The following is a 90365-nucleotide window of genomic DNA, read 5'->3' on the forward strand; positions in this document are numbered from 1 at the left end:
TCGTCAGCACCCGGCGGGTCAAGGAACTGGCCCGCTCGGCTAGGAGTGCCTTCATCCCGCAATGCGGCCTTGCGCCGGGCTTCATCTCGATCGTCGCCAATGATCTGGCCAGCCGCTTCGACACGCTGGAGAGCGTGCGCATGCGGGTCGGCGCGCTGCCGCAATATCCCTCCAACGCGTTGAACTACAATTTGACCTGGAGCACCGACGGCGTCATCAACGAATATTGCGAGCCTTGCGAGGCGATCGTCGAGGGCGAGCTGGTCGAGGTGCCACCGCTGGAGGAGCGCGAGGAATTCTCGCTCGACGGCGTCACCTACGAGGCGTTCAACACGTCCGGCGGGCTGGGCACCCTGGCGGAGACGCTGAAGGGCAAGGTGCGCACGCTCAACTACCGCACGATCCGCTATCCCGGCCACGCGGCGATCATGAAGGCGCTGCTCAACGATCTTGGGCTCCGCCACCGCCGCGAGGTGCTGAAGGACATCTTCGAGAGCGCCCTGCCGGCGACGCTGCAGGACGTGGTCATCGTCTTCGTCACTGTTTCGGGCCGCAAGAACGGCCGCCTGCTGCAGGAGACCTACGCCAACAAGATCTACTCCAGGCGCATCGGCCAGACGGTGCGCAGCGCCATCCAGATCACCACTGCGTCCGGCATCTGCGCCGTGCTCGACATGCTCGCCGATGGGACTTTGCCCGCGACCGGTTTCATCAGACAGGAAGACATCGCGCTCGACGCCTTCCTCGCCAACCGCTTCGGCCGCGCCTACGCGCAGCACGAGATGGAGAGCCGGCTCGCGAGCTGAGGAGCCGCTCTTTCCTCTCCCCCGTCGATCGGGGGAGAGGAAGGGAGCCTGGGGTTCGCGCCCCTAAATATGCAGCGCGTGCCCGAGCGCCTTCAGCGCCGCTTCCTGGAAGCCTTCGCCTTGCGTCGGATGCGCGTGGATCGTTCCGGCGATATCCTCCAGCCTTGCCCCCATCTCGAGCGCCAGACCGAACGCCGCCGACAGTTCCGACACGCCCTGTCCGACCGCCTGGATGCCGAGCACCAGATGGTTGTCCGCGCGGGCGACAACACGGACGAACCCCTCCTCGCCGAGCTTCGTCATCGCGCGGCCATTGGCGGCAAAGGGGAACATCCCGATCTTGATCTCCCCCTGGCCCTTGGCCTCTTCAGGCGTGAGACCAGCCGTCACCAGCTCGGGATCGGTGAAGCACACCGCGGGAATGCAGCGTTTGTCCCAGCTGCGCTTGTGGCCGGCCACGATCTCGGCGACCATCTCGCCTTGCGCCATTGCCCGGTGCGCCAGCATCGGCTCGCCGGTGACATCGCCGATGGCGAAAACGCCGCGCATCGAGGTGCGGCACTGGTCGTCGACGCGGATGAATTTGCCGGCCCTGTCGAGGTCGATCTGGTCGAGCCCCCAGCCCTCGGTTACCGGCTTGCGGCCGACCGTCACCAGGATCTTGTCGGCGGCCACCTCGGCGCTCTTGCCATCCGATGTCTCGACCAGCAGCGCGTCGCCCTTGCCCGCCTGTCCCTTGCCCGCCTGTCCCTGGCCCGCTTGTCCCTGGCCCGCCTGTCCCTGTGTCGACAGGCCCTTGGCCTTGGCACCTGGCATCACCTCGATGCCGAGTTCGGCCAGGCGCTTGACGACAGGCCGGGTAAGCTCGGCATCGTACTGCGCCAGCACCCGCGGCAAGGCCTCGACCACGGTCACCCTGGCGCCCATTTTCGCGAAGGCCATGCCGAGTTCGAGGCCGATATAGCCACCACCGACGACGGCGAGCCTTTTCGGCACTTCGCTCAGCGCCAGCGCCTCGGTGGATGAAATCACCGGCCCGCCAAACCGCAGGAACGGCAGCTCGACCGGCGCCGAGCCGGTGGCGATCACGATCGTCTCGGCGCGGATCACTTGCATGCCGGTCTCGGTCTCGACCTCGACGGTCTTGCCATCGCGGAATGTCGCCCAGCCCTGAACGGTCTTCACCCTGGCCTTCTTGAGCAGGCCTGCCACGCCGCTGTTGAGCCGGCTGACGATGCCATCCTTCCAGGCCACGGTTCTGGCAAGGTCGAGCACGGGTGCCGAGACCGAGATGCCGAGCGGACTGTTGCCGCCGGCCATGTGCGACACCTTCTCGAACTCTTCTGCCGCATGGATCAGGGCCTTGGACGGAATGCAGCCGACATTGAGGCAGGTGCCGCCAGGCTTGCCGGCCTCGACGATCACCGTGTCGATGCCGAGCTGGCCGGCGCGGATGGCGCAGACATAACCGCCGGGACCGGCGCCGATGACGAGCAGCTTGCAGGAGATTTCTTTCATGTCGACAGCTCCCCTTCGGCGAAGGTCGCGGCGCGCCTTCTCCTTCTCCCCCTGCGGGAGAAGGTGGATCGGCGCGATAGCGCCGAGACGGATGAGGGGTGTTCCAGCGAAGTGAGGCGTTGGCGTTCCCTGGAGCCCCCCTCATCCGTCGCCTTCGGCGACACCTTCTCCCACAAGGGGAGAAGGGGGAGCCCACACACCAGCGCCGGCAACTTCCGACGAACCGTCTTGATCAACTCCATCACCCTAATCCACGAAAATCAGCGCCGGCGTTTCCAGCAGCGCCTTTATCCGCTGGATGAAAACCGCCGCGTTCCAGCCGTCGATGACGCGATGGTCGAAGCTGGAGGACAGGTTCATCATCTTGCGCGGGATGAACTGCGTGCCGTCCCACACCGGCCGCACCATCATCTTGTTGACGCCGATGATCGCCACTTCCGGATGATTGATCACCGGCGTCGTCGCCACGCCGCCCATGGCGCCAAGCGAGGTGATGGTGATGGTCGAGCCGGACAGCTCGTCGCGTGTCGCCGTGCCGGACTTGGCCGCCTCGGCAAGCCTGATGATCTCGGCGCCGCAATCCCAGATGTCGCGCGCCTCGGCATGCTTGACCACCGGCACCACCAGCCCTGACGGCGTCTGCGCGGCGATGCCGATATGGATGCCGCCATGCTGGTGGATGATGCCGGCTTCGTCGTCGAACAGCGAATTGATATTGGGCTGGTCGGCGATTGCCTTGACCATCGCCCGCATCAGGAACGGCAGCAACGTCAGCTTCGGCCGCTCTGCGCCACCCTTGTCCGCGCGCTTTTCCTTGTTGAGCGCGGCGCGCAGGTCTTCCAGCGCGGTGACGTCGATCTCCTCGACATAGGTGATGTGCGGGATGCGCGATTTGGACAGCGTCATCTTCTCGGCGATCTTGCGCCGGAGCCCGACCACCTTGATGTCCTCTACCGTGTCGTTGCGGGCGAGGCCGGAGGCCTTGGCGACCTGCGGTCCGCGGGCCAGATAGGCCTCGATGTCCTCGTGGCTTATGCGGCCGGCCGGGCCGGTTCCCGCAACTTGCCTGAGATCGATGCCGGCCTCCCTCGCCCGCAGGCGCACAGCCGGCGACGCCAGCGGTTTCTCACCTTCCAGACGCGGCGCGCTGGAGATGGAAGGCTGCTGCGCGTTTTTCGAAACGGCCGCAGCCGGCTTCACATCCGTTGCGCTGACCTTTGGCGAAGTCCTCGCGGTTGGCGCAACGGCTTCGGGCTTCGGCGTCGGGAGCCTCGCCGGAGCTTCGGCGGCCACCGCGTCCACCTCGTCGCCGCCCTGTGGCTTCGCATTGCCCTCGCCCGCCACCTTCAGCCGCACGATGGGCGAGCCGATCGCCACTGTGTCGCCGATCTCGGCCCCTAGCCACAGGATCTCACCATCGACGGGCGACGGGATTTCGACCGTCGCCTTGTCGGTCATGACGGCGGCGAGCACGGTGTCCTCGCGCACGATATCGCCGACCTTGACATGCCACTCGACCAGCTCGGCTTCGGCGACGCCTTCGCCGACATCGGGCAGCTTGATGATGTGCTCGCCCATCTCAGGCCTCCATGGTTTCGATGAGAGCGCGGCCAACCCGGGCGGGACCGGGGAAATAGTCCCACTCCTGCGCATGCGGATAGGGCGTGTCCCAGCCGGCGACCCGCGCCACCGGCGCCTCCAGATGGTAGAAGCAGTTCTCCTGCACCAGCGCCGACAGCTCGGCGCCAAAGCCGGAGGTCAGCGTCGCCTCGTGCACGATGACGCAGCGCCCGGTCTTTTTGACCGACGCCACGATGGTGTCGAGATCGAGCGGCAGCAGCGTCCTGAGATCGATGATCTCGGCATCGATGCCGGTCTCCTCGACGGCGGCCTGCGCCACATAGACCATGGTGCCGTAGGCGAGCACGGTGACGGCGGAGCCCGTCCTGCGGATCGCGGCCTTGCCGAGCGGCACCGTGTAGTGGCCGTCGGCGACCTCGCCGAGCTCATGCTTCGACCATGGCGTCACCGGCCGGTCGTGATGGCCGTCGAAGGGGCCGTTGTAGAGCCGCTTCGGTTCGAGGAAGATCACCGGATCCGGGTCCTCGATCGCGGCGATGAGCAACCCCTTGGCATCATGCGGGTTGGACGGCACCACGGTCTTCAAGCCGGACACATGGGTGAACAGCGCTTCCGGACTCTGGCTGTGGGTCTGGCCGCCGAAGATGCCGCCGCCGGTCGGCATCCGCACCACGATCGGGCAGGTGAAATCGCCGTTCGAGCGGTAGCGCAGCCGGGCCGCTTCCTGGGTCAGCTGGTCGTAGGCTGGATACATGTAGTCGGCAAACTGAATTTCCACGCAGGGCTTCAGCCCATAGGCGGCCATGCCGATGGCCGAGCCGACAATGCCGGATTCGTTGATCGGCGCATCGAAGCAGCGGCTCTTGCCGTATTTGGCCTGCAGGCCCTGCGTGCAGCGGAATACGCCGCCGAAGAACCCGACATCCTCGCCGAACACGACGACGCGTTCGTCGCGTCCCATCGACACATCCATGGCGTCGCGGATCGCCTCGATCATGGTCCGTCTCGGCATGGCTCAGACTCCCGCCTGCTGGCGCTGGCGCCGCAGATGCGGCGGCATCTCGGCGTAGAGGCCCTCGAACATGTCGCGCGTCGACGGCTTGCCGCCGGCGTGCAGCGTGCCGTGGCTTTCGGCTTCCTTCTGCGCCGCGATCACCGTGTCGAGGATTTCCGCCTCGGCCTGCGCGTGCCGCTCGTCCGACCACACGCCGAGCCGGATGAGATGGTTCTTCAGCCGCACGATCGGATCGCCGAGCGGCCAGGCGTCGGATTCGGTCTTTGGCCGGTAGGCGGAGGGATCGTCCGAGCTCGAATGCGCGCCGGCGCGGTAGGTGACATATTCGACCAGCGTCGGCCCGAGATTGCTGCGCGCGCGCTCCGCCGCCCATTTGGCCACCGCGTGGACGGCGAGATAGTCGTTGCCGTCGACGCGCAGCGACGGGATGCCGAAGCCGAGGCCGCGGGCCGCGAAAGTGCCGGAGCCGCCGCGCGCGATGCCCTGGAAGGTCGAGATCGCCCACTGGTTGTTGACGACATTGAGCACGACGGGCGCCTTGTAGGTGGAGGCGAACACCAGCGCCGAATGGAAGTCGGACTCGGCGGTCGAGCCGTCGCCGATCCAGGCGGCGGCGATGCGCGAATCGTTCGAGATCGCCGAAGCCATCGCCCAGCCGACCGCCTGGATATACTGCGTCGCCAGATTGCCGGAGATCGAGAAGAAGCCGTGCTCCTTCGACGAGTACATGACCGGCAATTGCCTGCCTTTCAGCGGGTCGGCCTCGTTCGAGTAGATCTGGTTCATCATCGTGACCATCGGATAGCCGTCGGCGATGAGCAGGCCGGCCTGCCGGTAGGTCGGGAAGTTCATGTCGCCCGGGCTGAGCGCCTTGCGGAAGGCGCAGCTCACCGCCTCTTCACCCAGATGCTGCATGTAGAAGGAGGTCTTGCCCTGGCGCTGCGCCATCTGCATGCGGGCGTCAAAGGTTCTGAGCGTCATCATGTGGCGAAGGCCAGCCAGCAACTCGTCGTCGGAAAGCAACCCTGCCCAGGGGCCGACGGCTTCGCCGTTGCGGTTCAGCACCCGGATGATCGAGAAGGCGAGGTCGCGGATCGTGCGCGGATCGACATCGATCTCGGGGCGCGGCACCGAGCCGGCCTTTGGGACGGTCACGTTGGAAAAGTCAGGCGTTCCGCCCGGCCGCACTTCCGGTTCCGGAACGTGAAACCGCAACATCCCAGCATCGGCCATGACCTTTGTCCTCCAATGTTGCCTGGGGTGGATATTTGCATATCCGCGCGGCCAGACCAGTGCGAATTCGTCGGGCAAGCCTTCCAGGCTTCGGTCCCGGCCGCGCCGGCCAGTCCAGCCTCCCGGTGCACCAAGATGAAGATATGTCCGCGAAATTTCTTGTCGATGTTGGCGGGAGGCGCGCAATTAGGTGCAAGGTTGCGGCCGGTTTGTCGCCAGATAAGGTGATTGGTTGGAAGGCGTGGCGCGTTTGGCGGCCGGCTTCCCCCACTCCGTCGCTGCTTCGCAGCGCCACCGCTCCCCCTCCGGAGCAGGGCAATCGCATATAGGCGGCCGGGGCTTTCGCTCTGCGATTTACCCCCACCCCTGACCCCTCCCCACAAGGGGGAGGGAGACTTCCGTTGGCGCTGACATCGGCAGATTGCCGACGTTTCGAGGCCGAGTAAGGGCGCGCGGCAGCATTGCCTCCCCTTGTGGGGAGGGTTAGGGTGGGGGTCTATCTTCGCAAGAATCCATATGCGATCGCCCTGCCCTCCGGAGGGAGAGGAAGGGCGCCAAGGTTGGCGAGCTCGCACCTTTCCTCTCCCCCGTCGATCGGGGGAGAGGTGTCGAGCACAGCTCGACGGAGTGGGGGTCGACCTTTCATCAAACCATGCTTCCGCTGTTACCGATTGCCTGAGTTTTCTTGCTCTCGCGGGGTGTGCCTGTCCTGCGGCGCCGGCGCGATTGACGGGCGGCTTTCCTCCACTCCGTCGATCGGGGGAGAGGAACCCAAGCTGGAAGCCGTCCCGACATCATGCTAACCACCCCCCATGGCACAGAAGAAAGCTTTCGAGGTCGATTCCTGGTTGGCGCGGCCGGATCCGCGCATCTCGATCGTCCTGCTCTATGGCCCCGACCGCGGGCTGGTCGCCGAGCGCGCGAAGGCCTTTGCCGAAAAGACCGGCCTGCCGCTCGACGATCCGTTCTCGGTGGTCCGGCTGGAGGGCTCGGAGGTTGACCGTGACGAGGGCCGCCTGCTCGACGAGGCGCGCACCGTGCCGATGTTTTCGGAGCGGCGCCTGCTGTGGGTGCGCAACGCCAGCGGCCAGAAGGCGCTGGCCGACGACGTCAAGGCGCTCACCGCCGAACCGCCGCGCGACGCCATCATCGTGATCGAGGCCGGCGATCTCAAGAAGGGCGTCGGGCTGCGCGCTGTCGTCGAAGCGGCGGACAACGCCATGGCCCTGCCTTGCTATGCCGATGAAGCCAGGGATATCGACGCGATCATCGACGATGAACTGCGCAAGGCCGGCATGTCGATGACCATGGAGGCGCGACAGGCGCTGCGCCGCAATCTGGGCGGCGACCGGCTGGCTTCGCGCGGCGAAATCGAGAAGCTCATCCTCTATGCCCATGGCCAGAAGGAGATCGGGCTGGAAGAGGTCAAGGCCATGTCGGGTGACGTGTCCGGTGCGTCTTTCGACGACGCCGTCGACGCGCTTCTCGAAGGCAAGGTCGGCGACTTCGACACCGCCTTCACCCGCCATTGCCAGTCCGGCGGCCCGCCCTTCCTGGTCCTTTCATCGGCGATGCGGCAGCTGCAGCAAATCCAGGCGATGCGCGGCCAGATGGATTCGGGTGGTCGCAACGCGGCATCCGTCGTCGCCGCCGCCCGTCCGCCGGTGTTCTTTTCGCGGCGCAAACTGGTGGAGAAAGCGCTGGAGCGCTGGAGCAGCGAAGCGCTCGGCCGCGCCCTGACCCGTTTGCAGACCGCGGTGCTGCAGACGCGGCGACGGCCGGATCTTTCGGTTGCGCTGGCAAGGCAGGCGCTGCTCGGTATTGCGGTGGAAAGCAGCCGGCTGGCACAGCGGTAGGAGAGCGATCCTTTTTTCAGTGCCGAGCGCTGCCTCCATTGGTCAGTTCATGATCATGGCGCCCACCGGCTGGAAGGTTGGCAGCGCCTGTGGAAAGACCAGCACCGCCGCGCCATAAAGGAGCAGAGCGACACCCGAGACCTTTGCGATCCCCTCTCCTGACGGGAGGGTCTTTTCCGCAAAGATCAGCAAGGTGACCACGGCCATTGCGGCGACGTTCATGATCCCGAGAGGAAAGAGGGCGAGAAACAAAAGCCAGCAGCAGCCCAGGCAAAAAAGCCCATGCTCCAGGCCCATGCGAACCGCGCCCCAGTAACCATCGCGCCATGAGGTCAGGATGAAGCCAATCGGCGTGCGGCATTTGGCCAGACACAGATCTTTCAGTGGGGAGAGTTGATAGGCGCCCCCGAGCATCAGCAGCGCGCCGCCGATGCGCGCGGCCGTCGCCGTGGACAATCCCACATGCCCGGCAAGCATCTCCGCACCCGCCGCACCGGCAAAGGCGACAACGCCCATCACGCCCCAAACCAGCATGTACCCGGCCACGAACACCCAGCTCGAGACGAAGGTCTCGCCCCGGCCCTGTTTGCCGGCCTGGACCTGGTGAAACGTCAGGATCATGGGCGCAGCCGTCGGAAACATCATGGCAATCATCATGATCATCCAGACGGCAAGAAACATCGGCGCCTTCATGCCCATGGTGAGCGAGTACATTTCCATGCGCATGTCCGCGTCCATGCCCATTTGCTGCCAGATAAGCAGGGTCCACGCCGCCGCAGCGATAGCGATCAGCAGCGCGAGAATGATGTTTCCGTGCAACGTCGGCGCCATGGACGAGTCCATTCCGACTGTGTCGCCAACGGCTACTGCTGGCCGGACCAATTGATCGGGGCGTAATGTCCGTTTCGGCGGGAATTATCCCAGCTCATGCCATGGTCGCTGAATGTACTGCCTTCCGCTCCCATAGCCAGGGCGAGCCAGTCGGGATTGATGGGATGGCCGGTGGCCGCCCACATCTGCCCGTCCTCGCGCATTGTCGGCAGCGGCTCGACCGCCATCTGCATGACGCCCGCAATCTCCGCCGACCGCTTCTTGCCGTCTATCCGGTAGCTTATCGGTACCTTCTTGGCGCCGAGATTCGTGCCGATCATCGGTGCCAGCACCGCCATCGGGCCACCCGCGGCGCCAGTGAAGATGGCACCCAGCGCCTCTGTTTGCCTGTCATCGGCCCGTTCGTCGATATAGGCGGCGGCCGTCCAATTGCCGTTCGCCATCGGACCCGGCGTGTGAGCAACCATCGCGACACTGAGCCCATCCAATCGAACGTCGCCGTAATTGCCCTTATCGATATGAAAGACCAAACCGACGTCGCAAACGCCTCTCGTCGGCTTCGATGTCAGCTGCGCGTTGGTGGACAGCAGGCAAGGACATACGACATCGCAGCTACAATTTTCGAAGTAACTTCCGGACAACTGCCAACGGACTGCCATTTGCACCTCCCACTTGCGTCAGGCGCGTCGGCATATCGCTTTGGCGAGGCGGTGCCATTTCACGACTATTGTAGCAATGGCAAATAGCCCTCGCCGCGACTGGTCGGCACGCTGGGGCAGATAATGTAAGCCATATCTAATATAGGTTACGCCGTTGCCCGGCACTGTCAAGTCGCGAGCGCCAGGGCTGGCGATGGCCGAAAGGGGCGGTGAAGAGCAATCCCGCCCCTTTGGGTGCTTTGGGGAGATTGGCAGCCCGACCGTTTTCGCCCGTCGCCAGCGCCGGAAAAGCAAAAGGGCCGGCAGCAAGCCAGCCCTCTATCGTGTTCTCATGCGAATGCCGAACAGCTTCAATCGGTCAGACTTGATCTCAAGTCCAAAGATAATTTGCCGGCTAATTGCCGCCTCAGCACCTACTGCTCGTCCTTCAGCCGCCGGCAGAGCTCGTCGAGCTGGTCCAGCGTCCGGTAGCTCACCCGCAGCACGCCGCCGCGATCCTTGTGCTCGATCGTCACGATCATGCCCAGTGTGTCGGTCATCAGCTTTTCCAGCGCCAGTGTGTCGGCATCCTTGTCCGGCGCGCTCGGCGCGGACTTGGCCTTGGCGGGCGTCGGGCCGGCCGGCATCTGCGCCAGCGCTTCGGCCTGGCGCACCGAAAGTCCTTCTTCGACGATGCGCTTGGCAAGTCCGGCCGGATCCTCCGCCGTCACCAGCGTGCGGGCATGGCCCGCCGACAGCGCACCGTCGACCAGCATGTCGCGGATCACGTCCGGCAGCTTCAGGAGCCGCAGCGTGTTGGCGACATGGCTGCGGCTCTTGCCGATCACCTGGCCGAGATCGGCCTGGGTGTAGCCGTGCTCGTCGATCAGCTGCTGGTAGCCGAGCGCTTCCTCGACCGCGTTGAGGTCGGTGCGTTGAACGTTCTCGATGATCGCCAGCTCGAGCGCCGTGCGGTCGTTGACCTCGCGGATGATGACCGGGATCTCGCTCAGCCCGGCGCGCTGCGCCGCCCGCCAGCGCCGCTCGCCGGCAATGATCTCGTAGCGGCCGGCCTGGGTCGGCGATGGCCTCGCCACCACCGGCTGCACGATGCCATGTTCGCGGATCGACTGCGCCAGATCGGTCAGATCGGCGTCGCCAAAATGCCGGCGCGGATTTTTCGGGTTGGGGCTCAGAAACTCGATCGGCACCTTGCCGTCGGCGCTCATACCAGGCTTTTCCGGCGCCGCCGGGCGATCGATCTCGCCGATCAGCGCTGCCAGCCCGCGGCCCAGTCTCTTTCTCGAAAGGTCTTCGCTCATCTTTATTCCAGGGTCCCGGATCGTTTCGGTATCGAATCGGCTTTTTGGTCTATGCATCCGGCCTAATCAAGCGGCGCGCAATTTACGCTCGCGGCGGATCACTTCCGATGCCAGTTGCAGATAGGCCTGGCTGCCCGAGCATTTGAGGTCGTACAGGATCGCCGGCTTGCCGTAGGACGGCGCCTCGGACACCCGCACATTGCGCGGAATGATGGTCTCGTAGACCTTGTCGCCCATATGGGCGCGGACATCCTGCACCACCTGGTTGGCGAGATTGTTGCGGCCGTCATACATGGTCAGCACGATGCCTTGGATGGTGAGATCCGGATTGATCGAACGGCGAACCTGCTCGACGGTTTCCAGCAACTGGCTGAGACCTTCGAGCGCGAAGAACTCGCATTGCAGCGGCACCAGCACCGAATCGGCCGCCGCCATCGAATTGAGCGTCAGAAGGTTGAGCGACGGCGGGCAGTCGATCAGCACATAGCCGAAGCCAGCCGAACGCGCCGAAGCGGCACGCAAGGCGTTGCGCAACCGCAGGACCCGGTCCGGCGCCGACGCGATCTCCATTTCGATGCCAAGCAGGTCGAGCGTCGAAGGCACGATCGACAGGCCCGGCACGGCGGTCGGGATGGCTGCCGCTTCCAGCTCCAGCTCACCCGTCAGTACGTCATAGGACGACACCGTCCGGTCCTTGCGGTCGATGCCAAGGCCGGTGCTGGCATTGCCTTGCGGATCGAGATCGACGATCAGCACCTTTTCGCCGATTGCCGCCAGCGCCGTGGCCAGATTGATGGCGGTGGTCGTCTTGCCGACACCACCTTTCTGGTTGGCTACGGTGATGATTCGGGGGCCATTCTTCATCATGGGTCTATGCCAGAAATTCATATCGAGGTCGCCAAGCAAAAATCAGACAGGCCGCAAATTCGACAGCTCAAGGATGACGCCGCCAGCGTCGGTCACGCTTGGATGTTCTACCAGATCGAAGGACCATCGGTGAACGCTTTCTTGCACTTCGGCGCGGTAATCCCGGCCTTTGTGGAATAGCCCGCGCGCGCCTGATGTCAGCCATGGCGCCGACAGGTCCAGCAGGGTCGAAAGCGGCGCCAGCGCCCGCGCCGTGACGATTTGTGGTGTCGAAACAAGCGCATGGCTGTCATCGATGCGACGTGCCACGACCCGCGCCGGCAGATTGAACTGGCCGACGACGGCCTGCAGGAAGGATGCCTTCTTGCGGTTGCTTTCAACCAGGTCGATGCTGGCGCCATCGCGTTCGGCAAGCAGGAAGGCCATGACGAGGCCCGGAAATCCGCCACCCGAGCCCAAGTCGACCCAGCGCGTGGCGGAGGGCTCTATGCGCCCGAGCTGCGCACTGTCCAGGATGTGACGCTGCCAGACATCGCCGGATGTCGACTGCGCGACGAGATTGATGCTGCGGTTCCACTTCTGGAACATCTGCTCGAACGCCACCAGGCGATCGAATGTTTCACGTGAAACCGGGCCCGCCGCGTCCTGCAGGCTCTTGCAGGAGAAAGAGCTCACGCAACGTCCCTCTGCGCATTCTCCTGGTGGCGCACATGCGCGACAATGATCGCCAGCGCCGCCGGCGTCATGCCTTCCATGCGCTGGGCATCGGCAATGGAACGGGGGCGCCGCGCCTGCATCTTCTGCTTCAGCTCGTTGGACAGCCCCGGCACGCCGGCAAAGTCGACGGTCTCGGGAATCAACCGGCTCTCTTCATGCCGGATCTGCGCCACGTCGGACTTCTGTCGATCGAGATAGACCGAATATTTCGCTTCCGTTTCGAGGCGCTGCGCCGTTTTGGCGTCGATCGCCGCGAGTTTCGGCTCGACGCTGGCCAGCCAGGCAACGTCGACGTTGGGATAGGCAAGTAATTCGTAGCCCGAGCGGCGAACGCCGTCGCGGTTGATGTCCAATCCGTGTCGCGCCGCCTCATTGGGGGTCATGGCGAGCGCCAGTGCCAATTCCCGCGCCGCGTCGAGCCGCTGCATCATGCCGCCGTAGCGCTGCATCCGTTGCGTGGACGCAATTCCCAGCTTCGCGGCGAGAGGCGTCAGCCGCTCGTCCGCATTGTCGGCGCGCAGCGACAGCCGGAACTCGGCCCGCGAGGTGAACATCCGGTAGGGTTCGCTGATGCCGCGGCTGGTCAGGTCATCGACCATCACGCCGATATAGGCTTCGGTCCGGCTGAGCACGACCTGCGCGCCGCCCGACGCGCGCCGCGCCGCATTGAGGCCGGCAAGCAGACCCTGCCCGGCCGCTTCCTCGTAGCCAGTGGTGCCGTTGATCTGCCCGGCAAGAAAGAGGCCGCCAACGCGCTTCGTCTCAAGCGTCTGATGCAGTTCGCGCGGATCGACATGATCATACTCGATGGCATAGCCGGGCTGCAGCATGATGGCGCACTCAAGCCCAGGAATGGTTTTCAGGATATCGAGTTGCACATCCTCGGGCAGCGAGGTCGAGATGCCATTGGGATAGACGGTGTCGTCATCCAGCCCTTCCGGCTCCAGGAAGATCTGGTGCCCGTCCCTGTCGCCGAACTTGACGATCTTGTCCTCGATCGACGGGCAATAGCGCGGTCCCACGCCTTCGATCGAGCCGGAATACATGGCCGAACGGTTAAGATTGGCGCGGATCAACTCATGCGTGGCTGCCGTGGTGCGGGTGATGCCGCAATCGATCTGCGGCGTCTCGATACGATCGGTCATCAGCGAGAACGGCACCGGATCCTCATCCGCCGCATGGCTCTCCAGCGACGCCCAATCGATGGTTCGCCCGTCGAGTCGAGGCGGTGTGCCGGTCTTCAGCCGGCCGAGCTTGAAGCCGACCCGTGTCATCGTCGCCGACAGGCCGACGCTGGCTTGCTCATTCATACGTCCGGCGACGATCTTCTTCTCGCCAATATGAATGAGCCCGCGCAGGAAGGTTCCGGTGGTCAGGACCACCGCACCGCAGGCCAGTCGGCGGCCATCAGCTAGAAGCACAGCAGCGATCTGGCCCTCGTCGATTTCGAAGTCGAGAACCTCGCCTTCAACAACATCGAGATCGTTCTGCTGCCGAATCGCTGCTTGCATGGCAAGGCGATAGAGCTTCCTGTCGGCCTGCGTGCGGGGGCCGCGCACCGCCGGCCCCTTGCGGCGGTTCAGCAAGCGGAACTGGATACCGGCGGCATCCGCCACCCTGCCCATCAGCCCGTCCATGGCGTCGATCTCGCGCACCAGATGGCCCTTGCCGAGCCCGCCGATTGCCGGATTGCAGGACATCACGCCGATCGTGTCGAAGCGCAACGTCACCAGCGCGGTCCTGGCGCCAGCGCGCGCGGCAGCACTGGCCGCCTCGCAACCCGCATGGCCGCCGCCCACCACAACCACATCATAGTGATCGGTCATCCCAAACATCCCGGACTCAAAGATTCGACCGACACATGTCCTCGCCAGACCGTGCTGTCAAGAAAACTCGGCGTGTCGTTTCACGTGAAACAGCCTCGCGGCCGGTCTTCACCCTGTTTCACATGAGTCGCGATCCGCCCGATGTTTCACGTGAGTCATCCAAAGACAGTCTGGGCGAGCAGATGTTTCACGTGAGTCATTTTCCGATACAGAACTGCGAAAAGATGACGTCCAGGAGGTCCTCGACATCGACGGCGCCAACGATCCTGCCGAGACGGTCGGCGGCGAGCCGCAACTCCTCGGCGCGCAGTTCTTGTCCGACAGCCTGGTCGCTGGTCGCGCCCAGCAGATGGCGGTTCGTTTCGCCGAGCAATTCAACATGGCGCAGGCGCGACGGCAGAACATCGGCGACGTTGCCCGCGGCACGAGCCGCGCGTTGCCCGACTTCCGCCAGCAGGGCCTCGACACCGGTCCCCTCTACGACTGAAATGACAAGATCGTAGTGTCCGGTCGCATCCACAGCCGCCTGCTCATCCAACAGGTCGAGCTTGGTGCCAACCCGCAAGGCGGGTATCGCGGCCGGCAGCGGACCAACATCCTTGGGATCCACCAGGTCCTGGAGAAAGAGCAAAAGATCGGCACGATCCGCCTTGGCTCTAGCCTTCTCGATCCCGATCGCCTCGATCTTGCCCGGCGCATCGCGCAGCCCGGCTGTGTCCGTCAGCCGGACGCGCAGGCCCTGGAGATCAAGTGTCACTTCAAGCAGATCCCGCGTCGTGCCCGGCTCATCCGTTACAATAGCTGCATCCCGCCGCGCCAAAGTGTTGAACAGACTCGACTTGCCGGCATTGGGCGCACCCAGAATAACGACCTCGAACCCGTCGCGGATGATTTCGGCAGCGCGAAATCCGGCAATGTGGCGGTCAATCTCGCCGATCATCGCCCGGACATCAGACCAGACCGTATCCGAAACGGAACCCGGAACATCGTCCTCGTCGGCAAAGTCGATCTCGGCCTCGATCATCGCGCGTGCATGGATCAGCCGCCGCCGCCAGCCGAGATAGAGTTCGCTCTGGGCGCCCTCGGCATTCTGGATCGCAAAGCGCCGTTGCGCTTCGGTTTCGGCGTTGACGAGATCCGCCAGCGCCTCCGTCTCAACCAGGTCGACCTTGCCATTGAGAAAGGCGCGACGCGTGAATTCGCCGGGTTCCGCGTGCCTGACGCCGTCAAAACCAGCGATCGTCTCCAACATTTTGGCCACCACGGCCCGCCCACCGTGGACATGGAACTCCGCCACATCCTCGCCGGTGAAACTCGCGGGGCCAGGGAAGAAGACAACCAGGCCATGGTCGAGCACGGTTCCGTCCGGCGCCCGCAGCCTGCGCAGAACCGCCACACGGTCCTTAACCATGCCGCCGGAGATCGTTTCGACTACGAATCGAGTCTGCGGGCCGGAAATGCGAATGACGGCAACGCCGGCGGGTAGCCGGCCGCTCGACAGCGCAACGATCGAATCCCTTGAAATCATTTGCCCGCTCTACCGAACCGCCCTAGCTTCCGCCCCATCGCAAACCGAGTTGTCGATGTGACATTGCCCGCACAAAACCTGCTTGCCGACGAGGCCAGCCCCTATCTGCAGCAGCACAGCGGCAACCCCGTGCACTGGCGGGCCTGGTCGCCGGCTTCGCTCGAAGAGGCAAAGACCCTGGACAGGCCGATCCTGCTCTCCGTCGGCTATGCCGCCTGCCATTGGTGCCACGTCATGGCGCACGAGAGCTTCGAGAATGACGACGTCGCCGCCGTCATGAACCGCCTGTTCGTCAATATCAAGGTGGATCGCGAAGAGCGCCCCGACATCGACCAGATCTACATGGCGGCGCTGTCCTCGATGGGCGAACAAGGCGGCTGGCCGCTGACCATGTTCCTGACGCCGGATGGCAAGCCGTTCTGGGGTGGAACCTACTTTCCCCGCGAGCCGCGCTACGGTCGCCCGGGCTTCATCCAGGTGATGGAGGCGGTCGACAAGGCCTGGCGCGAGAAGAGAGCCAGCCTCAACCAGAGCGCCGACGGCCTGACCACGCATGTCGGGGCGCGGCTTGCCGGCTCGCATGCGGCGACGGCGCTCGATCGCGACACGCTGGCAAAGCTGGCCAGTGGGATCGACGGCATGGTCGACCGCGATCTCGGCGGCCTGCGCGGCGCGCCGAAATTCCCGAATGCACCGTTCATGCTCACACTTTGGCTGTCCTGGCTGCGTGACGGCAACGCCACGCATCGCGACGACGTCCTCCTCAGCCTCGAACAGATGCTGAGCGGCGGCATCTACGACCATATCGGCGGCGGGCTCAGCCGCTACTCGACCGACGCCGAGTGGCTTGTGCCGCATTTCGAGAAGATGCTCTACGACAACGCCCAGCTCATCCGCCTCTGCAACTGGGCCTATGCAGCAAGCGGCAATGATTTGTTCCGGATACGAATCGAAGAGACGGTCGACTGGCTGCTGCGTGAAGTGCGCGTCGACGGCGGCGCCTTTGCCGCCAGCCTCGACGCCGACAGCGACGGCGAGGAAGGACTTTTCTACACCTGGGGCAGCCAAGAGATCGAAGCTGTTCTTGGCGACGATTCTGTCTTGTTTTCCAAATACTTCACCCTATCCGGCCCGCATGGCTGGGAGGGCAAGCCGATTGTCCATCAAAGCCGGTCCCAGCAATCACAAAGTGTGGCCGATCGGGAACGGCTTATACCGCTCAAGGCGAAGCTCCTCGCCGCCCGGGAGGCCCGGGTCAGCCCAGGCCGCGACGGCAAGACCCTGACCGACTGGAACGGCCTGATGATCGCGGCCCTTGCCGAGGCCGGTCGGTCGCTGGCTCGGCGCGACTGGATCGACGCGGCAGCAAAGGCCTTCGCCCATATCAGCGCCGCCAACCGCGACGACCGCTTGCCGCATTCGATGCTCGGCGCCAGGAAATTGTTCCCCGCTTTGTCCAGTGACTACGCCGCCATGACCAATGCGGCGATCTCGCTTTTCGAAGCCACCGGCGATTGGAGCTACGTCGATCAGGCCAAGCAGTTCATCGAGCAGCTCGACCACTGGCACGCCGACACCGAGAAGACCGGTTATTATCTGACGGCGCAGGACAGCACCGACGTGCCGATCCGCATCAGGGGCGATGTCGACGAGGCTATCTCCTCGGCGACCAGCCAGATCATCGAGGCGATGGTCCGGCTGGCGTCAATCACCGGCGACCTCGACCTGCAGGAAAGAGCCTGGAAAGTCGCCGAGCACGCAGCCGGCCGCGCGGCGCAGCAGGCCTATGGTCAAGCCGGCATCGTCAACGCCTGCGCTTTGGCGATCGAGCCGCTGAAGCTTGTGCTGATTGATGATCCGACGCAGCCAACACTTGTTCCGGTTGCGAATCGAAGCCCGGACCCCCGGCGTATCGACATCGTTGTATCGATCGGTTCGGAAGCGAATCGACCCTTGCTGCCCGGCGGTATCCTGCCGCCGACCGACAAGGCCGGCGCCTGGCTGTGCACTGGTCAGGTCTGCCTGCCCGTCGTGACGGATCCAGGCGAGTTGGAAAAACTGTTGCGGCGATAGTGCCTCACCCTCCCCCTTGTGGGGAGGGTCGGCTCGCGATCGTAGCGAAGCGGAGATTGTGAGACGGGTGGGGGTGAATCGCCACCGTCGGTGCTGACCCCACCCCGCTCCGCTGCGCGGATCGACCCTCCCCACAAGGGGGAGGGTAAGCCGTTACGTGTTCATCGAATCGAAGAAGTCGGCGTTGGTCTTGGTCTGCTTGAGCTTGTCGATCAGGAACTCGATCGCATCGGTCGTTCCCATCGGCGCCAGGATGCGGCGCAGCACGAAGATCTTCTGCAGGTCCTGACGCGGCACCAGCAGGTCCTCCTTGCGGGTACCGGACTTCAATATGTCCATGGCCGGGTAGATGCGCTTGTCGGCCACCTTGCGGTCGAGCACGATTTCCGAATTGCCGGTGCCCTTGAACTCTTCGAAGATGACTTCGTCCATGCGGCTGCCGGTATCGATGAGCGCCGTGGCGATGATGGTCAGCGAGCCGCCTTCCTCGATGTTGCGGGCGGCGCCGAAGAAACGCTTCGGCCGCTGCAGCGCATTGGCGTCGACACCGCCGGTCAGCACCTTGCCGGATGACGGCACCACGGTGTTGTAGGCGCGGCCGAGGCGGGTGATCGAATCGAGCAGGATGACGACGTCGCGGCCATGTTCGACCAGGCGCTTGGCCTTCTCGATGACCATTTCGGCGACTTGCACGTGGCGCACCGCCGGTTCGTCGAAGGTCGAGGAGACGACCTCGCCCTTCACCGAGCGCTGCATGTCGGTCACTTCCTCCGGCCGCTCGTCGATCAAGAGCACGATCAGATAGCATTCGGGATGATTGGTGGTGATCGAGTGGGCGATGTTCTGCAGCAGCACTGTCTTGCCGGTGCGCGGCTGCGCGACGATCAAGGCGCGCTGGCCCTTGCCGAGCGGCGCCACCAGGTCGATGACGCGGGCCGAGATGTCCTTGGAGGTCGGAACCTCCATTTCCATCTTCAGCCGCGAGGTCGGATAAAGCGGCGTCAGATTGTCGAAATGGATCTTGTGGCGGATCTTTTCCGGATCGTCGAAATTGATCGTGTTGACCTTGAGCAGCGCGAAATAGCGCTCGCCCTCTTTCGGGCTGCGGATCGGCCCTTCGACCGTATCGCCGGTCTTCAGCGAAAAGCGCCTGATCTGCGACGGCGAAATATAGATGTCGTCGGGACCTGGCAAATAGTTGGCATTGGCCGAGCGCAGGAAGCCAAAACCGTCCTGAAGCACTTCGACCACGCCGTCGCCGATGATCTCGACATCCTGGGCGGCCAGCTTCTTCAGGATCGCGAACATCAGCTCCTGCTTGCGCATGACGCTGGCGTTCTCGACCTCGAGCGATTCGGCATAAGCGATCAGCTCTGGTGGTTTCTTGTTCTTGAACTCGGCGAGTTTCATTTCTTGCATAGACGGACTCTGAGTAAGCTTTGGGGAAATATCGGCGGGATGCGACAAATGCCGGGCGCGGCCGAAAGCAATGACGGGCGGCGCATGACGGGAAGGAAGACCCGTCTTTTATCGTCGGTCGGGTGAAAGAGCAAGCTGCGTTTTACGGGCCCGACAAAGGCTCAGAACGGCTTGACCACAACCAGGATCACGATGGCGATCATCAGCAATGTGGGGATCTCGTTGACGATCCGCCAGTGCCGCGCCGATTTTTCGTTACGGTCCTCGGCGAATTTGCGCACCGCGCCGGCCAGATAGCCGTGGACGCCCGACAAAAGAAGCACCGCGCCGATCTTGGCATGCAGCCAGCCTCCCTGGAAACCAAAGCCTTTCCAGGCGAGCCACAGCCCGAACACCCAGGTGACGATCATCGCCGGATTGATGATGCCGCGCAGCAGGCGCCGCTCCATCACCTTGAAGGTCTCCGACTGCACCGAACCCTTCTCGGCATCGGCGTGGTAGACCAGCAACCGCGGCAGATAGAGCATGCCCGCCATCCACGAGATGACGGCCAGGACATGGATCGCTTTCGCCCATGGATAGAAACTGTCGGGCGCGACGAAAAACAAAAGTGCCGTGAGGGCAACCAGGACGGCAAGACTGACCGTCATGCGCACCATCGCCTGGCCGGTGCTGTTGGTATTGTTCATCTCGCTCATCAGCGTGTCGCGCTCCGCACCAGTTTCACCATTGCCTCGACATGCGCGATCGGCGTCTCCGGCGTGATGCCGTGGCCGAGATTGAAGATCAACGGCCCATCTCCCAGCGTCTTCAGGATCGTCTCGACGCCATCCGACAGGGCCTTGCCGCCAGCCACGAGCCGCAAGGGATCGAGATTGCCCTGAACCGCACCCGAGCGCTGCAAATCCTTCGCCGCCGCCAGGGGCACCGTCCAGTCGATCCCCAGGGCCGTCACACCGGTCTTCTGGCGATAGGTCCGGTAGCGAGCGCCGGCACCCTTGGGAAAACCGATGATCGGAACATCGGGATGGACGGCGCGCACTTGCCTGACGATCTCGGCCACCGGCCAAACGCAGAACTGGTCGAACGACGCATCGTCGAGCACGCCGGACCATGAATCAAAAATCTGGACGACGTCGGCGCCAGCTTCGATCTGCCGGATCAAATAGGCAGCCGAATGATCGGCCAGCACCTTCAGCAGCTGTTGAAATGCTGCCGGCTCGCGATAGGCGAACAGCCGCGCCGGGGCTTGGTCGGGCGTGCCATGGCCGGCGATCATGTAGGTCGCCACCGTCCACGGCGCGCCACAGAAGCCGATCAGCGTTGTTTCGTCGGGAAGTTTTGCCCGCAACCGGCGAACCGTCTCGTAGACCGGTTCGAGATTCACGTGAAACACGTCGCTCTCCAGAGCCATAATCTCGGCCACCGTGATCGGCGTCAGCAACGGCCCTCGCCCCTCTTCGAAGCGCACATCGCGGCCAAGCGCATGCGGAACAACGAGGATATCCGAGAACAGGATCGATGCATCGAAGCCGAAGCGCTCGATCGGCTGCAACGTCACTTCAACGGCAAGGTCGGGATCATAGCAGAGGTCGAGGAACGAACCGGCCCGCCTGCGCGTCTCACGATATTCCGGCAGATAGCGCCCGGCCTGACGCATCATCCAGAGCGGAGGCGGAAACACCGTCTTGCCCTTCAGGACGTCCAACATGATCCGGTTCTGGGGCATCGAGCGCTCGCTTCTCCAAGCCTCTCTATAATCAAATATTCTTATATCTAAGATTCTTCTGATTCTAAGAGTCTGTTGGTTGTGATGGTTGTCACCTGTCCCGCGTTAACCCGAAAAACGCCAGCAAGCATATTGTCGCGCGCTTCGCTCGCCGGATTGTAGGGTTCTGGGGAAGGTCGGGAATCCGCTACTGGAGTCAAGGCCTTAGGACGCATAGGGAAAAGATCCCCCTGTGGACAGCCGAAAGGCAAGACAAGCCGTCCCCAGACTTGTCCCCAGCCGCCCGACGAAGCCCGCAGCGCATCGAATTGTGGACAAACTGCCATCTGATACAGTCGCCTGCGACCGACCTGTCTTTTCGTCCGACCTTATCCACACAAGCCCACAGCCTGGAGTGACCCCCTGTGAACAAACCCCAGAGCTTCTTCCACCTGCACCTGATTTCGGACGCGACCGGCGAAACGCTGCTCGCCGCCGGGCGGGCGGCTTCCGCGCAGTACAAGGATGCGCGCGCCATCGAGCATATCTACCCGCTCATCCGCACCGAAAAGCAGGTGGCGAAGGTGTTCGAGGACATAGAGGAGGAGCCGGGCATCATTCTCTATACGGTCGTCGACCAGAAGCTTGCGCGCGGCATCGACGAACGCTGCGCGACCATGGGCCTGCCCTGTGTGTCCGTGCTGGAGCCGGTGCTGACCGTGTTCCAGTCCTATCTCGGCACCCCGGCCGGCCGGCGCGTCGGCGCCCAGCATGTTCTGGACGCCGAATATTTCCGCCGCATCGATGCGCTCAACTTCACCATGGAGCACGATGACGGCCAGCTGCCGGCCAACATGGACGATGCCGATATCGTGCTGGTCGGCATCTCGCGCACGTCGAAGACGCCGACCAGCATCTATCTCGCCAATCGCGGCATCAAGACCGCCAACATTCCGATCGTGCTCGGCGTGCCGGTGCCGGAAAGCCTGGTCAACGCCAAGCGGCCGCTGATCGTCGGCCTGATCGCCACCGCCGAGCGCATTTCGCATGTCCGCCAGAACCGCGTCCTCGGCAACAGCAGTTCCTACGAGGCAACTGATTATGTAGACCGCGCCGCCATTACCGAAGAGCTCGCCTATGCCCGCCAGATCTGCACGCGGCATGGCTGGCCGATGATCGATGTCAGCCGCCGCTCGATCGAGGAAACAGCGGCGGCGATCGTTGCCCTGAGGGGGAAGAATAGGTAGATGAGCGGGGAGTGCGTTTTCCGAGTCTTCCTAGCGGAAATTCGGCGCCGCCCCTCACCTGCCTGCCGGCATCCTCTCCCCGTATAGTGACGGGGAGAGGGGCCCTGTCATCGATGGTTTCGCCAATCGCGACCGTGGCTGGGAGGAGCTCCTGCGCCGAAGCTGCCTTTTCTCCCCGTCTCTATACGGGGAGAAATGTCCGGCAGGACAATGAGGGGCGGCGCCCACGTTGCAAATTGAAGCTCATATCCCAACCGCGCCTATGTCCCGCGCCCGAGTGCAAAATGACAGAGAAAATCATCCTCGCTTCGGGCAGCCCGTTCCGCAAGGCGATGCTGGTCAATGCCGGCGTCGACGTCGAGGCGGTTCCGGCTGAAGTCGACGAGCGCGCGCTCGAGGCGCCCTTGCAGGGCAGCGGCGTCTCTCCCGAGGACGTCGCCCTGGTGCTGGCCGAGGCCAAGGCTACCGAAGTGAGCGCGCGCAAGCCTGGCGCGCTGGTGCTCGGCTGCGACCAGACGCTGTCGCTCGGCGACGAAGTGTTCCACAAGCCGGCCGACATGGAAGGGGCGCGCCGTCACCTGCTGGCGCTGTCGGGCAAGACCCATCAGTTGAACAGCGCCGCCGTGCTGGTCCGTGACGGCGCGGTGCTGTGGCGGAATGTCGGCATCGCCAGCCTGACCATGCGCAAGCTCGACCCGGCTTTCATCGGCCGCCATCTGGCCCGCGTCGGTTCCAAGGCGCTGTCCAGCGTCGGCGCCTACCAGGTCGAGGGCGAAGGCATCCAGCTGTTCGACAAGATCGAAGGCGACCATTTCACCATTGTCGGCCTGCCGCTGTTGCCGCTGCTGGCCGAACTGCGCACGCTGGGGGCGATCGATGGCTGACGCGACGAAAAAGGCCTTCGTCACCGGCCACCCGATCAAGCATTCGCGCTCGCCGAAGATCCACGGCCATTGGTTGGCGAAACACGGCATCGACGGCAGCTATGAGGCGATCGACGTGGCGCCGCAGGATTTTCCCGAATTCCTGGCGACGCTTTGGAAAAATGGCTATCGAGGCGGCAATGTCACCATTCCCCACAAGGAGGCCGCCTTCGCGCAGGTCGCCCGCCGTGATGACGCCGCCGAGCAGATAGGCGCCGTCAACACGCTTTGGTTCGAGGACAGTATCTTGTGGGGCGGCAACACCGACGCCCACGGCTTCGCCGCCAACCTGGATGACCACGCACCGGGTTGGGCGACCAACGGTCCAGCCGTGGTGCTTGGCGCCGGCGGCGCGTCGCGCGCGATCATCCATGCGCTGAAGCAGCGTGGCGTTGGCGATATCCGGATCGTCAACCGGACGCTCGCAAGGGCACGAGAATTGTGCGATCGCTTCGGCGCCGGTGTTACCGCCCATGGCCCGGAAGCGACGAACGAACTCCTGACGGGCGCCGGCCTGCTGATCAACGCCACGGCGCTCGGCATGTATGGCAATGAAGGCCTGTCCGCCGATCCGTCCAGACTGCCCGACCAGGCGATCGTCACCGACATTGTCTACGTGCCGCTGGAAACGCCGCTGCTTGCCGCGGCCCGAGCGCGGGGCCTCAGGACGGTCGACGGTCTCGGCATGCTGCTCCATCAGGCCGTGCCCGGCTTCGAGCGCTGGTTCGGCATCAGGCCCCAGGTTACGGCTGAGCTCCGCGCGATCATCGTCGCCGACCTGGTGCCGAAGGCATGATCGTGCTTGGTCTCACCGGCTCGATCGGCATGGGCAAGTCGACGACGGCGAAGATGTTCGCCGAGGCCGGCGTGCCGGTCCACGATTCCGACGAGGCGGTGCACCGCCTCTATGCCGGCAAGGCCGCGCCTCTGGTCGAGGCCGCCTTTCCCGGCACCACCGTTTCCGGTGTGGTCGACCGCACGGAGCTGGCCCGGCGGGTGCTCGGCGACGCCGCCGCGCTGAAGCGGCTCGAGGCCATCATCCATCCGCTGGTGCGTGCCGATGCCGATGCCTTTCTGGCCAGGCATCGCGCCGCCGGCGCACCCCTGGCGGTCCTCGACATCCCGTTGCTGTTCGAAACCGGCGGCCGCGGCCGAGTCGACAAGGTCGTCGTCGTCACTGCCTCGCCTGAAGTCCAGCGCGAACGCGTGCTGGCGCGGCCGGGCATGAGCGAAGAAAAACTGGCGTCGATCCTGGCCAAGCAGGTGCCCGATGCGGACAAGCGCCGACAGGCCGATTTCATCATCGACACTGGCCAGGGTCTTGAGGCTGCGCGTGCGGCGGTCGAAACCATCGTTGGGGAACTGATGGGCAAGCCAGGCCACTGACACTGTCGGCAGGCCGCCGCTCTAGGCAATGCTGATCGGCCAACTGTTGACCTCGGGGCAGCGCAAACCTGTAGTGATTGCCCTGGCCCTCGTTGTTTTGCATTGCCATTTTGTTCCGGTCTCACGATTCTGCTTCTTTGGAGCGACTGATTCGATGCGCGAGATCATCTTCGACACGGAAACCACCGGCCTCGATTCGCGCGACGACCGCGTGATCGAGTTGGGCGGCGTCGAGCTGGTCAATCGTTTCCCGACCGGCAGGACGTTCCACCATTATATCAACCCTCAAGGGCGTGCGATCCACGCCGAGGCGCAGGCGGTGCACGGCATCAGCGCGGCGGATCTTCAGGGCAAGCCGACTTTTGCCGACATCGCCGAGGAGTGGCTGGCCTTCACCGACGGCGCCAAGCTGGTCGCCCACAACGCCACCTTCGACATCGGCTTCCTCAATGTCGAATTCGGCAGGCTCGGTCACCCCAATGTCGATCCCGGTCTTGTCGTCGACACGCTGGCACTGGCGCGCCGCAAGCATCCGATGGGCCCCAATTCGCTCGACGCGCTCTGCCGGCGCTACGGCATCGACAACACGAGGCGCACCAAGCATGGCGCCTTGCTCGATTCCGAACTGCTGGCCGAGGTCTATATCGAGCTGATCGGCGGCAAGCAGGCGGCGCTCGTCCTCGACAGCGCAACCGCGCCCGCCCAGGGCAGGGAGAATGTCCGCCAGATCGAAATCACGATAAGCCAACGCCCGGCGCCATTGCCACCCCGCCTGACCGACGCCGAGCGCGACGCCCACGCCGGCATGGTCGCAGCGCTGGGCGAAAAGGCACTTTGGCTGAAGGTTGCGGCTGGCTGATTCCCCCGCAGCGATCCTTCACGCCCGCCGAGATCTCAAAACAAAAAACCCGGCGCAAGGCCGGGTCTTTCGTGAATTCTGAAAGGCAGGATCAGCTCACCTTGACCTTGGTGGCGGCCTGGTCCTCGGCCAGCTTCTGCTGGAACATCTGCGCGAAATCGATCGGGTCGAGCATCAGCGGCGGGAAGCCGCCATTGCGCGTCGCCTCGGCAATGATCTGCCTGGCGAACGGGAACAGCAGGCGCGGGCATTCGATGAACAGGATCGGCAGCATGTGTTCCTGCGGGAAGCCGCTGACCGCGAACACGCCGCCATAGACCAGCTCGACATTGAACAGCACTTCCTGGTCGAAGGAAGCCTTGGCGTTCAGCGTCAGGTTGACGTCGAACTGCTTGTCGGAGAGCGGATTGGCGTTGACGTTGACGTTGATGGCGATGCCGGGCGCCTTGTCGCGGCCACGCAGCGAATTCGGCGCGCCGGGGCTTTCGAAGGAAAGATCCTTCACATACTGGGCCAGAACGTTGAGCGACGGCTGCGCCGCGTTGCCGTTTCCATTGGCTGCGCCGACCGGCGCGTCATCTTTGCTGGCCATGAGCCGTTGTCCTTTTGCCTGGGCAGCATCGCTGACCGAATTGAAATCGGGCGTTCGCTACCATGGCCGGCATGACAAGACAAGGTTTGCCGCCTTGCTTGTGGCGGCCCGAGAAGGCTGCTGCCTCAATCGTCCTTCAGGCGCCGCCAGGGCGAGTTGTGGTCGGGACCGCGCTTCAAATCGTCCTCGCGCGAATAATCGCCGTCGTCGAGATCGATGACCCTGTCGCGCGGCCGGCCGCCAAAGCCTCCGGTGGTGAAACTGGTCGCCACGACGATGCGGCCTTTGAACCTGCGCCAGGCAAGGTCGCGCACCGGCGGCAGGAACAGCAGCAGGCCGATAATGTCCGTGATGAAACCGGGGATGATCAAAAGGATCGACGCGACCACGATCATGGCGCCATGCGCAAGCTGGCGGCTGGGATCGCGGCCAGCATCCATCTCGGCGCGGATTCGCGTCATGACGCCTAAACCCTGGTGCCTGAGCAGCATCGCGCCGGCGATGCCAGACGCCAGCACCAGCCCGACTGTCGCCAGCGCGCCGATCTCGCGACCGACAACCACGAAGCCGGCGATTTCCAGAAGCGGAAGCGCGAGGAGAAAAAGAGGAAGGAATGAAATACGCAAGTCTTGCCAACCCTTCCGATCGTCTGGCCGTTTCGATGTTTTGGCCGCTGGCGACCAATCGCCGCTGGCACTGGGCCTGTTAGATAGGTATGCCTGCCTTTGATTTGAATGATTGAGCCTTGCGTTCTATATGCTTTGAATGTTGAACGCTATGCGACCGCGGCTCCTTGGCTGGACGGTCCGGCCAAAAGGCAGGGATTGATTGGCGGAAGATATGGGATTCTTCGACTTCGGCACGATTTTCTTCCTGATTGCGGCGGTGGTCATCTTTTTCCAGCTGCGCAATGTGCTGGGCCGTCGTACCGGCAGTGAACGGCCGCCCTTCGACCCCTATACCGCGGCCCGCGGCGGCGACAAGGATGCCGCTCAGAAATCCGAAAATGTCGTTTCGTTGCCGCGCAAGCGGTTGCCGGGCGAGCCGGCGGCCGACACCTATGCGGCGATCGACGCCTTCGCCAAGCCCGACAGCGATCTCAACAAGGGCCTGCGCACGATCAAGGACAACGATCCGTCCTTCGATCCGAAGGGTTTCGTCGACGGCGCCAAGATGGCCTATGAGATGATCGTCATGGCCTATGCCGACGGCGATCGCAAGACGCTGAAGAACCTGCTGTCGCGCGAGGTCTATGACGGCTTTGTCGCCGCCATCGGCGAACGCGAGGCCAAGTCGGAAAAGATCCAGTCCTCCTTCGTCGGCATCGACAAGGCCGACATCGTCTCGGCCGAGATGAAGGGTGGCGAGGCGCATGTCACGCTGCGCATCATCAGCGAGCTGATCTCGGCGACCCGCGACAAGGCCGGCGCCGTCATCGATGGCGACCCCGAAACCGTCGCCGAGGTCAAGGATGTCTGGACCTTCGCCCGCGACACGCGCTCGCGCGATCCGAACTGGAAGTTGGTCGCCACTGAGGAAGAAGACTGAGCCCCGATGCACGCCCAAAAGTGCGAAGCGGTTTTGGGACAACGAGATGCATCAAACCCAGGATCCGAAGCGCGTCGCATGACCCTCTTCAAGCACGACGCGCTTTAGTCGAAGGCGGGCTCCGGTGTCGCTATCGCCTCTCCTTGTCGGAAAATCGTTCGAGGATCTCCCCGGCTGGGGCGACGACGACCATCTGGCCGCCTTCGCGGCCTTCCGCCGCTCCGCCTTTCATGTCCTGACCAAACCCTATCGTACCGGTTCGCTCGGTGTCGACTTCAACGCCTTCGCTGACGCCTACACCGAGGCCCGCACTGTTTCGCCGGCGAATCGGTCGCTGGCCCGCGCCTTCTTCGAGCGCCACTTCCTGCCCGTGCAGGTCCGCGCAGAGAACGGCGGCGCCGGTCTCGTCACCGGCTTCTACGAGCCCGAAATCGAGGCGTCGCCGGTGCAAACCCTGCACTTTTGCGTGCCGCTGCTGTCGCGTCCGGCCGATCTCGTCGATATCGACGACGCCAACCGGCCGCACGGAATGGACCCCTATCTCGCTTTTGCGCGCCAGACGCCGGACGGGCCGGTCGAATATCCCGACCGGGGCGAGATCGAGCGCGGCGCGCTCGCGGGCAAGGGGCTGGAGATCGCCTGGCTGGCCGACAAGGTCGATGCTTTCTTCATTCACGTGCAAGGGGCGGCGCGGCTGAACATGACCGACGGCCGGCTTCGCCGCGTCACCTACGCGGCCAAATCCGGCCAGCGCTTCACCGGGCCCGGCAAGATCCTGAGCGAGATTGGCGCGATCCCGCTCGAAAAGGTGACGATGCAGTCGATCCGCGCCTGGTTCAAGGCGCATCCCGGCCGCGTCGATGAAATCCTTTGGCAGAACCGCTCATATATCTTCTTCCGCGAGGCTGAGGTCGCCGATCCGACCCTCGGTCCGATCGCCGCCGCCAAGGTGCCGCTGACGCCGGGCCGCTCCATCGCCGTCGACCGCCTGCTGCACACATTCGGTACGCCGTTCCATATCGACGCTCCGTCGCTGACCGCTTTCGACGGTAAACCGTTCCGGCGCCTGATGATCGCGCAGGACACCGGCTCGGCCATCACCGGGCCGGCGCGCGGCGACCTGTTCGCCGGTTCGGGCGACGCGGCCGGCGAGATCGCCGGCGTGGTGCGCAATGCGGCGGACTTTCACGCGCTGGTGCCGCGCGCGCTCGTTTCGGGGTCGAATCGATGACCCGGCGCCCAGACAGGCCGAGCCAGGCCAAGCTAAGCGAGGATGACCGGGTTCTGTGGAACCTGGTGGCGCGCACGGCCAAGCCGCTGAAGGGCAGGACAGCCGTCGACATTCCCGACACCGGCGCCGAGTCCAGGCCCACGCCCTCGCAACCAGCGCCGCTCGCCGGCGCTCCAGCTGGCGCGGCGAAGCCGAAGGCACAACATGTCGCGCACGTGCTCGACGAGCCGACGCTGGACAAGCTGTCGAAAGGCCGGCTGCCGATCGAGGGCCGCGTCGATCTGCACGGCCTGACCCAGGACGAAGCCTATTCGCTGCTGTTTTCGTTCCTGCACCGCGCGCATGCCGGCGGCATCCGCTATGTCTTGGTCATCACCGGCAAGGGCTCGTCCTCGGGCGGCGACGGGGTGCTGCGGCGCGCGGTCCCGGCCTGGCTATCGACGCCCGCCTTCCGGCCGCTGGTCTCCAGCCATGACCATGCCGCGCGCAACCATGGCGGCTCGGGCGCGCTCTATGTCCGCCTGCGGCGGCTGCGGTCATGACCCCTTTCGGCGAGAAGCTGCGCGCGCTGCGCAGCGAACGTGGTGTCAACCAGAAGGACATGGCGGCGGCGATCGGCGTCAGCGCCGCCTATCTGTCGGCGCTGGAACATGGCCGGCGCGGTGCGCCGACCTGGACGCTGATCCAGAAGATCATCGGCTATTTCAACATCATCTGGGATGAGGCCGAGGAACTGGCGCGGCTGGCCGAGGCCTCGCACCCGCGCGTGAAGCTCGACACGTCGGGCTTAAATCCCGCCGCCACCGAGCTTGCCAATCTTTTGGCCGAGAACATCGAAAAGCTCGACGAGGCCGAACTTCGCCGCATCACCGCGTCGATCCGCGCGGCGCTGGGCCGGCGGCCGTAACCCGGCGATTTGTTCCAGACGGCGCGCGTTCGCCTGCCGGCGCCAGCGTTCACTTCACCTGAAGAGCCCGCCGGCGGTCAGCCGCGATGAGATCACAGCTTGCCGGCCGTGCCGCCATTGTTTCCGCCGCCGTTGGTGCTGGGGCCGCCATTGTCGTGATGGTCGCGGCCACCGTTTCCACCGCCGAGGCAGTCCGATGCACCGGCTGCGCCGCAGCAGCGGCCACTCCACAGATCGTTGAGCGTGGTCTTGGCGCAGCTCGTGACGGTCTGGTCGGCCAGAGCGGATCCGGTCAGGGCCGACACGGCGGCGGCGGCGAGGAGGGCATTTCGCAGAAAAGCAGTCATCTGAAGTCTCCATGGTTGGGTTTCTGTCGTCCACGGCTGTGTGTCGCGGGGCGAACGGAAATGGTTCATGGAGAGGCGCGAAATTGTTGGAAGGCGCGCAGCGCCCATCTTGCGACGGCGACAATTGGCGAAATCATCGATGAGAGCGTCTTTCTCTCCGTCACTAAACGGGAGAAATGTCCGGCAGGACAATGAGGGGCAGCCCCCGAGTTCCGGTATCTACCTTCTAATACGTCGCGCCTGTGCTTACTGGACCGAGCCGACCAGCACCTGCTGGCCGCCCCGGATCGAGACCCAGCGACCGGTGTTGTCGATCGCCTGCCGCTTGAGGAAGCGATAACCGGTCTGGTCCCACGGCCTGACCTTGTCGGTCAGATTGTCGAGCACGTAGTCGCCCTTGTCGGTGCGCACCGTCAGCACCGCGTGGCCTTCGCCGTCGGGCTTGCGCACCACGGTGATCAGCAGATCGGCAAGCGAGATGCTCATGCGCGAAAGCTCGCGCCGCTTTTCCAGCACATAGTCTTCGCAGTCGCCGACGCCCTTGTCGGGATAGGCCCAGACCTCGTCCTTGCCGTAGATTTCCATGTCGCTCATCGGCTTGACGGCGGCGTTGACCTTGGCGGTGACGCTGATCAGCTTGCGCATCAGCCCGTCGGTCATCGGGGTGGGCGCGAGGTTGGTCGGTCGGATCGAGCATTCACCCGGATTGAGCCTGCAGAAATCATAGTGGCCAATCGGCTGCGAGGTCAGCCCCCCGGTCGCCATTGCATCAGCCGCCAAAGCCGGTGCCACCCAGCTTCCCGTTGCTACCAGCCCGGCTACCACGCACAGGCGCAGCCTTCGTGCCATTGGTGAGGAAATCATTGTCCCCGTCGCCCTCTGTTATTAACGAAAGGTTAAGGGCGATTGACAGTCCGTGTCAATTACGACGACGGGCGGATTGGCAGCATGGTTACCCGAGGGGCAGGACAGCGTCTATTGTGCAACAGATTCGGCCGCCACCCTCATTCTGGCGGCCAATTGGCGCGGATTATCGCTGTCGTACTTAAAACGCGTCGCTTTGGAACCGCGTCAGTCGACGCGGTTTAAGCCTTTTGTACTACGCAGCCTCTGTCCCGAACCGCCGCGCACCCCTGGCTCAGGCCGGTGGGCATTATTTTTTGGCGGTGCGGACCAGCTTCGGTTTCACCGCAACGCGGTTCTGTCGGCCATAGCTGGTGATGAAGTCGACGATGCGCGGCACGATTTCGGAGCGGAAGCGCGAGCCGTTGAACACGCCGTAGTGGCCGACCGCCGGCTGCATGTAGTGGGCGTGCCTGTCGGCGGGGATATTGGGGCACAAATCATGTGCCGCCTTTGTCTGGCCAAGGCCGGAAATGTCGTCGTTCTCACCCTCGACCGTGAACAGGGCGACATTGCGGATCGCCGACGGGTCGATCCTGGTGCCGCGATGCGTCATCTCGCCCTTCGGCAAGGCATGGCGCACGAAGACGGTGTCGACGGTCTGCAGGTAGAACTCCGCCGTCAGATCCATCACCGCCAGGTATTCGTCATAGAAATCGCGGTGCTTCTCGGCATTGTCGCCATCATGCTTCACCAGGTGCATGAAGAAGTCCTTGTGAGCGATGATGTGGCGGTCGAGGTTCATGCTCATGAAGCCGGAAAGCTGCAGGAAGCCCGGATAGACCTCGCGGCCGAAACCCGGCACCGGCCAGGGCGCGCTCATGATGACGTTGTCGCGGAACCAGTCGATGCCCTTTTCCTCGGCCAGAAGGTTCACCGCGGTTGGGTTGCGGCGGGTGTCGATCGGTCCGCCCATCAAGGTCATCGTCGAGGGAACAAAGGGGTCGCCGCGCGTTTCCATCAGCGCAACGGCGGCAAGCACCGGCACGGAAGGCTGGCACACGGCCATCACATGCGTGTCGGGCCCCAGCGTGTGCAGCATGTCGATGATGTAGTCGATATAGTCGTCGAGATCGAAGCTGCCGTCCGCCAGCGGCACCATGCGGGCATCGACCCAGTCGGTGATATACACGTCGGCATGGGGCAGCATCGCCTCGGCCGTGCCGCGCAGCAGCGTCGCGTAGTGGCCCGACATCGGCGCCACGATCAGCAGCTTCGGATCCGGCCGGCGCCCGGTGGGCAGTGCGCGTTCGAAGCGGACGAGATTGCAGAACGACCGCGACCAGACGGTCTTTTCGGAGACCTCGACGGTCTTCCAGTCGATCACCGTCTTGTCGAGGCCGAACGTCGGCTTGCCGTAGCGGCGCGTCGTGCGCTCGAACAATTCGGCGGTCGCCGCGATCGAACGGCCCCAGGCCGTATGGGAAACCGGATTGAGCGGATTGGAGTAGAACATCCGCACCGCGTCGGCGTAGAGGCGCGCGGGCTGCATGGCAGCGTGGTTCATTTCATAGAGCTGGTAGAACATCGAGAACCCCGCTGCTGCCTGCGACCGAAGGGACGACGAGCAGCGCCGAGCCTTAGATATCTCGCGGCGAGGTTAACAACTAATTGCTGCGATGCAATACGTCACGTCGCGTGACCAATGGTTCTTTCGTCCAAAGCGTTGAAAAACCGCCTCGAACGGCGCAGCCGGCTCAATGTGCGTTGCGAAGTGTGTAAGAAATGTGTCCGACCTTCGCGCCGGACACACGGGACATCAGACGCGCGCCATGCAGACGGCGGTGTGGCCGGAGCCGATGAAGCCGAGTTGGCCGGCGGCACCCTTCGACAGGTCGAGCACGCGCCCCTTGATGAACGGGCCGCGATCGTTGATGCGCACGATGACGCTGCGGCCGTTGTTCTGGTTGGTCACACGAAGCTTGGTGCCGAAAGGCAGGGTGCGGTGGGCGGCGGTCAAGGCCGAAGGGTTCATGCGCTCGCCCGATGCGGTCCTGGAATGCAGGGCATACCACGAAGCGCGGCCGCACTGGCCGGCGGCGGCGGTTGCCGACGAGGCGGAGGCGCCGACCATCAGGCCAGCAGCGATCGTTACCGCGACAAGCGCGGTCTGTTTTGTGTTCTTCATATTTGGGGGGTGACTCCGTTTTTTGACAGACCCCAGCCGTTAGGTAGCGAATAAGGCGGGAAATGCGGCAAGCATCTGGCGGTTCCGTGGCGAAGGCACACGTTTGGAGTCACTGGGTAACAGTCTGTCAGTGATATTCCGGTGCACGATGATCAATTCATCATGATCTTCGTGCCGATATCCGAGATTTGTTTGACAAGATCGAGCGCTGATATCCAAGTAGAAGCCGACGCGATCGAGCGGCTTCCTTTGGCTCTTTCATCGTGGCAATCACACCGCAACGGATCGACTTGGGAAGGGATATCGGACAGTGAGACTGACCAAAAATCTGCTGGCCTTGATCGTGCTTGCCATCGGCGCGCTGTGGTCGCTGCAAGGCATCGGCGTTATCGGCGGGAGCTTCATGACCGGCCAGTCGCAATGGCTCTATGTCGGCATCGTGACCATGCTGGTCGGCCTGGCCGGGCTGGCGTGGGCGAACCGTTCGCGCAACTGACACGTCGAATACAGTCCCGCCCACGGCGAGCATTCCCAAGGAAACGTATCTGGACTGGATGCCGGTTTGAACGTGCGAACCGGCGCGGAGAACCGCCAAGTAGACGGCGAACATCCTTGGCAGGATCTTGCAGGTCACCATTAGCCAGCAACTTGGCGACCCATGTGTTGCACGAAGCGAGTTATGCTCCCGCCAGATGGGGTCGCTTCGAGCTGTTCGATCTTGATTTATTTGCGCTGAAAGCGGATATTTATTTTGGCCAGCACGCATATATTATGCAGAGCGCATATTTATCTATTGTATTGACGCATCGCTGTCTTCAGCCGAATTCCAAAGGAGCACGTGAAGAGGATCACTTGATGGTCGACCTGGTGAAACTGGCATTGAAAGTGGCGGTGTTTGCCGCGGCCATTGTGCTCGGCAATATTCGCACCCAGGCTGCCGATCTTGTTATTGCGATGCCGAACTGGTCGTCGGGCCAGGCTACGGCCAACATCCTGAAGGTGAGCCTCAAGAAGGAGTTCGGGATCGATGCGGATGTGGTGGAGATGGGCACTCTGATCGCATTCGCCGGCCTCGACTCCGGCCAGGTCGACATCCATCCGGAAGTCTGGCTGCCGAACCTCGACAACCTCGTCAAGAAGTATGCCACCGATACCGGTACGGTCGCGATCAGCCCGATCGGCGTTCCGGCCTGGCAAGGCATCTGCGCCAACAGGACAGCAGCCGACAAATACGGCTTCAAGGACATTTCCGACCTCAGTGATCCGAAGAAGACCGAGGCGCTCGACACGGACGGGGACGGCAAGGGTGAGATGTGGATCGGCGCCGAGACATGGTCTTCGACCACAATCGAGCGCATCCGTGCCAACAGCTACGGCTACGCCAAAAACCTGTCGCTGCTCGAGATGCCGGAAGATGTGGGCATGGCGGCTGTCGATGCGGCGGAGGCAGCGGATCGACCGATGGTCTTCGCTTGCTACGCGCCACATGTGGTTTTCAAATTGCACGACATCGTCCGTCTGACTGAACCGCCATACGATGCCGCCAAATGGAAGATCGTCCTGCCGACGGAGGCCCCACAGTGGCTTTCGAAGTCGAACGCCGCCGTTGGCTGGGATACGGCCCACTACCACATAGCTTACGCGACTTCGCTGCGTAAGAAACATCCGGAGGTAGTTCGCTTCCTGGAGCATGTCGACTTCAAACCGGAGGAGGCGATCGACATGAGCTATGCGCTCCAGGTCGAGCGGCAGCCGCCCTATGCATACGCCGAGCAATGGGTGGCCAGGAACGAGGCGCGCGTCGAAGGGTGGGCCAAGCAATGACCGGGCTCTCGAAGACAAGGTTCGGCACGGACAAACGGGCGAGGAGAACTGGCGGCAAGCATGCGGCAAGCCTCGCGGTCGTGCTGGCGTTGGGGTTGGTTTTTTCCACCGCCGCTTCCCTTGCCGCGGGAACGCAGGTCTACGATCCCAAGACGCGGCAGTGGACGGATTACAATCGCACCAAGGCTTACCGGTATTACAAGCTTCACAAGCAGGTGCCGGAGTCCTTCCGGCCGCAGGTGGTCAAGTTCCGGACCGCGGAGCAGCCCGGCACCATCATCATCGATGGCAACCAGCATTTCCTCTATCTCGTTCAGCCTGGCCAGCAGGCGATCCGCTACGGCATCGGGGTCGGCAAGGACGGCTTCGGATGGGCAGGCATCGTCAAGATCGGCCGCATGGCGGAATGGCCGACCTGGACGCCGCCTGCCGAAATGGTTGCCCGTGACCCCAATGCCCGCCCCTGGGCCAACGGCATGCCTGGCGGCCCCGACAATCCGCTCGGCGCACGAGCGCTCTACCTTTACGAAGGCGACCACGACACGATCTACCGCATCCATGGCACGCCTGAGCCCTGGACGATCGGCCTGGACGTGTCCTCCGGATGCATCCGCATGAACAATGGCGACATCGTCGACCTGCATTCGCGCGTCAAGGTCGGGGCGAAGGTCATCGTGCTGATGCAGGGTGCTGCCCTCTACAAGGGCGTCTGATCGAGGACGGGCGTATAATTCGACATAGGGGACAAGACCATGGCCATGATGACCCGCAGGCAGTTCCGAATGAGGCACCGGATCATTCACGGACCAGCCTCGATTGTCATCGCAATGGTTCTCGGGGCATGCCAGAGCACCCCGACACCCGACCAGATGTCGAGGACCACGGTCGAAACCGCACCTGCCGATCTCCAGCTTCTTTGCGCCGGCGAGGCGGCGAAGGCGAGTGGGGTCGACAGCAGCAAGGCGTTGCCGACCAGTTCGCGCAAGCTCGATTCCAAAAGCTACCAGGTCGAACTCAACGTCGCGGGAAAACCAACGAGTTGCATCGTCGATACCGACGGCAAAGTGACTTCGGTCCAACCGGCCTGACGGTCAAGTGCCGAATGCGGCGAAGAGGGCGTCGGCCGTGACAGTCCTTGTTCCTTTCGCTGCTGGTCCGTATCGGCATCGTCACCATGCTGGTCGGCCTTGCCGGGCAACGAGCCAAGAAGAAACGAGCCTGACCAGGCCGAAAGCAGCAAGCCGTTCAATGGCGTGATCGACGCAATCTGTCCCATTCCCCGATAGCGCGATCAAATAGTCGTCAACGCATCGTATCCCCGGCGCAATGCGATTTCACGGTAGAGCGCCTCTGGACTGACACCTATTTCATGGGCCAGCGTCGACCAATGTCCTCTGGCGGGAAGGCTCCCATGCCAGGAAACCCACGCGTCAAGGCGGGCCGCGACTGTCTTGAGTGACAGGATCTCCGACTGCAGCCGCGCCTGCTGGACCTCGTGTGCGAGATGGCGCGCCCAAGCAATCGCCAACTCGGTGTCGCTCTCGATTCGGGTGAGCAGGCCGGCGCGTGGAATGGCCCAGGTCACGGCTGCTACCTCCGCCCGGGCCGCGCAATGGTAGGAGGCTGAATACAACGAGGCTTCGGCCAGGATGGAATTTGGGCCCGCGCGTTGAAGGATCAGGGCCGATCCGTTGTCCTGATGCCTGACCAGATGGACAACGCCCGAACGCACGACGTGAACGAACCGGACGGGATCACCCAGATGAAACACCGGTGCTCCCGCCGCGTACTCGATCTCGCGGCCTTCCAGACGGTCGAGCAGGGCAATTAGCGGCGGCGACATGATTTCAATCATGTAGCGTTGCTCGACGCTATGGCAAGCATGCTCCGCCAACGGAGCAATTGCCATGATACGCGCCCTCGCCCTCGCCACCTGCCTGATCCCCTCCGTGGCCTGCGCCCAGCAAGCCCCGACAGGTGGAATGGACCACAAGACTATGATGCAGCATATGCAGACAATGGGCGCGCAAGCCGCCGGTGCTTCGGTCCCGGCGGAACCGGGCCAAGGCGCGTTCGCGGCGATCCAGGAGATCGTAGCCATCCTCGAGGCTGATCCCGATACAGACTGGTCCAAAGTGGACATCGACGCCCTGCGCGCGCATCTCGTCGACATGAACGCGGTTACCTTGGCCGCCGATGTGAAGAGCGAGCCGGTCGCGGGCGGAACCCGCTTCCTGGTCACAGGTTCGGGAGCCGTTCGGGATTCGGTGCGCCGGATGGTGAAGGCCCATGCGGCGGCGATGAACGAGGTTGACGGTTGGCGTTTCGCGGCTTCCGATATCGACGATGGCGCATCCCTGACCGTGTGGCCGCCGGCGAAGGATGCCGCCAAACTGCGCGGCCTTGGGTTCTTTGGGCTCATGGCCCAGGGCATGCATCACCAGCAGCACCACCTGATGATCGCGCGCGGCGAAAACCCCCATCTCTGACACGGGATCGATCCCCCCGGTCGAAACGGTTTGCTGGAAAGGTCGCGTGCGCGAGGCCTGCAAACCGGATTTGACCGGACGGGCCCATCCCTGCAACAGGTAGCGCGGCAGAGAGTTCTGGATAGGCGACAGCGACCCACGCTCTACGGCTTTTCTCCATCACCTCACAAATTCGGTGAATTCGTGCATTGTCAGCCAATGAATTGGAACAAACTTCCACGCGTTCGGTATTAAGTATAGTATCCTTATCGACATTAGGGAGTTGAGAACGACGATGAACCACCTCACGGACGGCAACCCCGATCTGCCCGCGGAACATGGCGGCGCATTGTCGGTCGCCTCCGGCCTCGTTCTGGCCGATGGTGACGCGGCTGCGGTGCTGCGTGTGCAGCGGTCCCTCGTGCCGCCAACGCCACAGAGATGTGTCGGATTGGCCGCGGCGGTTTGAAAACGAAACAAAATCAACGTCTCTTGGCTTGTAGATAATGTCACTAGAATTTATCTATGATGACAGCCTGGTCGCGGCGAATTCCCAGAGCGCCAGGCGTTTTGGCGCCGATGGTTCCACACCGTCGCATGACAGAGAAATTTTGATTTCATGCTCACAAAAAAGGGCAAATACGGCCTCAAGGCGCTTGTTCACCTCGCGCAATTGCCGGCCGGCCAGCTCGCTTTCGTCAACGACATCGCGACTGGCAACAACATTCCGAAGAAATTCCTCGACGCTATCCTGGGCGAACTGCGCAATGCCGGCTTCGTCCAGAGCCGCAAGGGCAAGGATGGCGGCTATCGCCTGGCCCGGCCGGCCGACGAAATCAAGGTCGGCCACGTCGTGCGCGTCCTCGACGGGCCGCTGGCGCCGATCCCTTGCGCCAGCCGCACCCAGTACCAGCGCTGTGAAGACTGCAACGAGGCGACATGCCAAGTCCGACATCTGATGCTCGAGGTCCGGCAGGCGATCGCCGAGGTGCTCGATCAGCGAAGCCTCGCCGAAATGCGCGACATCGTCATCGACGACCTTCCGGTCGCGCGGGAGCCGGTCGCGAGCGGCATCGACGACCTTGCGGTCCGGGCGAAAATCCGGGCCTGACGCCGGCGCTTCGCACAAGGCTGTCCCGCGCATGACCGGGCGCACGAACTCCATCATCATTGTCGGCGGCGGCGCCAGCGGCGTCGTGCTAGCCGCGCATCTCTTGAAATCGCCCAATCCCGATCTGCGCGTCACGCTGATCGAGAAGCGCCCGCATTTCGGCCAGGGCATTGCCTATTCGACGCTGCTCTCGGCGCATGTTCTCAATGTCAGCGCGGCCGGCATGAGCGCCTATGCCGACGATCCCGGCAATTTCTGGCGGTGGCTGCAGGGGCATGGCCTGGTGGACCAGGAGCAGACGCCACAGACACCCTTCTACGCGCCGCGCAGCATCTATGCCCGCTATCTCGGTGAGCTGCTCGATGAACTCGAAGCGCGCGAACAGCCGACCGGGCGGCTGCGCCTCATCCACGAAGAGAGCCTGTCGATCACGCCTACCGCGTCAGGCGTCGAGGTGGCGCTCGCCAACGGCACCAGCGTCGTTGCCCATCTGGCCATACTCGCCACCGGCCATGAAGAGCAGCCGGCGCAAGGGCACGCGATCAGGATGGGCTCGGAGGCCGACACGGCGCTGCCCCCCCACAGTCGCGTCATGGTGCTGGGCACGGGTCTCAGCATGGTCGACGCATTCCTTTCCCTGGAGCAACGTGGCCATCGCGGCGACATCATCGCGGTGTCGCGGCGCGGCCTGCTGCCCTCGCCGCACCGCAAGGGCAATCCGATCAAGCTCGATGTCGCCGACATTCCGCTCGGCACCCAGCTTTCCTATTTCGTCGGCTGGTTCCGCGACCTGATCCGCGAGAACCAGAAGGCCGGCATCGACTGGCGCGACGTCGTCGACGGCCTGCGGCCGTTCAACCAGAAGATCTGGCAGAACTGGCCATCCTCGGCCAAGCGCCGCTTCGTCGAGCACACCAAGGCCTGGTGGGACATCCATCGCCATCGCATGGCACCGGAAGTCTACGCGCGCGTGACCGAGGCCGTGCAGTCCGGCCGCATCCGCCTGGTCGCCGGGCGTGTCGTCGGCATCACCACGGCTGGCGGGTTCACCGTGGAGGTCCAGTCGCGCCACACGCAGCGCCGCGAGACATTCGACGTCGCCCGCATCTATGATTGCTCAGGCATCGTCAGGGACATCTCGACCTCGTCGAACACCGTGGTGCGCTCGCTGGTCGATCGCGGCCTGGCACGGCCGGATCCGCTGCGCATCGGTCTCGATGTGTCAGCCAATTGCGAGATCATCGCCGGCGACGGTAGCGCCTCGGCCAAGATCCTGGCGGTCGGCCCGCTGACGCGCGGCACCTTCTTCGAGATGGACGCCATTCCCGACATCCGCGTCCAGTGCGCCCGGCTGAGCAAGCAGCTGCTGGGGTAGGGGCCTGAGCAAGCCATCATGCCTTCGTCATCCTAGGGCGGAGCGAACGCGAAGCGGAGCGCAGACCCTAGGATGACGAACGCGAGGAGGCCCTCGGCAAACCTCGAACGATTGCGCAACCGCGATCGCCGACAGCCGTCCCCTAGCGGCCGCATGCTCGAAACTCGGAATTTCATTCCCCGACTGGGCGGTTGATTGGTACGATCTATCTTCTTTCCGTCTGTAAAGGACTGGAAAAGAGGATACGCTGCCGCTCTGCCCCAAGGCGGTCGCTTGATCATGGAGCATCGATATGAGCGAGCACAAGATCGCCGCACCCGAGAGCGCGTCGTCCCGCCTGCGTCCGCCCTATAAGTCGGTTCTCGACCTGATCGGCCAGACGCCGGTGGTCGAGCTGACCAAGTTCGACACCGGCAAGTGCAGGCTGTTCATCAAGCTCGAGAGCCAGAACCCCGGCGGCTCGATCAAGGACCGCATCGCGCTGTCGATGATTGCCGCCGCCGAGAAGCAAGGCAAGCTCAGGCCCGGCGGCACCATTGTCGAGGCGACCGCCGGCAACACCGGCCTCGGCCTCGCCCAGGTCGGCATCCCCAAGGGCTATCGCATCGTGCTCGTCGTGCCGGACAAGATGTCGCGCGAGAAGATCCAGCATCTGCGCGCGCTCGGCGCCGAGGTGCGCATGACGCGCTCCGATGTCGGCAAGGGCCATGCCGAATATTACCAGGACATGGCCGAGAAGATCGCTGCCGAAATACCCGGCGCCTTCTATGCCAACCAGTTCGCCAATCCGGCCAACCCGCTGGCGCACGAGAGCACCACCGGCCCCGAAATCTTCGCCCAGCTCGACGGCGATGTCGACGCCGTGGTCGTCGGCGTTGGTTCCGGCGGCACGCTGACCGGGCTTGGCCGCTACTTCGCGAAAGTGTCGCCGAAGACCGAGATGGTGCTGGCCGATCCGGTCGGTTCGGTGCTGGCGCCGCTGATCAAGACCGGCAAGATGGAAGAGGCCGGCAGCTGGACCGTGGAAGGCATCGGCGAGGATTTCGTGCCGCCCAATGCCGACCTGTCGCTGGTCAAGAAGGCCTATTCCATATCGGACAAGCAGAGCATGCTGGCGGTCCGCGACCTCCTGTCGAAAGAAGGCATCCTCGCCGGCTCTTCGTCGGGCACGCTGTTGTCGGCCGCCTTGCGCTATTGCCGCGAACAGACCGTGCCAAAGCGCGTCGTCACCTTCGTCTGCGACAGCGGCAACAAATATCTGTCGAAGGTGTTCGACGATTTCTGGCTGGCCGAGCAAGGCCTGGCCGAGCACGAACAGCATGGCGACCTGCGCGACCTCGTCATGCGCTCGCACCGCACCGGCGACACCGTCTATGTCGGCCCCGACGAAAGCCTGCTCAACGCCTATGGCCGGATGCGCCGCTCCGATGTCTCGCAACTGCCGGTGCTCGAAAACGGCAAGCTCGTTGGCATCGTCGACGAAAGCGATATCCTGGCCAAGGTCGACGGTCCCTACGACGGCCGCTGGGAGCGTTTCAACGGCCCGGTGCGCACGGCGATGACCTCCAATCTGCACACGCTGCAGGCGAGCCAGACGCTGGATGCGCTGCTGCCGGTATTCGACCGCAACGAGGTCGCCATCATCTTCGATGGCGACGAGTTCGTCGGCCTGATAACCCGTATCGACCTGATCAACCATTTGAGGCGCGCACGATGACCAGCAACACACCTCCGGCGGGCCCATCATCGTCAGGCAAGAACCGCCTGGCCTTCTCGACGCGCACCATCCATGGCGGCCAGAGCCACGACCCGCTGACCGGTGCTGTGATGATGCCGATCTATGCCACCTCGACCTACGGCCAGCAGTCGCCCGGCGTGCACAAGGGTTTCGAATATGCCCGCAGCCAGAACCCGACCCGCTTTGCCTTCGAGCGCGCCGTGGCCGATCTCGAAAGCGGCTCGGCCGCCTTCGCCTTCGCGTCGGGCCTGGCGTCGATCGCCACCGTGCTCGAACTGCTCGATTCCGGCGCCCACATCGTCGCCACCGATGACATCTATGGCGGCTCCTTCCGGCTGATGGAGCGGGTGCGCAAACGCTCGGCCAATCTGCAGGTCAGCTTCGTCGACTTCACCGACCTTGCGGCGGTAGAGGCCGCGATCGGCCCGGAGACGAAACTGCTCTGGGTCGAGACACCGACCAACCCGTTGCTGCGCATCGTCGACCTCGAAGGCGTCGCCGCCCTTGCCAAACGCAAGGGCGTGCTCACGGTCGCCGACAACACTTTCTGCAGCCCCTACCTGCAGCGGCCGCTGGAGCTTGGCATCGATATCGTGGTCCACTCGACGACCAAATATCTCAACGGCCATTCCGACATGGTCGGCGGCGTCGCCGTGGTCGGCGACAACAAGGATCTGGCCGCCCAGCTGAAGTTCCTGCAGAACGCCATCGGCGCCATCTCTGGCCCGTTCGACAGCTTTCTCGCCCTGCGCGGCCTGAAGACGCTGGCGCTCAGGATGGAGCGTCATTCCGACAACGGGCTGAAGATCGCGCAGTGGCTGGAAGGCCGCAAGGACGTGCGCCGCGTCATCTATCCCGGCCTCGCCAGCCACCCGCAGCATGCCATCGCCGTCCAGCAGATGCATGCCTTCGGCGGCATGATATCAGCCGTGCTCGACCGCGACCTTGCCGGGACAAGACGCTTCCTCGAACGCACGCAGCTGTTCACGCTCGCCGAAAGCCTAGGCGGCGTGGAGAGCCTGATCGAGCATCCCGCGCTTATGACGCATGGCTCGATCCCGGCCGAGAAGCGGGCGGAGATCGGCATCTCCGATTCGCTGGTGCGGCTGTCGGCGGGGATCGAGGATGGCGATGATCTGATCGCCGACCTGGAGCAAGCGCTGGGGGGTTGAGGGTACGGTATCGCTCCCGCCGACAAGGGCAATCGCCGAAGCTGGCGCCGCCCCTCATTGCCCTGCCGGGCATTTCTCCCCGTATAGGGACGGGGAGAAAGTAGCTGGCCGCGGCCTCGCCGCTTTTCTTGCAACGCTTCCGATTGGCGAAAGCGTTGATGGCAGCACCCCTCTCCCCGTCCCTATACGGGGAGAGGATGCCGGCAGGCAGGTGAGGGGCGGCGCTGACATCTACCAATATAGATCGTCGCCACGCCCAATTGACCCCGAACCCCATTCGCCCGAGATGTAGCGCCATGGACACGCGCGAACCCCCAAAGCCCACCGAGCCCCTCACCTTCGCCGTGCTGGTGTTTCCCGGCTTTCCGATGATGGCGTTCAGCTCCGTCATCGAGCCGCTGCGCGCCGCCAATGTGCTGGCGAAGCGGCAGTGCTATCGCTGGATCATCGTCGGGGCGACCCAGGGTCCGGTCGAGGCCTCGAACGGCGTCGTCATCCAGCCGGGCTTCTATGCCGAGGATGCGCCGAAGGTCGATCGCATCGTCGTCTGCTCGGGTGGCGATGCCGATCACCTCGTCGCCGAGGACGCGGCGAGCTGGATCCGCCGCAGCCTGCGCAATGGCGCCCATATCGGCGCGGTGGCGGATGCCGCCTTCTTTCTCGCCCGCGCCGGCCTGCTCGACGGCCATGCCTGCACGCTGCACTGGACCAGCCAGGCCGCCTTCACCGAGGCGTTTCCCAACATCGAACTGCGGCGCGACCTCTACGTCATCGACCGCAAGCGCTTCACCTCGGCCGGCGGCGTCGGCAGCCTCGACATGATGCTGGAAATCATCACCAACGACTACGGCGCCGAGCTTGCCGCCGGTGTCGCCGAATGGTTCGTGCACAGCCCGCTGCGCTCCAGCGTCGATCGCAAGCTGATGCCGCTGCGGCTGCGCACCGGCGTCCAGAACGAGCTGGTGCTGTCGGCCATCGCCATCATGGAGGACGCGGTCGAGGAGCGGCTCGGCATGGCCGAACTGACGGCGCGGCTCGGCGTGTCCTCCGACAAGCTCGAACGCTCCTTCCGCTCCGAACTCGACATTTCGCCCAACGGCTACTACCGGCGGCTGCGGCTGAAGCGCGCCGCCGACCTTTTGGCGCATTCGACGCTGGCCGTGCGCGATGTCGCGCTGGCCTGCGGCTTTGCCTCGATGTCGAGCTTTGCCCGCGCTTTTCGCGAGGAGCATGGCCATCCGCCGAAGCTGGCGAGAAGGCACTAGGGACAGAACTCAATTGGCCGGTGCCGCCAACGGCTGAGATGGGTGGAAAGAGGTCACTTAGTTCTGGACGACAAATGTACCGTCCGTGTCTTGGTAAACGAACAACTCGGCGGCGTCGTGTTTTTGGCGGTCGATCGAGATCGCAACAAAGTCATTCCCGCCCAAGTGAAGAGTAATCTCTTGGTCGGTGGATGTAACGCGTTCGACATACGATCCGCTTGCTGCGTCACTTATGCGCAGCGCCACTTCTGTATAAACGGTAAGCCCGGTGCCGTCAGAGAAAAGAACAGTGATCCCAAACCCCGGTTCGCTCCTTTCAAGAGAGCGAATTGATTTACCGATCATTCTTTCTCCGAAGGTTTGCATAGCACTCTTCTCGATCTGTTGTCAGCCGATAACAGGATCGGTTGGCGGCAGGCGAATGTGGGCTCTGGCAATCATCCATTCGACTACTTCGACAGGCACTTCAGCCTGACACAAGGTGACGGTCATCTTCCCATCGACATCTGAGAGAAAGATCTCGCCGACTATGTGATTATCTTGGTCGACAAGCTCCAGATACATCCCATCACGTTGGACATCACTGCCAATCGTGGCTTCATAGTTCCGGCCGGCCAATTCAATCATGCCATCAATATCCGCGAATGACGCATGGCCCGCAATGGGTGGCTAGCAGTCGTTCACTCGCTAGCTTGTAGGCGTGACAGCGTAGACCACCGAGGTGCGGCATCTCGCACAACACACGCGGTTTTCCGCACAATGCTTCGGCCCCTCCTGCGCCATGGTCTGGGCTTGCAACCGACCCAAGGCCAGGCACCCATGAGCATCGTCGTATTCGACCCCGACAGCACCGAAGACGTGGACTTCAAGGACCGCATGCGCCACCCGGCGGCGGCCGATCCGGCCGGCGGCATGTGGCTGTCCGATACCGAGCCGTCCTTCATCGACGCGGATGCCTTGCGCAAGGGCCGGCTGGTCAAGCTGCGCGGCTGGATGCGCGAGGCGGGCTATGGCGGCGTCGTGCTGTTCGATCCCTACAACCAGCGCTACGCCACCGGCTCGCGCAACATGTTCGGCTATTTCCTGCGCAACTCGACCCGCTATTTCTTCATCCCGACCGTCGGCCCGATCGTGCTGTTCGAATATCCGCAGAGCTACCATGTCTCGATGGTGCTCGACACGATCGACGAGGCGCGTCCCTCCAAGCTGGTCTGGTCGTCGGTCTCCGGCCGCGACGACGAGACCGCCGGCCCCTTCGCCGACGAGATCGCCGAACTCTTGAAGCAGCATGGCGGCGGCTCGATGAAGCTCGGGCTCGACCGCTGCAGCCACCTGCAGGCGCTGGCCCTGGAAAAGCGCGGATGCGAGGTCAGGGATTGCCAGGGCGAGATCTTGGCGGTGCGCGCGGTGAAGACACCGGAAGAGGTCAAATGCCTGCAGGTGTCGATGGCGGGCGCCGAGGCCGCCGTCTATGCGGTGCGCGAGGCGATCAAGCCCGGTGTCTCCGAAAACGATTTGTTCGCCATCATGTATGGCGAGGTCATCCGCCAGGGCGGCGAGTTCATCGAGACGCGGCTGCTGACCTCCGGCCAGCGCACCAATCCATGGTTCAACGAAGCCAGCGGCCGCAAGATCCGGCCGGGCGAATTGCTGGCGCTCGATACCGACACGATCGGCTGCTACGGCTATTATTCCGATTTCTCGCGCACCTTCCGCTGCGGGCCGGGCAAGCCGACCGACTATCAGAAATCGCTCTACCGCATGGCGCACGACCAGGTTCAGCACAACATTTCGATCGTCAAACCCGGCATGGCGTTCCGAGAGATCGCCGAAAAGGCGTGGAAGATTCCGGACCGCTTCGTCGACCAGCGCTACACCTCGGTCATGCACGGCGTCGGCATGCATGGCGAGACGCCGTTCATCGCGCACGCCATGGATTACGAGACCTATGGCCGCGACGGCCATATCGTGCCAGGCATGGTGGTGAGCGTCGAAAGCTATATCGGCGAGAAGGGCGGCCGCGAGGGCGTCAAGCTGGAGGACGAGATCCTGATCACCGAGACGGGTACAGAGCTTCTGTCGCGCTTTCCCTATGAGGACGAGTTTCTTGCATGAAGGCTCCCATCTCCATCAAGCGCGGCACGGTGGCCGCTATCTTCATCGACCTGCAGGAGGAGCACCGGCAGGACAGGCGCTATCTGGTCGAGGGCTTTGCCGGCATCCTTGCCAACGTCCAGCGCCTGCAGGCGGCGGCGCGGCAGAACCATGTGCCGCTCTGTCACTGGGCCTACATCGTCGATCTCGACAGCCAGGACCGGCCGTTTCATCCGCTCGATGCCGATGGCAAGTCGGCCTTCTCCGACAAGAGCGATCCGCTGACGCAGATCTGCCATGAGGTGGCGCCCGTCGATGGCGAGGCGCTGCTGATCAAGGCCGAGGCCAGTGCATTCCGCGCCGGTCCGGCGGCCGACGGGCTCAAGGCGCGCGGCATCGAGTGGCTGGTTATATCAGGCGTGTGGACCGAGGCCTGCGTCGACGCGTCGGTCAAGGATGCGGTGGCTAGGGGCTTTCGCGTGCTGCTGGTCAAGGATGCCTGCGGCAGCGGCAGCGCGGCCATGCACCAGACCGGCATCCTCAACCTCGCCAACCGGCTCTATGGCGGCGCCGTCACCGACACCGACGGCGCCTGCCGGCTGCTGGCGGGCGAGACCGTCACCGCCTGGCAGGTCGAAGGCTCGGTGCCACTGCGCTTCACCTTCGACAACGCGGCCGCGCTTTACGCTGATCTATGACGGCCGAAAGCAAGGTCCGCGGCAAATACAAAACCCGGCTCGACCCCGCTCTGTGGGCCTATATCGACGCGGTCGATGCCTGGTACCCGCCCGAAATCACCGGCCTGCCGATCGACAGGCAGCGCGAAGTCTATGACAGCATGTGCCGGGCCTTCCACCAGGGCCGCCCGCCCGGGGTCAAGGCCAGCGACGGCCTGATCGCCTTGTCGAGCCACGACATCCCGATCCGTCACTACCAGCCCGCAGGCAGCCCAGCGCGCGCCATGGTGCTCTATTTCCATGGCGGCGGCTTCATCCTTGGCGGGCTCGACAGCCATGACGACATCTGCTCCGAGCTCTGCGCCGGTACCGGTTTCGACGTGCTGTCGGTCGACTACCGGCTGGCGCCCGAACATCGCCATCCCGCCGCCTTCGACGACGCGCTGGCCGCCTTCGAGTGGGCGGCGGCGACCACCAGCCTGCCGCTCGTGCTGTGCGGTGAAAGCGCCGGCGGCAACCTCGCCGCGGCGGTGGCGCAGGCGACACGCCATCATCCCCGCGCCGCGGTCGGCCAGGTGCTGATCTATCCCGAACTCGGCGGCGACGAGACCGCTGGTTCCTACGTCGAGCATGCGGAAGCACCGCTGCTGTCCGTCGGCGACATCGCCTTCTACCGCGACATCCGCTCAGCCAGGCGGCAGTCGCCCGACGATCCGACCTTCTCGCCGTTGCGCGACACCGATTTCTCCGGCCTGCCGCCAACGGTGATCGTCACGGTCGAGTGCGACCCGCTGTCGTCGGATGGCGAGACCTATCGCGACCGCATCCTGGCTGCCGGCGGCAAGGCGTGGTGGCACGAGCAACCCCGCCTCGTGCACAGCTTCCTGCGCGCCCGCACCACGGTGCCGGCCGCGGCGGCGGCATTTGCGCGGATCGTGGCGGCGGTCGCGGCGCTGGGTAAGGGTGAGTGGCCTTATTGAGGGTCAACGATGGAGCGCCAATCTCCCTCCTTGAGGGGGAGATGCCCGGCAGGGCAGAGGGGGGCGTGACGGATTGCCGACCTTCGATCCCCTGATCAGCCGAAATCCGTTTGAGACCGCAGCCGGAATTGGCTGAGAGGTCGGCGGGACAGCGCCCCCCTCTGTCCTGCCTGACATCTCCCCCCCAATGGGGGGGAGATTGGCTGTCGCTTCCGCCTTCGCTATTTCCCGGCATTTGTCAGCTCACTCCTCCCCTGCGGAGCACCGCACAAGAACTGCGGAAAACCGAACACTCCGCTGCGGCACCCCGCCCTATCATCGCCTCCGGCAATGGCGCCCCGGCGGTCGCGTCCGCCCTTGCATCCGGCCGGAGCGCCCAACAAGAGGGAACGACGATGAAGTTCATGCTGACCGACCGGAAACTGCACCCGAAAGCCCAACCCGTCGCCGACGATTTCAGGAAGGGTGGCATCAGCCGCCGCGAATATCTCGCTCTGATGGCCGGCCTCGGCGTCAGCGCCGCCGGCGCGCTGGCGCTGGGCGGGCTCGGCGCCACCCCTGCCCGCGCCGCCGAGCCCAAGCGCGGCGGCACCTTGCGCGTCGCCATGAACGTCAAGGGCTTCAAGGACCCGCGCACCTTCGACGGCGTCGAGATGTCCAATGTCGCCCGCCACTGCAACGAATATCTGGTGCGCTGGAACACCGACTTCTCCTTCGAGCCCTGGCTGCTCGAAAGCTGGGAAGCCAGCGACGACGCCAAGACCCTCACGCTGCATGTGCGCAAGGGCATCTCCTGGTCGAACGGCGATGCCTTCAACGCCGACGATGTCGTCCACAACCTCACCCGCTGGTGCGAGGCCGGCGTCGCCGGCAATTCGGTCGCCGCGCGCATGGGCGCGCTGGTCAACGCCGACACCAAGAAGGTGGTCGATGGCGGCATCCAGAAGGTCGACGACTTCACCATCAAGCTCAACCTGCCCAAACCCGATATTTCGCTGATCGCCGGCATGGCCGACTATCCGGCGCTGATCATGCACCGCTCCTACGACGGCGAGGCTGATCCGAAGAAGGCGCTGGCCATCACCACCGGCCCCTGCGAGCTGGTCAGCTGGGACGCCGAGACCGGCGCCGAGGTGAAGCGCAAGGACAAACCGTGGTGGAAGGGCGAATTCTGGCTCGACGGCATCAAATGGGTCGATTACGGCTCAGACCCCAACGCCATGCTGTCGGCCTTCGAATCCGGCGAGATCGACACCGACCACGAAACCGCCTCCGATGCCGTCTCGCAGACCGACAAGATGGGGCTGATCAATTCCGAGATCGCCACCGGCTCCACCATCGTCGCCCGCTTCAATGTCGGCAACGCGCCCTATGACGACGTCAAGGTGCGCCGCGCCGCCCAGCTCGCCGTCGACAATGCCGCCGTGCTGAAGCTCGGCCTCGACGGCCGCGGCAAGCCCGCCGACAACCACCATGTCGGCCCCATGCACCCCGAATATGCCGATATCGGCCCGGCCAGGCGCGACGTGGACGCGTCGAAGAAACTGCTTGCCGAGGCCGGCAAGGCCGACCACGAATTCGACCTCATCTCCGTCGATGTCGAATGGCAGAAGAGCACCGGCGACGCCATTGCCGCGCAGATGCGCGAGGCCGGCCTGAAGATCAAGCGCACCGTGCTGCCGGCCGCCACCTTCTGGAACGACTGGAGCAAGTACCCCTTCTCCTGCACCGAATGGCTCGGCCGTCCGCTCGGCGTCCAGGTGCTGGCGCTCGCCTACAAGTCGGGCGCCGCCTGGAACGAGAGCGCCTACGCCAACAAGGAGTTCGACGAACTGCTCGACAAGGCGCTGGCCATGCCCGACGCCAAGGCGCGCAAGGAGATCATGGCCAAGATCGAACAGAATTTGCGCGACTCCGGCATCATCATCCAACCCTACTGGCGCTCGGTCTTCCGCACCTACCGCAAGGGCGTCGAAGGCTGCGAACAGCACCAGGCGCTCGAGCAGCATTTCGAGAAGGTGTGGATCGAGAGCTGAGTGCGATCTTTCCTTCTCCCCTTGTGGGAGAAGGTGGATCGGCGCGCAGCGCCGAGACGGATGAGGGGTGTTGGACGGAATGAGGCGTCGGTGTTCCCTGGAACACCCCTCATCCGTCACCTTCGGCGACACCTTCTCCCCACCAGGGGCAGGGCAATCGCATATAGGAGAGGGCGGGGCTTTCGCTCTACGATTTACCCCCACCCCTAACCCTCCCCACAAGGGGGAGGGAGACTTCCGTTGGCGCTGACATCGGCGGATTGCCGACGTTTTGACGCCAAGTAAGAGCGCGCGGCAGCATTCCCTCCCCCTTGTGGGGAGGGTTAGGGTGGGGGTCCTTCTTCGCAAGAATCCATATGCGACCGCCCTGCCACCAGGGGGAGCGTCCCTGCCCCCGCTCACCGCCCGGGCTTCAACAAGGTCCAGATCCAGCCGATGAAGGTCAGCACCAGGAACGGATAGCCGGCGGCGGGCAGGGGCGACGAGGTCGGCAGCAGGGGCGCGCCCCACAGGATCATGCAAGCCGAGACGACAAACAGAAGGGCGGCGGCGAGCGCGGTGAGCCGCATCCACAAGGCGAAGGTTTTCGGCGCGCTGACCATGACCAGCGCCGCCGCCCACAGCGAGATGCCGCCGACATAGGAGGGAACGCTGGCCTCGAGCCCCGCCGCATTGCCGGCGAGCAGCAGGCTTTCGCCGGCGAGGAAGGTCAGGAACCCGGCAGCCACGCAATCATTGCCCAGCCGCTGGTACTTCATCGTCAGCAGCGCGGTCGCCACCACCAGCGCCACGCCGTCGATCGTCCACAGCGTTTCGCGCAGCGCGTCGCTGCCCACGAAGGTGCCGGCAAGCCCGAAAGCGCCACCGATGGCTAGGCCGATGGCGGCGACAATGTCCAGAGGATTGGAACGCATGTGAATCCCCCCAAGCCGGAGCGAAGCATACTCCTGGGCGGGGCGTTCTCAAAGCCGGTGTTGAAAGGCGGCGCGAGGCGGCAAGCGGCGGAGGGTCGCCTCGGGCGATCCGCCCTCCCGGGCCGATCCGGCAACTCAAGGGTGCGGGGAAATGGCCGGCGCGAATGCCGGTGAGGGCAGTTGCCTGAGCCCGCGCCGGCCACTGGCGAACTGATTAAGGTCCGCCGCGCGACTTTTCTACCGCTCGGCTGCCGCATGATCAACCAACTCAGGGTTGGGTGCTGACCGACCTGGAAGAGTTGAAGAAGGCGCTGTCCCGCGACAGCAACCAAAAAGCCCGCCCCGGCAGGGCAGGCTTTGAAGCGCACTATCCGCAGGGTTGCGACACTGGACACGCTATGGCCGTGACGGCCGAAAGCTTCTCGCGCCTGTTCAGCGTCGGCTTTGCATAGATCTTTTTCATGGATGTTCCCCTAGCCCCCAATGGCCGGGGTTCAATGGCGCAGGTATGCGGGCGATGTCAATGCGGGGTGGGCGCGGTACTTCGTGTGGCAATGCCGATGTCGAACCCGCAGCTCGCCTTGAACAGGCTCCGGCCGAGGCAGCCGATGGCAAAAACGCAATGAGCAGAAACACCGGCCCGCGCGCGGTATCGGACGAAAGCGCCCTGATCGCCGGCACGCCGGCAACGGTCGCGCCGACAAGGCAGCCCGTCTGTACCCGTAACCCCTCCAGCACTGTGCTATAATGTGCCAATAGTAACTGTTTCAAAAGGGGGGTAAAGATGCCAACAATCGAATCCGACCGTTTCCAAGCTCGTTCGGCGAATGGGAATATCTATACAGTGATCGAGCATCAGAATATTATCGAGATGCGTATGCTTGATGGCACTACGCAGAGAGCCAAGGGCACTCGCTCTCTCTATCTTTCGAACGGTCAATCTGTGAATCATATTGACGAAAATACGTTTCAGATCGTTGAAACGGACGAAATCATTCGTCGCGTTGAATAGTGTCGTGAAAGAGTTTGCCTCAGAGATTTATGCCGCCGTTCGCTCCGGACGCCTTGCCGAACCATTTGACGCGGCGGCGGTTGAGGTTGCCTGTCCCGGGTGGGCAGCGCGCACTTACCATGTGTTCCTGCCAAAGCATGCGATCGGCAATGGTGCGACCACCGAACTATTCGTGAGAATTGCGCCGGGAAAATACCGGATACTACCGCTCGCATAGCGCCGAGTGGCGATAGGCCCTTTAAGAGCTGACCAAAGCTGTTATAGCGGGTATTCCAACAAAAATTGCCGATATTAAAGTTATTAGCGCGATTAAGCACATAATGGCGACAGCCACCTTACGATTGACCAGACTTAATCGAATTACATCTCTAGTACAATCATATTTCGGCTTAGCTATCTTATTGCTTATCCACCACACCACGATAAATACAAGCGGTATGAGGCACACGTAAGCTTGCTGCTTCATGAAATTCGCTATCGACGTCATCCATAGTACGGGGCGAACGCCTAGATCGGCGAATCCTGATATAAAATTTACAAGAGTTAGCAAAATTGCGGAAACAGTGAATAGCACGGTTCGGAACTCGTCAGACGATTGCTTCTGCCTTGTAGCCAGGAGCTCAATATAGTTTTTTGTAGCAGTTATTGACTCCTTTGCGGCATCGTCGTTAAAATAAGGTAGATTGAGCGGTTTTTTTTATTTGCTCTGCTCTAATTTCCGCAACCTTCTTAAAAGATTGAAGGTAGGCCAAAATACCTAATACACGCACGTGCTCAATTGGGTCGGATCTTCGCTTAATATTTATTATATGAAAGTAAAGTGAATATATAACTCCGTTGCACCATTGCAGGTTATCCGCTTGCGACCTGTGAGTGGTTATTATCGTGTCTGCATCCGGCCCATGATGTTGATGTTGATGGCTAATGTCACGAACAAAAAAATACAGCTGATCTGCGACTGATTGCTCCAGGTCAACATGCCGATCTTGCTCGTAGTCAACTGAATTTCGGGCAAATTCGTTATCTGACCATGCCAGTTTGCTGATAGATATCATGCCATTTCGTCGCAGTACGAAATCGGCAGAAATATCGCAATTCGAAGCCAGAAGATCGTGAGCGGATAGATAAGAAGATTGTGCGCCATCGTCTTGATCTAGAAATGTGGTGTTCCTCATTTGCGTCAGCAAGTGTTTTATCCCACCAGAGACCGCATAACTTCCTTCGCAGAAACGGCGAAATACGTACAGCTTGCCGATTAAGTAAGCATCTGCAGAACCAGGTCCGCGTCGGGAACGGCCACACAGGTAGAAATTGAATTCACCGGAAACGCTCAATAATGCAGAAAGAAAGCGGTCAAATAGAACGTCGCTTAAATTCCTAGTTTGGACGGCTAGAGCATATTGATGAGATACAGTGGAAAAATTTGCGTAGTCTGCCTCGCTTGGATAGCGCGACTCTCCGATCAATTTAAACGAAAGACGGCCATTAACAGTCGGCACCCAGCCCCTATATGACATGTTTGCTTGCGGAGCTAAAATACGTGATCGATCACGTCATTTCTTATTTTTCCGTTGGTCTCGATTCTGTTGTGCTTCTTATTATAGACGATGCCAGCTCTGACGCGCCCGTCGGGCACGTCAGAACGCCGAACTTCGGCCTTCCCGGAAATTGCAGCATACATGGAAGGATAGCGGGCGCGTGACTTCTCGTACTCTACTCGGTCATATCTCATCAAGCGATACGCAAGCCTGAAGATGGCGAGCGAAAGCCCTCCAAGCCCCAAGGCAGCGGCCATCTGGACGTATGCCATGACTATCCTCCGGCTGATTCGTGAGAGGCATAATATCTTATTTTCTGCTTGACAGGTATTGAAATCGGAGTCCTCGAACCGATTCGTAATGAATAACGTCCTTAACTTCATCCCTTTGAAGGTTTTTCTCTTTTGAAGCCGAGCCTTACCGATCTGTTCGGCAGGCCATCAAAGGCTTCTTGTCTGATGCAGCTCGTGAGCGGCTTCTTCGGACGACAGTTGGCAGTTGTCGAACCATATCGACAATCCTCCACCGCGCAGCTCCAACGCCGCGCTGGCGGGGGGCCCGCTGCCTGCGGCAGCTCCCACCCGGACTTGCGCTCGCATCGACCCACCGGGTCGATGCGTCCGGCCAAGGGCCGGACCGCTTAGTCCCCCATCTTCAGCGCCTGGATAAACGCCTCCTGCGGGATATCCACCTTGCCGAACTGACGCATCCGCTTCTTGCCTTCTTTCTGCTTGTCCAGCAGCTTGCGCTTGCGCGAGACGTCGCCGCCGTAGCATTTGGCGGTGACATCCTTGCGCAGCGCCGAGATGGTTTCGCGGGCGATGACCTTGCCGCCGATCGCGGCCTGGATCGGGATCTTGAACAGATGGTGCGGGATCAGCTCCTTCAGCTTCTCGCACATCTGCCTTCCGCGCTTTTCCGCCGCCGTGCGGTGCACCAGCATCGATAGCGCGTCGACCGGCTCCTCGTTGACCAGGATCGACATCTTCACCAGGTCGCCTTCCCTATAGTCGGTCAGGTGATAGTCGAAGGAGGCATAGCCCTTGGAGATCGACTTCAGCCGGTCGTAGAAGTCGAACACGACTTCGTTGAGCGGCAGATCGTAGGTCAGCATGGCGCGCTTGCCGACATAGGACAGGTCGGCCTGGATGCCGCGCCGGTCCTGGCAAAGTTTCAATATGCCGCCGAGATAGTCGTCGGGGGTCAGGATCGTGGCGCGGATCCACGGTTCCTCGATCGCCGAGATCTTCACCACGTCGGGCATGTCGGCCGGGTTGTGCAGTTCCTTGACCGAGCCATCGGTGAGCAGCAGCCGGTAGACGACCGAGGGCGCGGTGGCGATCAGGTCGAGGTTGAACTCGCGCTCCAGCCGCTCCTGGATGATTTCCAGATGCAAGAGGCCAAGGAAGCCGCAGCGATAGCCGAAGCCGAGCGCCGCGCTCGTTTCCATTTCATAAGAGAAGGAAGCGTCGTTGAGGCGCAGCTTGCCGACGGCGGCGCGCAGATCCTCGAAATCGGCGGCGTCGACCGGGAACAGGCCGCAGAACACCACCGGCTGCGCCGGCTTGAAGCCGGGCAGGGCCTTGGCGGTCGGGCGCCGGTCCTCGGTGATGGTGTCGCCGACGCGGGTGTCGGCCACTTCCTTGATCGAGCCGGTGAAGAAACCGAATTCGCCGGGGCCGAGTTCGTCGACATTGATGCGGGCGGGCGTGAACACGCCGGTGCGCTCGACCAGGTATTTGGCGCCGGTGCCCATCATGCGGATGGTCTGGCCCTTCTTCAGCACGCCATCGATGATGCGCACCAGCACGATGACGCCGAGATAGGCGTCGTACCAGCTGTCGACCAGCATCGCCTTCAACGGCGCGGTCGCGTCGCCTTCGCGCGGCGGCGGCAATTGATGGACGATCGCTTCCAGCACGTCGGGAATGCCAAGCCCGGTCTTGGCCGAGATCAGCACGGCGTTGGAGGCGTCGATGCCGATCACCTCCTCGACCTGCTCGCGGATGCGCTCGGGCTCGGCCGCCGGCAGGTCGACCTTGTTCAGCACCACGACGATCTCGTGGTTGTTGTCGATCGCCTGGTAGACATTGGCCAGCGTCTGCGCCTCGACGCCCTGGCTCGCGTCGACGACCAGCAGCGAGCCCTCGCAGGCGGCGAGCGAGCGTGACACTTCATAGGCGAAGTCGACGTGGCCGGGCGTGTCGATGAGGTTGAGGATATAGTCCTCGCCATTGTTGGCGTGGTACTTCAGCCGCACCGTCTGCGCCTTGATGGTGATGCCGCGCTCGCGCTCGATGTCCATCGAGTCCAGCACCTGCTCCTTCATGTCGCGCAGCTCCAGCCCGCCGGTGGACTGGATCAGCCGGTCGGCAAGCGTGGATTTGCCATGGTCGATATGGGCGACGATGGAGAAATTTCGGATGTGGTCGAGGGGCGTGCTCATGTCGCGCGCTTTAGCAGGGGCAGGTTGCTGCGGCAAGCGGCACAGCCGCTACCTGGGCAAGCGGCACAGCCGCTGCCAGGGCAGGCGGCGCTACCGCTACCGGGGCAAGCGGCACGGCCGCAGCCTGGGCAACCGGCGCTGCCCGCTGCCAGGGCAGGCCGCGCGGGCTCGTGTCGACTTGCCCCGCGGCTTTCTCGGAAAATCGATAAATTTTAACCAAGTGCGTTAGAGCATAATTTGTGATCGGCATGTTAGCAGGAGAGAATACTTCTTGTGAGGATCAAGGCATGCGGGGGCTTTCAGGCAGGTTTATCGAGTCGCGGAGCGGCTCGCTGGCGCCAATACTCATTCTCAGCATGATCCCGCTGCTCACCGCAGTCGGTTTCTCGGTCGACTACACGTCGGCGGTCCAGACCAGGTCGAACATGCAGGCGGCGCTCGATGCCGGGATACTGGCGATCACCACCATGCCGACGACCTCGACGCTGCCGCAGCGCCAGGTGTCGCTGCAGGATGCCTTCACCGCCAACGGCGGAGAGGGAACCGCGACGCTTGGCAGTTTCGTGGTCAGCGCCAACGGCACCGCCACCGCGCAGGCCACGGCAAGCTACTCCATGCCGACCGTTTTCATGAAGATCGCAAGGATCGACAGCGTACCGGTCGCCGTCGCGGCGTCGGTGACCAAGACGCCGGCGCTGGTGCAGACCACCTTCAAGGTCACCAAGGTGTCGGGCTACTGGGGCAAGACGATGACGCTCTACGGCACGCAATTCGGAGCGACCGCGGCCAAGCCGCTGATGACGATCACCTACGCCTATAACGGCTTCGGCGATCCGAAAGGCTACGGCACCACCACCGTCAACACCATCACCAACAATGGCGGCGCCGACATCAGCACGACCGTCCAGAAGCAGGTTTGCACAACCACCAAGGTGAGCAGCTTCAAAAACGCACCAGCCGGGTCCATCCAGCAGACCAGCGGCAGCAACAAGTACCTGACCACCTGCGTCGATACATTCTATCCGGCCGACGGTGCCGGCGCGGTGATCGACGTCAGCCAGATGAACGCCCTCTACCTGCAGATGGACGTGCCATCGGGCAACCCGAAGGTCCTGAAGTCGAACGATCCGGCCACCTCCAACCGGCTCTATATCGGCACGAGCACGAGCGACATGCCCGAGGTCGCGACCGGCCAGACCGTCGACATCTTCACCGCCGTGCCCTGTGGCGTCCCGAGCTACCAGGCCTGGGAAGACGGCGGCAACGCGGTGCCGGCGGCGGTCTCCAATGCCGACTTCTTCTACAACGTGAACGGCAAGTGCGACTTCAACCAGCGGCCTTCGGATACGGTGCTGACGCAGTAAGCGAGAAGCAGCCGATCTCCCCCCTTGCGGGGGAGATGGCCGGCAGGCCGGAGGGGGGCGCTGTCCCGCCGGCCTTGCCAGGGCGGTGGACGAGCGATGCCCAGGGATGAGGGGTGCTGGACGGAGCACAACGGCTGGCTAATCCGACGCCATGCCGCATCAACCCGTTCCCCCCGCCAAACGTAGCTTTGCCCGTTCGCTCCGGCGTGAAATGACGGAAGCGGAAAACAAGCTGTGGCATGAACTGCGTGATCGCAGGCTCGACCGGACAAAATTTCGGCGCCAGATTCCCTTCGGAAAATACATTGCCGATTTCGTTTGCCTCGAAGCTGGGCTGATCATCGAGATTGATGGCAGCCAGCATGCGGAGTCCGAGTCCGATCGGATCCGCAAGGCTGGACTGGAGGCGAGGGGCTTTCGCGTTCTGCGGTTTTGGAACGATGATGTCCTGAAAGACTTGAACGCCGTCTGCGACACGATCATCGCCTATGTACGGGATACAAATCTGCAGTCCTGGCGATAGGGGCGCCCTTGCCTTCTCCCCTTGTGGGAGAAGGTGGATTGGCGCGCAGCGCCAAGACGGATGAGGGGTGCTGGAAGGAATGAGGCGTTGGCGTTCCCTGGAACACCCCTCATCCGTCGCCTTCGGCGACACCTTCTCCCACAGGGGGAGAAGGGAAGGCGACGATCACAAACCGGTGAGCGCTGTAACGAACTCCGTGGCGACGACGAAGTGGGGACATGACCGGCGCATCCAGGCGCCGCCCACGGAGCCAGCCAATGTCGGGATATCAAGCCAAACGCAGCAAGCTTACCCTATTGTTGGGCGTGGCAGCGCTCGCCGCATCGCTCGGTGCCGCCGCCGCCCAGCCGCTCACCGTGGTCGAGCTGTTCACCAGCCAGGGCTGCTCGTCCTGCCCGCCGGCCAATGCCAATCTGATCAAGGTCAAGGACCAGCCCGGCGTGCTGGCGCTGTCCTTCAACGTCACCTACTGGGATTACCTCGGCTGGAAGGACACGTTCGGCAAGCAGGAATTCACCCAGCGCCAGGTGAGCTACGAGCCATCGCTCGGCCATGACGGACCGTTCACCCCACAAGTGGTGGTCAACGGTCATGCCGATGCCGTCGGCGCCGCGCCCGGCGAAATCCAGCATCTGATCTCGAGCGCCGGCCGCGCCAAGGGCCCATCGCTGTCGCTCGACGGCGGCAAGATCAGCATCGGCGCCGGCTCGGCGCCGGGCGGCAAGGCCGATGTCTGGCTGGTGCGCTACACCAAGGGCGTCCTCCAGGTGCCGGTGGCGCGCGGCGAAAACACCGGCCGCACCTTGCCGCATGCCAATGTCGTCCATTCGCTGAAGAAGCTCGGCAGCTGGACCGGCGACGCCACGGCGCTGAACCTGCCGGCGGCATCGGATGGCCTCAGCACCGCGGTGCTCGTCCAGTCGCCCGGCGGCGGGCCGATTCTGGCCGCCGCCACCAACTAGAAATCACGCTTCGACAAGAGATTTGCGCAAACGCCGCATGAGCGGCGCCGCAAGCACCCGGCCGCCTGGAAGGCGCGCCATCAACCCACCAGGAGACCATCATGACCGTTCTTTCCCGTCTGACGCTGCCGGCGCTCGCTTTCGCTCTGTGCTCGACGGCGCTGTTTGCCGGCGGCATCGCCCGCGCCGACGACGCCACCGATGCGATGAAGCCGGCGAACGCCATGGCGACCGATGCGATGAAGCCCGCCACTGACGCCATGAAGCCAGCCACCGACGCCATGAAGCCCGCCGATCCGATGGCCACAAACGCGATGGCGCCGGCCGCTGACGCCATGAAACCGGCCACCGACGCCATGAAGCCTGCGGCTGATGCGATGAAGCCGGCGGCTGACGCGATGGCCCCGGCCAACTGAGATTGGTCCGTGGCCGGCTGTCCCTGGCGGGCTCCCTGTCCAGCCGGGGACAGTCCCTTCCGGCCCAGGCCGGCAACTCCGGACCGACTGACTTGCGCACGTGAAATTGAGGCGTCGGCCGCAACTCGCCTGTCGCACAATCCTATCTCATCCAATAGACTCCACACGATGGACGTCACAGGAGTTCAGCCATGACCGACATACAACAACCAGCCGTCAGACAGTCGTCGAACTTTTTCAAAGGCGCGCTCGCCGCGCTCGTGCTGGCCGCAGCTGGCGCCGCCTTCTGGCAGTCGCCGGCGATCTCCGCCGAGGACGCGGTGGTCATCCCGCCGCCGGCGATGGACGAGAAGGCAGCCCCGGGCAGCGAAAAGGCGATCTTCGCCGGCGGCTGCTTCTGGGGCGTGCAGGGCGTCTTCCAGCACGTCAAGGGCGTCAGCAAGGCTGTTTCCGGCTACACCGGCGGAGCCAAGGACACCGCCGTCTACGAGACGGTCGGCAGCGGCCGCACCGGGCATGCCGAATCCGTCGAGATCACCTACGACCCGTCTGTCGTCACCTATGGCCAGCTATTGCAGGTCTATTTCTCGGTCGCCCACAATCCGACCCAGCTGAACTACCAGGGCCCCGACAGCGGCACCCAGTACCGTTCGACGATCTTTGCCGAGAACGACGCGCAGAAGAAGATTGCGCAGGGCTACATCGCCCAGCTCGACCAGGCCAAGGTGTTCCCGAAGCCGATCGTCACCACGCTGGAGACCGGCAAGACCTTCTATCCGGCCGAGGATTACCATCAGGATTTCCTGACCCTGAACCCGACCTATCCCTACATCGTCTACAACGACCTGCCCAAGGTGGCGAACCTGAAGCAGCTCTTCCCCAAGCTCTATAGCGAGAAGCCGGTGCTGGTGCTGTCGGCCAGCAACTGAAAGTTTGCGCGGGGAGCCAAAGCTCCCCGCGCCCCCGGAACCAATCTGCATCCGACCAGCCCCAACCCACTATTTGACTGATGCCGATTGGTCCTTGGCCTGGTGCGGGTACGCTTGGGATCGTCACGCACCAGAGCTGAAGCATTCCTGTTCAGTCGCCCATCTTCATTGCCTCGCACGACACGTTCGGGTTCATGTCGGCGAAGGTGCCGGTCGGGTTCTTCTTCCAGGCCCAGACATGCAGTTCATAGAACGGGCCGAGGCCGTAGCGGTTGGGGGCGCTGTTGAAGTTGAACAGCTGCCCTTCCAGCGATGCCGGGCCTTTCGAGGTGATGTATTCGACCGCCACGAGCTTGAGCTTTCCGTCGGCCATCGGCTCGTACATGACAGCCTCGGGTTTGGCGAGCTCGACCGCATCGTCCTTGAGATAGCCGGCGTTGACATAGTGGATGCCCATGGCGCCGCCGGTGATGCCGCTGGCGCAAGGGATCGGGGCGTAGCCCTCGGCCGTGGCCGCCGCCACGGTCTCGAAGCGGCCGTTGGCGGTACGCACCTTCGCATCCAGCGTGCCGCTGTCACCGGCATTGGCGGCCGTCGCCGCGATCGACAGGATCGACAGGTTGATGAGGTGCTTGGTCCACAGATGGATGTTCATGTTCTCTCCTCGTTGTTGATGGCGCAGGGAAGCGGCCAGCCGCCGCGGCCGCGAAGCCGGACCTGGGCTGCACGCGTCAGCGGCCCGATCGGGTGAAGTCCCAGTATTGCGGCAGCTCCTCGAGCTCCGGCAGGCCGATGTCGCGCCTCAGATAGTCGTCCTGCGGAGGCAGCCGGCGCCGGTTCTTGCGCAATGATGCGAACAGCAGCGAGGCACCCCGCCGGAGAGCCCGGCCCAGTAACGGGCCTCGTCCGACTGGTCTCGAAGCCGCCAACACCTCGCCGGACGGAACGTCAGACAAGCCGCCATCGCCGCGAAGGGCCGTTTGATGTCCATGGAGGGGATCAACGATAAAAGTAGGGGTCAAGGACCCGCACCTCCGTGATCTTGTCGACTGGCAGCGAGTTCTTCTGGGCGGTGCTGCGGATGGCTTCGGGCGAAGGCCCATCGTAGATGCAGAAACTGTGCTTCTTGTCGGGCGTCACGAAGGACTGCACCCAGGTCACTCCCTTCTCGGCATTGCGCGTGATGACGCCATTCATCGCATCGACGCCGGCATCGTTGATCGGCACGACGAGGCCATCCGGAAATGTGCGTTCAACCAGGTAACGGGGCATGAGTCGGTCTCCTTTTCCAGTGATTCACGCTCGATCCGAGCGCGGCCGGACAAAGATCACGCCCGTCAACGGCGCGCATCGGAGCCTTTCCCCATGTTTGGCGGGACGATTCCCCATGTTTGCAACGTTTGGTGTCGGGAGCCACAAAGCGGATACCGAGCCGGGCTACCCTGGCGGACAGACTGTGAGGCCACCGGCCTCGACCTGTGAGAGGGTGATGATGCTTCTGGAACGGCAGACACAGCTGGAGCACCTGGACAGCCTTTTGGCGGAGGCGGCGCGCGGCCACGGTCGCGTGGTGGCGTTGACCGGCGAGGCCGGCGCCGGCAAGACAACGCTTGTCGAAGCCTTCATCGGCGCGGTTGCCAGGGGCACGCGCCTGTTCCGCAGCGCCTGCGAGGATCTGTCGATACCCGATACGCTGGGGCCGCTCTACGATCTCGCCCGCGAGGCGCGATGGGCGCTGCCGCAGGCGATCGACGTCCGGCAGGGACAAAGGCTGCCGCTGTTCTCCGACGCGCTCGACGTCTTCGAGACGGAGGCGCAGCCAACCCTGCTGGTCATCGAGGATCTCCATTGGGCGGACGACGCAACCCTCGATTTCGTGCGGTTTCTCGGTCGGCGCATTTCAAACACCCACATTCTTCTGCTGCTGACGGCACGCACCGACCGCAGCGAGGGACAGATGCGCGTGCGCCGCGCGCTCGGCGAAATTCCGGCCAGCAGCGTCGCACGCATCGATGTGCCGCTCCTGAGCGAGGCGGCGGTCCAGTCGCTCGCCGGCGCCGCCGGCCGCGATGGCGATGCCATCTACCGGGCCACGGCCGGCAACGCCTTTTTCGTCACCGAACTGTTGAGCGCGGAAGATGAAACCACCCTGCCGGCCAGCGTGCGCGACGCCGTTGTCGCCCGCGCCGAACGCCTGTCCGCCGGCGCCCGCTCGATGCTCGACGCGGTGTCGGTATTCCCAAGGCGCGCCGACGCCTGGGCCTTGCAGGGCCTGTGCGGCGTGGCCAGTGCTGGCCAGCTGGCGGAGTGCGTCTCGAACGGCCTGCTCGAGGATCTCGGCGACGGCTACGCGTTCCGGCACGAGATCGCCCGCCGCGCCATCGAGATGATGCTGTCGACGAGCCACAGGAGACAGTTCAACCAGCGCGCGCTGTCGGCACTGCTCGAAAACGGCGACGTTGCCACCGCCCGGCTGGTGCATCACGCCGTCGAGGCACACAATCTGGACGCGGTGCGCGAACTGGCGCCGATCGCCGCGCGGGAGGCCTCCCGCGTCGGCGCGCATCGCGACGCCGCCGGCTACTATGAGGTCGCCTTGCGCCAGGCCGACAGCCTGCCGATGGCCGAGTGCGCGGATCTGTACGAGCGCTACGCCTTCGAACTCCACCTGATCGGGCAGATCGACGAGGCTGTCGCCGCGCAGGAACAGGCGCGCGCGCTGCAGCGTGCCATGGGCGACACGCTGAAAGAGGGAGACAGCCTCAGATGCCTGTCGCGCTTCGCCTACCTGCTGGGCGACCGCACGTCCGCGGATGCCTTCGGAGCGCAGGCGGTTGCACTGCTGGAGACCGTGCCGGCCAGCGCCGAACTCGCCATGGCCTATTCCAACCTCTCGCAACTGGCGATGCTGGCCGAAAGGCTCGACGAGACGGTGGTGCTCGGCGACAAGGCGATAAAGCTCGCCGAACGGCTGAACCGGCCGGACATCGTCTGCCACGCCCTCAACAATGTCGGCTCCGCCGGCCAGTGGCTGGATCGGGCTACCGGCCGTCAGCAGCTTGCCCGCAGCCTCGAAATCGCGCTCGAGCACAATTTTCAGGAACATGCGGCGCGTGCCTTCACCAACTGCGCCTGCAGCGAGATGAACCAACTCCGCTATAGCCAGGCCCGGTCCTTCCTCGATCGCGGGATCGACTATTGCGTCGAAAACGACCTCGCGACCTGGCGTGACTATATGCGCGGCGTGAAGGCGCAGTTGCTGCTGCGTCATGGACTATGGGACGAGGCCGCCGCCGAGGCGCTCGATGTCATCGCCAACGACCAGGCGACGGCCCTGGTGCGTTATCCGGCCCTGGCGGCTCTGGCCCGACTGCGGGTGCGGCGCGGCGATCCGTCGGCCGAGCCGATTTTTGAGGAGATGAGCCGGTTCCTGGAAAGAGGAATCGAGCTGCAGCGCCTGGCGCCCTATGCGGCGGTCATGGCCGAGCGGGCCTGGCTCGGTCAGATCGACAAGGCGCAGGCGCTCGCCCTGATCGACCGTGCCGAGACGCTTTCACCCACGCGCGCGGTCTTCGCCGAACTGGCCAGCTGGCGGCAGCTGCTGGCTCCCGACAGCGACCCCGGTGACACTGACGGCATGGCTGCTCCCTACAGGTTGCTCCTGGCGGGAAACTGGCTGGAAGCGGCGGCTTCGTGGGCAGAGCTGCAAGCCCCTTTCGAACAAGGGCTTGCGCTGATGCGGGGCGACGAGGCGGCCCAGCGTTCGGCGCTGGAGATTTTCGAAACCCTCGGCGCAAGGGCGGTTGCCCAGCACATGCGCGACTTCATGCGGAAAAACGGCCTCATCAACATCGCGCGGGGGCCGCGCCGTACCACGCGCGCGAATGGCGCCGGCCTGACCCAGCGCCAGATGGAAGTGCTGCAACTGATCGAGCGCGGCTTCTCCAACAAGAGGATCGCCGAGCACCTCACCATTTCGCCGAAGACCGTCGACCATCATGTCTCGGCGGTGCTGGGCAAGCTGGACGCCGGCTCTCGCGGCCAGGCCACCGCGGCGGCACGCGACTCGGGGCTGATCTGAAACCGGCCCGCTTTGCCCCGAATATCAGTAACCTCAGTCGTAGGTCAGGTCGGTCGCCTTGCCGCCGAACACCCGGTAGGCATAGAACGAATAGAAGATGATGACCGGCAGCACGACGACGGTGCCGGCCAGGATGATGGCCAGGCTTTCGGGCGCCGAAGCCGCCTGCCAGATGGTCAGCTTGTCGGGCACCACGAACGGGTAGAACGACCAGGCAAGACCGGCAAAGCCGAGCGTGAAGATGGCGGCCAGCGTCAGGAACGGCGTCAGCGAATGGCGGTCGTCTGCCTTCGGCAGATGGAAGGTCTGCCGCCACAGCCAGAGGAACAGCAGCGCCGACAGGATCGGCAGCGGCGACAGATAGAGCATCGAGGGCCAGACGAACCATTTGTCGAAGATGCGCGGGCTGGCGAACGGCGTCGCCAGCGACACCGCGGCCATGCCGAGCGCGGTCAGCACCAGCGCCGTGCGCAGCCAGCGCACCGCCTTCTTCTGCAACTCGCCTTCGGTCTTGTAGATGACCCAGGCCGCCCCCATCGCCGCGTAGGCCGCGGCGAGGCAGAGCGCCACCAGCGCGCCGAAGGCCATGCCGCCGAAGCCGACATCGAGGCCGAGCACATAGACGCCCAGCATATAGCCCTGCGCCAGCGAGGCGATCAGCGAACCGAGGAAGAAAATACGGTTCCAGCGGTGCTTGCGTTCGGTCGGCACCTTGGCGCGGAAATCGAAGGCGACGCCGCGCAGGATCAGCCCGACCAGGAGCACGAACACCGGAATGTAGAGCGCGGTCAGGATGACGCCGTGCGCCAGCGGGAAGGCGACCAGCAGCAGGCCGACGGCCAGCACCAGCCAGGTCTCGTTGGCATCCCAGAACGGGCCGATGGCCGCGATCATCGTGTCCTGCTCGGCGTCTTCTGCGGCGGCGAACAGCATGCCGATGCCGAGATCGAAACCGTCGAGGATGACGTAGATCAGGATGGCGAGGCCCATCAGGCCGGCGAAGGTCAGCGGGAGCAGGGTTGGCCAGTCGTAGGTCATGTCACTCTCCCGCGGCCGGCTGCGACAGCGCTGCGTTCATCACCCCCGGCAACGGCGATGAATCGCCGTCCTTCGCCGCCTTCAGCGCCAGATGCACCAGCACGCCGAGATAGGCGATCAACAAAAGCGCGTAGAGAATGAGGTAGATGGCCAGCGTCAGCGCGACATGGCTGCCAGCCACCGGGCCGACGGCGTCGGCGGTCTTCAGCACGCCTGTCACCAGCCAGGGCTGGCGGCCGATTTCGGTGGTGTACCAGCCGGCCAGCGTCGCCAGCCAGCCCGACAGCGCCATCGGCACCATCAGCAGGGCGAGCGGCTTCGGCAGGCGATGCCGGCGCTTGAGGAAGAAGGCGGCGGACCAGGAGACAGCCAGCATCAGCAGGCCGGTGCCGACCATGATGCGAAAACCCCAGAACACCGGGAAGACCGGCGGATGATTGCCGGCATAGTCGTTCAACCCCGGCACGACACCGTCGGTGCGGTGCCGCAGCACAAGGCTGGCGCCGTCCGGAATGGCGATTTCGAACCTGTTTTCCCTGGCCGCCTCGTCGGGCAGGGCGAAGAGAACCAGCGGCACGTTGGGGCCGGTGTTCCAGTTGGCCTCCATGGCGGCGATCTTCTGCGGCTGGTGCTCCAGCGTGTTCAGCCCGTGCTGGTCGCCGGCGAAGATCTGGATCGGGATCAGGATCGCCGCGGTGAAGACGCCGGTGCGCAGCGCCTTCCACATCGATTCCGAACGGTCGCCCTTGAGGTAGCGCAGCGCCGACAGGCCGGCGATCAGAAAAGACACCGTCAGGCCGGAGGCCAAAAGCATGTGGACCAGCCGGTAGGGCATCGACGGGTTGAAGACGATCGCCCACCAGTCGACGGCATGCGCCACGCCGTCGCGCATCTCGAAGCCGGCCGGCGTCTGCATCCAGGAATTCAGCGCGATGATCCAGAAGGCCGAGACGGTGGTGCCGCCGGCGACCAGCACTGTCGCCAGCGTGTGGATGCGGTTGGAGACGCGGCGGAAGCCGAACAGCATGATGCCGAGGAAGGCCGCTTCGAGGAAGAAGGCGGTGAGGATCTCGTAGGCCAGCAGCGGCCCGGCGATGTTGCCGACCTTCTGCATGTAGCCCGGCCAGTTGGTGCCGAACTGGAAGCTCATGGTGACGCCGGTGACCACGCCCATGGCGAAGGACAGCGCAAACACCTTCACCCAGGTGAAATAGGCGCGCATCCAGGCGGAATCGCCCGTGGCATTGTAGCGGAGCTTGAAGAACAGCAGCACCCAGCCAAGCGCAATGGTGATTGTCGGAAACAGGATGTGGAACGAAATATTCGCGCCGAACTGCATGCGCGACAGGATGAGCGGGTCCATTGGCGGGCTCCAGCTGCTTCTATGCCTGCAAGAATAGGCCCGAACCGGGATTGGGTCAAAGCGGCGTGGCGCCACGCGGGGCGCGTTGTCGCAGCAGATCAAGGAAGTATCACCCTGCCATAGGCTGCGGGACTTGCGAGGATTGTCGAGAACTGTCAGCAGCGGCGTTGACTTGCGGTTGCATGCAACGACATTCGGCCTATATCAGGTCACCTCTTTCAGGCAGCCGTTTTCATCCATGCCCTCCATCCTCTCCATTTCCGGGGTCTCCAAGACCTACGCAACCGGCTTCACGGCGCTCAAGGAAGTCAACCTCGACATCGAGCGCGGCGAGATCTTTGCGCTGCTCGGTCCCAATGGCGCCGGCAAGACGACGCTGATCTCGATCGTCTGCGGCATCGTCAACCGGTCGACGGGCACCGTCACCGTCGATGGCCACGACATCAGCAAGGATTACCGCGCCGCGCGCAGCCTGATCGGCCTGGTGCCGCAGGAACTGACCATCGATGCTTTCGAGACCGTCTGGGCGACGGTCAACTACAGCCGCGGCCTGTTCGGCAAGCCGGCTAACCATGCCTTTGTCGAGAAGGTGCTGCGCGATCTGTCGCTGTGGGACAAGAAGGACGCCAAGGCGATCACCCTGTCGGGTGGCATGAAGCGGCGGCTGATGATCGCCAAGGCGCTGTCGCACGAGCCGCGCATCCTGTTCCTCGACGAACCGACCGCCGGTGTCGACGTGGAGCTGCGCCAGGACATGTGGGCGATGGTGCGGCGCCTGCGCGAGGACGGCGTCACCATCATCCTCACCACCCACTATATCGAAGAGGCCGAGGCGATGGCCGACCGCGTCGGCGTCATCAATCGCGGCGAGATCATCCTGGTCGAGAACAAGGCCGAACTGATGCGCAAGCTTGGCCGCAAGCGGCTGGTGCTGGAGCTGCGCAGTCCGCTGGCGGCCATTCCCGAGGCCTTCTCGCGCTACGCACTGGAGCTGTCGCCTGACGGCGGGCAGCTGACCTACACCTATGACAACCAGGCCGAGCGGCCGGGCGTCGCCTCGCTGATCCGCGATCTCGAGGCTGGCGGCATCCAGTTCCGCGACATCGACACGCAAAACAGCTCGCTCGAGGAGATCTTCGTCAACCTGGTGAGGAAAGACGCATGAACCTGCGCGCTGTCTGGGCGATCTACAGGATGGAAATGGCGCGTGCCTTTCGCACCGTGCTGCAGAGCATCGTCTCGCCGGTCATCTCGACATCGCTGTATTTTGTCGTCTTCGGTTCGGCCATCGGCTCGCGCATCACCGAGATCGACGGCATCAGCTACGGCGCCTTCATCGTGCCGGGGCTGATCATGCTGTCACTGCTGACGCAGTCGATCTCCAACGCCTCCTTTGCCATCTACTTCCCGAAATTCGTCGGCTCGATCTACGAGTTGCTGTCGGCGCCGGTCTCTTATCTGGAGATCGTCATCGCCTATGTCGGCGGCGCGGCGACCAAATCGATCATCCTCGGCCTGATCATCCTGGCCACCGCCTCGCTGTTCGTGCCGCTTTCCATCCAGCATCCATTCTGGATGGTCGCCTTTCTGGTGCTGACCGCGGTGACCTTCAGCCTGTTCGGCTTCATCATCGGCATCTGGGCGAAGAGTTTCGAGCAGCTGCAGCTGGTGCCGCTGCTGATCATCACGCCGCTGACCTTCCTCGGCGGCAGTTTCTATTCGATCAACATGCTGCCCGGCATCTGGCGCACGGTGACGCTGTTCAATCCGGTCGTCTACCTGATCAGCGGCTTCCGCTGGAGCTTTTTTGGCAAGTCCGACGTCTCGGTCGGCGTCAGCCTCGGCATGACCGTCGTCTTCCTGCTGGTTTGCATAGCGATCGTCGCGTGGATCTTCAGGACCGGCTACCGGCTGCGCAACTGACGAATGAAAAGGCTTTGGCCAAGACCGCGCCGAGCACATAGAGCATGATCCCGAAAAGTGGAATCCGGTTTTCGGGAAAGATCATGCTCAAACAAAGAGATAGAGCCGCATCCCGATTCCATCGGGATGGAACAGGCTCTAGACCGCCTTGACCAGCCGCAGCAGCCCCAGCATCTCGACATATGTCCCCTTGCGGAAGGCGACATAGGTCGGCACCTCGGTGCCATGGAAGCGGCGCTTGAACGCCGCCTGGCCTTGCAGGTTGAACCTGCGGCGGTTGACCCATGGCGAGTCGTAGGCGCGCCGGAAGGTGTTGCGCCAGAAATCGCTTTCGGCAAATCCGCTTGGCCGGATATCGAGCATCGGCGACAGGCCGAGCGTGACCACCGACATGCCTTGCTCGCGAAAACGGTCGACGGCGAATTTGGTCAGGCCGATCTCGGCATGCGGCGAGGCATTGATATGCTTGCGCTTGAAGGCCGTGGTGTAGCCGATGACCTTGCCGTCTCGAAACAACGGATCGAAGTCGAGCAGGGCGATCAGCTCGCCATCGGGGCCGTGCAGGACGAAACGGCGCATGTCGATGCCGAGATGGTCGGCAAACGGGCGGTTGAGAAAACCCATCTCCCAGCGTTTGACGATGCGGTCGCTGCGCCAGTTTTCGGAAAGCCGGGCGATCTCGTCGAGAAAGATCGTCCGCTTGTCCTCGTCGAACGCAAAACCCTTCTTCAACAGCCAGCGCTCGGAGTAACGCACGGTTTCGTTGCGCTTCCCGGAAAAATCATGGTCGGGCAAGCTGAGGCGGGTGTCGATTCCGAGCCGATTGACGTTGTAGCCGAGCCTGGCCAGCACGCGCGCGGTCTCCTCGCCGATCTGCACGAACCACGGGCTGCCGGCGGTCTCGACGAAGCGCCTGATGTAGTCCGGTCGATGGGCCGGAGCCGCCACCGGATCGCCGAGCGCGAAATGATGCTTCATCTTGGTGCCGAAGGCGATGTAGCCGCCGGCATCGCCGAAATAGGAAAGCTTGCCTTGCACCGCGGTGGAATAGGCGAGCGAGAAATCGCCGTGGCGGCGGACGAGCGCCAGGCGCTCGACATGCGTCAGGTCCTGCCGCGGGACCTTGGGCGCGGCGCCCTCGAGAATTTTGTCGAAATAGATCCGCAAGGCGGGCATGGTCGAGATTCCGCGTACCGTCTGCAGCGCCGCGCACCATGTGGACACGCAAGACACGCCGTGGCGCTTTGATTTCGCTCGTGAACTCGAAAACCGATTGCGAGTTCCCGCGCTGGCGACAAGAGATCCGCCAAGCCCCCGGACCTCGAATCAATCACATTGCCGCGACCTGATTACCGCCGATGTGGCGTATGTGCCATATAGGACCGCGGCCGGGCGCATGGCTCGGGAATCGTTGGCGATTCGCGATAAGGATCATGCGCAGTATCGGAGCGACGTGGCGTGCCTTGCGCTTCCACGACGGAGGCGCCGCGCCGGAAGGATCGAATGAGGGTTCGAGAGACAATGGCTGACACGACAATCAAACCGGTGGCGCAGCAGCCGGTGGCGGTCGAGCCGGCAATCGTCATTGGCGCCGGCGCCGCGGGCCTTTCCGCCGCGCATGCGTTGATCAAGGCCGGCGTGCCGACCGCGATCCTGGAGAAGGAAAGCCGGCTGGCCGAGCCCTGGCACCGGCGGCACCTCAACCTGCACCTCAACACCCATCGCGACCTCTCTTCGCTACCCGGCGTCAGCTTCCCCGCCGGCACACCGGCCTTTCCGCCCCGCACCCTTGTCATCCGCCATCTCAAGGAGTTCAGCGAGACGCACGGGCTGCCGGTGCAGTTCGGCGTCGCTGTCGAAGAGATCGCATTCAAGGGCGATCATTGGGCCGTGCTGACCAGCGCCGGACCGCGCCTGGCCCGCCATGTCGTCATCGCCACCGGGCGCGACAGGCAGCCCTTCGTTCCCCAATGGAAAGGAACGAAGGATTTCACCGGCCGCATCATCCATTCGGCGGATTTTGGTGACGCGAAGGACTATGCGGGCAAGAAGGTGCTGGTGGTCGGCGCCGGCAATTCGGGCTTCGACGCGCTCAATCATCTGGCGAACGTGGACACGGCCGCGGTCTGGCTGTCGGCCCGCAGCGGCCCTGCCCTCCTGCCCAAGCGGATCGGCAAGATCGCCGTGCACCGGCTCTCGCCGCTCATGGCGCGCTTGCCCTTGCGGCTCGCCGATGCGGCGATCGCGGCGACGCAGCGCGTGGTTTTCGGCGACCTGACCAAATTCGGCATGCCGCCCGCGCCTTCGGGCGGCGTCACACGCCTGGCCTCGGACTATACGGCGATCGCAGCCGACGATGGCGCTGTCAGCGCCATCAAGTCGGGCCGGATCGTCGTGGTGCCGGCAATACGGGAATTCACCCGCGACGGCGTGATACTGGCCAATGGCAACCTGATCGCTCCCGACATCGTCATTGCCGCGACAGGCTACCGCACCGGGCTGGAGCCCATGGTCGGCAAGCTGGGGGTGCTCGACGGCAAGGGCTTTCCGCTTTTCAATGGCGGCGAAAGCGATCCGAAATTGCCCGGCCTCTGGTTCACCGGCATGCGGCCAAGCATCCGCGGCTGCTTCGCCAATTCCGTCATCATGGCAAAAGCGATCGCCATGCGGATTGCCAATTCCGCTGGCGCCTCCCGCCAAGCCGGTGCTTCACGCTGATTTCGGTTCGAGGCGCCGGGAACCGGCGGGCGCCGGTCGATTCGGGAATCCGCTTACCGGCGCATGGCCCGATGCAAGCCCGCACAGCGCGGATTGACCTATTTCCTGCCTAGTTATATAACATGTTATGATTTAACGGAGAGAGAAGGTGTGATGGAAGACGTCCTGCGATCTCTTGGTTTCCTGTGCCTGGGCAGCAGGTTGAAGCGGATCGGCGAGCAATTGCAGGCCGATACGCAGCGTCTGCTCGATTGCCTGGACGTTCCGGTTCAGTCCAGCCAGTACCCTCTCCTGGCCGCGCTCGACAGGCTGGGGCCGCTGCCCGTCGGCGAGCTGGCGCAATCTCTCGGCATCACGCAGCCGGGCGTGACGCGAAGCGTATCGCTCCTGGCCGATCTGGGACTGGTCGAGGTCACGCAATCGGACGGCGACCAGCGGCGCAGGATGGTCTCCCTGACAAAGAGCGGTCAGGGCCTTGTCGATGTTGCAAAGCGAGACGTCTGGCCGCGCATCGAGGGCGCCGTCGCGGATTTGTGCCGGGACCTTTCGGGGCCGTTGCTTGATCAACTGGCCGCCATCGAGGACGGTTTGGCCACGGCCCCGCTCGATCGTCGTGTAAGAATGAGCAAGGGCGCAGCGCAATGAAGCACGTGCTCGATCGCCCCGTCTGGAGCGCACTGGACACGCGCCACCGGACCTTCGCGCAGGGTGACAAGCTCGCCAGGCGCTATCCATCGTCGATCGTTCCCTTCGCGGCCACCGCCAGGGACGACGCGGAGAGCCTCCAGGCACTCGGCAAGCTTGTTCCCCCAAATGAGAGCGTGATCATGCTTCAGGCGGACGCCATTGCTCTTCCTGTCGGGCTATCGGCGATCTCGACCGCTTTCGGCGTGCAGATGGTTGCCGAGGCGCCGTTGCGGACCGTGTCGGACGAGCGCGTGCAGCCCCTGACGCAAGACGATGCAGCCGAGATGCTCGCCCTGGCGTCGCTCACCAGGCCCGGCCCGTTTACGCTCGGGGCGTTGAGCCTTGGTGATTTCTGGGGTGTGAAGGTTGACGGCAGGCTGGTGGCGATGGCCGGCGAGCGCATGAAGCAGCCCGGCTATACCGAACTCAGCGGCGTGTGCTCGCATCCGAACTTTCGCGGCGGTGGCCTTGGCCGGCTGCTGTCCCTGTTCGTGGCAAACCAGATCACGGCGCGCGGCGAGATACCCTACCTTCACGCCTATGCCACGAACGCTGCTGCCATCAAATTATACGAGTCCATCGGCTTCCGATTGAGAAGCGCAATGAATGTGGCCGTGGTTCAGCGCGCGGGATAGGGCAGCCGTCGGCTCGTCATGTCATGCCGACTTCGGCTCGAGCCGGCGGAAACCGACGGCTTCCATCAGCATGTCCTCCTCGACCATGCCGGCATTGTGCAGGGCGAGCAGGTTAAGGGCGATCTCGCGGGCCTCGGCCGAATCGGGATGCGCTTCGCGCTGCCGGCAGGCCTCGTCGAAGACGCGCTGCAGCCTGGCGATCTCGCCAGGCTTGAGCAAGCCACGGTCATAGACGGACTTCGGCATGGTGGGTCTCCTGGTCATTGACCTAGGGCGCCACGTGTAAATTGCCAATCTTTCCCGAGGCTTGAATGGATCTCGTGCAAAAAGGGGGCCTTCGGTGATCCGAAGTCCCCCCTTCAGATTGAAAAAGGGTCCGTGTCAGACGGCGATCTTGCCGCCGCCCTGTTTGGTGATCGCAACCACCGCCGGCCGCACCGGCATGTCGGGCCTGAAGTCGGGCCAGCGGGTCGACAGGTCCTCATAGTAGGACGGGCGGCCGAACGCCTCCCAGTCCTCGCCGCCGTCGCCCGGATGCTGGACCGCGACGAAGGCGGTCTGATCATCGGGCGTAAACAGCGGGCCGCACATTTCGGCACCGATCGGCACGCGGAAGAACAGTTTTGAGGTCGCCCGCGCCGCTCCTTCGGTGTCGACCGCCCACAGGCCGTCGGTGCGGCCGGTGGCTTTCGGACCCTGTCCGTCGGTGGCTACCCACAGCCGGCCGGCCGAATCGACCGCGCAATTGTCGGGCATGCCGAACCAGCCATTGGCCGTCGTTGCCGTCGAGAAGGTCGCGCCGACATCGGCCACTGCCGGATCGCCGCATTTCAGCAGCACCTCCCACTTGCCCTTGGGGGCAGTGAAATCGCCGCCGTCCTCCGCTATCTCGATGATGTGACCGAAGGCGTTTTCGGCGCGCGGATTGGCGGCGTCGACCTGGTCGGCCTTGCGCTTCGAATTGTTGGTCAGCATGACATAGACCTTGCCGTTGACGGCATTGGGCTGGATGTCCTCGGGGCGGTCCATCTTGGTGGCGCCGAGCAGGTCGGCGGCGCGCCGCGTCTCGATCAGCACGTCGGCCTGGCTGGCAAAACCGTTCTCGGCGGTCAACGGGCCCTGGCCGAAGACGATCGGCAGCCATTCGACCGAGCCGTCCTCGGCGAATTTGGCGACATGCAGCGTGCCCTCGTCGAGCAGGTCCTTGTTGGCGGCGCGGTCGCTGGCATTGAAACGGCCGGCGGTGACGAACTTGTAGACATAGTCGAAGCGCTCGTCGTCGCCGAGATAGAAGACGACGCGGCCATCCCTGGCGACGATCGATTCGGCGCCCTCATGCTTGAAGCGGCCCATGGCGGTGCGCTTCCTCGGCGTCGAGGTCGGATCGTCGACATCGACCTCGACGATCCAGCCGAAGCGATTGGGCTCGTTCGGTTCCTTGGCGAGGTCGAAGCGGTCGTAATGCGCCGCCCATTCATAGGCGCCTTCGGGAATGCCGAGGCGCTTGTAGTTGGAGGCTTCCTTGTGGCCCTCGGGCAGTTCGCCGGAGAAATAGCCGTGGATGTTCTCCTCGGACATCACATAGGTGCCCCAGGGCGTGACGCCGCCGGCGCAATTGTTGATGGTGCCGAACACCTTGGTCCCGGACGGATCGGCGCTGGTCTTGACGCGGTCGTGGCCGGCGACCGGGCCGGACAGCGCCATTTCGGTGTTGGCGGTGATGCGGCGGTTGAGCTTGCCGTCGCGCACCACCTGCCATTTGCCGGCTTGCTTGCGGATCTCGACGATGGTGCCGCCGTGTGCCGCCATCTCGACATCGACCTGCTCCTTGCTGAGCGTCGCTTGGTTGACCTTGCCGTCGGCGATGGTGACCAGGCCCGGGAACATCAGATGCGGGTTGGTGTATTCGTGATTGACCACCAGCAGGCCGTGCTCGGCCGAACCGTCGATCGGGATATAGCCGACATAGTCGTTGTTGTAGCCGAACTGTCTGGCCTGGGCCTGCGCCGACTGTTTCGTCGGATCGAATTCCGGCGAATCGGCGAACAGCGGATCGCCCCAGCGCAACAGCACATCGGCGTCATAGCCCGGCGCGACATGGTGCTTGTCGTCGATGCCGGCCTCGAGCTCGTCGAACGAGAAGGCGGAGCCTTCGGCGGCACGGGCCTCGTCGGCGCTGACCAGCGCCAGCGGGCTGACGGTGGCGGCGATCGCCGAGACGGCCAGCGAACCCTTCAGGAAACCACGGCGCGAGAATCGCGCGGCGATGATCTCGCCCATGGTGCGGTTGTTGGTGGGGTTGGTGGCCGGTCCTTCGTTTTCCTCGAGCCGGCTGGTGGCGAATCGGGTGTCGGGGGAGCGATGATCAGTCATGGGGCTGGCCTCTGGCTGTTGGAGGTGGCTGGAGCGGGATACGAGTTTGACCCCTTATAGCCGGCCGATCACATTTTCGTGACACCGGCCGCCACTTTCAACCGCCCACGGCAATCCGCGATCCGCCGCTCGGGCAAGAGGTCTGCTTGACGTGCCCGCGCGCTTCGGAAACAAGGTCTGCGATACACGCGGCGTGCGCCGCTTCGAGAGGGGACAGGGCGTGAGTTTTTCGGGATTGCTGCAGCTCGGCTTTTCGACGGTGATCTTCCTGCTGGCGGCGACCGCCGCCAAGCAATGGGGACTGGCGCCAAGCCTGGGCAAGATCCTGCTGACGCTCGCACTCTATTCGCTGGGCAATCTGATCATGCTGAGGCTGATCCGCGAGTTCGGCATGTCGGTGTCCTTCAGCCTCTCGGCCGTCATCCAGCTGGTCTCGGTGAATGTCGTGGCGCTGGTGTTCTTCGGCGAGCGCGTCAACGTGCTGCAGGCAACCGGCATCGTGCTGGCGGTCGCCGCCGTGGCGCTGATCACGCTCGGGCCCTATCTGCAAACGCGGTTGTAACGGCGAATAGCTGATGAAGAACGCTGCGAACGCTCTGCTCAACCGGCTCGAATTCCCGGTGCTGCTGGCCGGCCTGGTCATCGCCGGCGGCCTGTGGGGATTCGAGGAATTGATGGAGGTGGCGCGGGCCACCACGCCGCACGCCTTCGACACCGAAATCCTGCTTGCCTTCCGTCAGGCCGGTCAGCCCGGTGTCCCGATCGGCGCTCCCTGGCTGGAGGGCGCGATGCGCGACATCACCAGCCTCGGCAGCGTCAGCGTGCTGGTGCTGGTCACGGCGGCGACGATCATCTACCTGCTGTTGATCCGCCGCCCGGCAACGGCGGTTCTCATCTTCGTAGCCGTGGCGGGCGGCCAGGCGCTGTCGAGCCTGCTGAAGGTCGGCGTCGACCGGCCACGACCAGAACTCGTCTCGCATCTGGTCACCGAGACCTCGCTGTCCTTTCCGAGCGGCCACGCCATGCTGTCGGCGGTGACCTATCTGACACTCGGCTCGCTGGCGGCTCGCTTCCTGCCAGGCCGGACAACCAAGGTCTACGTGTTGTCGCTGGCGGTGCTGACGACGCTGCTGGTTGGCGTCAGCCGCATCTATCTCGGTGTCCACTGGCCGTCGGATGTGCTGGCCGGCTGGTGCGCCGGCTTCGCCTGGGCGATGCTGTGCTGGTTGGTGGCGCGGCTTCTGCAGCGGCGCAAGGTGGTGGACAACGACGCCTGACCGGCAAGCTCGGCGTCAGATCATCCTGTTGATGACATGCCCGCAACCTGCCAGCAGCCAGATCATCGACAGCACGCATGCCGGCACCATGAAAGCCTTCAGGATTTTCACCGGCTTATCCTTTCGATTTGGCGATGTATCGGGATCGCCGTCGAGTTCACGCGAAAACGACGACAATGCGACAGGCTAGAGCATGATCCCGAAAAGTGGAATCCGGTTTTCGGGAAAGATCATGCTCAAACAAAGAGATAGAGCCCCATCCCGATTCCATCGGGATGGAACAGGCTCTGGCATGATAGCCGCACGCACCGCCATCTCGTCCCGGCGTCATTGACCGGGGCGGGCAATCGCCTGGAAACATGCTTCCTCAAACCGCCGCCTCGATTGGCTCGGCGAGCTTCGGGTTGGCGCGCGCGGCGATCAGGCAGCCGGCGACGATCAGGCATGCCCCCGCCAACGTGGTCCAGGCAGCCTCTTCGTCGAAGAAGAACCAGCCAAGCGCGATCGCCCAGATGAAGGCCGAGTATTCCGTCGGGATCAGATACTGCGCTTCGGCACGCGCATAGGACCAGCTCATCAGGAATTGCCCGGCAAGCGACAGCACCGTCACCACGGCCAAAGGAAGCCAGAGATTAGCCGGCAAAGCCACGGCGAGCCAAGGGGCTGCTAGACCCATTATGATGGCAACGCAAAGGTTCTGGAACAACATGATCTCGATTGGCTTGGCCAACTGCGCCTGTTGCCGGGCGAGGATCAGATTGTAGCCGTAGAACACCGTCGAGACGAGCACCGCCGCCGTGCCAAGCAGGGCATCCTGCGAATAGCTTGGCTGGCCAAACTGGCCGGCCAGGATGATGGTGACGCCGGCGATGCCGGCCAGCGATGCCCAGATCGCTTGCCGCCGGATGCGTTCCCCCAACAAAAGCGCGGCGAGGAAGAGGGCGAACAAGGGCGCGACGAAGCTGAGCCCGATCGCCACCGCCAACGGCAGCCTGGCCAGACCCCAAAAGAAGCAAATGAGAACCATGGCGACAATCGCGGCGCGCAGCGCATGCAGCCGCAGCACCGCAAGGGTTGGCTTCGAGCGTGGCCCCGCCGACCAGGCCGCGCCCGCGACGACAGTCGCGACCATGCTGCGCCACAGCACCGTGTTGTAGACCCCCACGGCAATAACCAGGGTCTTCATCGCCGCATCCATCCCGGACAGCAGGCAGATCGCCAGCGCGCATACGAGCACCGGGATCATCGGGGAAACGGCGCCGCTCAGGCTGGATGTCTTCACGGCTACACTCATGGTGCAGCCGGATATCCCAGGGCGAACGGCAGGACCAGATGGCAGCCCCGTCGATATGGAGGTCCAATGCCGATTGGTCGACGCTCTGCGAGAGTCTCGTCGGCCGATCCGGAGGCATCGCACGGATTCTCAGTCGAGCTTCAGCGCCGCCACTTCGCCCTCGTTCATCAGCGGCACATAGAGGATCGACTTGCCGTCGGTGCCGATGTCGGCGCTGCCCGGCCTGAAATGCGCCACCGCTTCCGGCGCGCCGCCAGCATGATAGCGGTAGAGCGTCCCGGTCATGTAGGCGGTCGCATAGATGCTGTCGCGAAGAGCGACGACGCCGTCGAGATCGGCGAATTTCTGCGCCCCGGGCAATGGCGAAACCAGCTTGCTGGCGATGTCGACCGACAGCAGCCCGCCTGGCTCCGCGGTGCTGAAGTCGGGCCCGATACCCTTGCCCCAGGACGCCACGATCAGCCGATCGCCATCGGCGAAGACGCCGTTGGGCGCGGCGAGCAACGCGTCCTTGACGAACAGGTCCGGCCTATCGCCGTCGACGCGGTAGATGGTGTCGGCCAGCATGTCGGTGACATAGACCTTGCCGGATTGGTCGGATGTCATGTCGTTGAGGAAGACGGCATTCGGCACCGCGATGCTGGCGACGAGCTTGCCGCTGGCGAGATCGACGACGCGGACCTTGGTGATGTCGGCGACGTAGAGCTTGCCGCCCGATATCGCCATGCCCTTGGGCGCATCCATGCCGTCGGCCCAGCGCCGGGTGAGCGTCTTGCCGTCCAGGGACAGCACCGACAGATAGCCGTTTCCATCGGCTTCGCCGGGATTGCCGACGATGTTGGAGACGATGATACGGCTGTTGGCGGCATCGAACAGTGCCGATTCCGGTTGTTCGAGGCCGGTGGCGCGCCAAAGCTCGCCGGCCTGGGCGACTGGCGCCGTGGCCATGCCGATGGCGAGAAAGGCCGGGGTGATGAAGCTGTTCATGGCTGGTCTCCTGTTATGACGGCGGACAGCTATGATTTTCGATACTTTTGCGAAAGTCAGATTACCACTAGTATCGAAAGTCGATACGAAACCGCCGACGAGAGGTGCATCCCATGAACGGCCTGATCTTCGAGGCGCTGAAACGGACGCTGAAGGCGAAGGGCGTCACCTATCGCGAACTTGCCGAACGCATGGGTGTTTCCGAGCCGACGGTGAAACGCATCTTCCACGAGCGCAACTGCAAGCTCGACCGGCTGATGGAAATCTGCGCCGCCGCCGGCGTCGAGCTGGAAAACGTGCTCGGCTCGATGAACCGGGGGCCGGGGCCGGTCAACCACATCGCGCCGGAGATCGAGCGCAAGCTGGCCGGCCGGCCGGCGCTGCTGTTCGTCTTCGTCATGCTGTCGGAAAAATTCACGCCCCAAGGCATCATGCGCTCGCAAGGCTTGAGCGAGGCTTCGATGTTCCTCTATCTGCGCGACCTGGAGGAACTGGGTCTGGTCGCGCTCGGCCGTGGGCTGTCGGCAAGATTGCTGGTCGAGACGCCGATCCAGTGGAATTTCGAAGGGCCGCTGAGGCCGCTGTTCGAGATGACCAACAAGAACTTCGTCGGCTGGGCCATCACCCATATCGAGAAGGAGGCGACCTTCGTCAGCTTCAGCAGGCGGATGCGGCCAGAAACAGCGGAGATGGTGCGACGCGAGGCCGAGGATCTGGCCGATCGCGCCAAACTGCTGGCCCATCACGACCAGCACACCACGCCGGAGGACGGGCTCGTCGGCTACAAATGGACGTTCGCGTTCGGTGCAACGCCGTTTGAGGCGATCATGCCGATCGGCCCCCACCCGCGCGACGCCGGCGCGACGGCAAACGACCGGGCCGCCAAGGCACGGAGACCCATGCCGGCGTAGTTAAGCCCTGCTGGAGCATGATCCCGAAAAGTGGAATCCGGTTTTCGGGAAAGATCATGCTCAAACAAAGAGATAGAGCCCCATCCCGATTCCATCGGGATGGAACAGGCTCTAGTCGGCCGCCTTCGCGTCGGCAGCCCTGTCGCCCCACGTCACGGCCCGGTAGTCGAACCCATATTCCAGCGTCGGCTTGACGATGCGGAAAAACGGCGACAGGTCGAAGTCACGCGGCGTGTACAGCGAGTGATGGCGAATGTGCAGGATTTCTTTGCGCGAATAGTTCGACTGCGCCGAAGCGCGGCCGGGCGCGCGGGTGATCTCGGGCAGGATCGGATAGCGGATCTGGCCATAGGCCTCGGCGATCAGCGTCGAGCAGATCGCCCGTGTCGGGTCGCCGGAGCCGAAGGCCAGCATGCGGCGGCGCCAGCGCACCGGCACCGGCGGCGTCGGCAGGAAATAGCGCAGCATGTCGAAAAGGTTCTTGAGATCGTATCTCAGGCCGAGCTTGCCGATCATGAAGGCGACGACCTTGTCGCGGTCCTCCGGTGTCAGCCCGTTTGCCCGGCAGATACGGGTATTGTAGGTGCGGTAGCGCGACAGCGGCACGGCGACGCAGCCTTCGCCGAGCGTGACCTCGATCAGGCGCGGCCGTTCCGATCCGTCCTCCGGCTCGGGCAGCGCATCGCCGACATAGAAGGCCGCATGCGACCAGGTCGACTGGGTGAGGTACTTGATCGCCGCCGAGATCTTCTGGTTGCCCTCGATCAGCAGGATGTCGCCGGGCTCCAGCGTGCGGCGCAGCGTCTCGGCATCGGATGGCGTGTAGGGTTCGTAGCCGGAGGATTCTTCCTGGAGCCGGCCGGCAAGCCAGCGGCCAAGTCGATCCAGGAGCGTGTCGCCGGGCTTGGTCATGCCATACGGCGATTAGCATATGCAGGCGGCTGGACGCCAGCCGCACCGTCCGTCAACTGGCCGCCGCGCTCGCGTCTTCCGGCAACGGGGCCAGGTCGTCGCGTGCCTTGCGGGCCAGTTTTCGTGTCGAGCGCTTGGGACTGTCCCCGAACAGCTCGGTTGCCTCGGCCAGGCAGGTCTTCTTGAGGTGCTTCTCCGACCGTTTCAGAAGCTTGCCCAGAAGCTTCTTGTCCTCGGGCGATCCGAGCGGCCGCTCACCGCTGTCGAGGAGCGCGCGCATCACCAGCACGTCGTGCAGCTCGCCCAGCTGCTCGCCCAGCTGGTCGACCGCCTTGCGCCGGGCCTTGATCGGTGTCGGCCACAGCCTGCCGAGCAGCGACAGATGCATGCCGTGCGTCTTGGCCGCCTTGCGCAGATCGTGGAAGTCATTGGCTTCGCCGCGCGATCGGGCCTTGTCGAGCGCTTTCCTGGCACGGCGCAAGGTGCTGCGGGCGCCGTCGGCAAGCACGTCGGCCGCCTGTTCCGGCTGGTCCGGCAGGGTGAGGCTTTCGATCCGCTTCAAGCCTTCTTCACAAGCGGCGGTTGCCGCGCCGATCGCCGCTTCGAGCCCGCTGCCTTCATGCAGTTCCTGCTGGTGGGCGACCAGCCTGTCGCGCACCGCGCCCAGCTCGTCGCCGGAACTCTCCTTGGGGAAGCTTGCCGCCAGCCGGTCGATTGTCTCGATCAGCGCCGTCGCCTCGCGTGGCCCGGCAAGCAGGCCCGCCACGTTGCGGTAGCACTGGTTTTCTGTATCGCAGAATGTTTCGTCTGCGGAACGAACGAGGCGCAACAACGCGCGCACATTCTTCAGTCGCCTGCGGCATTTGTGCAGCGCCTGTTCCGGCCGGCTGGACGCGGCGTCGAGATGAGCCAGCGCCTTGCCGATTTCCTCGGCCAGGATACGCCTGACCTCGCCGGTCAGCGGCAGGCGCGGATCGATGCGAAAACTCATGCGGCGATCTCCGGAATCCCCCCGAGGGCGAGCGACGCGTTGTAGAATTTAGACTCGCCGGTGACCTCGCGGCCGAGCCAGTCAGGCAGCATTTCGTCCGGCACGTCTTCCGGCGTCTCGAGTTCGGCGACCACAAGTCCCGCAAGCGGACCGCCAAAGACATCGACTTCATAGAGATAGCCGCGATGCCTAACATGGTGACGTGTCTTCTCTATGACACGTCCGATGGCGAAGGCCAGCATCTCCTCGGCCTCCGCCAAGGGGATCGAATATTCGAATTCGTCACGCACGCGCGCCCTGCTGCCGAATTTCAGCGTCAGCCTGGCGGAGGCGCCATCGCTGATGCGGATGCGTACTGTTCGACCAGGTGCCGCGGCCAGATAGAACTGGCGAATGCGGATATCCGCCTCCGCCAGATCCCGCCATGCGGTGCTGGAGACCAGGAACTTGCGCTCGACTTCCTTGCCCATGGCCGCGCACTAAAGCGGTTGGCACCGGCGATGGCAAGTGCGACCGGCGATGGCAAGACAGCCGCGCACACGAGTTGACTTTAATCAATCGATTGATTAAATAGCGCTCATGATCAGGTCGTCGAACGCCAAAAGCCCACGCCGCGAAACATCTCCCGCGGAGCTTACTCGAGCCGCCCTTGTCCGGGCGGCGCTGAAACTGTTCGGGCGGCAGGGTTTCGACGGCACCTCGACGCGCGAGATCGCGGCGGAGGCGCAAGCCAATATCGGCTCGATCGCCTATCATTTCGGCGGCAAGGAAGGCCTTCGCACCGCTGCCGCAGACTTTATCGTCGAGACCATCCAGACGGTTGCCGGCCAGGCGCTCGGCAATGCGCAGGCGCCTGTCCCGGACAGTCCGGAGGCGGCGCGGGCGCAATTGTTCGTGGCGCTGGAACGGATGGTCGGCTTTGTCGTGGCAAGTCCGCAGGCCGGCGAGATCGTGCAGTTCGTTTTGCGCGAGCTCTCCCATCCGACGGCGGCGCTCGACCGTATCTATGACGGCGTCTTCGAGCCGACGCACCGCCGGCTTTGCCAGCTGTGGGAGCAGGCGACGGGCGAGCCGGCCGAAAGCGAGGCGACCCGGCTCACCGTGTTCACGCTGATCGGCCAGGTCATCTATTTCCGCATCGGCCGCGAAGCGGTGATGCGCCGCATGGGCTGGCGCGATATCGGCGCCGCCGAGGCCGTCAAGGTGGTGGCGGCCACATCGGACAATCTCAAGGCCATGTTGGCCGCCAGGATGGGGCAAAGACCATGAGCTTTCTGTGTTCGCTGCCGCTCGCCGCCCAGCTTCTCGGTGCCTGTGCCCCGGCAGCACCTCTGGCCGTCGGCTATGTCGAAGGCGACTATGTACTGCTGGCGCCGATCGAGGTGGCGCAGGTCGAGACGGTCACCGTCAAGCGCGGCGATCGTGTCGTGCCCGGCACGACCGTGGTGACGCTGGAAAGTGCCGACGCGAAGATCGCGGTGGCGCAGGCGCAGGCAAGTCTCGCCCAGGCGCAGGCGCAGCTTGCCGATCTGCAGGTCGGCAAGCGGCCGGAGGAGATCGCGGCGCTCAAGGCTCAGGTCGACATGGCCAAGGCGCAGGCGGATGACGCAAGGCGCAAATACACTCGCGCCGCCGACCTGTTCAAGCGCGGCACCGGCAGCCAGGCCGATTTCGACACCGCGTCGGCAACGCTGGAGACAGCCGACGCGCAACTGGGCCAGGCAGAGGCCAATCTCGCGGTCGGCGGCCTGCCGGCACGCGCCGAGACGATCAAGGCCGCCGACAACCAGGTCAAGCAGGCGCAGGCAGCGCTTGAGCAGGCGCAGTGGCGGCTGTCGAAGCGCGTGCTCGCGGCACCTTCGCCCGGCCGCGTCAACGACGTCATCCGCAATCCGGGCGACACCGCCGGCCCGACCGCGCCGGTCATTTCGATCCTGCCCGACGGCGCGATGAAGCTCACCGTCTACATACCGGAAAGCGCCTTCTCCTCGGTCAAGGTCGGCACCTTGCTCGACGTCCACTGCGACGGCTGCGGCCCGGATGTGAAGGCGCGGGTCAGCTATGTCTCGCCGGATCCGGAGTTCACTCCGCCGGTGATCTACTCACTCGAGAACAGGCAGAAGCTGGTCTATCTGGTCGAGGCGCGGCCGGAGGGCGATGCCGGCCCGCTGCAGCCCGGCCAGATCGTCGATGTCGAGCTGGACGCTGGAAAATGAACGCCATCGACGTCCACGGCCTGGTCAAGCGCTTCGGCGACAAGACCGTCGTCGACCATGTGACCATGGCGGTGGCGGAGGGCGAGATCGTCGGCTTCCTCGGGCCGAACGGTTCGGGCAAGACCACCACCATCCGTATCATGTGCGGCCTGCTGACGCCCGATGAAGGCGAAGGCACGGTGCTCGGCTTCAACATCCGCACCGACAGTCTGCGCATCAAGCGCGAAGTCGGCTACATGACGCAGAAATTCTCGTTCTACGAGGATCTGACGATCGGCGAGAATCTCGAATTCGTGGCGCGGCTCTACCGGCTGAAGCCGGTCGGTGAGTATGTCGCCAGGACGCTGGAGGAACTCGGCCTGACCTCGCGCCGCGACCAGCTGGCCGGCACATTGTCCGGCGGCTGGAAGCAGCGGCTGGCGCTGGCCGCCTGCATCATGCACAAGCCGAAGCTGCTTCTGCTCGACGAGCCGACGGCTGGCGTCGATCCGAAGGCGCGGCGCGAATTCTGGGACGAGATCCATCGCCTCGCCAGTGGCGGGCTGACCGTCCTGGTCTCCACCCACTACATGGACGAGGCCGAGCGTTGCCACCGCATCAGCTACATCTCCTATGGCAAGATGCTGGCCACCGGCACCGTGGCCGAGGTGGTCAGGAATGCCGGGTTGACCACGTTCATCGTGGAGGGTCCGCACCTCGACCAGGTCGCGGCGGCGCTCGATGGCCGCCCCGGTATCGACCAGGTGGCGCCATTCGGCGCGACGCTGCATGTCGTCGGCTCCGACAGGGAGAAGCTCGAAGCCGCGCTCGCCGATGTCGAGAAGGAGCATGAGGGCGTGACGGTGACGCCGGGTGAAACCAGCCTCGAGGATGTCTTCATCCAGTTCATGTCCGGCTCGAAGGACAACATGGCATGAACAGCGTCTTTTCCTTCGCCAGGCTCGGCGCGCTGCTGATCAAGGAGTTCATCCAGATGCGGCGTGACCGCATCACCTTCGCCATGATGCTGGGCGTGCCGTTGATGCAGCTGGTGCTGTTCGGCTTCGCCATCAACAATGATCCCAAGAGCCTGCCGACCGCGCTCGTTGCCATCAGCAACGACCAGTATACGCGCGCCATGGTCTCCGCCCTGCAGATGACGGGCTATTACCACTTCGACTACGTGGCGCAGAGCGCCGCCGAGGCCGAGGCGCTGATGGCCAAGGGCGCTGTCTCCTTCGTGGTGACGATCCCGGCCGATTTCGCCCGACGGGTCGAGCGCGGCGACAACCCGCAGATCCTGATCGAGGCCGACGCAACCGATCCTTCGGCCGCGAGCGGCGCCGTTTCGACCTTGAGCAAGGTGGCGAGCCAGGCGCTGCTGCGCGCGCAGGGCATGCAGGCGACCGCCGCCGAAAGCGCCAGGGGGCAGCTGCAGGTGGTGGTGCACCAGCGCTACAATCCGGAAGGCGTCTCGCAATACAACATCGTGCCTGGCCTGCTCGGCGTCATCCTGCAGATGACCATGGTGATGATGACGGCCATGGCGCTGACGCGCGAAACCGAGCGCGGCACGATGGAGAACCTTCTGGCGATGCCTTCCAGCCCGGCCGAGATCATGCTCGGCAAGGTGCTGCCCTTCCTCGTTGTCGGCGCGGTGCAGGTGGCGGTGGTGTTGGTCGCGGCGAAGCTTCTGTTCAGCATCCCGTTCGTCGGCTCGCTGACGCTGCTTCTGTCGGCGGTGCTTGTCTTCGTGCTTGCGCTGGTGCTGCTCGGCTACACGATCTCGACCATGGCACGCTCGCAGATGCAGGCGATGCAGCTCACCTTCTTCTTCTTCCTGCCGTCGCTGCTCTTGTCGGGCTTCATGTTCCCCTATCGCGGCATGCCCGGCTGGGCGCAGATCCTGGGCGAGATCTTCCCGCTCACGCATTTCCTGCGCATCACCCGGGCGGTGATGCTCAAGGGCGCCGACTTCAACGCGATAGGGACCGAGGTCGGCTGGCTGCTGCTGTTCGTGGTGGTGTTTGCCGGCACGGCGCTGCTGCGGTTCCGCCGCACGCTGGACTAGCATCAAGGTCTGATCGGCCGGCTCGCCAAATAGCCGATATGGGTTGGACGGCGGACATTTGGATCGAGCCACGCAACCACATCGCACGCCATGAACGGACATCGGGGCGACGCTGAAGGTGTGGCTGTCTCCTATTCCCTGAGCGATCCCGGACCGCTGACGAACGGGCTCTCCCTGACATAGAATCGCAGCAGGCGGTCCGCATCCTTCGAAATGCCGATCCGGATGCTCTGCCCGATTTCGCCGGGTTGGTGGTCATCGCGTGCGAGCCACAGCGGGCCTTGCCGGCAAAGATCGAGGCCGTCGAGCGAACGATCGATCCGCAACGCCGCAGCGAGCCTTCCCGGTCCTCGCGTCAGGTCGCGCAGGCGCTCGACGCCGCGATTGAGACGCATGATCGGAATGCCTTCGAGCGGATCGAGCGCCCTGATCAGCACGCCGGTGCCGACCCCTTGCCCCTCGCTCGAGACATTCAGCATGTAGGAGGTGCCGTAGGCGAGATAGACATAGGCGTGCCCGCGTTCGAGGAACAGCGAACGGTTGCGCGGCGTCATCCCCCGGTAGCCGTGCCCGGCGGCGTCGCCGACGACATAGGCCTCGGTCTCGACGATGCGGCCGCTGACGATGCCTTCAGGCAATTCGCGCACCACGACCTTGCCGATGAGAGTGCGGGCGAGATCCGCCGTATCGCCGGGCAATTCAGAGCGGGCGAGCGGACGGATCATCCTTGTGGCGGCCAAGGCTCAAGGCATCCGCTCGACCCATTGCGCGCGCGAAGGCCCCGGCTCGAACGGATCGCCGAAATACTGGGTCTCGCGGGCCACCTTGCCATCGAGGAACTCCATGATGCTCACCGTGTAAGACGGCCGCCCGTCATAGGCCAGGACATATTCCGTGACCCAGAGGTCGCCCGCACCGACGATCCGCCGCACTGTGAAGCGCTTCCGGTTCGGCTGCGCGGCGCGCGACGACTGGATCTTCCGCCGCCCGCGGATCCGCTCGCCCGACTGCGGATAGTCGAGCACCGCGTCCTCCCGGTAGATCTGGTGCTCCCCCTCGAGGTCATCGGCATCGGAGGCAGCCCAGTGATGATCGAGGGCCGCTCGAATCTCCCGGTCCTCCATGTCGAATCTCCCTGACCCTCGCCGCCAATACAGTGCGGTGGCGCTCCGGTACTTTGGATCGGAGCGTGACCCGGACCGGCCGCCATCCTATGCGGCCGCCATGATCCCCGCATAGGTGCCGAAATCGACATTGCCGCCGGACAGCACCACGGCGACGCATTTGCCTGCCAGCTTGATCTCGCCCGACGACAGCGCCGCCAGCCCGACACAGCCGCCGGGTTCGACCACCAGCTTGAGATAAGCCATGGCGTCGCGCATCGCCTGTGCCGTCGCCTTGTCGGAGACGGCGATGCCGCCGGCAAGGTTCGTGCGGTTGATCTCGAAGGTGATCACGCCCGGCTCGGCGGTGAGGATCGCATCGCAGATCGAACTGTGGCCGGGCTCGTTCGCGACCCTGGCGCCCGCGGCCAGCGAGCGGCGGGTGTCATCGAAATGCTCGGGCTCCACCGCCCAGACGGCAGTGCCGGGCGAGGCGTCCTTGACGGCAACCGAGATCCCGCTGATCAGGCCGCCGCCGCCGCAGGGCACCAGCACCGCGTCGAGACTCACGCCAAGCGCTTCCACCTGGCGCATCAATTCGAGGCCGATCGTACCCTGGCCGGCGATGATGGCCGGATCGTCGAAGGGCGGCACCAGCACCATGCCCCTTTCGATGTACGGGCCCACGACGGTCATGCGGTCGTCGCGGAAGCGGTCGAACGGCACCACCTCCGCTCCCATCTTGCGGACATTGCCGACCTTCATGGCCGGCGCGTCGGCCGGCATGGCGATGACCGCCTTGACGCCGAACATCGCGGCGGAGGCGGCGACGCCTTGCGCGTGGTTGCCCGACGAGAAGGCGACGACGCCACGGCCGCGCTCCTCTTCGCTGAGCGACGACAGCTTGTTGTAGGCGCCGCGGAACTTGAACGAGCCGGTGCGCTGCAGCGTCTCCGGCTTGAACAGGATGCGGGCGCCGAAGCGCTTGTTGAGTTCAAGCGATTCGATCAACGGCGTTTCGACAATCAGGCCGGAAAGCCGGGCTGCGGCACGGCGGATGTCGGCTATGCCGGGAGGCGTGGTGGCGGTCATGCGAGGTCCAGCAAAAAGAGACAGTGTCTTCTCATGATGCCCGCAAACAACGGTAGCGCACCATTGAAAAAATGTGACCGTTACAAAGTTGGGGGATCATGACCCCACGGGCGGAGCTGCCCCTCACCTGCCTGCCGGCACCCTCTCCGCGTATAGTGACGGGGAGAGGGGCGCTGTCGCCAGCGGTTTCGCCAATCGCTAGGGTTGCAAGAAGGGCACCGGCGTTGCGGCCAGGTACTTTCTCCCAGTCGCCATACGGGGAGAAATGCCCGGCAGGGCAATGAGGGGCGGCGCCGAGACCGGCAATTGAGCGCTCCTAACCCAGAAGCGCCCGCTGCCTCTTCGTGCCGCCCAACTTGCGCCAGTTGTTGAACCGGTGGGTGGCGGCGGCAAACGAGATCTTCATCTGCTGGGCGACCGAATAGCGTGACTTGCCTTCGTCGAACATGCGGTAGCAGCACTCCACGCCTTCCTCCGTCAATTTGCCGTCCGGCGCCTTGTTGTGCGGATTGGCGGGATCGAATTTCTCGACCTGCTGCTCGACCAGGCCCTTCAGGCGTTGCAAATCGGCCTCGATGCTGGCGATGAGATCGAGAACGGGCTTTGGGTCGAATTCCGATGCGTGCGGCCTTGTCGTCATCTGCTGCTTTCCTTCTATCGGCTTAGGTTTGCCTATATAGGGAAATCTTCGCCAATAATGAAGGGTCAACGGCGATCGGCGGCTTCAACAATTCTTGACCCGCGACGCAAGCGCGCGATTGACCGGGGGCGCCTCAAACCCTAGTTTAGAACCATTCTAAACTAGGGTGAATTCCTCATGCTTTCCCGTGTCTTCGGCTTTGGCTTCGGCCGCCGTCCCTTCGAATCGCTCTCCGAGCAGGAGATCCTGGCGCTGGCCATTTCGTCCGAGGAAGACGATGGGCGCATCTACCGTGCCTATGCCGACGGGCTGGCGGAAAGCTTTCCGCAATCGGCGAAAGTGTTCGAGGAGATGGCCGAGGAAGAGGATGGCCATCGCGACTCGTTGATCGAGCTTCATCGCCAGCGTTTCGGCGAGCGCATTCCACTGATCCGGCGCGAACATGTGAAGGGCTATTATGAGCGCAAGCCCGACTGGCTGGTGCGACCGCTCGGCGTCGAGCATGTGCGCAGCCAGGCCGAGGCGATGGAACGGCAGGCCTACCTATTTTATGTCGAGGCGGCCAAGCGCACCACCGATGCCTCGACCAGAAAACTGCTCGACGATCTGGCGCTGGCCGAACAGGGGCACGAGACATTGGCACAGCGTCTGGAGCAAAAGCACGTGCCGGGCGAAGTGAAGGACGAAGAGGCCGCAGCCGAGCAGCGCCAGTTCATCCTGACCTATGTGCAGCCGGGACTGGCTGGCCTGATGGACGGTTCGGTGTCGACGCTGGCGCCGATCTTCGCCGCCGCTTTCGCCACGCATGACACTTGGCAGACCTTTCTGGTCGGCCTTGCCGCCTCGATCGGCGCCGGCATCTCGATGGGATTCACCGAAGTCGCGTCCGACGATGGCAAGCTGTCGGGCCGCGGCTCGCCGATAAAACGCGGCATCACCACCGGCGTCATGACGTCGGCGGGCGGCCTTGGCCACGCATTGCCCTATCTCATCCCGCATTTCTGGACGGCGACCGCCGTTGCCGCGGTGGTGGTGTTCTTCGAGCTGTGGGCGATCGCCTTCGTCCAGAACCGCTACATGCAGACGCCGTTCCTGCGCGCCGCCTTCCAGGTGGTGCTCGGCGGCGCGCTGGTGTTCGCGGCCGGCGTGCTGATCGGGAATGCTTGAGCGACCTTGACCTTCTCCCCTTGTGGGAGAAGGTGGATCGGCGCGTAGCGCCGAGACGGATGAGGGGTGTTAAACGCAATGAGGCGCTGGTGTCTGCCGCCGGAAGTTCGATTTAGATCCCAGGCTTCGGCCAAGCTGGAACACCCCTCATCCGTCGCCTTCGGCGACACCTTCTCCCACAGGGGGAGAAGGGCGAACCGCTGAGCCTCACCCATTCACTGCCCGACTGTCCTGCGGCGCCTCGGCCCTCTCCGTCAGCCCGTAGTCGCGTACCACATGCGCGATGCGCAAACGATAGCCGGCAAAGATCCCGCCCCGGCCGGCCAACTGCGCCTGCCGGTGCTCCTCGGTGTTGCGCCAGGCTTTCACCGCCTCCTCGTCGCGCCAGAACGACAGGGACAGGATGCGGTTCGGGTCGACCAGACTCTGGAAGCGCTCGATCGACAGGAAACCATCGATGCCGTCGAGCAATGGGCGCAGCTCGGCGGCGATGCCCAGATACGCGTCGCGCCGGCCCGCCGCCGGTTCGACCTCGAAGATAACGGCGATCATACTTTCCCCTTTTCCCCTGACATGATCTCGGTCTGCAACTTCTCAGGATCAAGCCTTGGCGCGTGTGGGCCGGAAGCCAGTTTCAGGAACATGCGGTCCTCCTTGAGGATGAATTTTTCGCGGCGGGCGAACTCGTAGTTTGCCTTGCCGGCGGGATCGGCGGCAAGCCGGGCACGATAGGCTTCGTAGGCGGCGAGGCTCTCGATGTTGTAGGCGGCATAGGCTGTCGTGGCAGAACCTTCGTGCGGCGCGAAATAGCCGATCAGATCGGCGCCGCAACGCGGAATGGCCTGGCCCCAGTTACGGGCATACTCCTCGAAGGCCGCCTTGCCGAATGGGTCGATCTCGTAGCGGATGAAGCAGGTGATGGCCATGGTCGTCTCCTTGGGGGGATGTGTTCTTGCATCGATGGTTCGAGCGGTGTCGAAACGTTGTGCCGCCCGATCTGCTAGAGCATGATCCCGAAAAGTGGAATCCGGTTTTCGGGAAAGATCATGCTCAA

Annotated in this window: 95 protein-coding genes (1 of these 95 only partly in view); 47 read left to right on the top strand and 48 right to left on the bottom strand. The window is 63.8% G+C overall.

Annotated features, from left to right (window positions below):
* Positions 1–806: the 3' portion of a saccharopine dehydrogenase family protein gene (locus tag NR193_RS24195; protein ID WP_256753268.1), read on the top strand. Its footprint begins 298 nt before the window's first position; the window shows 806 of its 1104 coding nt (coding positions 299–1104); the start codon falls outside the window, past its left edge; its stop codon occupies positions 804–806.
* A 63-nt stretch (positions 807–869) separates the two neighbouring features.
* On the opposite strand, the gene lpdA is transcribed toward NR193_RS24195, so the two are convergent.
* The 4 genes from lpdA to NR193_RS24215 form a co-directional block, all read right to left on the bottom strand.
* Positions 870–2324, bottom strand: coding sequence for a dihydrolipoyl dehydrogenase (gene lpdA, locus NR193_RS24200; RefSeq protein WP_256753269.1), 1455 nt, complete (start codon positions 2322–2324; stop codon positions 870–872).
* Between the two features lie 246 nt (positions 2325–2570).
* Positions 2571–3902: a dihydrolipoamide acetyltransferase family protein gene (locus NR193_RS24205; RefSeq protein WP_256753270.1), complete on the bottom strand. Its 1332-nt coding sequence runs from the start codon at positions 3900–3902 to the stop codon at positions 2571–2573.
* A 1-nt stretch (position 3903) separates the two neighbouring features.
* Entirely contained in the window at positions 3904–4917 is a 1014-nt protein-coding gene (locus NR193_RS24210) for an alpha-ketoacid dehydrogenase subunit beta (protein ID WP_256753271.1), read from the bottom strand.
* 3 nt (positions 4918–4920) lie between these two features.
* Positions 4921–6153 carry a 3-methyl-2-oxobutanoate dehydrogenase (2-methylpropanoyl-transferring) subunit alpha gene (locus NR193_RS24215; protein WP_256753272.1) on the bottom strand — a complete coding sequence of 411 codons (1233 nt, stop codon included), beginning with the start codon at positions 6151–6153 and terminating at the stop codon, positions 4921–4923.
* An 812-nt stretch (positions 6154–6965) separates the two neighbouring features.
* On the opposite strand from NR193_RS24215, the gene holA reads away from it, so the two are divergent.
* Positions 6966–8009: a DNA polymerase III subunit delta gene (gene holA, locus NR193_RS24220; RefSeq protein WP_256753273.1), complete on the top strand. Its 1044-nt coding sequence runs from the start codon at positions 6966–6968 to the stop codon at positions 8007–8009.
* A 42-nt stretch (positions 8010–8051) separates the two neighbouring features.
* On the opposite strand, the gene NR193_RS24225 is transcribed toward holA, so the two are convergent.
* From NR193_RS24225 to mnmE, 7 genes are all read right to left on the bottom strand, one after another.
* On the bottom strand, positions 8052–8840 hold the full coding sequence (locus NR193_RS24225; RefSeq protein WP_256753274.1) for a DUF2182 domain-containing protein: 789 nt from the start codon (positions 8838–8840) through the stop codon (positions 8052–8054).
* A gap of 32 nt (positions 8841–8872) precedes the next feature.
* Positions 8873–9499 carry a DUF1326 domain-containing protein gene (locus NR193_RS24230; protein WP_256753275.1) on the bottom strand — a complete coding sequence of 209 codons (627 nt, stop codon included), beginning with the start codon at positions 9497–9499 and terminating at the stop codon, positions 8873–8875.
* Positions 9500–9912: 413 nt separating this feature from the next.
* Positions 9913–10800: a ParB/RepB/Spo0J family partition protein gene (locus tag NR193_RS24235; protein ID WP_256753276.1), complete on the bottom strand. Its 888-nt coding sequence runs from the start codon at positions 10798–10800 to the stop codon at positions 9913–9915.
* Between the two features lie 66 nt (positions 10801–10866).
* On the bottom strand, positions 10867–11667 hold the full coding sequence (locus NR193_RS24240; protein ID WP_091575900.1) for a ParA family protein: 801 nt from the start codon (positions 11665–11667) through the stop codon (positions 10867–10869).
* A 42-nt stretch (positions 11668–11709) separates the two neighbouring features.
* Positions 11710–12342, bottom strand: a complete 633-nt coding sequence (gene rsmG / locus NR193_RS24245) for a 16S rRNA (guanine(527)-N(7))-methyltransferase RsmG (RefSeq protein WP_256753277.1) — start codon at positions 12340–12342, stop codon at positions 11710–11712.
* On the bottom strand, positions 12339–14210 hold the full coding sequence (mnmG, locus tag NR193_RS24250; protein WP_256753278.1) for a tRNA uridine-5-carboxymethylaminomethyl(34) synthesis enzyme MnmG: 1872 nt from the start codon (positions 14208–14210) through the stop codon (positions 12339–12341). The genes rsmG and mnmG overlap by 4 nt, the downstream gene beginning before the upstream one ends.
* A 196-nt stretch (positions 14211–14406) precedes the next feature.
* The gene (gene mnmE / locus NR193_RS24255) at positions 14407–15738 is read right to left on the bottom strand and encodes a tRNA uridine-5-carboxymethylaminomethyl(34) synthesis GTPase MnmE (protein ID WP_256753279.1); all 1332 of its coding nucleotides are present in this window, start codon (positions 15736–15738) and stop codon (positions 14407–14409) included.
* 57 nt (positions 15739–15795) lie between these two features.
* Here mnmE and NR193_RS24260 point away from each other — a divergent pair, with 57 nt between their 5' ends.
* Positions 15796–17811 (top strand): thioredoxin domain-containing protein, encoded by a 2016-nt coding sequence (locus tag NR193_RS24260; protein ID WP_256753280.1) that lies wholly within the window; start codon positions 15796–15798, stop codon positions 17809–17811.
* A gap of 153 nt (positions 17812–17964) precedes the next feature.
* On the opposite strand, the gene rho is transcribed toward NR193_RS24260, so the two are convergent.
* The 3 genes from rho to hemE all read right to left on the bottom strand — a co-directional run bounded on the left by rho (position 17965) and on the right by hemE (position 20959).
* Positions 17965–19230 carry a transcription termination factor Rho gene (rho, locus tag NR193_RS24265; protein WP_082525387.1) on the bottom strand — a complete coding sequence of 422 codons (1266 nt, stop codon included), beginning with the start codon at positions 19228–19230 and terminating at the stop codon, positions 17965–17967.
* Positions 19231–19391: 161 nt separating this feature from the next.
* A complete protein-coding gene (gene hemJ, locus NR193_RS24270) occupies positions 19392–19928 on the bottom strand; it encodes a protoporphyrinogen oxidase HemJ (protein WP_256753281.1) in 537 nt (178 codons plus the stop codon).
* Positions 19928–20959 (bottom strand): uroporphyrinogen decarboxylase, encoded by a 1032-nt coding sequence (gene hemE / locus NR193_RS24275; RefSeq protein WP_256753282.1) that lies wholly within the window; start codon positions 20957–20959, stop codon positions 19928–19930. Before hemE ends, hemJ begins: the two co-directional genes overlap by 1 nt.
* Positions 20960–21363: 404 nt before the next feature.
* Between hemE and NR193_RS24280 the strand changes: the two genes are divergently transcribed.
* From NR193_RS24280 to dnaQ, 5 genes are all read left to right on the top strand, one after another.
* Positions 21364–22185, top strand: a complete 822-nt coding sequence (locus NR193_RS24280; protein WP_256753283.1) for a pyruvate, water dikinase regulatory protein — start codon at positions 21364–21366, stop codon at positions 22183–22185.
* A 284-nt stretch (positions 22186–22469) separates the two neighbouring features.
* Positions 22470–23069, top strand: coding sequence for a Maf-like protein (locus NR193_RS24285; protein ID WP_256753284.1), 600 nt, complete (start codon positions 22470–22472; stop codon positions 23067–23069).
* Positions 23062–23904 carry a shikimate dehydrogenase gene (locus NR193_RS24290; RefSeq protein ID WP_256753285.1) on the top strand — a complete coding sequence of 281 codons (843 nt, stop codon included), beginning with the start codon at positions 23062–23064 and terminating at the stop codon, positions 23902–23904. Before NR193_RS24285 ends, NR193_RS24290 begins: the two co-directional genes overlap by 8 nt.
* A complete protein-coding gene (gene coaE, locus NR193_RS24295) occupies positions 23901–24494 on the top strand; it encodes a dephospho-CoA kinase (RefSeq protein ID WP_256753286.1) in 594 nt (197 codons plus the stop codon). Before NR193_RS24290 ends, coaE begins: the two co-directional genes overlap by 4 nt.
* A 154-nt stretch (positions 24495–24648) precedes the next feature.
* Positions 24649–25353, top strand: a complete 705-nt coding sequence (gene dnaQ, locus NR193_RS24300) for a DNA polymerase III subunit epsilon (RefSeq protein WP_256753287.1) — start codon at positions 24649–24651, stop codon at positions 25351–25353.
* Between the two features lie 91 nt (positions 25354–25444).
* Here dnaQ and secB read toward each other — a convergent pair whose 3' ends face one another.
* Positions 25445–25945 (bottom strand): protein-export chaperone SecB, encoded by a 501-nt coding sequence (gene secB / locus NR193_RS24305; protein ID WP_256753288.1) that lies wholly within the window; start codon positions 25943–25945, stop codon positions 25445–25447.
* Positions 25946–26070: 125 nt separating this feature from the next.
* A complete protein-coding gene (locus NR193_RS24310) occupies positions 26071–26571 on the bottom strand; it encodes an FxsA family protein (protein ID WP_256753289.1) in 501 nt (166 codons plus the stop codon).
* A gap of 214 nt (positions 26572–26785) precedes the next feature.
* Here NR193_RS24310 and NR193_RS24315 point away from each other — a divergent pair, with 214 nt between their 5' ends.
* The 4 genes from NR193_RS24315 to NR193_RS24330 all read left to right on the top strand — a co-directional run bounded on the left by NR193_RS24315 (position 26786) and on the right by NR193_RS24330 (position 29631).
* Entirely contained in the window at positions 26786–27493 is a 708-nt protein-coding gene (locus tag NR193_RS24315) for a Tim44/TimA family putative adaptor protein (RefSeq protein WP_256753290.1), read from the top strand.
* Between the two features lie 124 nt (positions 27494–27617).
* Positions 27618–28724 carry a murein transglycosylase A gene (locus NR193_RS24320; RefSeq protein ID WP_256753291.1) on the top strand — a complete coding sequence of 369 codons (1107 nt, stop codon included), beginning with the start codon at positions 27618–27620 and terminating at the stop codon, positions 28722–28724.
* Positions 28721–29266, top strand: a complete 546-nt coding sequence (locus NR193_RS24325) for a Smr/MutS family protein (RefSeq protein ID WP_256753292.1) — start codon at positions 28721–28723, stop codon at positions 29264–29266. Before NR193_RS24320 ends, NR193_RS24325 begins: the two co-directional genes overlap by 4 nt.
* Entirely contained in the window at positions 29263–29631 is a 369-nt protein-coding gene (locus NR193_RS24330; protein ID WP_256753293.1) for a helix-turn-helix domain-containing protein, read from the top strand. The genes NR193_RS24325 and NR193_RS24330 overlap by 4 nt, the downstream gene beginning before the upstream one ends.
* Positions 29632–29723: 92 nt before the next feature.
* On the opposite strand, the gene NR193_RS24335 is transcribed toward NR193_RS24330, so the two are convergent.
* The 4 genes from NR193_RS24335 to NR193_RS24350 all read right to left on the bottom strand — a co-directional run bounded on the left by NR193_RS24335 (position 29724) and on the right by NR193_RS24350 (position 33009).
* Positions 29724–29978 (bottom strand): hypothetical protein, encoded by a 255-nt coding sequence (locus NR193_RS24335; RefSeq protein ID WP_256753294.1) that lies wholly within the window; start codon positions 29976–29978, stop codon positions 29724–29726.
* Between the two features lie 246 nt (positions 29979–30224).
* Entirely contained in the window at positions 30225–30842 is a 618-nt protein-coding gene (locus NR193_RS24340; protein WP_256753295.1) for a transglutaminase-like cysteine peptidase, read from the bottom strand.
* Positions 30843–31131: 289 nt separating this feature from the next.
* The gene (locus NR193_RS24345) at positions 31132–32409 is read right to left on the bottom strand and encodes a polyhydroxyalkanoate depolymerase (RefSeq protein WP_256753296.1); all 1278 of its coding nucleotides are present in this window, start codon (positions 32407–32409) and stop codon (positions 31132–31134) included.
* A gap of 231 nt (positions 32410–32640) precedes the next feature.
* Positions 32641–33009 (bottom strand): septal ring lytic transglycosylase RlpA family protein, encoded by a 369-nt coding sequence (locus tag NR193_RS24350; protein ID WP_091575879.1) that lies wholly within the window; start codon positions 33007–33009, stop codon positions 32641–32643.
* Between the two features lie 310 nt (positions 33010–33319).
* Here NR193_RS24350 and NR193_RS24355 point away from each other — a divergent pair, with 310 nt between their 5' ends.
* The 3 genes from NR193_RS24355 to NR193_RS24365 all read left to right on the top strand — a co-directional run bounded on the left by NR193_RS24355 (position 33320) and on the right by NR193_RS24365 (position 35546).
* On the top strand, positions 33320–33505 hold the full coding sequence (locus NR193_RS24355; protein ID WP_256753297.1) for a hypothetical protein: 186 nt from the start codon (positions 33320–33322) through the stop codon (positions 33503–33505).
* Between the two features lie 359 nt (positions 33506–33864).
* Positions 33865–34833, top strand: coding sequence for a glycine betaine ABC transporter substrate-binding protein (locus NR193_RS24360; protein ID WP_256753355.1), 969 nt, complete (start codon positions 33865–33867; stop codon positions 34831–34833).
* Positions 34830–35546, top strand: coding sequence for a L,D-transpeptidase (locus NR193_RS24365; protein WP_256753298.1), 717 nt, complete (start codon positions 34830–34832; stop codon positions 35544–35546). Before NR193_RS24360 ends, NR193_RS24365 begins: the two co-directional genes overlap by 4 nt.
* An 86-nt stretch (positions 35547–35632) precedes the next feature.
* Here the strand turns inward: NR193_RS24365 and NR193_RS33500 are convergent, their stop codons facing one another.
* From NR193_RS33500 to NR193_RS24380, 3 genes are read right to left on the bottom strand one after another with little or no spacing between them, the layout of a single operon-like run.
* Positions 35633–35818, bottom strand: coding sequence for a hypothetical protein (locus tag NR193_RS33500; protein ID WP_306280452.1), 186 nt, complete (start codon positions 35816–35818; stop codon positions 35633–35635).
* 15 nt (positions 35819–35833) lie between these two features.
* Positions 35834–36109: a hypothetical protein gene (locus NR193_RS24375; protein WP_256753358.1), complete on the bottom strand. Its 276-nt coding sequence runs from the start codon at positions 36107–36109 to the stop codon at positions 35834–35836.
* 15 nt (positions 36110–36124) lie between these two features.
* Positions 36125–36742 carry a Crp/Fnr family transcriptional regulator gene (locus NR193_RS24380; protein WP_256753300.1) on the bottom strand — a complete coding sequence of 206 codons (618 nt, stop codon included), beginning with the start codon at positions 36740–36742 and terminating at the stop codon, positions 36125–36127.
* On the opposite strand from NR193_RS24380, the gene NR193_RS24385 reads away from it, so the two are divergent.
* The 7 genes from NR193_RS24385 to NR193_RS24415 all read left to right on the top strand — a co-directional run bounded on the left by NR193_RS24385 (position 36741) and on the right by NR193_RS24415 (position 43962).
* Positions 36741–37322, top strand: coding sequence for a hypothetical protein (locus tag NR193_RS24385; RefSeq protein ID WP_256753301.1), 582 nt, complete (start codon positions 36741–36743; stop codon positions 37320–37322). The two genes, NR193_RS24380 and NR193_RS24385, sit on opposite strands and share 2 nt — an antisense overlap.
* A 274-nt stretch (positions 37323–37596) precedes the next feature.
* On the top strand, positions 37597–37770 hold the full coding sequence (locus NR193_RS24390; protein WP_256753302.1) for a hypothetical protein: 174 nt from the start codon (positions 37597–37599) through the stop codon (positions 37768–37770).
* 150 nt (positions 37771–37920) lie between these two features.
* Positions 37921–38412 carry an Rrf2 family transcriptional regulator gene (locus NR193_RS24395; protein ID WP_256753303.1) on the top strand — a complete coding sequence of 164 codons (492 nt, stop codon included), beginning with the start codon at positions 37921–37923 and terminating at the stop codon, positions 38410–38412.
* A gap of 31 nt (positions 38413–38443) precedes the next feature.
* Positions 38444–39787 carry an FAD/NAD(P)-binding protein gene (locus tag NR193_RS24400; protein ID WP_256753304.1) on the top strand — a complete coding sequence of 448 codons (1344 nt, stop codon included), beginning with the start codon at positions 38444–38446 and terminating at the stop codon, positions 39785–39787.
* Between the two features lie 292 nt (positions 39788–40079).
* Positions 40080–41504 carry a pyridoxal-phosphate dependent enzyme gene (locus NR193_RS24405; protein ID WP_256753305.1) on the top strand — a complete coding sequence of 475 codons (1425 nt, stop codon included), beginning with the start codon at positions 40080–40082 and terminating at the stop codon, positions 41502–41504.
* On the top strand, positions 41501–42697 hold the full coding sequence (locus tag NR193_RS24410) for a PLP-dependent aspartate aminotransferase family protein (RefSeq protein WP_256753306.1): 1197 nt from the start codon (positions 41501–41503) through the stop codon (positions 42695–42697). Before NR193_RS24405 ends, NR193_RS24410 begins: the two co-directional genes overlap by 4 nt.
* A 296-nt stretch (positions 42698–42993) precedes the next feature.
* On the top strand, positions 42994–43962 hold the full coding sequence (locus tag NR193_RS24415) for a GlxA family transcriptional regulator (RefSeq protein WP_256753307.1): 969 nt from the start codon (positions 42994–42996) through the stop codon (positions 43960–43962).
* Between the two features lie 57 nt (positions 43963–44019).
* Here the strand turns inward: NR193_RS24415 and NR193_RS24420 are convergent, their stop codons facing one another.
* Entirely contained in the window at positions 44020–44328 is a 309-nt protein-coding gene (locus NR193_RS24420) for a hypothetical protein (protein ID WP_256753308.1), read from the bottom strand.
* Between the two features lie 21 nt (positions 44329–44349).
* Entirely contained in the window at positions 44350–44589 is a 240-nt protein-coding gene (locus NR193_RS24425; protein WP_256753309.1) for a hypothetical protein, read from the bottom strand.
* A 192-nt stretch (positions 44590–44781) separates the two neighbouring features.
* Here NR193_RS24425 and NR193_RS24430 point away from each other — a divergent pair, with 192 nt between their 5' ends.
* The 4 genes from NR193_RS24430 to NR193_RS24445 all read left to right on the top strand — a co-directional run bounded on the left by NR193_RS24430 (position 44782) and on the right by NR193_RS24445 (position 49749).
* Positions 44782–46077, top strand: coding sequence for a Xaa-Pro peptidase family protein (locus tag NR193_RS24430; RefSeq protein WP_256753310.1), 1296 nt, complete (start codon positions 44782–44784; stop codon positions 46075–46077).
* The gene (locus tag NR193_RS24435; protein WP_256753311.1) at positions 46074–46754 is read left to right on the top strand and encodes an isochorismatase family protein; all 681 of its coding nucleotides are present in this window, start codon (positions 46074–46076) and stop codon (positions 46752–46754) included. Before NR193_RS24430 ends, NR193_RS24435 begins: the two co-directional genes overlap by 4 nt.
* Complete coding sequence (locus NR193_RS24440; protein ID WP_256753312.1) at positions 46751–47713, top strand: alpha/beta hydrolase; 963 nt, start codon at positions 46751–46753, stop codon at positions 47711–47713. Before NR193_RS24435 ends, NR193_RS24440 begins: the two co-directional genes overlap by 4 nt.
* A 395-nt stretch (positions 47714–48108) precedes the next feature.
* Complete coding sequence (locus NR193_RS24445; RefSeq protein WP_256753313.1) at positions 48109–49749, top strand: ABC transporter substrate-binding protein; 1641 nt, start codon at positions 48109–48111, stop codon at positions 49747–49749.
* 398 nt (positions 49750–50147) lie between these two features.
* On the opposite strand, the gene NR193_RS24450 is transcribed toward NR193_RS24445, so the two are convergent.
* Positions 50148–50663: a hypothetical protein gene (locus NR193_RS24450; protein ID WP_256753314.1), complete on the bottom strand. Its 516-nt coding sequence runs from the start codon at positions 50661–50663 to the stop codon at positions 50148–50150.
* A gap of 278 nt (positions 50664–50941) precedes the next feature.
* Between NR193_RS24450 and NR193_RS24455 the strand changes: the two genes are divergently transcribed.
* Both NR193_RS24455 and NR193_RS24460 read left to right on the top strand, forming a co-directional pair.
* Entirely contained in the window at positions 50942–51115 is a 174-nt protein-coding gene (locus NR193_RS24455; RefSeq protein ID WP_256753315.1) for a hypothetical protein, read from the top strand.
* A gap of 332 nt (positions 51116–51447) precedes the next feature.
* Positions 51448–51675, top strand: coding sequence for a hypothetical protein (locus tag NR193_RS24460; RefSeq protein ID WP_256753316.1), 228 nt, complete (start codon positions 51448–51450; stop codon positions 51673–51675).
* A gap of 668 nt (positions 51676–52343) precedes the next feature.
* On the opposite strand, the gene NR193_RS24465 is transcribed toward NR193_RS24460, so the two are convergent.
* The 3 genes from NR193_RS24465 to lepA form a co-directional block, all read right to left on the bottom strand.
* Positions 52344–53192, bottom strand: coding sequence for a hypothetical protein (locus NR193_RS24465; RefSeq protein WP_256753317.1), 849 nt, complete (start codon positions 53190–53192; stop codon positions 52344–52346).
* Positions 53193–53206: 14 nt separating this feature from the next.
* Entirely contained in the window at positions 53207–53485 is a 279-nt protein-coding gene (locus tag NR193_RS24470) for a hypothetical protein (RefSeq protein ID WP_256753318.1), read from the bottom strand.
* 368 nt (positions 53486–53853) lie between these two features.
* Positions 53854–55659 (bottom strand): translation elongation factor 4, encoded by a 1806-nt coding sequence (gene lepA, locus NR193_RS24475; RefSeq protein WP_256753319.1) that lies wholly within the window; start codon positions 55657–55659, stop codon positions 53854–53856.
* A 287-nt stretch (positions 55660–55946) separates the two neighbouring features.
* Here lepA and NR193_RS24480 point away from each other — a divergent pair, with 287 nt between their 5' ends.
* From NR193_RS24480 to msrA, 5 genes are all read left to right on the top strand, one after another.
* Positions 55947–57023, top strand: coding sequence for a TadE/TadG family type IV pilus assembly protein (locus NR193_RS24480; protein WP_256753320.1), 1077 nt, complete (start codon positions 55947–55949; stop codon positions 57021–57023).
* A gap of 151 nt (positions 57024–57174) precedes the next feature.
* On the top strand, positions 57175–57546 hold the full coding sequence (locus NR193_RS24485; protein ID WP_256753321.1) for an endonuclease domain-containing protein: 372 nt from the start codon (positions 57175–57177) through the stop codon (positions 57544–57546).
* Positions 57547–57803: 257 nt separating this feature from the next.
* Positions 57804–58508 (top strand): thioredoxin family protein, encoded by a 705-nt coding sequence (locus NR193_RS24490; protein ID WP_256753322.1) that lies wholly within the window; start codon positions 57804–57806, stop codon positions 58506–58508.
* A 101-nt stretch (positions 58509–58609) separates the two neighbouring features.
* Positions 58610–58924 (top strand): hypothetical protein, encoded by a 315-nt coding sequence (locus NR193_RS24495; protein ID WP_256753323.1) that lies wholly within the window; start codon positions 58610–58612, stop codon positions 58922–58924.
* A 191-nt stretch (positions 58925–59115) separates the two neighbouring features.
* The gene (gene msrA, locus NR193_RS24500; RefSeq protein ID WP_256753324.1) at positions 59116–59853 is read left to right on the top strand and encodes a peptide-methionine (S)-S-oxide reductase MsrA; all 738 of its coding nucleotides are present in this window, start codon (positions 59116–59118) and stop codon (positions 59851–59853) included.
* A 151-nt stretch (positions 59854–60004) separates the two neighbouring features.
* On the opposite strand, the gene NR193_RS24505 is transcribed toward msrA, so the two are convergent.
* From NR193_RS24505 to NR193_RS24515, 3 genes are all read right to left on the bottom strand, one after another.
* Entirely contained in the window at positions 60005–60508 is a 504-nt protein-coding gene (locus NR193_RS24505; RefSeq protein WP_256753325.1) for a hypothetical protein, read from the bottom strand.
* Positions 60509–60584: 76 nt separating this feature from the next.
* Positions 60585–60809, bottom strand: coding sequence for a hypothetical protein (locus NR193_RS24510; protein WP_256753326.1), 225 nt, complete (start codon positions 60807–60809; stop codon positions 60585–60587).
* Positions 60810–60852: 43 nt separating this feature from the next.
* Positions 60853–61125: a DUF4242 domain-containing protein gene (locus NR193_RS24515; RefSeq protein ID WP_256753327.1), complete on the bottom strand. Its 273-nt coding sequence runs from the start codon at positions 61123–61125 to the stop codon at positions 60853–60855.
* Positions 61126–61345: 220 nt separating this feature from the next.
* Here NR193_RS24515 and NR193_RS24520 point away from each other — a divergent pair, with 220 nt between their 5' ends.
* Entirely contained in the window at positions 61346–63934 is a 2589-nt protein-coding gene (locus NR193_RS24520) for a helix-turn-helix transcriptional regulator (RefSeq protein ID WP_256753356.1), read from the top strand.
* 33 nt (positions 63935–63967) lie between these two features.
* Here NR193_RS24520 and NR193_RS24525 read toward each other — a convergent pair whose 3' ends face one another.
* Positions 63968–64972, bottom strand: coding sequence for a cytochrome d ubiquinol oxidase subunit II (locus NR193_RS24525; RefSeq protein ID WP_256753328.1), 1005 nt, complete (start codon positions 64970–64972; stop codon positions 63968–63970).
* A gap of 1 nt (position 64973) precedes the next feature.
* Positions 64974–66335 (bottom strand): cytochrome ubiquinol oxidase subunit I, encoded by a 1362-nt coding sequence (locus tag NR193_RS24530; protein WP_256753329.1) that lies wholly within the window; start codon positions 66333–66335, stop codon positions 64974–64976.
* Between the two features lie 238 nt (positions 66336–66573).
* On the opposite strand from NR193_RS24530, the gene NR193_RS24535 reads away from it, so the two are divergent.
* A complete protein-coding gene (locus NR193_RS24535; RefSeq protein WP_256753330.1) occupies positions 66574–67500 on the top strand; it encodes an ABC transporter ATP-binding protein in 927 nt (308 codons plus the stop codon).
* Complete coding sequence (locus NR193_RS24540; protein WP_256753331.1) at positions 67497–68258, top strand: ABC transporter permease; 762 nt, start codon at positions 67497–67499, stop codon at positions 68256–68258. The genes NR193_RS24535 and NR193_RS24540 overlap by 4 nt, the downstream gene beginning before the upstream one ends.
* Before the next feature lie 138 nt (positions 68259–68396).
* Here NR193_RS24540 and NR193_RS24545 read toward each other — a convergent pair whose 3' ends face one another.
* The gene (locus NR193_RS24545) at positions 68397–69434 is read right to left on the bottom strand and encodes a phosphatidylglycerol lysyltransferase domain-containing protein (protein WP_256753332.1); all 1038 of its coding nucleotides are present in this window, start codon (positions 69432–69434) and stop codon (positions 68397–68399) included.
* A gap of 345 nt (positions 69435–69779) precedes the next feature.
* Between NR193_RS24545 and NR193_RS24550 the strand changes: the two genes are divergently transcribed.
* The 3 genes from NR193_RS24550 (at position 69780) to NR193_RS24560 (ending at position 72298) form a co-directional block, all read left to right on the top strand.
* Positions 69780–70976 carry an NAD(P)/FAD-dependent oxidoreductase gene (locus NR193_RS24550; RefSeq protein WP_256753333.1) on the top strand — a complete coding sequence of 399 codons (1197 nt, stop codon included), beginning with the start codon at positions 69780–69782 and terminating at the stop codon, positions 70974–70976.
* A 153-nt stretch (positions 70977–71129) separates the two neighbouring features.
* Positions 71130–71621: a MarR family winged helix-turn-helix transcriptional regulator gene (locus tag NR193_RS24555; RefSeq protein WP_256753334.1), complete on the top strand. Its 492-nt coding sequence runs from the start codon at positions 71130–71132 to the stop codon at positions 71619–71621.
* Positions 71618–72298 (top strand): GNAT family N-acetyltransferase, encoded by a 681-nt coding sequence (locus tag NR193_RS24560; protein WP_256753335.1) that lies wholly within the window; start codon positions 71618–71620, stop codon positions 72296–72298. The genes NR193_RS24555 and NR193_RS24560 overlap by 4 nt, the downstream gene beginning before the upstream one ends.
* 21 nt (positions 72299–72319) lie before the next feature.
* Here NR193_RS24560 and NR193_RS24565 read toward each other — a convergent pair whose 3' ends face one another.
* Positions 72320–72544, bottom strand: coding sequence for a hypothetical protein (locus tag NR193_RS24565; RefSeq protein WP_091575851.1), 225 nt, complete (start codon positions 72542–72544; stop codon positions 72320–72322).
* Positions 72545–72679: 135 nt separating this feature from the next.
* Positions 72680–74671, bottom strand: a complete 1992-nt coding sequence (locus NR193_RS24570) for a PhoX family phosphatase (protein ID WP_256753336.1) — start codon at positions 74669–74671, stop codon at positions 72680–72682.
* Between the two features lie 220 nt (positions 74672–74891).
* Between NR193_RS24570 and NR193_RS24575 the strand changes: the two genes are divergently transcribed.
* The gene (locus NR193_RS24575) at positions 74892–75233 is read left to right on the top strand and encodes a hypothetical protein (protein ID WP_256753357.1); all 342 of its coding nucleotides are present in this window, start codon (positions 74892–74894) and stop codon (positions 75231–75233) included.
* 13 nt (positions 75234–75246) lie between these two features.
* Positions 75247–75948: a phosphatase PAP2 family protein gene (locus NR193_RS24580; RefSeq protein ID WP_256753337.1), complete on the top strand. Its 702-nt coding sequence runs from the start codon at positions 75247–75249 to the stop codon at positions 75946–75948.
* Between the two features lie 367 nt (positions 75949–76315).
* On the opposite strand, the gene NR193_RS24585 is transcribed toward NR193_RS24580, so the two are convergent.
* Complete coding sequence (locus NR193_RS24585; RefSeq protein ID WP_256753338.1) at positions 76316–77242, bottom strand: DMT family transporter; 927 nt, start codon at positions 77240–77242, stop codon at positions 76316–76318.
* A gap of 129 nt (positions 77243–77371) precedes the next feature.
* Entirely contained in the window at positions 77372–78229 is an 858-nt protein-coding gene (locus NR193_RS24590) for an SMP-30/gluconolactonase/LRE family protein (RefSeq protein ID WP_256753339.1), read from the bottom strand.
* A gap of 113 nt (positions 78230–78342) precedes the next feature.
* Between NR193_RS24590 and NR193_RS24595 the strand changes: the two genes are divergently transcribed.
* Positions 78343–79140, top strand: coding sequence for a helix-turn-helix transcriptional regulator (locus NR193_RS24595; RefSeq protein WP_256753340.1), 798 nt, complete (start codon positions 78343–78345; stop codon positions 79138–79140).
* A gap of 111 nt (positions 79141–79251) precedes the next feature.
* Here NR193_RS24595 and NR193_RS24600 read toward each other — a convergent pair whose 3' ends face one another.
* Genes NR193_RS24600 through NR193_RS24610 form a run of 3 tightly spaced genes read right to left on the bottom strand, consistent with a single transcriptional unit; the run spans position 79252 to position 81513 of the window.
* Positions 79252–80052 (bottom strand): YiiX/YebB-like N1pC/P60 family cysteine hydrolase, encoded by an 801-nt coding sequence (locus tag NR193_RS24600; RefSeq protein ID WP_256753341.1) that lies wholly within the window; start codon positions 80050–80052, stop codon positions 79252–79254.
* A gap of 52 nt (positions 80053–80104) precedes the next feature.
* Positions 80105–81043 (bottom strand): CHAD domain-containing protein, encoded by a 939-nt coding sequence (locus NR193_RS24605; protein ID WP_256753342.1) that lies wholly within the window; start codon positions 81041–81043, stop codon positions 80105–80107.
* A complete protein-coding gene (locus tag NR193_RS24610) occupies positions 81040–81513 on the bottom strand; it encodes a CYTH domain-containing protein (protein WP_256753343.1) in 474 nt (157 codons plus the stop codon). Before NR193_RS24610 ends, NR193_RS24605 begins: the two co-directional genes overlap by 4 nt.
* 109 nt (positions 81514–81622) lie before the next feature.
* On the opposite strand from NR193_RS24610, the gene NR193_RS24615 reads away from it, so the two are divergent.
* Genes NR193_RS24615 through NR193_RS24630 form a run of 4 tightly spaced genes read left to right on the top strand, consistent with a single transcriptional unit; the run spans position 81623 to position 85309 of the window.
* Positions 81623–82312, top strand: a complete 690-nt coding sequence (locus NR193_RS24615; RefSeq protein ID WP_256753344.1) for a CerR family C-terminal domain-containing protein — start codon at positions 81623–81625, stop codon at positions 82310–82312.
* A complete protein-coding gene (locus tag NR193_RS24620) occupies positions 82309–83259 on the top strand; it encodes an HlyD family secretion protein (RefSeq protein ID WP_256753345.1) in 951 nt (316 codons plus the stop codon). Before NR193_RS24615 ends, NR193_RS24620 begins: the two co-directional genes overlap by 4 nt.
* Entirely contained in the window at positions 83256–84176 is a 921-nt protein-coding gene (locus NR193_RS24625) for an ABC transporter ATP-binding protein (protein ID WP_256753346.1), read from the top strand. The genes NR193_RS24620 and NR193_RS24625 overlap by 4 nt, the downstream gene beginning before the upstream one ends.
* The gene (locus tag NR193_RS24630) at positions 84173–85309 is read left to right on the top strand and encodes an ABC transporter permease (RefSeq protein WP_256753347.1); all 1137 of its coding nucleotides are present in this window, start codon (positions 84173–84175) and stop codon (positions 85307–85309) included. The genes NR193_RS24625 and NR193_RS24630 overlap by 4 nt, the downstream gene beginning before the upstream one ends.
* Positions 85310–85440: 131 nt before the next feature.
* Here the strand turns inward: NR193_RS24630 and NR193_RS24635 are convergent, their stop codons facing one another.
* From NR193_RS24635 to NR193_RS24650, 4 genes are all read right to left on the bottom strand, one after another.
* Positions 85441–86049, bottom strand: a complete 609-nt coding sequence (locus NR193_RS24635) for a DNA-3-methyladenine glycosylase (protein WP_256753348.1) — start codon at positions 86047–86049, stop codon at positions 85441–85443.
* Between the two features lie 3 nt (positions 86050–86052).
* Positions 86053–86433 (bottom strand): nuclear transport factor 2 family protein, encoded by a 381-nt coding sequence (locus tag NR193_RS24640; protein ID WP_256753349.1) that lies wholly within the window; start codon positions 86431–86433, stop codon positions 86053–86055.
* A gap of 87 nt (positions 86434–86520) precedes the next feature.
* The gene (locus NR193_RS24645; RefSeq protein ID WP_256753350.1) at positions 86521–87504 is read right to left on the bottom strand and encodes a threonine/serine dehydratase; all 984 of its coding nucleotides are present in this window, start codon (positions 87502–87504) and stop codon (positions 86521–86523) included.
* A gap of 316 nt (positions 87505–87820) precedes the next feature.
* Positions 87821–88144 (bottom strand): hypothetical protein, encoded by a 324-nt coding sequence (locus NR193_RS24650; RefSeq protein WP_256753351.1) that lies wholly within the window; start codon positions 88142–88144, stop codon positions 87821–87823.
* 177 nt (positions 88145–88321) lie between these two features.
* Between NR193_RS24650 and mbfA the strand changes: the two genes are divergently transcribed.
* Positions 88322–89311, top strand: a complete 990-nt coding sequence (mbfA, locus tag NR193_RS24655) for an iron exporter MbfA (RefSeq protein ID WP_256753352.1) — start codon at positions 88322–88324, stop codon at positions 89309–89311.
* Between the two features lie 207 nt (positions 89312–89518).
* Here mbfA and NR193_RS24660 read toward each other — a convergent pair whose 3' ends face one another.
* Positions 89519–89863: an antibiotic biosynthesis monooxygenase gene (locus NR193_RS24660; protein ID WP_256753353.1), complete on the bottom strand. Its 345-nt coding sequence runs from the start codon at positions 89861–89863 to the stop codon at positions 89519–89521.
* Positions 89860–90237 carry an NIPSNAP family protein gene (locus tag NR193_RS24665; RefSeq protein WP_256753354.1) on the bottom strand — a complete coding sequence of 126 codons (378 nt, stop codon included), beginning with the start codon at positions 90235–90237 and terminating at the stop codon, positions 89860–89862. The genes NR193_RS24660 and NR193_RS24665 overlap by 4 nt, the downstream gene beginning before the upstream one ends.
* Positions 90238–90365 lie beyond the last annotated feature (128 nt).

The sequence above is a fragment of the Mesorhizobium sp. Mes31 genome (assembly GCF_024519675.1).
Taxonomy (GTDB): domain Bacteria; phylum Pseudomonadota; class Alphaproteobacteria; order Rhizobiales; family Rhizobiaceae; genus Mesorhizobium.

Bases quoted from the DNA above. Each gene is read 5' to 3' on its own strand.
- hemE (WP_256753282.1), bottom strand. From the start codon at position 20,959: ATGCCCCAGAACCGGATCATGTTGGACGTCCTGAAGGGCAAGACGGTG.
- NR193_RS24205 (WP_256753270.1), bottom strand. From the start codon at position 3,902: ATGGGCGAGCACATCATCAAGCTGCCCGATGTCGGCGAAGGCGTCGCC.
- NR193_RS24210 (WP_256753271.1), bottom strand. From the start codon at position 4,917: ATGCCGAGACGGACCATGATCGAGGCGATCCGCGACGCCATGGATGTG.
- NR193_RS24350 (WP_091575879.1), bottom strand. From the start codon at position 33,009: ATGAAGAACACAAAACAGACCGCGCTTGTCGCGGTAACGATCGCTGCT.
- NR193_RS24395 (WP_256753303.1), top strand. From the start codon at position 37,921: ATGCTCACAAAAAAGGGCAAATACGGCCTCAAGGCGCTTGTTCACCTC.
- dnaQ (WP_256753287.1), top strand. From the start codon at position 24,649: ATGCGCGAGATCATCTTCGACACGGAAACCACCGGCCTCGATTCGCGC.
- NR193_RS24230 (WP_256753275.1), bottom strand. From the start codon at position 9,499: ATGGCAGTCCGTTGGCAGTTGTCCGGAAGTTACTTCGAAAATTGTAGC.
- NR193_RS24450 (WP_256753314.1), bottom strand. From the start codon at position 50,663: ATGCGTTCCAATCCTCTGGACATTGTCGCCGCCATCGGCCTAGCCATC.
- NR193_RS24565 (WP_091575851.1), bottom strand. From the start codon at position 72,544: ATGCCGAAGTCCGTCTATGACCGTGGCTTGCTCAAGCCTGGCGAGATC.
- NR193_RS24360 (WP_256753355.1), top strand. From the start codon at position 33,865: ATGGTCGACCTGGTGAAACTGGCATTGAAAGTGGCGGTGTTTGCCGCG.
- hemJ (WP_256753281.1), bottom strand. From the start codon at position 19,928: ATGAGCGAGATGAACAATACCAACAGCACCGGCCAGGCGATGGTGCGC.
- NR193_RS24550 (WP_256753333.1), top strand. From the start codon at position 69,780: ATGGCTGACACGACAATCAAACCGGTGGCGCAGCAGCCGGTGGCGGTC.
- NR193_RS24430 (WP_256753310.1), top strand. From the start codon at position 44,782: ATGAGCATCGTCGTATTCGACCCCGACAGCACCGAAGACGTGGACTTC.
- NR193_RS24480 (WP_256753320.1), top strand. From the start codon at position 55,947: ATGCGGGGGCTTTCAGGCAGGTTTATCGAGTCGCGGAGCGGCTCGCTG.
- NR193_RS24660 (WP_256753353.1), bottom strand. From the start codon at position 89,863: ATGATCGCCGTTATCTTCGAGGTCGAACCGGCGGCGGGCCGGCGCGAC.
- NR193_RS24440 (WP_256753312.1), top strand. From the start codon at position 46,751: ATGACGGCCGAAAGCAAGGTCCGCGGCAAATACAAAACCCGGCTCGAC.
- NR193_RS24485 (WP_256753321.1), top strand. From the start codon at position 57,175: ATGCCGCATCAACCCGTTCCCCCCGCCAAACGTAGCTTTGCCCGTTCG.
- NR193_RS24435 (WP_256753311.1), top strand. From the start codon at position 46,074: ATGAAGGCTCCCATCTCCATCAAGCGCGGCACGGTGGCCGCTATCTTC.
- NR193_RS24235 (WP_256753276.1), bottom strand. From the start codon at position 10,800: ATGAGCGAAGACCTTTCGAGAAAGAGACTGGGCCGCGGGCTGGCAGCG.
- mnmG (WP_256753278.1), bottom strand. From the start codon at position 14,210: ATGACCGATCACTATGATGTGGTTGTGGTGGGCGGCGGCCATGCGGGT.
- NR193_RS24540 (WP_256753331.1), top strand. From the start codon at position 67,497: ATGAACCTGCGCGCTGTCTGGGCGATCTACAGGATGGAAATGGCGCGT.
- NR193_RS24560 (WP_256753335.1), top strand. From the start codon at position 71,618: ATGAAGCACGTGCTCGATCGCCCCGTCTGGAGCGCACTGGACACGCGC.
- NR193_RS24330 (WP_256753293.1), top strand. From the start codon at position 29,263: ATGACCCCTTTCGGCGAGAAGCTGCGCGCGCTGCGCAGCGAACGTGGT.
- NR193_RS24470 (WP_256753318.1), bottom strand. From the start codon at position 53,485: ATGGCATACGTCCAGATGGCCGCTGCCTTGGGGCTTGGAGGGCTTTCG.
- NR193_RS24340 (WP_256753295.1), bottom strand. From the start codon at position 30,842: ATGATTTCCTCACCAATGGCACGAAGGCTGCGCCTGTGCGTGGTAGCC.
- NR193_RS24585 (WP_256753338.1), bottom strand. From the start codon at position 77,242: ATGAGTGTAGCCGTGAAGACATCCAGCCTGAGCGGCGCCGTTTCCCCG.
- NR193_RS24555 (WP_256753334.1), top strand. From the start codon at position 71,130: ATGGAAGACGTCCTGCGATCTCTTGGTTTCCTGTGCCTGGGCAGCAGG.
- mnmE (WP_256753279.1), bottom strand. From the start codon at position 15,738: ATGATTTCAAGGGATTCGATCGTTGCGCTGTCGAGCGGCCGGCTACCC.
- NR193_RS24215 (WP_256753272.1), bottom strand. From the start codon at position 6,153: ATGGCCGATGCTGGGATGTTGCGGTTTCACGTTCCGGAACCGGAAGTG.
- mbfA (WP_256753352.1), top strand. From the start codon at position 88,322: ATGCTTTCCCGTGTCTTCGGCTTTGGCTTCGGCCGCCGTCCCTTCGAA.
- coaE (WP_256753286.1), top strand. From the start codon at position 23,901: ATGATCGTGCTTGGTCTCACCGGCTCGATCGGCATGGGCAAGTCGACG.
- NR193_RS24390 (WP_256753302.1), top strand. From the start codon at position 37,597: ATGAACCACCTCACGGACGGCAACCCCGATCTGCCCGCGGAACATGGC.
- NR193_RS24345 (WP_256753296.1), bottom strand. From the start codon at position 32,409: ATGTTCTACCAGCTCTATGAAATGAACCACGCTGCCATGCAGCCCGCG.
- lpdA (WP_256753269.1), bottom strand. From the start codon at position 2,324: ATGAAAGAAATCTCCTGCAAGCTGCTCGTCATCGGCGCCGGTCCCGGC.
- NR193_RS24590 (WP_256753339.1), bottom strand. From the start codon at position 78,229: ATGAACAGCTTCATCACCCCGGCCTTTCTCGCCATCGGCATGGCCACG.
- holA (WP_256753273.1), top strand. From the start codon at position 6,966: ATGGCACAGAAGAAAGCTTTCGAGGTCGATTCCTGGTTGGCGCGGCCG.
- NR193_RS24495 (WP_256753323.1), top strand. From the start codon at position 58,610: ATGACCGTTCTTTCCCGTCTGACGCTGCCGGCGCTCGCTTTCGCTCTG.
- NR193_RS24465 (WP_256753317.1), bottom strand. From the start codon at position 53,192: ATGTCATATAGGGGCTGGGTGCCGACTGTTAATGGCCGTCTTTCGTTT.
- NR193_RS24525 (WP_256753328.1), bottom strand. From the start codon at position 64,972: ATGACCTACGACTGGCCAACCCTGCTCCCGCTGACCTTCGCCGGCCTG.
- NR193_RS24490 (WP_256753322.1), top strand. From the start codon at position 57,804: ATGTCGGGATATCAAGCCAAACGCAGCAAGCTTACCCTATTGTTGGGC.
- NR193_RS24385 (WP_256753301.1), top strand. From the start codon at position 36,741: ATGATACGCGCCCTCGCCCTCGCCACCTGCCTGATCCCCTCCGTGGCC.
- NR193_RS24645 (WP_256753350.1), bottom strand. From the start codon at position 87,504: ATGACCGCCACCACGCCTCCCGGCATAGCCGACATCCGCCGTGCCGCA.
- NR193_RS24600 (WP_256753341.1), bottom strand. From the start codon at position 80,052: ATGACCAAGCCCGGCGACACGCTCCTGGATCGACTTGGCCGCTGGCTT.
- NR193_RS24290 (WP_256753285.1), top strand. From the start codon at position 23,062: ATGGCTGACGCGACGAAAAAGGCCTTCGTCACCGGCCACCCGATCAAG.
- NR193_RS24605 (WP_256753342.1), bottom strand. From the start codon at position 81,043: ATGAGTTTTCGCATCGATCCGCGCCTGCCGCTGACCGGCGAGGTCAGG.
- NR193_RS24460 (WP_256753316.1), top strand. From the start codon at position 51,448: ATGCCAACAATCGAATCCGACCGTTTCCAAGCTCGTTCGGCGAATGGG.
- NR193_RS24640 (WP_256753349.1), bottom strand. From the start codon at position 86,433: ATGGAGGACCGGGAGATTCGAGCGGCCCTCGATCATCACTGGGCTGCC.
- NR193_RS24325 (WP_256753292.1), top strand. From the start codon at position 28,721: ATGACCCGGCGCCCAGACAGGCCGAGCCAGGCCAAGCTAAGCGAGGAT.
- NR193_RS24365 (WP_256753298.1), top strand. From the start codon at position 34,830: ATGACCGGGCTCTCGAAGACAAGGTTCGGCACGGACAAACGGGCGAGG.
- NR193_RS24405 (WP_256753305.1), top strand. From the start codon at position 40,080: ATGAGCGAGCACAAGATCGCCGCACCCGAGAGCGCGTCGTCCCGCCTG.
- NR193_RS24515 (WP_256753327.1), bottom strand. From the start codon at position 61,125: ATGCCCCGTTACCTGGTTGAACGCACATTTCCGGATGGCCTCGTCGTG.
- rho (WP_082525387.1), bottom strand. From the start codon at position 19,230: ATGCAAGAAATGAAACTCGCCGAGTTCAAGAACAAGAAACCACCAGAG.
- NR193_RS24610 (WP_256753343.1), bottom strand. From the start codon at position 81,513: ATGGGCAAGGAAGTCGAGCGCAAGTTCCTGGTCTCCAGCACCGCATGG.
- NR193_RS24315 (WP_256753290.1), top strand. From the start codon at position 26,786: ATGGGATTCTTCGACTTCGGCACGATTTTCTTCCTGATTGCGGCGGTG.
- NR193_RS24420 (WP_256753308.1), bottom strand. From the start codon at position 44,328: ATGCAAACCTTCGGAGAAAGAATGATCGGTAAATCAATTCGCTCTCTT.
- NR193_RS24400 (WP_256753304.1), top strand. From the start codon at position 38,444: ATGACCGGGCGCACGAACTCCATCATCATTGTCGGCGGCGGCGCCAGC.
- NR193_RS24380 (WP_256753300.1), bottom strand. From the start codon at position 36,742: ATGGCAATTGCTCCGTTGGCGGAGCATGCTTGCCATAGCGTCGAGCAA.
- NR193_RS24595 (WP_256753340.1), top strand. From the start codon at position 78,343: ATGAACGGCCTGATCTTCGAGGCGCTGAAACGGACGCTGAAGGCGAAG.
- NR193_RS24225 (WP_256753274.1), bottom strand. From the start codon at position 8,840: ATGGCGCCGACGTTGCACGGAAACATCATTCTCGCGCTGCTGATCGCT.
- NR193_RS24580 (WP_256753337.1), top strand. From the start codon at position 75,247: ATGAAGAACGCTGCGAACGCTCTGCTCAACCGGCTCGAATTCCCGGTG.
- NR193_RS24425 (WP_256753309.1), bottom strand. From the start codon at position 44,589: ATGATTGAATTGGCCGGCCGGAACTATGAAGCCACGATTGGCAGTGAT.
- NR193_RS24620 (WP_256753345.1), top strand. From the start codon at position 82,309: ATGAGCTTTCTGTGTTCGCTGCCGCTCGCCGCCCAGCTTCTCGGTGCC.
- NR193_RS24415 (WP_256753307.1), top strand. From the start codon at position 42,994: ATGGACACGCGCGAACCCCCAAAGCCCACCGAGCCCCTCACCTTCGCC.
- NR193_RS24615 (WP_256753344.1), top strand. From the start codon at position 81,623: ATGATCAGGTCGTCGAACGCCAAAAGCCCACGCCGCGAAACATCTCCC.
- msrA (WP_256753324.1), top strand. From the start codon at position 59,116: ATGACCGACATACAACAACCAGCCGTCAGACAGTCGTCGAACTTTTTC.
- NR193_RS24375 (WP_256753358.1), bottom strand. From the start codon at position 36,109: ATGGGACAGATTGCGTCGATCACGCCATTGAACGGCTTGCTGCTTTCG.
- NR193_RS24630 (WP_256753347.1), top strand. From the start codon at position 84,173: ATGAACAGCGTCTTTTCCTTCGCCAGGCTCGGCGCGCTGCTGATCAAG.
- NR193_RS24570 (WP_256753336.1), bottom strand. From the start codon at position 74,671: ATGACTGATCATCGCTCCCCCGACACCCGATTCGCCACCAGCCGGCTC.
- NR193_RS24285 (WP_256753284.1), top strand. From the start codon at position 22,470: ATGACAGAGAAAATCATCCTCGCTTCGGGCAGCCCGTTCCGCAAGGCG.
- NR193_RS24650 (WP_256753351.1), bottom strand. From the start codon at position 88,144: ATGACGACAAGGCCGCACGCATCGGAATTCGACCCAAAGCCCGTTCTC.
- NR193_RS24505 (WP_256753325.1), bottom strand. From the start codon at position 60,508: ATGAACATCCATCTGTGGACCAAGCACCTCATCAACCTGTCGATCCTG.
- NR193_RS24665 (WP_256753354.1), bottom strand. From the start codon at position 90,237: ATGGCCATCACCTGCTTCATCCGCTACGAGATCGACCCATTCGGCAAG.
- NR193_RS24445 (WP_256753313.1), top strand. From the start codon at position 48,109: ATGAAGTTCATGCTGACCGACCGGAAACTGCACCCGAAAGCCCAACCC.
- NR193_RS24545 (WP_256753332.1), bottom strand. From the start codon at position 69,434: ATGCCCGCCTTGCGGATCTATTTCGACAAAATTCTCGAGGGCGCCGCG.
- NR193_RS24625 (WP_256753346.1), top strand. From the start codon at position 83,256: ATGAACGCCATCGACGTCCACGGCCTGGTCAAGCGCTTCGGCGACAAG.
- NR193_RS24535 (WP_256753330.1), top strand. From the start codon at position 66,574: ATGCCCTCCATCCTCTCCATTTCCGGGGTCTCCAAGACCTACGCAACC.
- NR193_RS24530 (WP_256753329.1), bottom strand. From the start codon at position 66,335: ATGGACCCGCTCATCCTGTCGCGCATGCAGTTCGGCGCGAATATTTCG.
- NR193_RS24240 (WP_091575900.1), bottom strand. From the start codon at position 11,667: ATGATGAAGAATGGCCCCCGAATCATCACCGTAGCCAACCAGAAAGGT.
- NR193_RS24410 (WP_256753306.1), top strand. From the start codon at position 41,501: ATGACCAGCAACACACCTCCGGCGGGCCCATCATCGTCAGGCAAGAAC.
- lepA (WP_256753319.1), bottom strand. From the start codon at position 55,659: ATGAGCACGCCCCTCGACCACATCCGAAATTTCTCCATCGTCGCCCAT.
- NR193_RS24335 (WP_256753294.1), bottom strand. From the start codon at position 29,978: ATGACTGCTTTTCTGCGAAATGCCCTCCTCGCCGCCGCCGCCGTGTCG.
- NR193_RS24520 (WP_256753356.1), top strand. From the start codon at position 61,346: ATGCTTCTGGAACGGCAGACACAGCTGGAGCACCTGGACAGCCTTTTG.
- secB (WP_256753288.1), bottom strand. From the start codon at position 25,945: ATGGCCAGCAAAGATGACGCGCCGGTCGGCGCAGCCAATGGAAACGGC.